The following is a 115,343-nucleotide window of genomic DNA, read 5'->3' as shown; positions in this document are numbered from 1 at the left end:
TCGACGTATATAATGTCCAACCTTTCTTGCAACTCTTTACTCAAAACACCTTTTTTCAATAGTTGCACCTGAGCTAAACCTGTCCAACCGGGTTTAACATTTTCCCGAATTTTTGTTTTGTGTGCTTCTAACGCTTGCAGCATAAGCGGCCTTGGTCCGACAAAACTCATTTGACCAACTAAAATATGAAATAAATCAGGTAGCTCATCAAGATGGCTAATCCTCAAAAACCATCCCACACGATTGATACGATTTAACTCAAAAAATACCCGCCCGATTTGTGGCCCGGGTAACATGGTTCGAATTTTAACATGATTAAAATCCCTGCCCATATAACCTCTACGCTTAGATACGTAAAACGGAGGAAAACCAATAAAGCACATTGATAAACACAATGACACCATAAACAAAGGTACGGTAAAAAATATAGCAATTAGTGAAACCGTTATGTCAAACCATCGAATCATATAAACTTAAATGCAAATTTCTGTTTTATAGGTTTAACGGAATTTTTTGAAACGCACCTGTGTTTATTGAAAACGCCTTTTGAATGGATTCCCGAGTTTTTTTAGGATCTCCGGTTGTCAGAAAAACATCCGCTCGTCGGTTTTCCTGTATATATTTCAATTTCCAAGATTGATCCACAAAACGAAAAGTGGATTCGCACGGGTCAATTATTTTTACCGAAGGCATTTTTTTTTCAAATATCTCAGACGCCGCTGTATAATGTGTACAAGCCAAAACCAGTGCGTCACATTTATTTAGAGGCTGTACGATACGATCAAGAGTTTTATCAAACCCAATCGTTCTCATTTTACCGCTTTCGATCATTGCGGATACTGGTTGTGCGATACGTTGAATTATTTTTTGATTGGAATAAATAAACGGTTTTTGATATGCCCTGGATCGGATAGTTCGGATCCCTCCGACAATACCGATACGATGCAATCGTTGCTGAGATTGTAATGTTTTGATCGTATGGGTAATAACACCTGTAAGTCTGAAGTTTTTCGGTAGGTTCTTGTTTTCAATCTGCGGCAGAACGGTACTCATAGCATTGCATGCAACGACCAAATATCCCGTTCCTCTATTACTGAGATAATGAATTATATTGATTAGCCGCGAGCGAAGTTGGCTTCGTGATTGTTTGCCGTAAGGTGTGGTGCCGGAATCCGAAAAATAAACAACAGGTAGAGTTGTATAATGCGCTTTGAGAATCCGATAAAACGAAATACCGCCTATACCCCAATCTATAATGGCCACTTTAGGAAATCGAATATCTCGGTTCTGTTTCATGATCTGTGATCGGCTGTTATTGCGACGATCTCGTGATTCCAACCGTAGCTCAGTATTTCCATGTTTATGTCCACGAAATTCGTTTTGAAGAATTGTTCGTATTCATCTTTCGTTTTTGGCGGATTTTTTTGGATCAGTTGCTTCCACTCTAGTGATCGTACCATCGAACGAAGGTTTTTATGATGCCTCGGATAGCGTAACACACCCAAAAGAAATTGTGTTTTTTCTTTGGCAAAACGCATGAACTTAAAGGATTTTTGGCTTTGCCTACACATGTCTACTAGCAGAAATTTACCCCCCGGCTTCAATAATCTTTTAATTTCTTTTGCCGTTTCTTGCCAGTTTAGGTAACGCCAGGAAAGAACGGATACGATTAAATCAAAAGAGTGATCCTGTATTGGAATATGAGATGATGTCGTTTCAATAAAATTGACATGTAAATAATTTGAATTTCGCTTTCGCGCATAAGACAATAGCCGAGATGAAACATCTATACCGACAGCATAGGCTGTATATGGCGCCAAACGATACATCATTGCACCATTGCCGCAACCGATTTCTAATAAAGACTTTGCGCCGCTTGTTGCCTTTATTTTATTTGTTATCCACTCCCATTCTCTGGCACGCACCGTAAAATCCTCAAATGTCGCTTCATACATATCCGCTACCGGATCATAGATGGGCGCATCCTCAACTTCTTTTTTGGGTATGTCGAATGAATTATTGTCGATCATAATAAGAACGTACTATGATTTATATAACTTCACTAACCCCGTCAACGTAGCCCATAATACCATCGGAACAATAAATGTCGGAAGAAAAACAAAAGGAAATGAAAATACAGCGATATTGGGCTGATCAAAATTGATTTGCTGAAACGGAAAAGGCGCTGATAAAATCGCTATGGACACGATATTTATCAGTAATCCCAAAGTGAGTACATGCCAAACGATCAAAACACTACGCGACCATGTGAAATTTTTTCTCGCAACCCACATCATCACCGGCGCTGTAATACCGGAAACGATATCCCAGTTTAATCCGGTGTATGTCATATCTTCCGGAACCAATCCGGCTGTAAACAACTGGTGTAACATGATTTCAACCGGTATGCGTACCACACTTAACAAAATCAAATCTTCTAATCGAAATCCGTTAATTATATTTCGCAATGATGGTATTGTAAGAAAAACCAAAACCGTAATAACCGCAGGGCCAACCCCGGTAAGTATCAATCGCGGAGGAAACGCCGAAAATTGGGTATAAAAACCGATGTAACTCAGAACAGCCTGCAACAACACCCACAAAAAAACTACAAAGAAAACCGTAAAGCGCAGTGAAGAAGATCGACCGGCTTCCGAGTAACGCACAGATCGAAAAAAGAAAATCAAGGTCAACGCAAAATTGATCAACATTAGCGACGCGACGGCAAATGGCGCTTGTCCTAACACGGTGATTTCCTCCGATGGTTTTATGGACCTTCTTTGATAATATCGAGCCTTACTTCAGCTGTCCCGCTACCGATCATGTCTATTTTTTGCGCGGCCGCCAGCGATAGATCAATAATCCGGTCTTTAGCAAAAGGGCCGCGGTCATTGATACGAACTTGGATCGTTTTGTTGTTTTTTAAATTGGTTACTTTGACTAACGTGTTAAATGGCAGCGTACGATGTGCCGCGGTTAGTTTATACATATCAAAAATTTCACCATTAGCTGTCTTTCTGCCGTGAAATTTATGTGCATAATATGACGCGACGCCGGTCTGATACCCTTTTTTTATTATTTCTTTCCCCGGAATTTCACCCCGTGTTCGCGACGCAACCGTGCCATACTGCGGATTGGGCACACACGCGTATATGAATAGCAAAAAAATTAGCAGCAAAACAGTATAACGCATTATTCCTCTTTGATGATCGGTGTCGCATCCGACTCGTCTTCTTTGATCCGACGCTGTTTTTTGTTCTTTAGCGACTCATCGGGTTTAAGTTTTTTCCCAACTTTCGTAGAATCCGTTCCGGATTTCTTTTTTAAAAGGAATTCAAATTCTTCGAGTTCGGAGTCAGTCATTTGTAAACGACTGGTATCTATACTCGCAGATTCAGTCGTGATCGATATGCTGTTTTTACCAATTTCTTGGCGTGTTCTGATGGAATCAGTTTTTTGATCAATTTGCGTCACGCTCATTTCACGTTGCCAACGGATCAATGTCGTGTCAATCGTATAACCGGCCGAATCATTTTGAATATTCCACGCTTTTTTGTAGGCGTTCACTTTCTGTCGCAACTTTTCGGCAGACGGCCATGATGGTGCACCGTACAATAAAGTGTTATAGTACAGAAAAGCCTTTTGCGGATTGTTTTTTTTCTTTTCTTCCAATAAACCCATCGCATAAACCGAGGGCCATTTATGTTTGGTCGAATCGCTTCGTGCAATGGATTGAAATAAATCAGCGGCTTTTTCCCATTGCGTGTCGGACACCATCAGCATTTGCGCTTCCTCAAAAACATCATCATAACGATCTGCATTTGCAGCCTTCAATCCGAGAATACTTTCCCCTGTTTTAGACATGACGCCGTTGGGAAATTTCTCATATACCTCTTTATACAACGACAGATAATTTGGAAACCCTTTGATTTGATGTATGCGCGCCAAACCGTAATATGCGATCTCTTCGCTGGTTGTTCCTTTTAGTGATTCTGTCACTATCGTATAATAAGCTAATGAGGAATCATATAAATGCAGCTCGTTAGCATAATATTCTGCTAGTAAAATATGATACTCAGCTAATCGTTCATTAACTTTTTTTCGGAAACTCAACAAACTATCTCTATGAGTTAACTCAACGAGCGAAAAAATATCGGAATTGATTTCGTTTTGTTTATCGGTCAATTCCGTTGATACCATATTGATCGTCTTAAGGTCTTGCTCTGTTTTATCTGTTACAGTTTCTATCTTGTCCTTTTCTTCAGGTACGTTAGTTTGTGTACTAGTATCTAGTTTGACCAACTGCACTAGAAATTCATCCGGCACAAAAGTCGTTGTATCGCCTGATTCCAATGCTTTCATACGACTTTCGATGATTTCGACTAAATACCGATTGGCATACAAAACGCCTTTGAGCACATTCATTTTTTCAAAAAATGTCAATCGGGCAACGGCCGCTGATGCATAGTACGACGAAGCATATTTGTTACGAACCAACGTATAAAATTTCATTGCACGATTATGATCGGGAGTGAAATCGACCGACGGTCTCGTTTGTGTCGTGTCATGCAACAACCCCAACATGTAATAACAATCCCCAACCGGGGCCGTAGCATAAGTATTGACTATGAAAAGAAACTGCTTCTCGGCATCGCTTGAACGACCCTGCGTACGTAAAATATCGGCAATTTCAAACTCGGCCCGCGCAAAGTATGTTTTATACTTTGGATCACCTAAGATTTTATCTAAATGATCAATGGCTGTTTTATACTGGCCGACCATCTTTAGCGCCCGTGATCGGAAAACAAGCATTTCGAAGCGTTCGGAAAGAGATAGGTTTTTTTGCAACAGTTTATTTAGAAATTCTGCGCACTCTGAAAACTTTTGATCTTTGTAAAAACAGTAAGCTGATTTATACAACGTCGTTTTGCGTAGATTGTCATCTTTAGCGAGCTTCTGAGCCTGTGCATAATAAGCCTTCGCCACGTTGAGGTTCTCATCAAGAAGCGCAATATCGCCCAGTATTAAGTTGGCTTCGGCACGTATGTCTTCCGTTGTATTGAGCGCTTCGATCGGGCGAAGAATTTCCTGTGCTTCCTGAAACTGCTGAAGTTTGAATAATGTTTTACCGTACCAAAGTTTTGCTTCCGATATCAGTTCGGACGCGGGAAACCGTGTCATCAGTACTTCAAAGCGGTTTTTAGCTTCAAGATAATCCCCTTCACCGGAACGCAAATAATAGGATTTGCCGAGCAGCAAGAGTGCATCATCCACCCATCCGCTTGTCGGATGAAGCACGACGACCTTATTGGCTTTTTCTATAGAGATATCAAAAGCGGTTTTGGCATCGCCCGGTATGTTATCCGGTTCCGAATCAAAAAAACCCAACTTCATTTCCGGAGTATTGGAGGGTGCTTCCCGTGATGTACGCGAAGAACGTTCAACGCTTTCTTTGCCTAATTTATAACTTTTCCGGGCGTTATAAAATGTATTAAAAAACGCACAGCTTTGCAGAATCAAGAAAAAAGGAACAAGAAAAAAAATTTTGCGCATACTTCTCTTTCTAATTACTCTCAACAATCATACCATCGTAAGCTAATTTGATGTTTTCTGGTAACGTGGCATTCACAGTATCATGATCCAATTCATGTGAAATATGTGTAAAGTATGTTTGTTTGGCACCGATCTTTCGTGCGGCTTCGACCGCTTGCTCTACATTAAAATGAGTGGGGTGCGGCCTGTAGCGCAAACAATCCAGAACCAAAACTTCAGCGTTGTGAAAATAGTCCCACGATGCTTCCGGGATCCCCGAACAATCGGTTGCATATATAAAATCACCGATGCGATAGGCGTAAATCGGTAACTTTCCGTGCATCACAGTGATGGGTATGATTTGGACGTCTTCGATGGTGAAAGGTTTATCTACCGGTATAAAATCAATCATCGGTATTCCGCCGGGAATATCAGGATATTCAAAAATATAGGAAAAAACTTTTTTCATCTGCTCGATCGTGTATGCTCCGGCATAACACGGGAGCCTTTTCTTTTGTAATCGGTTAAATGAGCGGGTCTCATCAAGCCCGAAAATATGATCCACATGATGATGCGTAAAAAGTACGGCATCTACATGATGAATACGGTGTAAAAGCGCTTGTTGCCGTAAATCTATCGATGTATCTATTAATATTTTTTTCTCTTTTACTTCGACGATCACAGAGGTGCGCAATCTTTTATTATACGGATTTTCCGATGCACATACCGCACAGGTACAACCGATCATCGGCACACCATGCGAAGTGCCCGTTCCTAAAAATTGTATTTTCATTCCTTTTGACAATCCGTTATTCAGTTGGCTACGCCGCTCGTATCCGCTCGCGATGCTGTGATGACATTGGGCACGCGCCGTATTTTGTCGAGTATCATATTCAGATGTGCGATATTCCGAACTTGTAATACAAAAAGATGTACGGTTTCGTTTCCCGTCGTACGTACCTCCGCGCTGACGATATTGGTATCCGTGGAGGATATTTTTTGCGCTACATCCACAAGAAAGTTTTTACGATCGCGCCCTACGACACGTATCTGAACGTTGAAGTTTTTGGTTTCATCTACTTGCCATTTGGCCGCTAACGCGCGTTCGGGTTCTTTTTTGACGGCATCCAGTATATTGTGACAGTCATTGCGGTGCAAATGTACACCGCGCCCGCGCGTGACATAACCCATAATCTGATCGCCTGGTATCGGATTACAGCATTTGGCAAAATGAATCATCATATTGTCAACACCGCTGATGGCAATGCCTTTGGATTCCGAAGAACTGCGTTTGATAAAGCGTTTAAAAAACGAACTGCTTTCCTGAGGTTTTTCCGGAGCTATATTTTTTTGCGCTAAGCGTTGCGCGATACTTTGTGCAGAGGTATTGCCACGCCCTATGGATGAAAGCATCATATCCAGATTTTCAAATGTCAGTTCCGTAGCCATTTTGACTAAATCATCCACGTAGTCTGCAAACGGCTTGCGCAGTTGTACTAAGCGCAATTCCTGCTCAAGAAGATCTTTACCAAGAACGATGCTCTGTTCGATCTCAATATTACGAAAATAGCGTTTGATGTGGCTGCGTGCTTTGGATGATTTGACGATTTCCAGCCAATGCGTGCTTGGCGATTGATGTTCAGAGGTGAGAATTTCAATAAGTTCACCGCTGCGCAGCTCGGTATGCAAAGGCACGATCTTGCCGTTGACTTTGGCTCCGATACAATGCAACCCTACTTCCGAGTGCACAGCAAAAGCAAAATCTATCGGCGTAGAACCTTTGGGTAAAGGAATAAGATCACCTTTGGGCGTAAAAACAAAAACTTCGTCCTGAAATAAGTCAATTTTGAGATCTTCGAGAAATTCACCCGGATCCGACTGGTCACGCTGGCGTTCGATTAACTGCCGAATCCATCCGATCTGTTTATCAATCTGATCCATCTGATTTTTGCCTTCTTTGTACAGCCAGTGCGCAGCTATACCTTCTTCGGCTATCTGATGCATCTCGTGTGTGCGAATTTGTATTTCCACCATCTTACCGTCGGGTCCGATCACGGTTGTGTGGATAGATTGGTAGCCATTGATTTTAGGAACGGCAACATAATCTTTGAATCGTTCAGTAACCGGCGTGTATGTGCTGTGAACAAAACCCAAAGCGCGATAACAATCCGTTTTTTCTTGAACCATAATACGGATGGCAAGCAAGTCGTAAATTTCGTTAAACGGCTTGTTACGCTTTTTCATTTTATTATAAATACTGAAAAAGTGTTTGGGCCGGCCGATGATTTGCGCTTCGACTCCGTTATCTTTGAGCTTTTCGATAAGCGGTTTGGCCACGGACTGAATATAAAATTCGCGTTCCGTTCTTTTTTCGCTGACTAGACGTGATAACTCCCAATACGATTCCGGATCCAAGACTTTGAGCACGAGATCTTCCAATTCCCATCGCGTACGAGCCATACCAAAACGATGAGCCAGCGGAGCATACACGTCGCGCGTTTCCGTCGCAATGCGCTCTTGTTTTTTGCGCGGCAGGGAGTCGATTGTGCGCATATTGTGAATACGATCAGCAAACTTGATGATGATCACACGAATATCTTTGATCATCGAAAGAAGCATTTTGCGGAAATTCTCGGCTTGTTTTATTTCCAAACTGCCGAATTCAAAACCTGCGATTTTAGTCAATCCGTCAACAATACCGGCGACATCATTGCCAAATTCTTTGGCAATATCATCGTAGGTTTTTCCTGTATCTTCTATGACATCATGCAAAAAAGCCGCGACCAAAGTCACCGTATCCATATTTTGTTCGATCAAAATTTTGACCACTTCGATGATGTGATCAAAATACGGTAAACCGGATTTACGGAATTGCCCCAAGTGTGAAAGATAACTGTATTCGTAAGCTTTACGCAGTGTTTCGGTATCCGGTATACGAATATAAGATTTGTAAGAATTCAGAGCTTCTTCAAAAATATGATCGTAATGTGCCTTATCACGTACAATAGGTGCAGTCGTGCCTTGTTCTTGAAACAAGTTCAATGCGGCGTTTCCGTTCTTTTTTGTTTGGGTTTCGATCATATGATTAATTTTGGCTTAGCTTCAAGAATGGCTCTTAGGTTTTAACCTATAACGCAAACTGATTTATAAATATATGTTATACAAAGAGTTTTGACAAGAATTTTGTTGACTTGGTCGTATTGTTACAACGAAAAAAACGAGTTGTTATTCAAACCCAAAAACCTTGCTAAAACGAGCCTATTTTACTATCATGGGGCTCAAATTTTGGAGGATTTATGTGCGGGATTATAGGTTATATCGGTAAACGTCAAGCCATGCCTATCGTGATGAATGGCCTCAAACGGATGGAATATCGCGGTTATGATTCGGCCGGCGTTTGTTTTGTCGAAAATCAATCATTACAAATACGTAAACAAGCGGGCAAGCTTTACGAACTCGAAAAAGATTTGGTCGGTGTTAATTTTGATGCAACCGTCGGCATGGGGCACACACGCTGGGCCACGCACGGTGTGCCAAATCAGACGAACGCCCATCCTCATTTTGATGAAGACAATAATTTCGCGGTCATACATAACGGTATCATCGAAAACTATGCGTCTCTGAAAATCGAACTTGTGAAAAAAGGTCATACATTTAAAACCGAAACCGATACAGAAACAGTAATCCATCTCGTCGAGGAATTTTACAAATCCGGTATGGATTTCGAAACCGCTGTACGAGAAGCCATATACTGCATCAAAGGTGCGTATGGTTTTGTTTTTATGTGCCGTCACGAACCTGAAAAAATCATCGTTGCCCGCTGTGGTAGCCCGCTAGTTTTGGGTTATGGCAACGAAGAATTTCTCGTGGCTTCCGATGCCTCCGCGATCGTCGCACACACACGACAAGTCGTATATCTGGAAGATAATGAAATGGCCGTATTGTCACGTCAGGGTATCGAAGTCAAAACTTTGGACAATAAGGTTATCGAAAAACAAGTCGAAGAAATCACTTTTGATATCAGTCAGATCGAAAAAGCCGGTTATGAGCATTTTATGCTCAAGGAAATTTTCGAACAGCCAAACACGATCCGTGATGCGATGCGCGGTCGCCTGATCGCCGAGGAAGGCATGCCGCGACTTGGCGGTCTTGTTGATCATATTGACACACTCAAAAAAGCCAAAAAAATCGTATTCATCGCATGCGGCACCAGTTGGCATGCAGCCTTGACGGCAGAATACATGATCGAAGAATTTGCGCGAATCAATGTTGAAGTAGAATACGCTTCGGAATTTAGATACCGCAATCCCATCGTAGAAGAAGGGACCGTTGTTTTTGTGATCAGCCAATCAGGCGAAACCGCCGATACCCTCGCCGCTATGCGCGAAGCCAAACGCCGTGGCGCAGCCGTATTCGGTATTTGTAATGTGGTCGGAAGTTCGATCGCACGTGAAACCGATGCCGGCGTTTATATTCACGCCGGTCCCGAAATTGGCGTCGCTTCGACCAAAGCATTTACTTCCCAACTTACCGTCATCGCGCTGATCACTGTGCTCTTGGCTCGATTGCGAAATATGTCCTCCGCCGAAGGTAAACAAATCGTCGAAGAAATGGATATGTTGCCAGAAAAAGTAAAAGAAATTCTCAAAGCCAGCGATTATATCCGTGAAATTGCCGAATTGTACAAAGATCGTAGGAATTTCCTGTACCTTGGCCGCGGATATAATTTTCCGGTGGCTTTGGAAGGCGCTCTCAAACTAAAAGAAATTTCATACATTCATGCCGAAGGTTATCCGGCAGCAGAAATGAAACACGGGCCGATCGCACTCATTGACGAAGAAATGCCGATCGTTTTTATCGCACCACAAGATGCCATATACGATAAGGTTGTCAGTAATATCGAAGAAGTGCGTGCACGCGGCGGTAAAGTTATTGCTATTACAACGGAAGGCAATACCGATATCCGCAGCAAAGCGGACCATATCATTTATATTCCTAAAACGATGGATTTTCTGATTCCGATTTTATCCGTGATCCCGTTACAGCTTTTGTCTTATCATATGGCTGTTCTTCGCGGATGCAATGTGGATCAACCACGTAACCTCGCTAAGAGTGTTACTGTAGAATAATTCAAAGTTGCGAATGGACTAGATCAAACGGTACCGGCAAAAGTTGATCAAAAAATGGCAACTAGAAGACAAATATTATTTTAGCACAGCTAAAAATAAATTTTAGAGCATAAAAAAACCTGAGTTTCATCAACTCAGGTTTTTTATTTAAAATCTGATGGTATTACACCTGTAAAAATAATCGCGCATCCGGCCCCAGAGGAATTTCAAATATAAGCCAGATTACCAGTGCTATGGACCAAAAAATAAGAAATGCAATCGTATAGGGAATCATCGTAGCAATGAGTGAACCCAAACCTGCGTCTTTGGTGTAGCGTTGCATAAACGCCATGATGAGCGCAAAATAAGACATCATCGGCGAAATGACATTGGAGCAACTGTCGCCAACACGATAAGCCGCTTGGGTCAACTCCGGCGCATAACCAAGTATCATAAACATCGGAACAAATATCGGCGCCATGATAGCCCATTTGGCTGATGCACTGCCCATAAATAAATTAACAAATGAAGTCATAAAAACCATCGAAACGATCAAAGGAACACTTCCCAATCCGGAGGTTTTCAGAATACCTGCTAATTTGACAGCGATGATGAGACCAAGATTTGTCCAGTTGAAGTATGCGACAAATTGCGCTGCAAAAAAAACAAGCACCATATAGCCGCCTAGCGTTTCCATGGATTTTCCCATGCTCTTCATAATATCGCTGTCGTTTTTAAACTTTCCGGTACCCCAACCATAAGCAATTCCCAGTGCTGCACCGAGTATAAAAATAAACGAAACGATATGTGCCATGAACGGCGATTTCAAAACAGAACCGGATTTCAGATCACGCAGATAACCGTTTTCAGGAATTAAGCCTATGAGGATAATCGCTGTTAGTACTAAACCGGTGATCATCGCATAACGAAAACCGCGTTTTTCTTCTACTGTGAGTGGTTTGATTTCTTCAGGTTTTTCTTCACCTTGATAAACACCTAAACGCGGTTCCACCATTTTTTCGGTAACCCATGTTCCTACAGCGCTCAAAATAAAGGTCGAAGCAACTAAAAAATAATAATTACATGCAGGATTTACATGATAAGCCGGATCCACGATACGCGCTGCTTCCTGAGTAAGTCCCGCGAGAAGAGGATCTACGGTGCCTAATAGTAAATTCGCACTGTAACCGCCCGACACGCCGGCAAACGCTGCCGCTAAACCCGCAATGGGGTGGCGACCTACAGCCAAAAATATTACTGCGGCCAAAGGTATCAAAAGAACATAACCGACTTCACCTGCCACATTGGACATTACACCCGCAAAAACGATAACGAAAGTCAATAATCGTTTTGGTGCTGAAATCACTAAGAGGCGTAATACAGAGCCGATCAATCCACTGCCTTCAGCAATACCAATACCCAACATGGCTACAAGAACGGTACCCAAAGGGACAAACCCTGTAAAATTGGTTACAAGATTGGATAAAATGCGATGCAATCCTTCGACAGTCAACAAACTGACCGGTCGAATAGTCTCACCGGTACCCGGATGCTGTACGGATATATCCATCGCACTGAAAATTCCCGATACGATCACGATGGTCAATGCAAAAAGACCAAACAATGTAGCCGGATGAGGCAATAGATTACCCACCCGCTCAATGAAGTTGAGAACTTTTTGTAATGTTTCCCGGCTAAATAATTTTTTTAACATACCGAAACTCCGAAATGATACGACCAAATATCCAATATGATAATTAATTTTCGAGAACCCGAAAGGAATAGAACCGATAACCAAACAAGATGCTTACGGATGCATCAACATATAGCTTATCAAAAATAATCCGACACCCAAAAAAACTACCAACGGCATACGACGAGAACCTGAATCATTGATACGCGGAATAAGATCTGTGGTGGCTACGTGGATAAAAGTTCCCGCAGACATGGCCAAAGCAATATCTTTAACAGGCAAAGACTCCATTTCAAATAAATAAATCATTACCGTTCCCAAAAGCGATGCGAGCGCCAGCAAAATCGTACCCACAACGCCGTATGTACGGCGGTGATGAGATGCGAACATGATCGAAGCAATCGTAAAACCTTCGGGAAGTTTATGAAGCACCGTGCCTGCAAATATCATCCATCCCACTTTTTCACTTGTCAACATACCTGAACCGATCGCCACGCCGCTAAAAAAATTATGAACCATAAGTCCGATCAGCGCCGATGTACTAACCACGTTGGAAATAAGGTGATTGTGTGTTTCTTCGCCAAAATGAAAGTGTGGTGTTAAGACGTGTTCAAATAAGTGAACGATCAGATAGCCTAAGACTACGTAATACATCGCATGGGGTGTCGCATGAAAAGCTTCCGGTATCATGTCGAGAAGCGCTACACCGAGAATATACCCCGCACCCAAAGCGATAAAAAAATCAAGATAGCGGGATTCCCAATTTTTTTTGGATGAAAAAACCCATCCCCCGGCAATAATCAATACACCGGCAAACAAGCTTAACATAATGGAAAGAAGAAAATTCATAATCTTGTACTGCGCTTAATCGCCAAACAATTTAACATTAACCTTAACACCTTTTTCGCGCAGTGAACCGACCAAAGAATCCAGTTGTTGCGTGGTGCGATTGATTCGCCAATATAACTGATCATCATAGATCATCCGGCCCAGATTGCCTTCGCCGCTTTGCACTTTACTTACAATACTGTCCAATGATTGAGTTACATCCATAACGGATTGTGTGATCAAGCGTACATTGCCAAACGTCGAATCAATCTGTGCATCCGTACGACTCAACATGGTTTTGAAAATTTTGGTAGAGGATGAGAGCCGCGAAAGCGTCGAATCAATTCGCACGTCGCTGCGCTCTACGATTTGACGGACACGTGATGTGGTCGAATCAAGATTATAAACCGCGTTTTTCAGCGAATTGATCATTTTTTTATCGCCGACAAAGTTATTTACACCGATCAATACGCTGTCCACGCGCTGAAGGGTACCTTTGACATCGGTAGCGATTTCTTTGAGCTGGCTTGTTAGCTCCGTGATATCGGGTTCACGCGTACCGCGAAATCGTTTGGATTTGAAAATATTATCCGCTACGCCGGTGACTAACTCGATCTTTTTTCCGCCAAAAAAATCTGTGCTGGTAATAACGGCACGTACATCTTCTTTGAGAATGACGCTGTTGGATAAACTGACCGACACAATTACGGAATCGGCTTCCAGATTAATATCCGTTACTTTTCCCACTTTCATACCGCTGACTGTAACGGGATCACCGATCTGCAATCCGGCTGTATTATTGAAAGTTATTTCGACTTCAAACGTGTTAGGCTTAAAAGTAATCCCTTTGAGCCACACTATGCTCATAACCAAAAGAACGGTCGCTAATAGTATCGTAATACCGACCTTGATCTCCATGACTTTATTTTCGTTCAAACTTTCCCTCTTTTTTTATTCTTTATCGCCATCTAAAAATTTATTGGTAACGTAGGACTTAGCGTTTTTATTTTTATTTCTTATTTCTTCAGACAACCGATCTGTAAAAATTTTAGCCGCATCGTAACCGTAAACTTTGAGAAGCAGGTTGAGTGCAATGGCCTCCGCAATAACCGTAATATTTTTTCCCGGATAAATCGGCAGTTTGACGATCGGTATTTTTACGCCGAGATATTCGACGGTATGATCATCCAAGCCAAGCCGTTCGTATTCTTCTTTGCCGTCCCAAAGTTGTAAATCAACCACGACCTCGACACGTTTTTGTACACGCACGGCACGGATACCGAACATTTCACGCACATCGAGAATGCCGACACCGCGCACTTCAAGAAAATGCTTGAGTGTATCATGTCCGCGAGCCATCAAAATACCGCCCGAAGTACGACTGATGCGAATCGTATCATCCGCAACAAGACGGTGGCCGCGTTCGACGAGATCAAGCGCTATTTCGCTTTTGCCGATACCGCTTTTGCCCATGAGAATCATACCGATGCCGTAAACATCCACCATAGATCCATGCATGGTCATTTCCGGAGCAAACATCTCGTCGAGATAGTTGCTGATCAGATGGATCGTATCTGTCGTCGAAAGCTCTGTCACCATAAGCGGCACTTTTTTCTTCTCACACAGAGCGATCATTTCCGGCATGATTTTGTTGCCGTTGGTAACGATGATACAAGGCATTTCAAATTCAAAAATCGTTTCAAGCGCCACATGCCGTTCACTATCATCCTGACTCAGAAGGTAATAATTTTCCGTGTTGCCCAAGATTTGAATTTTGTCGTGCGTAAAAAGTTTAACAAACCCCGCTAACGCCAAACCCGGACGGTGCAAATCGCGCTGGGCAAAATATCGAATATCCATACCTTCGGAAACGATAAGCTCCAGATGAATTTTTTCTTTCAAATCTTCGTACAAACGCCGAACCGCCATTTTTTCAACGACGCGCGTATTGTCTTTTTCGATTCGGTAAAGAAGATCTTCCAAGGACGTAATCCGACTTATGCTTTATTAAAATAAACTTTTTTCTAAGTATGGGCGAATCTAAACATTATATACCAACCAATCAATTTTTAATTCCTAAATCGCCGCAATTCCTGCTTCAAAAACTTGCCGGTATAAGAATCTTTGATTTTGGCAATTTCCTCCGGTGTTCCTTCGCCGACGATATTACCTCCGCCGTCGCCGCCTTCCGGTCCTATATCGATCACCCAATCCGCACATTTGATCACATCGAGGTTATGCTCGATGATCACCACGGTATTGCCTTTATCGACAAGCTGGCCGAGCACATTCATCAACATTTTGATATCTTCAAAATGAAGCCCCGTAGTCGGTTCATCAAGAATATAAAGTGTTTTTCCGGTGCTGGATTTGGAGAGCTCTTCTGCCAACTTAACCCGCTGCGCTTCTCCGCCGGAAAGTGTCGTGGCTTGCTGACCGAGATGAATATAATCCAATCCGACGTCGTGCAGTGTTTGTATCTTACGCTTGATGGGTGGTACAGCATCAAAAAAATCCAGCGCTTCAGCAACTGTCATTTCCAAAACTTCGGATATGCTTTTCCCTTTATAGCGGATTTCCAAAGTTTCGCGATTGTACCGTTTGCCTTCACATGTTTCGCAGGGTACATATACATCGGGCAAAAAATTCATTTCGATTTTTTTCAATCCGGCACCCTGACACTCTTCGCACCGTCCGCCTGTCACATTAAAACTAAAACGTCCTACTTTGTAACCACGCACTTTAGCTTCTGGCAAACCGGCATACAAATCACGGATTAAACTAAAAAGATTGGTATATGTTGCCGGATTGCTGCGCGGTGTTCGCCCGATCGGCGACTGATCAATATCTATGACTTTGTCAATATGATCTAAACCTTTGATAGATTTGTATGGCAGCGGTGCATCTTTAGCTTTATAAAAATGACGTGCCAGCACACGATAAAAAGTTTCGTTGATAAGCGAACTTTTGCCCGATCCGCTAACACCGGTCACACACACAAGTTTTCCGAGTGGAATATGCAGATCTACGTTTTTCAGATTATTTCCGCTCGCGTTTTTCAACGTGAGAACTTTGCCATTGCCCTCGCGTCGCACCGACGGCACTTCTATACGCGCTTCATTGCGAATATATTTTGCCGTAACGGAATCAAAACGTGCGAAATCACCCGGCGCACCGGCCGCAACGATTTTTCCGCCAAGCCGACCTGCCCCCGGCCCGAGATCAACCAAAAAATCGGCGTGCTCCATCGTATCACGATCATGCTCGACGACGATAACCGTATTACCAAGATCGCGTAAATCCGTCAAAGCTTGTATCAGTTTTTCATTATCGCGTTGATGTAAACCGATACTGGGTTCGTCGAGAATATATAAAACACCAACAAGTTGTGAACCGACTTGTGTAGCCAAACGAATACGCTGCGATTCACCGCCGGAAAGCGTACGCGCACTGCGATCAAGCGTCAGATAATCCAAACCGACTTTGAGCAAAAAACCAAGCCGTTCATTGATCTCTTTGAGTATCGGTTCCCCGATCTTTTGTATGCGCGGATCAATACGGTATTTACCAAAAAAATCAGCGCATCGCTGAACCGACATATGAACGGAGTCATGAATATTTTTATCGCCGATGCGATACGAAAGAGCTTCTTTTTTGAGACGGCCACCGAGGCATGAAGGACATACTTTTTCACTCATAAAACCTTCAGCCCATTCGCGAATTTGCTCCGACGAGGTATCGCTAAAAAAGTGACGAATAATACCTTTTATGCCTTTGTACGTTCCGTTGTAGTTTTTCTTTTTATTGCCTGAATAATAATAAAACGCATGTTTCGTTTTTCCGGTACCTTCCATCAACATTTCGTACGCTTTTTTTGGCAGCTTATGAATCGGCGTATCAAAATCAGCACCGTTCATCTCTAATATTTTTTTCATCTGAAGGTAAAACCATGTATCGGCTTTCGGATTATCATACGGAGCGATGGCACCTTCATTGACCGTTTTTGCTCTATCGGGTATAATGAGGCTTTCATCGATTTCACGAATTACACCGAGACCTTCACACGCCGGACAAGCGCCAAACGGGCTATTGAAAGAAAAAGCCTTGGGAAAAGGCTCATCATAACTGATCGCACAGTGCAGACACGCCAGATGTTGACTGTAAGTTACATCGCTATTTTTTTTGCCTTCACCGGAAACAACTATCAATACACCTTCACCGATTTCGAGCGCCTGTTCCACAGAATCTATAAGACGTTGATCCGCTTTTTCCGGTAACTCAAGCCGATCTATCACGACTTCGATGTTGTGTATCTGATAACGTGAAACTTTATCTACTTCTTCCAATTCGCGGATTTCTCCGTCTATTCGAACGCGTACGAATCCGCTTTTGCGTAATTTCTCAAACAGTTCCTGATAGTGACCTTTACGGCCTCGCACGACCGGTGCTAAAATCTGAATCCGTGCACCTTTTTTCATTTTGAGAATTGCTTCGATGATTTGATCGCGCGTTTGTTTCTTTACTTCACGTCCGCAATTATAACAATACGGCACGCCAACTTTGGCATACAACAATCGCAAATAATCATAGATTTCCGTAACCGTACCCACGGTAGAACGTGGATTGCGGCTAGCCGTTTTTTGTTCGATGCTGATCGCCGGGCTCAGGCCATCTACGAGATCCACATCCGGTTTTTCCATCATATTGAGAAATTGACGGGCATACGCGGAAAGAGATTCGACATATCGACGCTGGCCTTCGGCAAAAATCGTATCAAACGCTAACGAGGATTTACCGGAACCCGATAAACCGGTAATAACCGTAAGTTTGTTACGCGGAATCTCCAAATCGACATTTTTAAGATTGTGGACTCGCGCACCGCGAACGATGATCGTTTCTTTAAATAGATCCGATTCAGATCGGGTAGGTTTTTTTTCGTAATCCAAAGTGAGCTGAGTATCGTCGTTTAGTTTCATTTTTCACTATAGCTGAGTTAGTCAGGGCGGCAATATAAGGCAGTTTTTTACTACTTCGCCACAAAATTCTCATTGAATGGGCTTATAAATTTGGTTAAGTTTCTTCGTTTTTAATAAGAATAATATTTGTTCAATTTAAAATATCGGGAGAGATTTATGCTTAAAACCATTCAGGAACTCTTAGGCGCAGAGGCGGATGCACTTTTGAAATATGAATGTAAAGGCATCAAAAAAGATCAGATTCACATTCCCGGTCCGGATTTTGTAGATCGTATTTTTATCCATAGCGACCGCCATCCTCAGGTATTGCGCAGTTTACAGTCGTTATTTGGCACAGGACGTTTAGCCGGAACGGGTTATTTATCCATCCTTCCTGTTGACCAAGGCATTGAGCACTCAGCCGGCGCTTCTTTTGCTCCCAACCCGATTTATTTTGATCCTGAAAATATCGTCAAACTCGCCGTAGAAGGTGGTTGCAACGCCGTCGCTTCAACCTATGGTGTACTGGGCGCTTGCGCACGCAAGTATGCGCATAAAATCCCTTTTATCGTAAAAATCAATCATAACGAATTTTTATCTTATCCCAACAAATACGATCAGATCATGTTCGGTTCCGTCAAGCAGGCCTGGGACATGGGCGCGATCGCTGTCGGTGCCACGATTTATTTTGGTTCTGCCGAATCCACACGCCAAATACAGGAAGTCAGCGAAGCTTTTGCGTACGCACATGAACTTGGAATGGCTACTATTTTGTGGTGCTATACGCGTAACAACGCATTCAAAACTTCTGAAAAAGATTTTCATACCTCCGCTGATCTTACAGGACAAGCCAATCATCTTGGTGTTACAATCCAAGCCGATATTATCAAACAAAAACTTCCGACCAATAACGGCGGTTATGAAGCTTTAAAATTCGGCAAAACGCACAAAAAAGTTTATGATGAACTTACAACGGAAAACGCTATTGATTTAACGCGTTATCAAGTGGCCAATTGTTATATGGGCCGTGCAGGACTTATCAATTCGGGTGGCGAATCCAAAGGTGCCAGTGATTTAGCAGAAGCTGTAAAAACAGCAGTTATCAATAAACGGGCCGGCGGTATGGGGCTTATTTCCGGTCGCAAAGCATTCCAAAAACCAATGGGAGATGGTGTACGTTTACTTAATGCTATCCAAGATGTATATACGACCAAAGAAATAACAATTGCTTGATGATGAAAAAAATTATTCTATTCTCTTTTTTGTTTTTTTTGGGGTATCCATCCGGCCTCCGCGCACAGTTTGATCGCGGCGGAGCGATGTCATACGAAAACCGCGCCAAACATTCGGCGTATTTTGAAATGCCCTTCCGTTTACCTGGTTTTGGCGGTAAAAACTACGGCGATCTTGCTTTGGGCGGAACCTACCGTCATAATATCAACGGTAATCAATTTTTAGGCGTTTTCGGTTCGTTTTATGGTCGCCCTTATGGAAAAGCTGTCTTAGTAAAGGCCGGGCCTCGTTTTTATTTTCAAGCCAAAGAATATCGCTACGTTATTGCCGGCGGTTTGGATAAAAAATTCTGGATTAATAATAAGCTTGACCTTTTTATTGGTGCCGGTATCGGCGTGACTTTTATTGATTATCGGGGTACAAGCTCTGGTATTATTGACGGACATAAATTAGAAAAAAAAGAAGGTTGGACACCCGTGGTTCAAGCCGGTTTTTCTCATAAATTTTCCAGATTTGTTTTTATCCGATCGGGTTTACAATACATGAATATGCGCACAATACCCGGTCTTCGTTTCTATGCAGCTTTGGGAGGACAATTCTAATGCCGGTTAACCGAAAAATTTTTTCACTGCGTTTTATTTTGTTTTTTTCTGTTTTATTGAGTGGTATTTGGTTACTCAGTGGTTGTGATGAGTTAATGGATGATGAAAACGACGATAACGATTGTGATCCTAAGCCTTCGGATTGTCATGAAACTAAATATTCGTATGGCTATTTGAATATTAATCTGACAATTAACCAAAAAAACGATTCCGTGTTAATTCGTATTTTCCGCGGTGATTTCGATAACAAAGATATTTTATTTGAAAAATTTGTTTATGAAAATACATTTAGCTATCAATTACCAACTGAAGAATACTATTCTGTCGTAGCTCGATACATCCAAAATGATGGTGATACCGTACTTGCCGTGGACGCCGATGATATCGAAAATGACCGCGAATCGTATTGCGACGGAGATTGTTATGAATTGGATAACGGTTCCATTGATCTTAAGTTGCGTTTTCCCAAAGAAACGGCCGAATCTGTTTATTCAACACGATATATAGTTCGCTCTCGTCAAAAAATCCAATAACCTGAACGTTTTAACACACGTTCGCCTGAGTTCCCTTTGTTATGCCGTCTTCATTATTTGATCTTTCGGCAGGTTTTTCCGTCGTTGATGTCGAAACAACCGGTGATAAAAGCTCCATCGGCTATGTGATTGAGATCGGCATTGTCAATGTACGTGATTTCAAAATTACGGATACGTTCCATTCTTTAGTTAAACCGCCCATTCCGATTCCTCCGTTTATTACCAAACTCACCGGATTAACCGATCGTGACGTTTCAAGTGCACCGGTATTTGCGGACATCGCCCATAAAGTCGAGGCGATGATGGAAGGGCATTATTTTGTCGCACATCATGTGCATTTTGATTATGCCTTTATCAAGTCGGAATTAGAACGCCTCGGTAAATATTTTTACAAAGATCGGTTTTGTACGGTAAACCTCTCTCGAAAAATGCTTCCCCAAAATACCAAACATAATCTCGGCGCTTTGATAGAATATTTTCAAATACCGGTCAAAGCAAGGCACCGGGCTCTAGATGACGCGCAAGCAACAGCAGAAGCGTTGATACGGTTTCTTAAAATGCCTAACGCCGAAGAGATTTTTTCAAAATACGCCGAACAATTTGACCGCCGGGATAAGCAGCTGGAGCGTTTAGAACACGAGTTATTCAAACTCCCCAACGTGCGCGGCGTGTACATGTTCAAAGATACACATGATTTGCCGCTATATATCGGTAAAAGTAACCACATACGCTCACGTATTCTCGGCCATGTACGTGAATTTGACATTCCTCGAAAACGTCGGTTGATGAAATATACCGATCATTTTGACTTTACTCCATGTTCCTCCGAACTCGAAGCACTCATATTAGAATCCCGTCTTATCAAACAACATCAACCGCCTTATAATATCCAGCAACGTGCCCGAAAAGGGTACTTATTCATCAAAGTAACGCCGGATCCATATCCGAGAGTTTTTCAGGTAGCAGAAAAAAAAGCGGACGGCGGTCATTATATAGGACCGTTTCGCTCCGGTAAGTTTCTTGATCATATGTTGCGCAAACTGCAAAGGCACTATCGTTTATGCCCTGAATTAATGAAGGAACGGCGTTCACCGAAAGGATTTTGTTTTGCGCACCAGCTCCGGCAGTGCAGCGGCGCTTGCGGTGAAGCCATCTCCGCCGAAGAATACCGTGAACAAGTCGAAGATGCCATGGCCGTCCTCGCTGAATACATTCGTATCGAAAGTAAAGAAAACATCGATTCCTTTTTAAAGTCACGTGATGCCCGCTCCCCACAATTGGTTGAGTTCAGAAAAGCATTACGGCGTGTTCGAAGACATATGGATGATAATCCGGATGCTTTTGATGAAAAGTTTTTGTTAATCCAAAAGGAAGATCGTGTCGGTTATTTCATTCATAACGGCCTTTTGTCTAAGGTATTACACGGCGAGGAACTTGAAAACCCCAACCTACTTGAAACTCTGTCGACGATATCAACAAACGGTTTGATCGAAACTCCCGAAGTTTTAGATGAACGCATGACTATACAACGTTTTGTACGCACACACCGGCACAAACTCAGCATTATTCCTATCCGGCAATATGATTTCGCTCAATGACCGATTGTTACATGAAGACAAACCGCGCCGCTATGCGGTAGGTTTGGACTTAGGTGGCACCAACCTAAAATATGGCATCGTCTCCGATCGCGGCGAGGTCATCTATCAAAATGTAATACCTGTATTTGCCGATCACGGACGCGACCATATACTGCAAACCATGGTGGATGCGGCTTATGAATGTGTGATGTTCGGTAGGAAAGAATCATTTGAAGTCGAAGGAATTGGAGTGGGATGTCCTGGAACTATTGACAGCGACCGGGGGATTTCGCTTGGACCCACTCCGCATCTCCCCGATTGGGAAAATGCACCGATTGCTGAATATATTTCACAAAAAATGAACCTTCCTGTTTTTGCTGATAATGATGCCAATTTTATGGCATTCGGCGAAGCGATGCTTGGAGAGGGAAAACACTATAAATTGGTCGTAGGTATTACGTTAGGAACGGGTGTTGGCGGTGGAATTATCATAAACGGAAATATATTTCACGGCTCCTCATACAATGGTGCAGAATTGGGTCATACGATCGTCGAAGCACACGGCCGCCCATGTGGTTGCGGTAACCAAGGATGTTTGGAGCAATATGCAGGCGGTAAATATATCGTGAAAGAGGCTTTATCTGCTATTGCTCGTGGCGATAAGTCCGTGCTCTCCTCGGTAGAAAATATTACCCCGAAGACTATTTTTGATTTTGCTCAAAAGAACGACCCGCTTTGCCTAAACATTGTAGAACAAATGGTTTTTTATCTCGGAGCCGGGTTGTCGAGCATAGTTCATGTTCTCAACCCCGATATAATTATCATCGGCGGAGGTCTATCGGAAGCCGGCGATGTGTTTGTAAGCCGTATTCATAATGAAGTCATCAAAAGAGTTATGAAACCTATTAAGCCAAAGCTACAAATAGTACGGGCAAAGTTAGGAAATACAGCCGGTTTATTGGGCGCAGGATATTATGTGTTATATAAAAATCGCTCCAAGTAACAATCCTAAGTATCTATTTTTCTATATATACCCACTATCTTATGGCTTCAATACTTTAAAATATACCGTATCAGCAATAGCCGAACCAAACACTCCAATCCCATCTCCGTCAATATGAAACACCGGTTCATCGTAGTTACCATCAATATCTTGTACCTGATCGTAGGTGTTGATAAAATCTGAATAATTCTCATCCGCTGCATACACGACCATCTGATATCTCCCGTAAAACGATAGGAAAAACCAAAATACGCTCATTTCTGATTGACCGGGTTGGTTTTCAAAAAGTGAGCTCCATTGGGTAGAATATTTAAAATCATCCAGATCTTTCAAAACATCCGAAGGTTTTAGATCGGAATAAGGGTTTACCGGCGAATAAACGTATGTAGAAGTATCCGCATCTAAGGCATTCATAGACATAAGATAAGTTTCTGCATTGACGGATCGCTCAAAACGAACTGTAAATGTGCGGATACTGTCTTTTTCATCCCTCTCACGATAGTACAAACTGTCTAATAGAGAACTTTCTTCGATGATATAAAAACCTTGCTGCGGAACTTTCGTTACCGAGGTCGCGTTCAAATTTTTGCCGTCTATCTGAGCTGCTACGACAAGCTTATAGCTTGTATTATGTTGAATAGAAAAATTGTGTTCCGGATCGTAATAAGTCGCCGTAATCGGATCAAATACGAGTGTATCCGTAACCGTGGACGATAGGTTTGTGATTACGACTTTGGCATCTGCGATGATGAGTTGATCCAATGTCAATTGTTGTTCACGTATTGGCAGGTTGCGAGTTATACTTATACCGGAAACAGGTTGCCCCGGAAAAATCAACCCCCGGATAACGATCTTAGGTTTATAATTGATGTTATCTATTGAAACTTTACTCTCACCACAAGCCGTAATCAGAAATAAGGGTATATAAAATAAAAACTTAAGCTTATTCATATCTATACTTTCTTAAAATGTAAAATTGATACCGATGCTGGGAAGCATGGGAAACATGGAGGTTGTTTTTACTTTTGGTTTTATCGTGCCGCCCTCTTTTATTTCATAAGGATAGTCTATAAACCAAACATTTTTTCGGTTTCCGATGTTATAAATTTGCAAATACGGAGCGATAGACCACGATTTAAACTGTTTTTCATAGGTCAAACTCACGTCCAAACGTGCATAATAGGGCAAACGGTAATTATTTATATCATCCGGATATTCAATAATAACAGGATTACCGTTGTCCGGCGTCGGGGTTATGACATAAAGCGAGCCTGGGCGGGTTATAGGTTGCCCGGACGAATAAATAAAATTAAAACCGAGAGTCCACCGACTGTTTGCTTTGGTAGCCTCAAGACCCCGGATCACTCTAATACCGTTACGAATGTCTAAGTTTCCAACCGCATTGATCGTATGTGTACGGTCATGTCGTGGTGTAAAAGACTGACCGTGATTTTTTCCTTCCACATTATATTCCGTTCTGGCCAGCGAATACCCCACCCATCCAGTGAAAGCACCGACGTCTTTTCTAAGCATCAATTCAAGCCCGATCGAATTACCGTTTCCGTGATTAAAAATACCGTTGGTATTCGTAAAAATAGGGTTGCCTTGTTCATCATAATAAGACGGCTTCATATCCGTCACCAGAAAACGGTTAAGCGTATAAATACTATTATATTTTTTATAATAGGTCTCTATTTCAACCTGATAAACATCGTCAAATGTTTTTTCAAACCCGGTTATAAAGTGGTATGCCTCCGATGCTTTTTGATATTGATCGGTGGTCGTCCATATACTGGCAAAAAAAGTTCTCGGTATGCGATGCACGTACTGATGATAACGACCGGCCGACGCTTTGAGGTTCGTCGTTTCATTAATACGATATTTAGCCGCCAAACGCGGATCTATAAACTGATAATCTCTGGGTGAATCAAAATAATCATACCTTAGACCCGCTTCGATATCCCAATCTTCATTGGGTCGCCAGTTGGTCTGGCCATACATCGTATAGAGATAGCGATGCGCATCTACATCTACAGCACCGTTGGGAAAATCTTGCTGATATTTCCCGTGCATGGTTTTTTGCTCGAAACCCAGTTTATATATGAATTGTTTGGATTGATGGTATTCGATATTCCCCTTTATTGTGATATCACTTATAAAGTTGTCTTCATCTACAATCTCATCAAGATGAAATTGTGAACTAAACACACTCCCTGTGACCCAAAAATTGCCAAACCAATTGGGATTAAATACCCGTGTCCAACGGATGCTGCCGGTTTTATTGCCCCAGTCATAATCTATACCCGACTTATCTTCGGCGTTTTCATTAAAATTAAAATTGAGAACATCCCGTCCACCGTAGGTGCTTATCGTAAGCGTGTTTCGGCTATCCAGTTCAAAAAAGGCTTTGATATTACCATCATAAAAGTAGTAGTTGGGGATTTCATCAATAGCCTGACCAAGTGTTTTGTCAAAATATGTTCTCCGTATGGAAGCGGATACTGATCCAAAATTACCAATCGGCATTTGAAGCGTCGTTTTTGCAGAAAGCAGGCTAATACCGGCACTACCTTCAAATTCTTTTCGGTTTCCATCAAGGTTTGTAACATTAAGTATGGATGATAATCGCCCGCCATATTCTGCACCGAACCCGCCTTTTGAAATCTGCACTTGTTTGATCGCATCGGTATTAAAGGTTGAAAACAAACCAAAGGCATGTTCCGGGTTATATACATCCGTACCATCCAATAAATATAAATTTTGATCCGGCGTCCCCCCTCGAACATAAAGTTCGGATGAAAAGTCGGATACTGGAAGGATACCGGGCAAGGTCTGTAAAGACCTCAAAAGATCCGATTCGGCGACTTGCGGGATTTGATTGATTTGTGTACCGGTTAACTCGATTCGTGAAATAGGCTCCTCAAATAACTTCATAATGGTAGGTATAGAGTCGGCCGTAACCACTATTTCTTCGCCCTGAATATCTTCGCCATGAATCTGAGTATTTACACGAAGTTTGTCACCGGGTTTGACTGTGATCTTTTGCGTGTAGTCTTTGTAACCCAAAGATTGAACGACTAATAAATAGATGCCGGCAGGAACCTTGGGAATAACATAATATCCGTTGAGGTTGGTTACGGCGCCTAATTTGGTTCCATTGATAAAAACATTAGCACCGATCACAGCCTCCCCATTGGCTGCATCATATACAAAACCATTGATCGAACCATATTCCTGAGATGATACTGTTCCCGAATGAAAATATCCGATTATCCATAAGATAGTAATACAACGTAACATTGGACTCCTAAACAATTTAACTTTATACAAAATAAAAATGATTAAATGGGTTTTACATTCAAAATGAGATAAAGAACTTCGCAAAAACCTGCTACTTACACGTTATTATGTCTTTTAAGTTTCGTCAATTATCGAGTTATTACGATACGACAGAAATACAAACAAACAATAAAAGGTAAATCAAAAATTGATATGTTCTTATCAACACTTGCTAAAAAAAATCTTTTTTGATGCCGATTTTCAATATCAAGTTGAAGATCGGGTTAAAACTATCATTATTCATTGATTTAAATCAATAAACCCGATACTTATCTTGTAAAGACAAGAAGCCGCCTCAGAAATATCTCTAATTATATATCACAAAGAAAGCAATATAAATTGATACTTCTGATGCGGCTTTGGATACTATACTGATTATAAATATTTACCCGTTTCCGGCTGCTTTACGTTCCTCATACTCTTTCATAAGTTTAGCGGCCTGTTCATGAGGAACTTCGGCGTAATGGTCAAATTTTTTACGGAACATACCACGACCACTAGTCATAGAGCGCAATATTGTCGCATATTTAAGGATTTCTGCTAAAGGTAATTGCGCTTTGACGATCTGGAAGTGGCCGTCAGCTTCCATTCCCAAAATTTGCCCCCTACGTGAAGAAATGTCACCCATAATCGCACCAAGATATTCTTCAGGAATGGTTATCTCCACCTCATATATCGGCTCTAAAATAATCGGATGACCTTCTTTGAAACCCTTTCTAAATGCTTGAGCACCTGCAATTTTGAAGGAAAGTTCATCAGAATCTACATCGTGATATGAACCATCATACAAAGTAACCGCTACATCCACGACCGGGTAACCCGCCACGACACCTCCGGTCATTGCTTCGACCACACCTTTTTCTACCGCCGGGATAAAACGCCCCGGCACAACACCACCAACCACTTCATCAATAAACTCAAACCCGCTACCGCGTTGTTTGGGTGAAAGTTTGATATGTACATGCCCGTATTGGCCGCGACCACCGGATTGTTTTTTATGTTTAAATTCAGCGTCTTTGACTGCCCCCCGAATGGTTTCTTTATAAGGAATCTTCGGGTCAACCAAATCCACCTCGACACCAAAACGTTCTTTCAATCGTCGGGTAATGATCGTCAAATGCATTTCGCCTTGGCCACTGACCGTACTTTGTTGCGTTTCAACGTCGTAGGTATAAAGAAATGCCGGGTCTTCTTCGTGAAGTGTATGTAAACCCTGACTTATTTTGGTTTCATCGGCTTTACCTTTTGGCACAATACCAAAAGTAATTACCGGATCCGGAAATGCAATTTCTCCGTAAACGATAGGTTTGGACTTATCACACAACGTATTATTGGTATGGGTATCTTTCAGTTTTACAAGCGCAGCTATATCGCCCGCACCCACCTGTCCGGCGTCTTCACGCTCTTTTCCGTTTAGTAAAAAAACTTGCCCGATGCGTTCAGTTACATTTTTACTGGCATTGAGTACATCGTCACCCGACTTGACCGTACCGGAATATACACGGAAAAGAGAAAGTTCACCGACATGGTTTTCACTAATTGTTTTAAAAACTAACGCTGAAAAAGGAGCATCTGATTTATTAGGACGTTGCTCCTGAGCATTGGTATTGGTGCGACCGTTAGCGGAAGGCATGTCTGCCGGAGAAGGGCAATAATCCACTATAAAATCCAATAACGGTTTGATACCAACTGAATTAATGCCATCAGTACAAAATACAGGAACGATTTTTCTGCCCTGAATACCTTCGCGTAATCCTTTTTTGAACTCTTCGTCTGTCAGCGTCCCGGTTGCAAAAAAATCCTCCATAAATTCTTCTTCACTCTCGGCCGCATCTTCGATAAGAATTTCATGCAGTTTATTTAATCGTTCTTTGAATTCGCTCGGAACATCCAGAGCTTCATAATTACCGGTTTTATCCAATTCAAATTTCAGCAACTTCATGCTGATGATGTCAAAAATTTTATTAAAATCAGGACGTCCCTCGCCGATAGGAAAACCAACCTCTACAATATGCCGCCCGTCACCGAAACGTTCCATCAAAACATCAAAAGTCTGATCAAAATTGGAATTTTCTTTATCCAGTTCGTTTACACAAAAAATCACAGGCAGGTTATGTTCTTCAGCATAGTTCCATGCGACTTCTGCACCGACGTCCAGCATGGCCGTCGCACGTATAGGTATAATCACCATGTCGGCAACACGCATAGCCGATCGCACTTCACCTCGAAAATCAGCATAACCCGGCGTATCTAGAATATTAATCTTATGACCTTTCCATTCGCAATGCATTAAAGACGTATTGATAGAAAATTTACGTTCGATTTCATCCGGGTGAAAATCACTGGATGTCGAGCCCTCATCCACACTACCAAATCGTTTTTTGGTGCCCGATACAAACAACATTGCTTCAGCCAACGTCGTTTTACCTGTGCCGCTGTGAGATGCCAAACAAATATTACGAATCTTATCAGGCGTGAAGGTCTTCATACCGCATATCTCCTAAAAGTGGTGTACAATTTCGGCTCTAATGCGAAAGGACAATATCAAAAGCCTGTAAAAGGAAAGCACTAAAATCTATAAAAAGTATGACTAAAGTCAAAGATCGAAGATATTGACAAACATTTAACCGATCTTGATGTATCAATTTCAAGAATCGATCAAATCCTATTGAAAGAGACTCACTAGAATTGATTCAAAAGTAGGTGGGATATTTTAAAATTAAACCAACCAAAAAATAGATTTGAAATATTTTTTTGAATTCAGCGTCAATTTACTTTAGCCAGTTTGTTGATATCCCACTTCCATGCCATTCGAACAATAAATATTGTAATGACGATTTCCAGCACAGCATAAAACACATAAAACGCATACCAAGGTTTTAGTATAGCCGGTATAATAAGAAGCATGATCAGAGTAAAAAAAGAACCGAAAACAATATTCAAAACCTTCAAAAGCCGATCCGACAAAACAAGATTTAGAAATACCATACAAGCCGGAACGGCCATCATCACAGCTGCTGTTAATAGCTTTGCTGGACTATCAAGCATATTTTGACCGCTCATGAGACCTTTGACTTTTTCTGGCGCGTACAACTGAAAATAATCACAATACAAGTAACAAAGGGTTACGGATGTCCACAATGCTGTAAGTTTAAATCTGATATTGATATCGTTTTCTTTTGTATTGATCATTGTTTCAACTTCATCGCTTTAGATTTGAATTGTTGTTTTTATTTATAGATATCTTTTCAAATAAACGCGTTATCATGATTTAATAAAGGTTTAAGAACGTCTGAATATTCATTCTGATGCTGTTTGCGTTTTGATCCCGCCAATCAACAACCAAAGGCATATTCCTATCTCTCCGATAGTCGCCGGAAGTGAAACATATCCGCCAATTCCCAAACTGGGATAATTTGGATACAGAAAGCGGCCAGTAAAATTGATAAGGTATCCAAAACAACCCGCCATTAGAAAAACACCAAGGATTTTCGGAAGAAAACCGGACTTAAAAACCAAATACCCAAATGGAAAAAGCCATAATCCCCAAAAGATAGAAACGATTTGTATTCCGTTACCATAGTAGCTAAGCAGTAACATAATCTGGTCTTGCGTTTTTTCCAGATCAGAGCCGGATAAATTTGCTGAATTTGCAATCAGGGTTAAGACGTTGACCTTATACAAAAGATTTACGAGAGAAAAGGGGGCGCTTACCGTAGATAACACCACCATACCAACGGCAAATGTTTGATTTACTTGGCTCAGTAGTTTATAGAGTACAAACGGTAACAATACAAAAGCTGTGTAGCATATTATTCCGGCCACAATACCTAACCGAAATAGCGTTTCTGCGCTTTTTATATTGTTATAAGTAACCGAGGCATTATTCCAATCAATGAGTACAGAGGGCACATATGCTAAGGAAAACATTCCCGTCAACACTACCGCTAAATATAAAAATCCGGCCAAGCGTGCTGTACTCATACATTCTCTCCATTTTCATCAAATTAAAATCTTACACGGATTTTTTGGAGATTTGTTTCTTTCCAAAACCTTCAAAATAATGATTGGTTCTTTAATGAGGAATGTAGTTCGCTGTGTAACGCGCGAAAGTTTGTGTGATACGATGGGAGGTTGTTCCTGTTAATCATGTTAACAGCAAGACAACAGGCAAGTGGCAAAATGCTAGGCTAAACAATAAACTTTAATAGTTTAAAAAATTTCCTAGAGCCTAATTACATCCGACCAAGGAGTTAATCGTGTTTTGATCAAATGTTCTGCAATGGCGATATCAATATGATGAGGATCATGGATGCCGGTAGTTATTTCACCCAAAATAATATCTTGAATTTTTCCTCGTTCCATAGCAACAGAATACGGAATACGGTGAAACGTAACCATTGCATATTTAGGAACAAAATAGTCCGGAAATTTTTCCTCTAATATATGTTCAACTTTTTTCTTCAATAAAAACCGAGGGTCAGCGACCAAGTCACGCATCTCATAAAAATTCTCGACTGCAAGATTGGCGATCGCATCGGAATTTGGTTTGCGCGATTTTTCAAATTCTTTGAAAATCTTTTTCCAATCTCCTGGGTAAGTGCCTATAAAACGATTTAGTTCAGAACAGTCCTCGAAAGAACAATTCATCCCTTGACCAAAAAAAGGAACAATCGCATGCGACGCGTCACCCAGAAGTACGACTTTATCTTCATAGCTCCACGGGAAACTTTTGACCGTCATCAGAGAACTGGTCGGGTTTTCAAAAAAGTGATCCGTTAAATCCGGCATTTGCTCTAATGCATCGGGAAAATATTTCTTAAAAAACAAAGTCACTTTTTCGGGTGTATCCAAAGTTGAAAAACTTTCCGGCCCTTCCAGCGATAAAAACAAAGTACATGTAAAACTCGCATCCGTATTGGGTAAAGCTATAAGCATAAACGTTTTGCGTGGCCAAATATGCAAGGCGTTTTTCTCAAGTCGAAACGAACCGTCTTTAGATGGAGGTATAGTTAGCTCTTTGTAGGCATGCTCAAGATAGGATTGAGAATAATTAAATCTATTTAAACGCATCATATCAGACCGAAGCGCAGAGGCAGATCCATCGGTGCCGATAACACGTTCTGACAGAATACTGTGTTTTTCACCGTTGGATTCATTAGTAAAAAAAACTTCGCCTGTTTCAAAATTCATCCCCGTGCAACGCTGATTAAAATGGATTTTCACGCCGGGAAACGATTCCGCCAAAGACATCAATCGCATATTGAGTTCGCCTCGTGATACGGAATTGATCACTTCCGTATCATCTTTACCATAGGGCACAAAGGTTTGTGCACCATCGGTACCATGCATCATTCGTCCTTTCATCGGAATTAATATTTTATTGATTTCATCAAATAATCCGACTTCTTTAAGCGCGTGAATACCTCGTGTAGATAAAGCGAGATTGATGGAACGCCCGGCGCTTATTTTGACTTGACGCATATCAGGTCGCCGTTCGTATAGATCTACAGTATAACCCCGCTTCGCTAGGTAAACCGATAATAGTGAGCCCGCTAATCCGGCGCCGACGATGGTAATGTTGTTGCCCATAGTATTATTTTAATTTTGAGATGATAGTTTCCAATTGTCGGTTAAAATCTTCTGCATTCTCAATCATCGGGTAATGACTGGTCGCATGAACAGTAAACACCTCACATGAATGTGTGATTATTTGTGAAAGTACCCTCGTCTCCGTCGGCTGATTATCGCTGTTTATCAAAAATAGTTTATAAGGCAGTTTTTTTAACATCTCAACTTCTTTTGAACCATATGAAAAAACAGCATTCAGTACTTTTTTTGAAACAATTGCGTTTCCGGTGATAACATCATTCAAAATCCGCTTGCGAATCGTCGAATCGGTTTGGACTGAATATAATGTTCCTTCTGCCGATGCTGTGATCGTCCCGACAAAATCTACGCCTAAATAGTGCATAAAAGTATCTAAGCCGGCTTTTTCTTCTGGTAAAGATATGTGGCCAACATCTTTAAAATTATCCACTCCGATAACACCAATGATGTTTGAAGGAAAACGAACGGCTGTTTCGACAACTATACTACCTGACATCGAATGCCCTACGAGGATAACATTTTGTAGTCCCAATGTTTTAATTGCGTGAGCAACATCTTCAGCGTAATTTTCAATAGTCCAAGCTTCGCGATTTTTTCCGGATTTGCCAAAACCCGGCAAATCTAAAGATACGGCCTTATATTTTTTACCAAAATGTGCTGCTTGCTGGTCCCAGTAGGTCTGATTTATACCCCATCCATGAAGAAACAGGATCGTCGTATCCCCTTGACCTACTACTCTATAATCTATTGTTACACCGTCTTTCGTTGATAACGGTTGATGTGTTTGCGGTTGACGACAAGACAAAACCACAACAATGACCCACATCGCTGCATAGAGAAGTTTTTTCATAATAATTTGCCCTTTAATTATTAACTTTTATTATTAATTAGGAGTGCTTTCTCAAAATTTCAGCAAATCTATACACATCAAGAAAGGAATTATACAACGGCACCGGTGCAACTCGAACGACATCAGGTTCACGCCAGTCTGCGATTATCCCTGCTTCACTCAGATTTTCAAATAGCCTTTTTCCGTTTCGTTTGGTTTGTATTGAAATTTGACAGCCGCGCTGAGAAGAATCTGATGGAGTGATCAATGCAAAATTATCGGTTTTTATATCATGGATCAAATATTCAAGATAACCCGTAAGAAGAAGGCTCTTTTTTCTTAGGCGATCCATACCCGCTTCATCGAATATATCCAAAGATGCACGCAATGAAGCCATCAATAACACAGGCGCATTACTTAGTTGCCAAGATTCCGCCGTCGGGATAGGTACAAAATCGGGCTTCATTAGGAATCTTGTTTTTTTATCATGCCCCCACCATCCCGCAAAACGAGGTATGTTGTGATTACGTGTGTGGTTTTCGTGTATGTATATTCCCGATATACCCCCGGGACCGGAATTCAGATATTTATACGAACACCACGCTGCAAAATCCACGTTCCAATCATGTAAACTCAAAATAATATTACCTGCAGCATGTGCCAAATCAAATCCTACTAAACAACCGGCACTATGCCCTACTGCTGTAATGCGTGGCATATCTAAGGCCTGTCCTGTGTAGTAATTAACTCCGCCCAATAAAATCAAAGCTATTTCATGGCCGTGAGATTGAATATATTCTTCAATATCATCTGTTCGTAGAATTTCTTCGCCATCTCTTGGCATTATTTCTACTAACGCTGTTTTGGGATCATAACCATGAAAGCGAATTTGTGACTGTACGGCATATTGATCGGATGGAAACGCTGTTTTTTCAATCAGTATTTTATGTCTTTCTTTGGTCGGCCTGTAAAACGAAACCATCAATAGATGCAAATTAGTCGTTAGCGAATTCATATGCACCACTTCGTGTTCATTAGCACCGACTATTTTTGCCGCTTTTGCAGTCAAAAATTCATGATAAGGCATCCACGGATTTTTGGCATGAAAATGCCCTTCGACTCCGAGAGTTTCCCAATCTTTGAGTTCTTGTTCGATATAAGAACGTACGGATTTAGGTTGAAGACCAAGCGAGTTGCCGCAAAAATAAATAGATTGAGTTCCGTCCTTATAAAGGGGAATATGAAACCGTGAACGAAATTCTTTTAAGGAATCTTCTTGATCTAATTTTTGAGCAAAACCAACGCTGTTTTCGAAATTCATGTTTTATGGGAGTAATTTATTTTTTGTTGTGCCTGATACATCAAAATACGACTTGGGGCCGCATCAGCAACAAAGTTAGGAATCTGTATGTTTATGAAATAATTACCGTCGGCAATACTATTATCAACATATATCATTTCAGTAATGGTTTTGCGTGAATGCACCTCCGGATGAATATCGTGTGATCCTTGAGGTACTCCCCAAAAAACATGATGCGCTGACAACTTGCCTTCATCAAATAAACGATCTATCGAAGGTGTATCCACTAATAGATGCTCTACACCGATCTCAAAAAGATAATCCATTGCCTCTAGAGAAAAAAATGGAGGGTTCTCCTCCATATAATTGCGCGATTTTTTGGTTGGATCGTTTGGCGTTGTCCGAATAACAAGGGCCGACATAAATTCACGAGGCAAAGTATGAAGTTTATAAAAAAGACTTTTAGCTGTGATAATAAGATCCGCGCTCTGCTTATCCGGTGTGTATGTCTCGGCCGAATTTACAGCTTTTTCTGGTTCGATCGTAATGAGTGTTGCAGGAATCAAAAGTCTATCAAAATAGGTGTTGATTGCAATACGTTCTCTACTGATATGCCCCACACATTCGGTATGTGTACCATTACAATGCGGGACGATGCGGTATTCTTCAAAATTGCAACTTCCGCCTCTTCGTACGTCACCTACAAATTTCCCGTCTTCATAAGATCTTGCAGATGCGGCAGGAACACCATAAGTATTAGGTTGCAAGCCATCAAAATATACGGGTATTGAAATATCCAACGGGCTGTTAAGATCTATAGTGTATTCCGCATCATTACAATTAATAAATATCTGCATCATTTATTAACCCCGTAGAGTTTCAAGATTGATATTAAGCCACTCGGCTGCGGTACCACTTAGTATTCGTTCTTTGATATTTTCAGATAAGTCGTTCATGGATTCGACTAATGATCCCGGAATTTCTTCACCGAGCGGGAATGGATAATCGGACCCCAAAGCGATTCTTTTTTCTCCGACAAGTTCGATCAAATAATGCAACATGCGCGCATCATGTACTAAGGAATCAAAATAAAATTTTCCGAGATATTCCCGCGGATTCCGTTTGTTATCTACGGCTACAAGATCGGGACGACAATGAAACCCGTGTTCGATTCGTCCGATCGTCGAAGGAAAAGACCCTCCGCCGTGTGCAAATGCCACACGCAAATTGGGTAAACGTTCAAAAACGCCGCCAAAAATCATCGAACAGATCGCGAGCGAAGTTTCGGCCGGCATCCCAACGAGCCACGGCAACCAATACTTGGACATCCGATCCTGACCCATCATATCCCAGGGGTGTACAAAAATCGCAGCGCCCATTTTTTCTGCTGCTTGGAAAAATGGGAATAACCGTTCATCGTTAAGATTCCACTCATTGACGTGAGATCCGATCTGTACGCCCTTAAGTCCAATTTTCATACATCGCTCTAATTCAGCAATTGCCAAATCCGGTGCTTGCAAAGGAACCGTACCCAATCCACTAAAGCGATGAGGAAACTGCCTAACTATTTCTGCAATATGGTCATTTAGAAATATAGAAATATCCAAACCATCTTGCGGTTTTGCCCAATAACTAAACATAACCGGAATGGTTGATAAAACCTGCATATTTACACCATGCCCGGTGCTCTCTTTTATGCGTACATGCGGATCCCAGCAGTTGGACTCTATCTCGCGAAAAAACTTACCGTCAACGATCATTCTGGCACACGACGGTTTGTGATGTTCCAAAGACACAAAACCTCCATATCCAAATTTCTTGGCAAAATCAGGAAGTTTCTCGGGCAGAATATGAGTATGAATATCTATTTTGATCATATATTTATTTTTTTGCGTACCCGGTATCAAGAGTTTTTTTCTCGTACCGAATGGTGTTCGACCGAAGTTTTCTCAAAAGAGCAATGCGAATCAAACCGCTAAATGGCCCGATTAATGTCCAATATAATCTGAATTTGCGTCGCGTTTTTTGCTCGCGACAAAATATTCGCGTTTCGGTATAAACCGTCGTAATACCGTTCGTTTCTGTGAGAAAAAAATTCCAGGCGGCTTTAGCCAAATCGTTTTCTGAACATGAAACAAACCGTTCCGCAGGTATGTCGGTTCTTACATTGGCGCTTATTTGCCAAAACTTTCCGATTATGCCCAGTACAATTTCAGATCCTTTGACCTCTGAAATCACATTCATTCCCGAATCACTCAGATCATGCAGGGTATGTTTTTTTAACTGCGGTTTTGATTTACCCATCAGCCAAGCCGGTATGCTTCGTAACCCCATCAGCAATTGAAGAGTACGAATGCTAGTCAAATCCATATCCATAAGCGTCTTCCAAACGACATCGCGTTTGCATGGAATCAAAATTTGATACTGTGCCCGCGCATGATAATCAGGTAAAACTTGATCCAGAAGCATAAAATTTTTCGGGTTATTTCCTCTTTACGGATTTGGCCGGCTTTTTTGTTTTCTTTTTTATGACATTATTCTTTTTGATTTTTTGTCTTTTAGATTTTTGTTTTTCTTTTGCAACGGGCAATACCGGACGTTCCATTTTGGTACCGCAATTTTTGCATGTACAATGCTCTGGATTTCCATAAAACCGATCAAATACCGGCGGAAGTTGTGTTACAATATTGGTAAGATAAAAGTATTCCTCATAAAGCTTCGTGCCGCATTTCTCACAAAACCATATGCATCCGTCTTTTTCTTCCGTGGCACGTTTTTTTTCGATGACTAAACCGACTGTATTCGCCGGCCTTTGCGGTGAATGAGGAGTTCGAGGTGGCAGAAGAAAAATATCTCCTTCATTGATTTTGACATCTCGCGGTTTACCGTTTTCGATAATTTTCAGTGTGATGTTGCCTTCCAATTGATAATAGAATTCTTCGCCTTCATTATAATGGTAATCCTTACGCGCATTAGGTCCACCGACGACCATGATTATAAAATCCGTGTCTTTCCAAACCACCTGATTTCCGACTGGCGGTTTGAGGAGATAACGATGCTCATTTATCCATTTTTTAAAATTAAAAGCGGTGAGCTGACCCATGATTTACCTCCTAAAATATTTTATAACGATGATGGAACATACGATTTAAACCATTGCATGATGTCTTCAGCGTCGCCATCTCCGGTAGATTTGCGAAGTATCTTTTCTTGCATGGAACCTATGGATGAGGTAATAAACCGATGTTGCATCGATTCATTTTGTTTCCAACCCAATTTTTCGGCTAAAATTCTTATTTGATCACCACCAAATCGAGTGAAAATCGGGCTGTCCGTAGATTCATACCATTGAATGCTTTCTGCTTTCACGTTTATAGCCCAATTCATTAGCAAAATGTCTTTTTCCGGTGTAGGAAAATGCTCTGCTACAATGATTTTTTTCTTCTTTTCTTCCTGCACGGCAGGCGGTTGGTTTGGAGACACATGGATTGCTTTTGATAAGATCACCACAGGATCATTATAATAACCGGTCGCCCAACGATCTGCATCGGTTATTGCATGCAATTCTTTTAAAATTAAATTATTTTTTTTAGCTGATACTACAAGTTGCTCTAAAGTTTTTGGAAAGTGAGCAATGATCATAATACCGTCTGAGTCATGAGAATAATCGGCCAAGCCCAAAATCAGATTATGTATCTTTATATCTTCAGCTTGCCAAATAACATCATCCTCTCGGATTGGTTTTTTTGCTTTTTTTGAGAAAAACCCGAACATGATTTGCGGCTTTTTGAATTGCTCATACATAATAAAAATCCCCGCCTGCAAATGCAAACGGGGATTTTTATCATTGAATGTGTTTAATTATTTGGGGTTGCCGATCATGACGTAGGGTGCCCAGAAAAACGGGTGGATATGGTAATCACCTTTACGGATTAATGCGATTTGTGCTTGTCGCATAGCTTCTGATTTGGCCAATCCTTTTTTCAGTCCATCATAAAAATTGACCATGATTATTTTAGTTGATTCATCATCTACCGGCCACAATGTTGCAACCGTCGTCGGTGCACCGGCAATCGCAAACGCACGCGAAAGGCTTATAAGTTCTACACCAGTTGCGCTTTTACCCATAGAGGTATTACATGCCGATAAAACGACCAGTTCATTTTTTTCTTTTAAAGGCATTTTGAGAATTTCACTGATAGTCAGTTTATCGTCTTCATTTTTTGCCTTATTAGGCGCCATCAATAAAAACGATTTTTGAGGTTCATCGCTGGATAAAAACCCGTGTGTTGCAAAATGTACAACTTCGGTATTGCCTGAAAGATCTTTGGCTTTATCTTTTGTTGCGTCTTGATTTTTGTATAGCAAGGCATCGGTATAAGCCGCTTTGATGATTTTAGCTTCTTCTTCTGCCCCGGGTAAACTTCCGTCCGGATTTCCAAAAACAAGAACATTATTGATTTTGTTCTGTTTTTTCTTGTTGATGATATCCATCAGAGTTGCGGCCGTAAGATAATTCACGGCTTTTTTCTCTACCAAAAAGGATATGTCCCCATCTTGGGTTTCAGTGGCCAAACACTGGAACGGAACATAATACAAACTTGCAGCCGGGATTATAGTTACGTTTTTATATTTTGCATCTTTGATGGTTTCCCAAACCGGTAAAATCAAATAGTCATTCAATTTTACCATAATGTCGCGCAGCGGTTTGGTATGACGTTCATAAAAACGTGAGTCTTCACCTTGTTTCCAATTTGCCAATTTGGTATCAAAACGGCCACGCTTCATCAAAGAAGTAACATCATTGATATAGTAGCGATATTTGTTAACAAGTGAGTCTATCGTCGTGGATGATACGGGAACCGATTTGGCCTCGATCTTATCCTTGGTGATCATAAAAATGTAAAGCGCGTCGTCCGCCGGGAAATATTCTAAAATCACTACATCATCGGAGAGTTGCTTTTGTATATCACTTAACTGTATCGGATCAACTTTGATCACCTGATAAATATTGGGGTACTTCGTTTCCAAATCAATCATCAGAGCATTGAAGTCGCCTTGATTTTTGGTCAATGACTTGCTAAGACTGTCAATGCGCGCTTTATCTTGTTTATCCGCCGGTTTGGCTTTTTCATCGGCAATCTTCTTTTCGAGTTCTTCGGTTTTCTTTTGCAGATCTTGAACCTTATCAACCTGCTTTTGTTCTTCTTTATTGTTAAATGCGAGTTTCCCGGAGCTCAAAACATCATTGGACATTTTGGCTTTGCTGCGCTCAATGTAGTAAAGCGCTTCTGCCGCATTATCATCAAGTTTGAGCAAACGAATTAATCGTTTGTAAACGGGGTTCTTGTCTTTGAGATAGCTGTCAAAAAAATCTTTATTGGTAAAATTTCCACGGAAAGATTCTATGATTTCGACCGATTTTTTGAGCGCAACGATAGCTGATTTTCTATTCTCGGATTCTTTTTGTGCGTCTTTCAAAATGGCAGCCTGCTTCATAAAACTTTCATAGATCGAACCGATATATGAATAGGTGCGCCAAGCGCCTTCACGATCTCCTATTTCTTCAAGAATCCCTACACTGCGTTGATAAAACTTTAACGCGCCCGCTTCGTCGTCGGTTTTGTAATACAATCGGGCAAGATTAGCCATATCGTAAGCCATGCCGGCTTTGTAACCGATCTCAGAATGAATTTTCAAAGCTTGATTTAGATAGTCTGAAGCTTCATCATAAAACTCACCTTCAAAATACATGGTGGCGATATTGTTGAGATCGTTTGCAACTCCGGTTTTATCTTTCAATTCTTCGTGATATTGTTTCGCTTTGAGATGATATGCCATGAGCGAACCAATATCTTCTAAAGAAAAACTCTGCTTGTTTTGACGTAACTCGGCAAGTTTGAGGCGATAAGATGAAATTCCCCAGTTGCCTAAAGCGCTCGCCGCTCCGGATTTATTTTTTGTTTCAATAAATAATGGCACGGCCGCTTTAAAATTTTCGACGGCCTTACCGTGTTGATTTAACACCTGATACAGAAGCCCCAGATAATTATAACAATCGGCGGCGACTGATTTTTTCTTTTTTATACTGCTATAATACTTCAACGCCGATTCAAAAAAACCAACGGCTTGTTCGTATTGACCATTGGAATATGCAACAACGCCGTTTTGAAAATCGGATTCTTTTTGGGCTTGTGCGGTATCGACAAGCATTACAAACGTTAAACAAATAAACCATTTTCTCATAAAAATCCTCGCGATATCCTCTGATATTCAGCCGGTACGCTATGCCGGAGTTGTTAGTATTTTCTTTTTCTCATTCAAAAAAAACTCTTTAAAAGTCGTTTTAAAATGAGCTACGTGTTCTGATTTCAAAAATTTATTGTTTAATCCTGCGGCTACGATCTGTTCTTCGATGGCTTCATATCCACCCATTAGTGGTATTTCGACGACGGCATACGTTGTATCCCCTTTTGTGGATTGCGTATATTCCGCAACAGTACTCCCCTTGAGGGTGGTTGATTTTTTAAACATGGCTTTTATGTCTGATTTATATTTTTCCAAATCCATAGATGCATCAAACATGCTTTTGTTTTCGGGATAAAACTTTTCTAATAATGCTATAGCATCCTTAGAAAGCGTTTCGATTAGGGACGTTCTCCCGTTCAATTCGGCATTGCTGCGTGCCGCCGATTCGGTACGGAGTCTGGATGCCCCTGTTGCGTCATAAACCAGTTCTTCTAATGATGACGGCTTGTCTTCGGTTGAAGGTGATTCATTTTCGGGTTGAACGGTTTCCGGTGTTTTTTCTGTTTTTTCAGTGCCCTTTTTTTTGACCTCGCCACAAGCAACGAGTGAGCAGATTAAACACCCGATAATTATAAATGATTTCATTTCTTCTCCCAATGAACGCTCGTTATTTTAATGCCGCATTCATGTTATCAACTATTTCTTTGGATGCTTTTTTACTCAGATTTTGGAGCGCGATAATCCCCGCCTTTTCTGCGGCGCCTACAGACAACCCTTTTTCACGCTGAATATCGCTGGATGCTAAAACTTTACCGGTTTCCAAGTCCACTACGCGTATGGAGCAGTCAGCCCACGCCGATACACGATTACTTGTACCCCCACCGTAAGGATTGGTCGAACCTCCGACGGACTCCATGGCTTTAGCATAACCGATCACCAATACATCGGCCATAGATTTGATCGCATTGGCTGCCGCATCATCGCCAGATTCTGCTGACGCTTTGGCTTGTTCGCGAGAAATAGCACGATATACTTCATTTTTATCAATGACTTTATATTTGCTTGCAAGCAATTGTTTGACGATGTCGCCCTCGATAATAGAACTTGATTGAGGTTTTCCAATGTTTTCTTCAAAAATCAAAATAGCTATACGGGATACCGATGAACCGCGCGCCGAAAAACTAAAATCTTTGAATACGGTTTTTGCTTTTTCGAGTGCACCCGGAAGTTGGGTCGCAAAAGCTTCAAAATCAGCCGTACTGAGACCTATACGAACTTTATTAACACCACTCGCATTAACGGATTCGACGGCATGCACTGTAAATCCTGCATTTCCGGAACCATCTGTTTGAGCAGACAAATCCGCTTTTACGACAGTAGGAGCTACGGATGAAGAAACTAAAACAGCTCCCTTGACGGACATCACATTGCCCATGTTGTCATACACAAGTCGAGCTACTAAGGGTTGAGCTAAGGGTTCATTTTTCGTTCCCTTTTGAGCGTCGCCGCTTACGATTTCAACGCGCATTCGCCCAAGCAATTGCTTGAGTTGTGTGTCAAATGTCGCACGAACGGATACACTTTTGCCGGATCCGTCAATGTCACCTTCGATGGGCTCTTTATTGATTGCTTCCGCTATGACCACTTCTTTTGCGCCTTCAAGATACTGTGTGAGCGCGATATAATAATCTCCGTTTGCTTCCGATGATTTTGCCGCCATATAATAGGTTTTGGCAACATTGATCGCTTTTTTCAATCGTTCAGCAAACTGACGATTGACTTCTTCAATGGATATCTCACAATAAGCGTAACGTTTTTTGGATGATTTATCCGTATGAAATTCAACGATCAGATTTTTAAGTGATTCGCTGGAAAAAGATTCCGTTACGGAATTAAAGCTTTCGCTATAGCTACCTGATGAACTTCCGCCGGAAGACGAACTGCGTTCTTCCATGGCGCTGGTTACTTTACTGGTGATTTCAGAACGAATTGCTCGAATGACTTGAGCTCGCGCTTCCGATTCAGCGTCTTTTTCATCTTGAGCTTGATTTGAAGTAATTGGCGCTACACCCAAACCTTGATAATATCCGGGGCGCGATGGACGATTGGGTAAGCTTTTTTTCCAATCTGGATAACTGGCGGCTTTACTTCCGGTTTGTGCTGTCGCCGTAGGTGTATCTCCGGTTCCGCCGGGTTTGCTTATTCCCGTTCCCAAACCTGTCGTCGCGGTTGGTTTATCTGTAGTACTTCCGATTTCTTCTTCCTGACCCCAGCCGCCTAAGACTTTATTCAAACGGGCTAGTGCGTCGTTGGCGTTCATTTTAACGCCGTTTATTTTGCCAGATGCTGCATCTGTAGAAACCTGATTTTTAAATTTTTCTGCAAAATCTGTTTTGCTCAATACAGCCTTTGCATAGAACTTGATTTTTTTTCCGCTTTTTTCACCTTGTGGTGGATAATATTCTTCTATGATTACATTCTTGAGCGTAAGGTTCGTCATGGCTTGGGTTATTTCACTAAAATATTCCTGTGCCGCACCGGTTGATCCTGCTTCTGTTGTTGTATTGGCCTCCTCCATAAAATTGGTAGTCAGACTTTGCACTTGGGTTTGTAACACTTGAGCGATTTTTTTTCGTGCATCTGTTTCAGCTTCACTTTTTGCGGCTTGTTCGGACATCGCTTCACCTATGCCGGCAGCGACTATAACGTCTTCATATAAGCCCGGTTTGGTAATCCATTCGGGCGTTCCACCTTTTTTGGTTTTCGATTTTTTATCATCTTTTGATTTTTTCTTCTGAGCTTGTGCTTGATCCATTGGAAGTAAGGTGGCCACAATAAGCGCCATCGCAAGCATCCACATACAACGTTTCATTATCAGATCCTCCAGTAGTATTTATATATATATTATTGATTCACTTTATCTAATGCGGCGTTCAATCGCTCGAGAGCAGCGGCGGCTTTTTCTCGACCCGAACTAAGTATTCGTTTTGCTTTTTGTTCTTGAGTCTCGTTGGGTTTTGTTTGTGGTATATTCATTACTTCGGATGCTTTTTTCTTTAATTTAGAAATCATGCTTCCGGTAAATAGCCTTCCTAAGGCATAATATGTTACTTTTCCATCTTTTTCACGTTTTGTATATACGGACAGTACCTGAGATCCTTGTAAACTGACATCCGTTGCTTCTTTAGTCAATGAGGACATATAGTCATTGAGTGGTTCGCCTTTTGTATCGCCCGATTTTTCTTCGATTTCGATCCATGACTTTGTGATATTTTCCACTGTCACGGATACGGTCTTAGCCAATTTGGTTCTTGCGTCGGCTTTCGCTTTTTCTATACCTTGTGTTTCAGAAAAATATTTTCCGTTGTCAATACCCACTGCAAATATTGCTTCTTTATCCTTAGGCAATTTATTGATCCACGTGGGTAAACCATCTTTGGATTTGAGATAATCGCGATTGATCATTTTACCAAGTTTATCGCTTAACCCTTTTAGACCTTTTTCATCTTTAACTTTAGTTTTTGCTTTTTCTTGTATTTGGCCAACAACCTTGCTTAGCGACATGCGAACAAGTGCATAATGCCATTTCGTAGATTTGTCATACCATGTTTCCACGATCTGCGTACCACTTAGTGTTGCTTCAGAAACTTGATTGGACATCTCTTCCATAAAACTTTGTTGGGATCCGTAAGAAGCGCTACCTTCGTTAACTTCATACCAGTCAGTTAGTATAGCGTTTACTTCCGTTTTTACAGTTGCCGCTATTTCTGCTCTGGCTTTATCTTTGGCTGATTCACGCCCATTAACATAAAAATAAAATTTTTCAGCTATGCCAAGTGCGTATATAGCATCATCTTCTTCGGGTAACCCATTTATCCAATCCGGTTTTGAGGAGCGTATATATGATTTGGGATCTTTTAAGCCCTTGAGGGAAACTTCCAGTTTTTCGATTTTTTTTGCTTCTTTTTTCCCTCCGGAATTTTCTTTGGCAAACGCTACGATTTTAGTTTGAATTGTACCAACCCCCGAAAGAGGCATAGATACTAAAGAATAGGTCAACCCTTCCGGATCCACCCAACGCCCTACCACTTGTGCCCCACGCACGGATTCAAAAACGTCCTGATCTATCGTTTTTTCTAATTCTTGAATGAAACCTGTACCACCTACGGTTCCCGACCAACTTTGAACTGTTGTTTTAATATTTAGTTTCAGTGTTTGTGATAACTCCGACCTGGCGGCGCTATCGGCGGCGGCTTCTCCCGCTTTCTTTTCATAATAACGATTGACCAATCCTACGGCGTACAGCGTACCATCTTTCATTGGCAATTCATTGACCCACTGTGGTGCCGAGCCTTGTGACCATAAATTAGTTTGTACAAAGCAAAGAAAAATAACAAACCACAGAAATTTGATTTTAGATTGCATTTCCATAATTGCCCTCATACAAACTTGAAGCGAAAACGAATATGTAAGTACCTTAAATGTGGTAATGTGTTCCAAATAACTTCTCAAAATCAAGTTATGTCGCGGTATTTGTATAAGAATGTTCAAAAAAAACGGGCTGTACCATTTTATTTAATGGCTACAGCCCGGATAATTGTTAGCTAATCTGCAGATTCCGATGTTTTTTCCCATTTACCGATCGCTTTATCAAGCGCTTTTAGAGCTTCGTCGGCACTGGCTTTTACATTTTTGATTTTCTTCTGTGCAATATCATCGGCAACCTTTTTCTTAAATTCATCTACGAGTGATGATTTTTTTAATACCATTTTTGCGTAAAATTTGATTCTATTTCCGTCTTTTTCACCCATCGGAGGCCAGTATTCTTCCAAAACAGCACCGTTGAGAGTAATATTGGTCAAGGTTTGAGTAACTTCTTGAAAATATTCCTGTGCGGCCGATTCAGTACCTTTTTCTGTTGTTGTACCAGCTTCTTCCATGAAGTTTGTTGTGAGACTTTTGACTTGCGTCTGAAGTGCTTCGGCTATTTTTTTGCGCCCGTTTTGTTCGGCTTGGCTTTTTGCTTTTTGCTCGGAAAGCCCTTCTCCTATGCCGGCCGCAACGATCACATCCTCATAAAGCCCGGGTTTGCTGACCCATTTAGGAATTTTATTTTCATTTTTGGATGTCGCTTTACCGCCACCACAAGACATGAAAATCAAAAGTGAACTAATCAAAAACATTTGAACTGATTTCATACCTACTCCTATCAGATTTCAAAAAAATAACCGTAGCCTCATCAAAGTGAAGCTACGGTTAGCATTACTAAAAATTACTTTTATTCTTCTGCGCCGCCTTCTTCACTGGTTGAAGGACCGTTGTCGTTGGTTTTTTCCCATTTGCCGATCGCATTATCAAGAGCTTTCAGAGCATCATCGGCAGAACCTTTGACACTTTTGATTTTCTTTTTAGCGATGTCTTCTTCAACTTGTTTTTTATACGCGTCTACAACGGCTGATTTTTTGAGCACTACCTTGGCGTAGAACTTTATTTTTCCGCCATTTTTCTCGCCCATTGGCGGCCAATATTCTTCGATCATCGCGCCACTCAACGTCTGATTGGTCATGGATTGAGTCACTTCAGAAAAATATTCCTGAGCCGCTCCAGAGGATCCTTCTTCGGTGGTCGTCGTAGCTTCTTCCATGAAGTTGGTTGTTAGGCTTTTTACTTCCGTAGAAAGGGCTTCTGCGATCTTTTTACGACCATTTTGTTCAGCCTGGCTTTTAGCTTTTTGTTCATTAAAACCTTCGCCTACACCAGCTGCGACAATCACATCTTCATAAAGACCCGGTTTGGAAATCCACTCCGGCGGTCCATCTTTTTTCTTTTTCTTCTTCTTTTTGTCTTTTTGTGCCATCGCGTCAATGCTTGTTAGCGAAACAGCTAACATCGCGATCAACGCCATCATCATGGCTTGACCCAAAAAACGTTTCATACAGCACTCCTTGAGTTAAATAAATGAATAGAGGAACTTATGCAAAATTAGAGCATATTGGTTTGTTTAATATTTAATTTTATTGAGAACTGCGTAAGGAAAGACTATTCTTGATTGTTTCAAAATTTACCTAAGCCCTTATATAAAGTCAAGTTTTTTAAAATTACGTTTTAGTCTTTGAAACACTATTGATATAAACTAATTTCATGAGGTAAATAACAAATTAATGAGTAATAAAGCTTTGAAAAACAAAAGTTTCGGAATATATGTGCACATACCGTTTTGCGAGAGAGTGTGTATTTATTGTGATTTTTTTGTCACTACGGCACGCAAATACCGACCTGCTTTTATCGAATCCATTAACAGGGAAATTCATTATGTTGCTTCTCAATTAGAAGCTCCAGAAGCCCGTACAATTTATTTAGGCGGCGGTACCCCCTCTTTCCTTGTGGATGGTCAAGTTACTTCCATTTTAAAGTCAATTTATTGTAACTTTAAAAAAGTTGAAAATTGCGAAATTACCATAGAAGTGAACCCCAATAACGTCAATTCCGAAAAATTAGATGAGTTTAGTAGATCAGGAATTAACAGGCTAAGTTTGGGAATACAGTCATTGAATAATAAAGAATTAGAGTCCTTATATAGAAATCATAATCGTGATCAAGCTGTAAGTGCCTTTGTAACGGCTAGAAAAGCCGGTTTTAAAAACATCAGTGTTGATGTTATTTTTGGCTTGCCGGGACAAACATTGGAAAATCTGCAAAATACGGTTACGGGTATAATCAAAATGGATCCCGAGCATATTTCGATTTACAACCTGACCATTGAAGAACGAACCTATCTCCATAAAATGGTAAAATCGAAAAAAGTTGTTCTTCTTGACGATGAAAGAGAATTTGAAATGTTTTCTTGGCTTTCGGAATATCTTGAAAAATCAGGTTATTCTCATTACGAAATATCTAATTTTGCAAAGGATGGGTTTGAGTCTAAACATAACTCATCGTATTGGAATGGGCTTTCATACTTAGGGTTTGGCCCATCTGCACATAGCTTCGATAACTCGCGACGATGGTGGAATGTACGCGATCTGTCTACATACATTGCTTACGCAGGAATTGAAAACCAAAAAATAATTGAAGCCGAGGAGGATTTAAATATAAATGAAAGAATAACCGAGTTTGTTTTTTTAAACTTGAGACAAAAAAGGGGTATTAATAAAAAAGTTTTTTTGGATACGTTCGGTATTTCTTTTGACGCGAAGTTTGAAAAAGCCCTTTACGAATCGGAACCTTATATAAATAACAATTCAGATGTTGTTTTTTTAAATCAAGCTGGTATGTTTTTATATAATCAGGTTTGTTTGTTATTCGTTAAGAATTTGAATGAATAAGCATTATTCATTCCACACTATTTCTATTTTTTTTACTTGATCGCCGACTTGTATTTGATCTACAACATCCATCCCGTTCTCTACACTTGCAAAAATAGAATACCTCCCATCAAGATGCGTCTGATCTGAATGAGTTATAAACCATTGTGAGCCTTCGGTATCTTTACCCGCACTAGCCATTCCGACTACACCTCGTGAATAATGTAATGTATTATACTCTGATACTATCGAATATCCTGGACCGCCCCAACCGGTTCCCGTCGGATCGCCGGTTTGAATTACAAAGTTGGGAACAACGCGATGAAAATAAACGCCTTCAAAATATTTTTTTTCAGCTAATTCAACAAAATTTAAAACACTTATAGGTGCTTCACTTGTATGGAAAACCAATTCAATTAATCCTTTGGATGTATGAATTTTCGCTTTTGGTTTTTTCACAAAAATTTGATCTAATTTTTTGTAGTCTAAAGATGTATTAGAATTTGTTTTTGGCAAGGAGTCTTTATAAGAGACACCGGTTGTTTTTTCGAGTTGTTCGGCGGCGTATGTAGAAATTTTGTTTTCAGGATCTTTGATAAAAGTTTTTATGAAGGGATAAGAGCTTTTATGGTTAATCTGGATCAGAGCATCTATAACACCTATTTTTCCTTCCGTATCAAACGGTTTTCGAATTGATTCAAAAGCCTGTATAATCTTTTTTGTTAGGGCTTCCTTTTTGCTGTCATCTTTTCGATATACTGTATCTTCGGCAATTTTTCCTGCAACGATCGATAACAATGTAGGATCGCTCGTATTAATAGATTGAAAAATTAAATCCCTTGCTTCGTTATTATTAATTTTACTCAAACCCTCGATCGTTTGATATCGAACAAGTAAAAATGAATCATTTAATGCTGTTTTATAATAAACCATCAAATCTGGAGATGTGAGGTTAGATAATGATTCAAATATTTTAGCTCTAACATATGCGTTTTTTATTTGATTCACTTTTTTACAATATTCGATAAATTCGCCGTTTTCTAAAAGCTTATTTCCAAACATAAAACAAAGCGCATTAAAAAATTCAGCGTTTTCCATGTTTTTATCGGTATTCGTTAAATAACGATCAAACAAATCATCAAGAAATACGTTGTTAGGTTTTATATCACCAGAATAACTTTTTGCTATCGATCGTATTGCACTTATTCTTACGTGTTCATTTTTATCTTTTGTTTTTTCTAAGGCCGTTAAATAATAAATCTTCTTAATATCTTCGAAATCAAATTTATAATTCCCGAGACTAGAGGCTGCGTTGGATCGGACACGCCAATCTGGGTCATTATGCAGAATTTCAATCAACGTATTTATCGTTGTTTTATAGAATTCATTGGTTTTATTGATCTTCATATTTCCGATTGCACGTACTATATCCATACGAACTCGTGGATCACTATCTTTTACATAGTTTAAAATATACTTTACTGTATTTGTGTCAGATATACGCATATATGCATAGGCGGCTGACCATCGTACATCATCGTTTTTACTGGTAATACTTTCATTAAGATACGTAATTACGTTTATATTTTTTTGATTTCTATTTGCTAGTCTTGCTAAACTCAAATTAACATGTTTCTTTAAAGTGGGATTTGTATCTTTTTTTGCAATTTCTAAAATTTTTATTATTGAATTTTGATACCCTACTTTACTTAATGCATCTACATATAATTGATACTGTGTATCTTTATTAGGTTCAATTTGTTCTATAAGGAATTTTTCTATTCTTAAGTTTAGATTATGATTATTAAGAAAACCTAATTGTCCTAATGAAAATAAATAAGCATTATACACTAAATCAGATTTTTCTGTTTTGATTTTTTCTTCGATAAGAAGAATACTATTACTATCCTGAAGTTCACCTAAACACCGAACAGCATTTAATCGTTCTGTTTCAGATTCTTTATTTAAAAGCTTATATATTTCTTTATTTTTTCTTTCTATTTTTGCATTTAACAAGTTTTGTTTGTAGACCATTTCATTGTTACAGGAAAACATCAATATACTTAGAAAAAAGAGTTTATACATTATATACCTCTATTATTCTTATTTATTATATATAGTAGTAGTAGTAGTATAGATTTGTTAATATGTGAAGAATTTTTAATGGGTCTGTATTTTAAAGGTTTATGTTATATAAAATGTTATTGGTTTATTAGTAAGTAGCAATATTATGTTAATAGGTATAAATTGTTGATAACATATTACTTATATCAACATTGTTTTTACATTAATTTTTAAGCTCCGATCGTGATATTAACATTTAATCCAAACAAAATGCGTGTTGTTTTTCCTAATGTTAGGCTTTTGTTATATTCATATCTATAAAAAGTTCCACCTGTTACCCAACGGGTAAATGAATAGTCTATCCTTGGTTCTACCGACCAATATGTCGTCTCAGATGTTTTTTGCTTTGGCTGTCTAAAACCATCATTCGTGCGTGTGTTTGATTGAGAAAAGCTTTGGGTTTTTCTAAATGTAAATTGTGAAGACATTCGCACTTCATTATCAAGTTGTTTTTTCTTTAAAAACCAAATAGGAATACGAAAACCACCGCGTTTTGAATAAGAAATATTAGATAAGATATTCATTGTATTATCGTTTGTTTTTGTGTTGCCCCGATTTATTTTTTCTGTGTTTGATTTTGAAAAAGAAATGGTTTGAGTCACATTACCTTTCCATGAAATATCAAAAGTTATCTGCGGAAATGTTATTGATTTTTCCATAAATGACGTTTGCATTCGGCGCCCGCCGATATTTTGTATAGTCCTATTGGAGTCAACGGAACCGTCGTTATTATAAAAGATAATTCCATCCACACGCGACCTGATTTCATTAAGAGTTATATTTTCGTTTGATAAATAGCCTATGCTAAAGTTTATATTACGTGTTGCTCCGGCCAATAAATTAAATATAGGCCACCGACCAACATTGGATGCGCGTAATGTCATTTCATAAAAAGGAAAAGGAACAAATTTAAGATATGGGAACAATGAAGAACGTCTGATACTAATTTCTTGCGTGTTAATTGTAGAAATGCTTCGAGTTTCCGAACGATCATACTTAATGTCGAGTGTAAATGGCCCAAAATTAAAACCATACATGAAACCATAGTTAATAGATTTCGAGTTTGTAGTTAAACTCTTTACTTGTTGTTTAAGAACAGAATCCACAGGTGTTCTATATTGGTTAATAGGTTCTAAATCCCATGTAAAAATATGATCTAACATACCGCTATTATCGGTACTCATATATCCGAACCATTTTGCCGCAGGGTCTAATTGATTTTCTAAAGCACCAAGGTTAACAGAATTTTTAAAATCTATATTAAAACGGGTGTCATTTATCATCAAAAGTATTTTCTCAAACGTTGATCCGGCACGAAGAGATGCGGTTTTAAAAAATGAAGAACCTTTAGTGATTACATTACCGGAGTCCTTGTCAGATGATTTAGCCGAATTATCACTTCCTGGATTTTTGAAACGATCACGTCTATTTTTTCGCGAATCCTCTGCAGCGGATAATGGTTGTCTTGTATCGATATTTTTGAACGGCTCTTTAACGCTTCCGATAAAAGATTTCAAACTGAAGCTGGAAGAAATCTGGACAGATCTTTGTATCGTTGCGCTTTTGTTGAGTTGTGAGTTAGCTGCTCTATTACGACTGCTGCCGGTAGCGGCGTTATAATTGATAGTATGAGTGAGCCATGTAAAACTTTGAGGACTATAAGATATCACAAATGTATTGGTTGAGGAAAAATCTCTATTAAAAATAAGAGAATCATTTATACCACGAATCGTATCCAACGGCGAATCAAAGCGAAAATCACTAAAACCGTCAAAAGGGTTCAGCCCGCGCCCGACTCCTTTAAGTATTTGACCATAGGAAAGACCCTGTAAATCCATATTATATTTAACATTCATTGAGGATGTCAATGATTGCCAAGGGCTTACACTCAGTCCATATCCTCGCGATCCGGTTAATGTGGTATTAACAGGTTTTTTTATTGGGTTATTGTATGCGTCTCTTATTGTTTCTGAACGATAAGTTGAGCTAATCTGGAAATCGGTGTTTGCTGAAGTAATGAATTTATAATTTAAATCCGTCTCGCTTATATTTTTAAAAACAACACCAATAAACGGTGTTTTGGTTAAGGGGAGCCAACTGAGAGGTTTATATGATTTTCTTGCGAAAGAAATATTGTATGCAGTATTACTCGACCAGTTTCTAGAAATGCTCTGTGGTGACGTCGGAGTATTCGTTTCGGTTTCACTCCAGTTGAAGTTAGAGGTTACGTTGTTGATTGTCCATCGCAAGAGCCAAAAGTCATTTTCGTTTTTAGCTTTAGAAAAATTTAAAGAAAAACCTCGTGAAAATGATTCCGACTTTATCATGTTTTTAAAATTTAAAGCTATTTGTAAAAGACTGTCGTTTAATAAACTGTCACGAAATAAGCTAGAATCCAACGAGGCCGACAATCTCCAAGCTTTAAGACTATCTCTGATTTCTTCGTTTCGCAATCGTAATGTTCTGATTTTTTCATTGTTGGCTTCTTTAGCATCGGTAACCAAAATATCGTTATTAGGTAGAAACTTAGGATCAGATGTGCTGTGATTTGCATTAAAGCTCAAAGGGAGAGAAATACCCCACCTTTCAATATGAAATTTATGAAGATTTAGGTTCCCACTGATACTCCAAGATTTTTGGTTTCCGCCAGATGGGTTAAAACGTTGTTCCACGGTTCGAAAATCAGCAGAACGATACTCCGTACTTCCACTGAGAGTCAGCATATCTCCCACATTTAATGATAAGCGTGCCATGACGGCTTCTCCGGATTTATCATCGGCATCTGTTACACGAAGTTCATTAAACCATATTTCACCGGTATAGGCATTTAGCAAAGAAGTGTTATGTACGCCAATATAAATAAACTGAACATTGTCTAATGAAGGGTTACCTTTGATTCGAATAATTTTGTTGTTTCCGATGTTATACTCTGAGAGAGTGTCATTACCAGTTCTTTGAAATTTTAAGGAAGTAAGGTTTTCTCTTATATCAATATCGAGTGAGTTTTTATCTTCTGACCATCCGGCAAATATAGGCTGCTCAATTTCATAATAACTATTGTATCGATCTGCAAAGCGGATAAAATATTTTAGCGGACTATCACTACTTTCACTTGAAATCGGTAAAGGTATTGAACCGCCCCTATCCCCGTGAACAAACATTTTAATTCGTCCATAGTTTCGAAAATCTCTTTGAGAGTTGGATTTGCTAATTATAGCTTTTGAGTTAACGGGTAATTCGTTAAGACGAAGAAGCAGTGATTGTTCTTTTACCTCTCTTTGAGCATTATTCCCATTTTGATCAATTGGTTTTTCTCTTTTTACCCCGCTAGGTCTTGTATAACCACCACCTTCATCAGTACTAATAGAGGAAATTTCTACTATTTTACTGTTTTCGCTATTTGACGGAATTTTTCCATTGGGATTGAGTAATACTCCGTTGGGCACCTCTATGGGTAATTTCCATTCGCTATTGATAAATTGTATTTCTGATAATTGTACGCTTATTATTTCAGATTCCGGATCTTCAGAAGAAATCCAAATTCTTGCTGAAGTTATTTTTGGAAGCACAAGGTCGATTGAATTTGAATTGATAATTGTGTCCGGTCGTAAAATCGGTAACCGATAGAGCATCCAACCATCTTCTCCGCGCCCAACTATTATATCTTTATCCAAACTATGTGTATCTGTTGTTACACTGTACCGAGCATAAACGTTTTGTATGTCAATAACACCGTTGTTATTGATATCTTCAGTATCACCTATTCTTAAACCACCATCTGTAATAGGAAAAGTATTATTTTCGTAGCCATTTACTTTGATATTTCTTATGTCCCGATTGGCTTCGGCGTTTTGGATATCTTTGTTTCCAAAACGTGCTTGTTCATTATTCCAATTATCACCAAATGGATCATCAGGATCCAAAGCGATTGTTCCCCAAGGGAAAATTATTTGTAAACTGTCAATAATTGCTTTTTGCGACAAACTCAGGTTTCCATAGTGAGACTTGGTAATACCTAGTTTTGATAAAAGACTGTCTTCGCCGGCATCACTTAGATCATCAAGCCCTATATCTTGATTTTTTTCAATTACAGGCTGCAAAGCTGATTTGACTTCTCGATTAGGAGCTCCCCCGTTTCCGTTTTGATCCTCAGAAATTTCACCAATCTCGATATTTATTTTAGCGTGTTTACCCTCTGGAGTATTATTTTTTATCCAAAATTCGATAAAACGACTCAATCCAAGTTCTCCCGCCGAAGACAAAGAAAAACCACGCATTACTCCACCCCATACGCCGTCCGTTGGGGCCTCATCACTTATTTTATTTTGTAAGGTTAGAGTTAATACGGTCGCTCTATCTGTATTGTTGGTTTTAATATTAGATATTTTGCTTCTTGAAATTTCATTTTGATACCAGATTAATTTTCGACGCTTGGAAGCGTTTTTCTCAATAGGTTTGCTGGCAAGAGTCCAGGATTTTCTATTTGAACCCATAGGATAGGTTCTTTTTATTGCTTCAAAATCATCTATATACGCAACTCCATTTTCATCATTTTCCATCAACCCATTACTCGTATTTGGAGTAGGAAGTAGTTTTGCGTATTCAGCCGCAAAATTGATTTTAGAATTCTGATTGGAGGAAACAAAAGGAATATAGTTAATGAATTTTGTTAGATAATTAGCTTCTAATTCGATATTTGTATTTATATCCCATACAAAATTATTAAACGGCTCTTCATTGATTTGAACACGTTTGTTTACTGTAGATTGACTATGAAAAAGCGCCGTTGTTCCAATAAATGAATTGGAGCCTAATCCGTAATTAGACAAATTATATTCTGCACGTGTACCAAAAATAGATTTTTTATCAACTTGAAATAGTTGTGCTTGTTCGTATTCGATCTTAATGTTAGCAGTCGGAAGAGTGGCGCGTGGATCAATTAGAATCAAATCACCGGAAGTATAGTCAATAGTGTATCCAATATTTTTTTCCAAAACATCACCATCTAGCCGTACAACTTCACTACCTTCTAAAACATTAATACCTAAATTGGTTTTTGCAGAGTTGCTTTTTTTACTTTCTATTTCTATCGAATAACGATCGTTAAATTGTTTAAATTTATCAGACGACCTTGCTTCATTGTATATAATAGGTATTCGTACTTCACCGAGATTGGGATCGTTATTTGAAGCCGGAAAAACCTCGTCTCGAAAACCGGGAAGCGGTGTTGAGGGAGGATCAAAAGGTCTTAAACGTGGGAAAATAATCCAACCATTGTTGTAGTCTAAACCATATCCAGCCAAATCCGAAGAAGCTATATCAATTATTTGATCTGGATCATTTGATTTACCACTTTGGTTGGTTTCATCTACGTGAAGTATATCAAGTAATCCCCGATCTTTACCGCTAATATTTGGAAAACTTGTTATGTCATTATTTGATGAGGGTTTAAATTTTATTTTTACACTTTCTCCTTCTTCGGCACTCAGACCGGTTATGCCGTCAAAAGCGTAAATATTTTTTAATTCTAAATCCCAAGTTGAATCTGTAGGAAGAGGGGTAGGTTTCCATAATAGTTTTAATTTCAAAGTGTCAGAAGAAACATCTCCGAATACCTGTTGTGGTGTTTCATAATAAACTGCTAATGCCTCACCGTCAATGAGTTTGGTACTGAGAGTTATTATTCCTAGCTGGAAATTACAAGAAAACTGTTCTTTAGGAACTTCTAAAAAAATCATAGTGGCCGCATTTGCAGAATCCAAAGCAGTTATTTGAGAAACCGTCATGTTGTGCAGATTTGGATTTGTCAAAGTGGAATTGTTATAAGTTACAACCCCTATCCTTTTTTCAGGGTTTCTATCATTGCCCTCGCTTTTGCGGAAAAGTCTTATATTTACAATTTCGTTCGCAGGATCATAAGTGTGCTTACGGCCGTTTTGAGGATCATATATTTCATAACGATTAAAATATCGTCTGTCTAAAAAGAAAAACTTTCCTCTTTCGTAATCTTTAGCGGCTATTTTCTTTATTGATGCCGAATTATTGCCTGAACCCGGATTGATTTCAATTACTTTCTTTTCTCCGTTTTGTATACTTGCGATAGATGTAAGTGTAAGATCGCCAAACTTAAAGATTGATTTTACACCAAAGAGTCCCTTGTTCTGGCCACCCTGTGTTACGTATTGTGTTCCTGGTAAGCTTAGATCAATATTGCCAGCTTCTAATTTTTGTAAAATTTCATCATCAAAACCCGTATAAGTGATTTTTATATTATTCTCAAAACTAAACTCACGCTCACTATCTTGATCAAATAAAATCTCAACTTTTTTTCCTATTGTACCGCGTAAGTTGAATTTTTGTTGTTGTTCAAATTTTGGTATGAATTGAGAACTTTTTCCGGTAGATGTACTTTGGTTAGAAGATTTTTCGCTGGCTCCGGAAACATTCAGATTAATATTGCCTGTCGCGTCTACAGTGACTTCATCACCACCAAATATTTTTTGAAAGGTTTCGTTGGTTGTAACGCTGGCACTAAAGAGTCTTACGGCCCCGGATTGACGTTCTTCTTTTGAAGCAATACCAGTAACCACAGTTTTAGTAAAAACACTTCTAATCTGATAAACAAACGAATTTGATATATAAGATTCCTGTTTTATTACGGTTGTTTCTTTGAGCCGTTGTTTCTTTGTTGTTTGGCCAAATTCATCAGCAAAAACATAATTGCCCGATGAATCCAATTTTGCCGTTACTTTATAACCCGGTAATAGTTTTTGTGTTTGTGAAAAATCTAAGGAACCACCACGTATTAAAAAGTAATTTTGATTGGGGTCTACAGAAATCGTGTTATAATATTGAAAGGGGTATAAAGAAAATAACGATCGCGTTGACCTAGAGTCTTTATTTTTTTTTGCCTCATTTTCGATTGCTTGATTTATCACCAGATCAAGTTGACCGGTTATTGAAAGATTGGCATCAATTTCTGACATCAAACCCATTAATTCGTCTTCAAAAGCTTTTATAACATTGGGATCATTCCAAACAGAGTCTTGTTTGCCATCGTAAGAAGTAAGAGTTCTATTGATTTTTTTATCAACTTCTTTTTCTTGGATGAAAAACAGAATTGAATCCGCCGATTGGAGTGAAGGGGAAATACTATCCAAATCCTGAGAAAAAGATTTAATCGGATTGAATAAGTAAAATAGAAATGAAACTACGAGAAGTTTTTTTAAATTAATATGGAGAAACAATCCACCCACCTGCAGATCATATTGATGAATCAACAATCGCACAATCAAAGCCTTATTCGGAAAGTTCGTCTTAAGTTGAAATCAATTCGTAGTAAAAAAGGCCTCTCGGATGATCTCCCTCGGTTGGATTATAATTTAATAACTTAAAAAAAAATGAACTACCTATCAAGAAAAAATTTTATGTCAACTAAAGCGCTTTCTTGATCACTAGGAATAAAAGGGATGTTTTGAAAGCGATGAATCGTCATTGAGTATTTATCAGGCCAATTTGATTTTTTAACCGATTCGACTTCTATATCTACCTGCCTTCCCTTTAAAAAAAGCATCCTACCCTCGTTTTTTAAAAACGGACTCGTCAAAGGAATAAGTTCATCTAAAGCTGAAACTGCACGTGCGGTTACGAATTCATACTGAGATGAAAAAGATTTTGTTTTCGCAATTTTTTCAGCCCGTTCATTTATTACCAATAAATTTTTAAGTCCGACAAACTTTGCGGCTTCTTGAAGAAAATCACATTTTTTTTTAATTGATTCGACCAGAGTGAATTGTGTTTCAGAAAAAATAATATTTAAAATAATTGCAGGAAAACCTCCGCCACTGCCGATATCTATTACTTTCTGTTCTTTTTTAAATTTAACAAAAAAAGCAATTAATGCAGAATTAAGAAAATGACGAGAAATGATACCCTCTTCTTGACGGCCGATGAGATTAATTTTTTTATTCCAATCCAGAAGAAAATCATAAAAAGAAAAAAATTGATTTTTCTGAACGCTGTTTAAGCTAAGTATATTATTTTCAAATATTTGAAAAAAAACATCCCAATTTATTTGTTTGTTTTGCATATATTAATTTAGTGTACCATTAAATGAATCTTGGATATTCTTTCCTAATGAGCCTCTTTCTAAAAAAACTAATAATAGCGATATATCACTTGGAGAAACACCGGAAATCCGGCTCGCTTGCCCTACGTTGCCAGGTTTAACTTTTTTTAATTTTTCACGTGCTTCTTTCGAAAGTGATGTTATTTTATCGTAATCAAAATTGGATGGTATTTTTTTGTTCTCCATTCGCAAAAATCTATCAACCTGCTCCTGTTGTCTTTTTAAATAACCATCATACTTTATTGATGTATCAACTTCCCTTAATGTGTCTCGATATTTTAATAAATTCACAATATTTGGTTCGAAAATTCCTTCTTCACAATCTAATAAATCAGTTAAAGTTACTTCCGGTCTTTTTAATATTTTAACTAAAGGTTCCGGTTCTTCTAAGATTGCGGACCCCTTTTTTATTAAAAAAGGGTTGATTTTTTTTGGTTGCAAATTTGTTTTTTCTATCCAAGTTTCTATTTGATTTATTGCATCTTTTTTTCTGATAAACTTTTCCATTTGGTGTTCATCGATAAGGCCAAATGCGTTTCCTTTTTCCATAAGGCGCATATCAGCATTATCCTGCCTTAAGAGTAAACGATACTCTGCTAGCGAAGTAAAAATACGGTACGGTTCAAGTGTGCTTTTGTTAACAAGATCATCAATAAGTACGCCGATATATGCTTCGTTTCGACGTAAAATAAAAGGATCTTTTTGTTTTACTTTTAAAGCTGCATTTATTCCGGCCATCATTCCTTGAGCAGCTGCTTCCTCATATCCAGATGTACCATTGATCTGACCCGCAAAAAAGAGGCCTTCTACATATTTTGTCTCCATATTTAAATTAATTTGATACGGAGGAAAAAAATCATATTCAACCGCGTAACCAGGTCTTAAAACATGTGCGTTTTCTAAGCCAGTAACAGATCTTATTGCGCTGATTTGAATTTCTTCAGGAAGACTTGTAGAAAATCCATTTACATAGTATTCTATGGAATCATAACCTTCCGGTTCTAAAAATATTTGATGCCTTTCTTTATCTGAAAAGCGATTGATTTTATCTTCTATAGATGGGCAATACCTTGGTCCCAATCCTTTTATTCTACCTGTGAACATTGGCGATTGATCAAAACCTGATTTCAAAATATCATGAGTTTTTTCGTTGGTATAAGTAAGATGGCAAGGAATCTGAGTATTGGTTATGCTATCGGTTCGATATGAAAACGGTTCTGGTGGATTATCACCATATTGTGGTTCGCAAACTGAAAAGTTAATACTATCTTTGTGAATTCTTGGAGGAGTTCCTGTTTTTAAACGAGAACTTTCAAATCCCAAACTAATTAAAGACTCAGTTATACCAAGTGATGGTTTTTCTCCTATTCTTCCTGCGCTAACATTTTTTAGTCCTATGTGAATTATGCCATTTAAGAAGGTACCACAAGTAAGTATTACAGTTTTACCTTTAATAAGCTCATTAGTATCAGTAACTACACCTTTTATTTGATTGGACTCAACTACAACACCGACAATATTTGCATCGCGAATGGATACATTTTTTCTCAAACCTAGAAGCTCTTGGGTTTTTAATGGATAAGCGGCTCGATCAACTTGAGCTCTAGGTGACCACACGGCGGGGCCGCGAGATTTATTAAGCATTCTGAACTGAATTCCTACCTGATCAGTTATAAACCCCATTTCACCGCCAAGTGAATCAATTTCTTTTACTAAATGACCTTTTGCCGTGCCACCAATTGCCGGGTTACAAGATAAAGTTCCTATTTTTATTTTTTCCATGCTAAGAAGGAGTGTAATACATCCAAGTCTAGATGCCGCAAAAGCCGCTTCATAACCCGCATGCCCTCCACCTACTATTACCACATCAAAAACATCCATTTGCTTTTTATTGTTTCACGTGAAACAGTTTTATGGTTAAAACTTATGAAACGTCGGTTTTTTTACTTTTTGTTTCACGTGAAACATGCTCCGGTTTATTATAAATATGTTTTATTTAAATCAATGTTCTGTTTTTTAGGAGCACGAATTATTTCACTTTCCAATGCAAAAATTTGAAAAAATGTTGTTTAAAACATCGTCCCCAGTAACTTCACCAATTATCTCTCCAAGGTGTCGAATAGCGTTTTTAATATCTAGAGAAATGAACTCATAAGACATCTTATTATGAAGGCTAATTTTTGCGTTATTTAATGATACTAAGCTGTTTTCTAAAGAGTTTTTGTGGCGCAACCTAGTTATCATTGGTGATTCAATAGAGAAATTGTTAAGAAATAAATCACCAATACTTCTTTTTAGTTTATCAATCCCTATATCATTTTTTGCCGAAATCTCTATAAAATCGTTTTTAGTTCTTTGTGGGTTATAGTTTTCTTTGTCGCATTTATTGGCTATAAATAAGGCTTTTACGTGCTTTTGTTTCGATATTAGATCTTCAACCATTTTTAAAATATTAATATCTTCTTCGTTTAAATCTTCCGATCCATCGAAAATGGCTAATATCAAGTCGCTGTTTTTCGCTATCTCCATTGATGATTGGATACCTTGATTTTCTATTACGTCTTTTGATTGACGTATACCAGCCGTATCAACAAATATAAAAGGCATTCCCTGTATATCTAAGCTTTCTTCAATAAAATCTCTCGTAGTTCCCGGTATGTCGCTTACTATAGCCCTATTTCGCTTTAGCATTGCGTTCAAAAGGCTTGACTTCCCAACATTCGGCTTTCCTATGATTGATATTTTTGCACCTTCCCTTATAAGGTGACCTGTATTGTAGGTGGATAAGAGTTTTTCTATTTGTAGTTGTACATTGGTTATTTGAGCATCAATGGATTCTTTGGTAATACTGATCAGGTTTTCTTCTCCGAAATCAAGATCTAACTCGAGAAGTGAACAAAGCTTAATAAGTTGGCTTTTTAATTCATCGATCTCATGAGATAGGTTTCCCATGAATTGTGCCATGGATGAACGTCTAGCGCTTTCTGTTTTGGCGTGAATAAGATCGGCCACAGCCTCGACTTGGGATAAATCCATTTTTCCATTAAGAAAGGCAATTTTAGTAAACTCTCCAGGTTCAGCATGACGGGCACCATACTTGATACAGACATCTAAAATCCTTTTAGCGTTTAATATTCCACCGTGACCGTATATTTCTATCGTATCAAGACCTGTATACGTTTGTTTACCGCGCATAATCCCGATCAAGACATGATCAATTTTTTCTTTTGTTAAGGGTTCAATAATATAACCGTTATGAAGAGTGTGGCTAATATGCTGGCTTGGTTTTGAATGACCTAAAAAAATTTGATCGGCTAAATTAAGGGCTTCTTTACCGCAAACGCGTATCATACAAACCCCTCCTGTTCCAATAGGGGTACTTATAGCGGCAATCGTTTCGTCAAAATTCATTTTTGGAAATAATAAAATAAAAAGTCACTCTTCAAACCTATAGTTATCCGAGTGACTTTAAAATTAGATTCTTTTATTTTACTTCAACAAATTTTTGCATCATAACTTGTTGTGCCATCGTCAATACGTTGAATACTGTCCAGTATAAAACTAACCCGGAAGCAAATCCGTTAAACAAGAAAAAGAACATAATCGGCATACCGTATAGAAGGAATTTTTGATTAAAACGTTGAGCCGGATCGGAGTCGTCTCCCATCGGTGTCATCGGAGCTATTTTTTGTTGTAAAAATGTAAGTAAAGTCATGATGATAGGAAGAGGATTTACATGAAAATCGCCTATAAAAGGCAGGCCTGTATGTAAAATAGCTATCGTATCCGGCCTTGATAAATCGGTTATCCATCCAAAAAAAGGAGCCAAACGCAACTCTATGCTTTGGTTAAAAACTTGATAAATAGGAAACAATAAAGGCATTTGTATTAACATGGGTAGGCAACCTGAAAGAGGATTGTAGCCGGCTTCTTTATAAAGCTTCATCATCTCTTGTTGCATTTTGGAAGGATTGTCTTTGTATTTCTTTTGAATCTCTTTTTGTCGTGGCATAACAACTTTCATTTTTTGCATGCCTACGAAAGTCTTATAAGTCAAAGGATAAAGAACTATTCTGACTAAAAGAGTAAAAACTATGATAACCCATCCATAATTTGGGATTATATCATAAAGAAAGTTGAATGTATAAAAAATAGCTTTCGTAAGTGGTCTAAATACGGCCCAACCCCATTCCATCGTGACAACTACATTATCATCATATTCTTTTAAAATATGATAATCCATCGGACCAATATAAAATTTATAACGATCAACAACGTTGGGTTCAAACTTCATTTGAATATTCATGAAATTTGATTTTTTTGTAAGCAAACCGTTTTCGTGAATTGTTGTGCTAGTTAGCTTGCAGCCAATCCCATCTTTTTCTTGTGGAATAATATATACTGCAAAGTATTTTGTTCGAGAAGCAACCCATTTCGTAACTCCGGACCAGGAAGTTTCTTTTGAGGGGTCGGTTCCAATATCAAACTCTTCTTTTTCATCACCCATATAAGCATAAGATATGGTATGACTCAGATCACCGTTGAGATCAAGTTCTGTGCTCTTGAGCGCTGACAACCATTGTATCTGGTATTCACCATTAGTTATATCATCGCCAAAATTTTTAAACTGAACTTCTATATCAACATCATATCTATTATTATAAAAAGTTAGATTTTGAATGATCTGTCTTTCGGAGTCAAAATGATAAACAAACGTTAAAGATTTTTTTTGTGTGGTTTTTAAGTCAATAACTGAATCCGTATTAGTTATGGAGTATGGTATATTCCACGTATTAAAATTTTTTCCCTGAAAAACAAAATTCAGATTTAAGTTTTTTGAGGACTCAATAAAATCTACAGGTTGTCCATCATGAGTTTTGTAAGGAAGTATTTTCCAGCTTTTAATGGATCCGCCACCGAAATTTGATATTTCAGCTGAATATATTTCTGAATTAATTCGAATAATTTTTTCAGATTGTTTTATTGTATCATTTGTCAAGCTAACCGTTTTAGGTTGAACGCTTTCTCTTGAAATGTTAGTCTTAGATTGTAGAACAGTATCATGATGAGTTGGAGTTGAGGAACTATCAACAGCTGATGTGGTTTTAACAGAGGGATCTACAGGTGGTGCGACAACCTGCATGTAAAAAGGATACAATATTATGATAAGAGCAATCATAAAAAGCCCGAAAATCGTACGTCTATCCATTGAGTTTGTCTCCAGAAAATATCAGCAGCAATTATTATTAGTGTTTTGATTTTGTGGCACGGGATCATATCCACCTTCATGAAATGGGTGGCATTTAGATATGCGTCGGATCGTCAACCAAAGCCCTTTGAACAAACCGTGAGATTTTAGTGATTCGATGCTATATTGAGAACATGAAGGATAAAAACGACAAGAGGACGGAAAATAAACAGAAAGCGTATGTTGATAAATACGGATGAGGCTGACAAAAAAATAAAGTACAGAACGTCGGAGCATTGTCATACCATAGAATAAATAAGGCTTCTCTCGTGTTTTGAAAGAAGCCTTATAAAATCTTAATTTCAAAAAAAATTATTCGTCGCTTACTGAAAGTTTTTTACGACCTTTGGCTCGGCGAGATGCCAAAACATTTTTTCCGCCTTTTGTTTTCATACGCGAGCGAAATCCGTGTTTATTTTTACGTTTACGCTTGCTGGGTTGATAGGTACGTTTCACGTGATCCTCGCAAATTATTTATTTGTTAAACAATATTTTCGCATTTCCAATAACCGCAATGTATAAGTATATCACATTTAAGTAGCAATCTAATACACGTATACATACAAATGGGTGGGGAATATATAACATAAGGTGTGGAAAGTCAAGCTTAAAAGTAGCGTTTTTAACAAATAAACTGTTTTCATGTTTAATCCACGCTAATATTTGAATCTATTAGTTTTATAAAATTCTGTTGTTGATGGCATATCTGTCAAGAAAAAAAAGTTAAAAAAAGTTTTAGAAATAAACACCAAAATAACAAAAAGATAACTATTCACATATACTATGCTTTGACAAAGCACTTGACAAAGACCTTGTCTTTGATAAATTGTAGTCGTGTTTCATCGTATTTGTTTTGTGTTGATAATTTGTTTATATGTTGTTGTTGTTTTAGGTTATTTACTAATTACCCCCTCGTTTTTCTTACTTTTTTTATTCAAACTACTGTAAATAATTAACTTGATTGTTTTTTTCTTTGATCTTAATTTGTTTTGTTAACCTGTGTTGTTTTTTTTGTTTTGTGTTTATATTGTTAATAACTTGTTTTTAAGTCATGGTTGAGCCTACTACAACAGAATCGGGTAATATGTCAGCGATCGTCGGACTTGATGCCAAATCAGTATGGAATCGCTGTTGTGATTTAATCAAATCACAAATACCCGGTCCTTCCTTTAGAACGTGGATTAATCCAATAGAACCTCATATTATAGAAAATGAGAAGTTTGTTGCATTTATACCTAATCAATTTTTTGTCGAATGGTTAGAAAGCCGTTATAACGATTTGATTTTGAATACATTACGCGAAGTTTGTGGTCGTTCAATCGGCGTAACATACATCGTAAAAGAAATTACAGAGCCGATCCAAACAGTTTCTACACCATCCACACCACTCGTTCTTCAAGCTTCTGTAAATAAACCAAAAGAAACAACTCAAGTCGTTTATGACAGCTTCATAAACATACGATATACTTTTGATAACTATATCGAAGGAAATGGAAACAAATTTGCAAAAGCAGCCGCTTTAGCTGTTTCTGAAAAACCAGGTAAAACGTCATTTAATCCACTCGTTATTTATGGTGGTGCCGGTCTGGGAAAAACGCATCTTATACAAGCCATAGGTAATCAGGTAAAAAGAAACTTTCCTGAAAAAAAAATATGTTATGTGACGAGTGAGACTTTTACGAATGATTTTGTTGCAGCGATTCGAAAAAATGATGTTTTAGAGTTTAGTCGTTTATACCGTAGCTTTGATCTGCTCATGGTGGATGATATACAATTCTTCGCCGATAAAGGAAAAATCCAGGAAGAATTTTTTCATACATTTAATACGCTTCACCAACTTGGTAAACAAATTATTCTAACATCGGATCGTCCGCCCAAAGAATTGAAACAAGTTGAAGAACGTTTGATTTCTCGATTTCAAATGGGACTGGTAACGGATATTCAGCCGCCGGATCTTGAAACTCGTATTGCTATTCTCCAAAAACGCAGCGAAGAAGACGGCGTATATTTACCTCCGGATGTATGCGAGTTTGTCGCAATGAATATTACATCAAATATCCGCGAGCTCGAAGGTTCTTTGATCAGATTACTTGCTTATGCCTCGATAACCAATACGGAGCTTAATCTTGATGTTGCTAAGGCTGTGCTTAAAGATACTATAGCCAGCAAAAGAAAAAATTTATCCATCGAAACCATTCAGAAGATCGTATCGGATTATTATTCGATTCCCGTAGATCAAATGCTTACGAAGGGAAGAAAAAAGGAAATAGCTGAAGTTCGCCAAATATGTATGTATTTGGTAAAAGAAATCTTGGGAAGTTCTTTAAAAACTATAGGAATCCATTTTGGAGGGAGGGATCACAGCACCGTGATATACGCTTGCAAAATGGTAGAAGAATGGATGAAATCAAACACAAAAATAAAAGAAGACGTTGAGATCATAAAAAGAAAAATTGAACTGGCGGCGTTTTAATAAAACTCCTCCTTTCACCTTCACATAGACGATCAGGGGCTTGGGATCCTTCACTCAAGCCCCTATTTTTTATACCTTTTCAATCAATAACGCTAACCCTAAGCCTCCGCTAATACATAAGGTCGCAATTCCCAATTTTGCTTTACGATCATGAAGCGAATGAACTAGTGTTGTTGTAATACGAGCTCCCGTACAACCCGTCGGGTGCCCCAAAGCAATGGCCCCTCCATGTACATTCACTTTATCTTTTTCAAAATGTAATTCACGATCACAAGCAATCGCTTGAGCAGCAAAAGCTTCGTTGAGTTCAATTAGGTCTATATCTTGAAGCCGTAAGTTTGTTTTTTTTAGAAGTTTTTGTACAGCGGGTACCGGCGCAATACCCATTTCAGAAGGATTAACGCCTGCTGATGCATAACCGATAATACGAGCAAGGGGTTTCAGATTATTATTTTGTACAAATTCTTTTCCAGCTATTATCAAGGCTGATGCGCCATCCGTAACTCCGGATGAAGAGCCGGCGGTGATCGTACCATCTTTTTTAAAAACCGGTTTTAATTTTTTGAAATCTTCAATAGTGGCGCCAATCCGTGGATGCTCATCTGTCGTTATGATCTGATCACCTTTTTTGGTAGCCACTTTTACAGGAATGATTTCATTATTAAATTTACCGGTTTTGATAGCACTCTCTGCTTTCAATTGGGATTGTAATGCAAAAACATCCTGTTCATCGCGAGTAATATTATATTTTAGAGCCAGGTCTTCGACTGTAGCGCCCATGAGTTTGTCAGCCATCGGACAAAAATATCCATCCGTATGATTAGCATCCAAAATTTCACTATTACCCATACGATATCCCCAACGTGCTTGGGTAAGTAAATATGGAATATTACTCATGCTCTCTACACCTCCGGCAAGTACGACATCGTTGTCACCGAGAACTATGGAGGTATAGGCGTTGATAACGGATTTGAGCCCTGAGCCACAAGCTTTATTAATCGTATATGCAGTCTTTTGTGATGGAATACCAACACCGACAGCAATTTGTCTTGAGATGTTGGGTCCGATACCGGCTTGTCGCGCGCATCCAAATATAGCTTCATCTACAGAGTCTTGAGTTAATCCTGCTTTCTTTATTGATTCTGCTGCGGCGATTATTCCAAGTTCTTTTGCTTTGATAGAAGAAAACACACCGCCGTATTTTCCAATAGGAGTTCGGACAGCACTAAGAATAAAAACTTCTTTCACAAAATTGTCCTTTGTTTTGTATATTCTTTTTTTCAAATTTAAAATGTTCCAAACGATACTCAACACAATTCTTGCCTAAATACGTCTGCCTAAAACACTAACCGATCAAAACTATGAAAACACACACTACGGTTTTTACTTCTGCGGATGAATTGGCAGAAAAAACGGCTGAAAAAATAATATCCATAGGTCATCAAGCCATATCCATGCATGGACATTTTTCATGGTCTTTAGCTGGTGGCAAAACACCCAAAATGGTTTATGAAGTTTTGGCAAAAAAACACAAGGAATCTATAGATTGGAAAAAAGTACATCTCTTTTGGGGTGACGAGCGCGATGTTATTTCTACACATCCCGATAGCAACTTTGGAATGGCAAAAAATGCATTGATGGACCCAATAGGGTTTCCTGATGCCAATATTCATCGTATTGGTACAGAAGAAGACTGCATGTTAGCCGCACAGCAAGCTGAAGATGACATTAAAGATTTTTTTGGGCTGTCGGATGGAGGTTTTCCAAAATTTGATCTGATACTTCTTGGCCTTGGAGAAGACGGTCATACCGCGTCGCTTTTTCCAGGAACGGATGGAATTACCGAAACAAAGTTTCTTGTAATGGATAATTTTGTAAAAAAATTAGGGCGACATAGAGTAACTTTTACATTTCCTACCATCAATCATGCTTCGAATGTTTTGTTTCTTGTTTCGGGTAAATCAAAATCATCTATTATTAAACAAGTACTTCAAGGGACTACAGAAGATATACTGCCGGCTCAAATGGTAAGACCCGCCGGTGAACTCTATTGGTATCTTGATAAAGAAGCCGCATCCGAATTGCAATGATATCCGATTATATATCGCATTCAGAAAAAGAAACTTTTGATTATGCTGAAGATTTTGCCGAAAAAATAAAACCCGGCGATATTATAGCACTTTTCGGTTACCTTGGCAGCGGGAAAACGATATTTGCGAAAGGTCTATGTAAAGGTTTAGGTGTTCAGGAGCCCGTGCATAGCCCGACATTTGTAATAGTAAACGAATACGAAGGGTATAAAAACGGAAAAACTCTTATCATAAGACACTGTGATTTTTATCGCATAAATACAGAAAAAGATATAGCCGAATTGGGCATAGAGGAAATGATGGATCAAGAAGATTATGTAGTAATTGCTGAATGGTCTGAACGTGTTGAAAAAAAACTACCTCAATCATCGTGGCGAGTCTATTTTGAAAAGAGAAATGAACAAGAAAGGCAAATTAGTATTCGACGCGAATTATGAAATTATTAGTATTAGATGCATCAACATCAATATGCGGCGTTGCGCTAGTAGAAGGTAACGAATCAGAGATTAAACTTATCTCAAGTATTCATCTCAATATCAATAACGCACATTCAGAGCGGATGATGTTACTTGTAGAATACGTAATGCAACAAAGTTCGATTAGTTCAAAAGATATTCAAGCCATTGCCGTCACAATAGGTCCGGGATCATTTACAGGCTTAAGGATCGGTTTATCTGTAGCAAAAGGATTAGCTTTTTCTTTTAAAGTACCGTTGGTAACCGTACCTACACTTGAAGCCATCGCGCTGCCGTGGATAGATCATTATCGGCGTATATGGGTTGCTCTGACTTCGAGAAAAAAAGAATATTATATCGCATTTTTTGAAGACCATAATGTTTTGATAAAGGGACAAGTATGGAAGTTTGATGAGCTCGAAAATAATTTGCTCCAAGGGGATTTACTTCTAACTGATGATCCAATATCATTTGGTGAATTATCAGGTATTCATACTTCTAATTCTCAAGACGGTTTACCTAATGTGTTTTCCGTCGGTAAAATCGGCTTAACTAAAGCTATAGCGGGTATATATGCTGATTTGGATAATGTGGTTCCGGATTATTTTCAAGGATTTCGCGGAGCTTCATGAACTTTAATGAGTTGATAATTCCCGGAAATTTAATATTGCGCAAGATGACAAACGATGACCTTGATACGGTCATGCGAATTGAAGGCGCATCATTTGACAGCCCGTGGACGCGAAGTAATTTTGCAGATGAATTAAAAAATACCGATATTGCATTGCCGTTGGTTTTGGAACAAAACAAATTGATAATCGGTTTCATTGTTCTTTGGATAATATTGGATGAGTGCCATCTGGCTAATATCGCTGTTACACCGGATTATAGAGGCCGCGGGTTGGGTAAACTTATGATGCAAAACATCATCTCTATCGCGCGTCAAAACAAATGTGTGAAGGTTATGTTAGAGGTCAGGAAGTCCAATACGACGGCGATCGCATTGTATCAAAAATTTCTATTTGAAAAAGTAGGTGTTAGAAAAAACTATTATCATGATGGTTTTATGAATACAGAAGACGCCTTATTGATGGATCTTAATCTTATTTAGAAATATTGAGGAGACTATGAACTGGTTTCAAAGAAAAAAAGACGGTGTTAATGAAAGCACAGAAAAGCGTGAGTTGCCGAATGTGTGGAGAAAATGCGATAAGTGCGGCGAAGTTCAGTATAAAAAAGACGTGGAAAAAAATTATTTTATGTGCGTAAAATGCGGTTATCATTTTCGCGTATTTGCACGCACGTATATTGAAATTATGTTAGACGAAAACTCCTTTGTCGAAACAGAATCTAATATGATTTCAGTTGATCCATTTCAGTTCGTCGATACCAAAAAGTACAGCGATCGCATCCAGGCGATGATTAAGAAAACGAAGATAAAAGACGCCATAAGAACGGGTTATGGTACCATCGAAGGTCGTCCTGTAATGGTGGCAATCATGGATTTTGGTTTTATCGGCGGGAGCATGGGGTCTGTTGTTGGTGAGAAGATATCGAGAGCCATTGATCAAGCATACAAAAACAAGCTCCCGATGATTATCGTTTCAGCTTCCGGCGGAGCACGTATGATGGAAGGAGCTCTTTCGCTTATGCAAATGGCGAAAACATCAGCGAAGCTTGCCTTACTCCATGAAAAAGGTATTCCATATATTTCATTGCTTACAGATCCTACGACCGGCGGAGTCACGGCTAGTTTTGCAATGCTGGGTGATGTTATCATAGCTGAACCTGGAGCTTTGATTGGTTTTGCCGGTCCTCGTGTGGTCAAAGAAGCAACTGGAAAAGATCTTCCGGATGGATTTCAAACAGCCGAGTTTTTAGTTGAGCACGGATTTGTAGATTTGATAGTACCAAGAAATGAACTTAAAAAAACGCTCTCGAGGTTGTTTAAATTTTTTGAGCCGAATACGGACACCCAATTCAAACCAACCAAAAGCTGATACAAATAATAATTTTGAATAAAATGAAACACATACTTCTGACTAATGATGACGGAATAGATGCTAATGGTATTTTTGCGTTATATAAAGAATTAAAAAAATTAGGGGATGTAACTGTCGTCGCACCTCAGATAGAACGTAGCGCTGTCGGCCATGCCATCACGATACACGATCCTATTCGTGTGCTTGACTATCACCGGCCAGAAAAATTCAAAGGATACGCAATTTCCGGAACTCCTGCCGACTGTGTGAAAATCGGTGTAAAAAACTTAGTTCATAAAAAACCAGATTTGATAGTTTCAGGTATTAATCACGGATCAAATACCGCAACTAATGTGCTATATTCCGGTACTGTTTCCGCCGCTACGGAAGGTATTATCATGGGCATACCTTCTATTGCTTCATCTATGATTGCTTTCGATCATAAAACGGATCTTACATTTGCCGCAGAAATTACGGCAAAAATAGCGCGTATGGTTTTGGATAAAGGGTTGCCTTCGGATACACTACTAAATATAAATATTCCTCCCGGTCCTCGTACGTCCATAAGAGGGATCGCGGTGACGCGGCAGGGTCGCGGGCGATATGAAGAAGAGTTTGAGCAAAGAACAGACTTAAGCGGTCGTGCGTACTATTGGTTGACCGGAAAAAAAATGATATTGGATCATGAAGATGATGTTGACGATGTAGTTGTCTTAAAAAACAAAGTTTCCGTGACCCCAATCCAAATAGACCTTACGGCACATAAGTTTTTGGATGAATTAAAAACGTGGAATATTGAAATTTAAAATCGCTTTGAGAAACAAACTTTTAAAAGTTTACATCGTATAAACGGTTACTTTTCGGTAACCGTTTTTAATTACACCATAAAAGGAGATCCGCATGAAAAAAACACTTCGTTATCTTGCGTTTAGTCTAATACTATCGGGTTTGGTATTTTCTCAAGATAATAAAAAACCGAGTCCTCCGGCCAAATCAGAGCAAAAAGTAGGTTCAGAAAAAATATCAATTAATTATAGCCAACCTTCTGTGAAAGGCAGGAAAATATGGGGAGAGCTTGTTCCGTTTGGTTTGACAAAAAATCGTGACGGCAAGATGATACCCTGGCGTGCCGGAGCGAATGAGAATACGACTTTCACTGTAAGCAAAGACGTTAAAATCGAAGGCCAAACTCTGAAAGCCGGAACGTATGGTTTGCATATGATACCAGGGGAATCAGAGTTCGTTGTTATTTTTAACAAAAACTCAACAGCTTGGGGAAGTTATTCCTATGATCAAAATGAAGATGCTTTACGGGTAACGGTTAAAAAAGAAACTGCAAAATTTCAAGAAGTTCTAACGTATGGTTTTGAGAGTGTAACCGATAAATCATGTACGGTTTATTTGCATTGGGAATTGGTAAAGATACCGTTTAAAATAGAATTTTGATTTATACATTTAAGATCGACTCTTTCGAACATGTTTTTGTTTAGTAAAAAGCCCCGCTAATAAATTTAACGGGGCTTTTCGTTATTGCTGTTTTTTTATCATTTTTTTCTTGGCCTTCCTGGTCCTGGCTTTATTTTCTTAGTCGTCTTATTCTTCTTAGACTTTTGTGATTTTATTATCGGACGAACAAGCTTATTTTTTCTTGGTCTACCGGGTCCGGGTTTGATAGTAATTTTATTTGGCGCTTTTTTATTCCGGTTTATACCCTTGTTTGACTTAGTTCCGGTGTTTTTTCTCTGCAACTTTGTTTGTTTTTCATGGTTTATACGACCCGCTCCAGTCTTTTTACTTTTTTGACGACCTCGATTCGATCTAATCTTTTCTTCAGCTTTAACTGAATCTGTTTGAGGTTTAGTCAAATTCATCTTTTCGATCATACGTGCGTACTTCATAATTTCTTTGAATTGACCTTCGCTGTGAAGCCCTGCTTCCTCAAGCACTTTTTCAGCCGATCCGGTAGAAAGGTGGTGTCCATGCCGGAATGGATGCAGTGTGCGGTTAAGTCCTTCATTCCATCTTATCCACTGATACATTGTAGGCAATGTAAAATCTGTCAAACCCATTGCGTGGGTACGGAGATGTTCCGGAAAAATAGCCTCCTGTTCCTTTTCAGGAAGGAGTTTGAAAAGTTCAGTGCTGGCAACATAAAAAATATTCATGTTCAAACCGGCTTTGTCGATTTTTTCCAAAACTCCATTGATAAACATACTGGCTACTCCGCAGCCTTGCAGTACCAAGGTGCCGTGATATTCACGCGCATTCATATTGGCTCGGCGAAAAGCATAAACACCTTTAGCTGCAGCGATCGCTGGATCCAATCCGAGTTTGACACGATCTGGGACTGTCTCGGCGGGTCGGGTTACAAAAGGTGCAAGCACGGCGGGTCGCTTCATGAGCCCTTCGATCATAAGGGGCCACACTTCGTCCGGTGACCAGGGTGTTAGCGTTATAAGTTTGCCTGAGGGGAAATCTTCACATAGAAGTTGCAAACACTGTGGGTCGGCATGTGTCGGTCCGTCTTCTCCGGTTTTAGGACCTGCGTGCCCATTGACCATAATCCATGTATGCATCGGTTCGCCGGTACGTTCCCAATAATTTTGCTGACCGATCGAATGACACCGCGCTGCGGTGTGTTCCATCGCGACAATAAAAGCCGCGTACGAGGCGCTGATGCCGATATGATTACGATAACTTGAAACACCGGACATAAAAGCGCCCATCGCGTCTTCACAAATACCACCCACAGGTACTAAACGTGCACCCGGATTGGTTTTTGCGTTAAACATACCGTCCGAAAATCCTTTTCCAACAGCCGCAATGCTTGTTGATTCGAAAAGATCGGCGGCCGTTGCTACTAAGGCGCCATTTGATTTTTTGTTAAGATAATTAAGAACTTTACCTACTTGTCCGCGAATGGTGGTGGATGTTCCCGGCTCCAAACGAATATCGTCAGGCATTGCGCTTAAGTTGACTGTGCCGTCATAAATATTGGCTAGCTTTGGCGCATGTGCGCGGTGGGTACGGCTATGAGAGTATAGACGATCTTGAGATAAGGCAAGGCGTTTGGCAGCTTCTTGCGGTAAAAAAGAATTTTTTTCAAGCACTTCACGAATTACTAAAAGCGTATTCCAATAAAAGGTTTCAACATCCACAGGGTTTTTTGCATCGCCGGCAAAACGAGGAAACATCACACCAAATTGTTCTTCAAAGGGTTTGATGAAATTATAAAACTCAGGCGAACAAAATTTATAACCGGCACCATGTGAAGCTTTACCGGTGACGCCATAGGTATAACCTTTGACCGTGCGATACACGATGGCTGTAGGCATATCGGATTGGAGAGATAGAGCAATTTTTTGAGCCGTGAGTACCTGATGATAATTGTGGCCTTCGGGTACAAAAATAACATTCCAGTCATTAAGATACATGAGTTCAACAGGATCCCACTGTACGTAGTCGCCGTGTTTATCACCTTCAGCGGTGCATCGGTCTGAATCAATCGTTGATTGATTCCAATCAATGTGTAAAACCGCATTACGAAGCTGAGCGGAAGCGGCTGCGGCTATAGCTTCATAAACACGACCCGGTGTCATGCCGCCTTCTCCTTCGAGTAAATGTGTACGGGGAGGATTTTCGGGGTACATGTCCAGTGCACCAAAAGCAAGACCGAATGCCGCAGGTACGCCAACACCACTAGGACCGGTTGCCGTTTTCACAAAAGGAACAATGCATGACGGATGGCCATCCAGTGAAACCGATTTAAATTTTTCAAATAATGGCGTACCTTGCGTCGGGTTTTTACGAAAACCTAAAAGATCTTCAAGGCGCAATTGACGGCGTTCGGGGGCAAGCATTCCGGGATTGGCTATGCGAATTAACTCATTGCGTAACGCCCACATGGCATACAACCCCATGGCTTTATGGCCGGCAGTGTAGCAAATCATGTCGTTGATATCGATATCCGGCTTGGAAAAATCGTAGTCCATGGATTGGTATAAAAGACCCTCAACGATACGTCCACTGGACAGACTTCCACCAGGATGGCCGGATAAAGGTACAAAATTATAGAGAATCCCACACATTGTGCGGTACACAAGATCAAGTTCTTCAAAAAACTGTATATCTTCTCCGGAGATCGTCGAAGGTTTTTGAGCCAAGATATCACTCACATCATAAAATTTTCCTCGACGGCGCTGAGAATGAATCGGATTCTTAGAAGACGGAAGGTATTCCATGCGAAAACTCCAAATTATGAAATCATGGTTATTGTGTGTGAATTACAACCGGCAGGCTTGCGTCTTGCTCCTAAATGCGATAAGTTGATGCTATGCCAAAGCCGGAAAAACATGAAGAAAAATCAGATTCATATCGCATCGTAAAATACGAATCGGATGAAGCGAGCGAATATAATGATTTTGAAATTGCGCCGCAAACGCCATTTACAACCAACATCAAAGGGCGTTCTTCCGGGTTTAATCCACCCAATCGTTTTGATACGCAGCATCAGGATAAAAGCATAGACGATATTACAGAAGAAGATATAGATCCTGAACGAACTGTACCCACGGAACTTATCGAAGACAAATCACGAACTATTCTTTCAAAAAATGACAGTCCCGACATACCTTTTACTTATGGAATCAATCCGTATCGGGGTTGTGAACACGGATGTGTTTATTGCTATGCAAGGCCTTCACATGAATTTTTAGGTCATTCCTTAGGTTTGGATTTTGAAACTAAAATTCACGTCAAATACGATGCTGCAAAACTACTTGAGAAAGAATTTTTGAAGCCGTCGTGGAAAGCGGAACCAATTGCTTTTTCTAGTAACACAGACTGTTATCAGCCGATCGAGCGAAAATTAAAAATTACGCGTGCATGTTTGGAGGTGTTTCTCAAATATAGAAACCCCGTGCGAATGATTACCAAAAATTATCTTATAACGCGTGATTTGGATATCATTTCACAACTTTCAAAGCTGAATTTATTCGGGGCCATGATCTCGATCACGACGTTGGATACAGGTCTTGCGCGTAGATTGGAGCCTCGCACATCGCGACCCGATAACCGTCTTAAGGCGATCGAATTATTAGCTAAAAACAATATTCCTGTGGGTGTTTTGATGGCTCCTATTATCCCCGGACTCAACGATCACGAAATACCCGAAATATTAAGGAGAGCTGCAGATTCGGGAGCGACCAGTGCCGGATATACCGTACTTCGATTACCGTACCAGTTGCGTGAACTTTTTTCTGATTGGCTTACGCGAAATGAGCCCAATAAAAAGGAAAAGATATTACACGCTATCCAATCGGTGCGCGGAGGAAAACTAAATAATACGGAATTTGGAAAACGCATGCGTGGCGAAGGTAATATGGCCGACCACATATCAAATTTGTTTAACCTGTTTTATAAAAAATACGGATTCGATAAAAAAGTGGTACGCGGAGAACCAGCGAGTTTTCTACGCGGCGGGGTGGTACAAGAAAGCTTATTCTGAAAATATAAATACAAAGGAGGTTTATGAATTGGAACGACGCCTTGATGCCGATCATCAAAAAGTATAAAAACAAAAAGCATCCTTTAGAATACAAAAACAGATACCAGCTTTTAGTCATGACGCTTTTATCGGCGCAGGATTCCGACAAGCATATTAACGAGGTCGGGCCGAGGTTTTTTGGCGTTTATCCGTCTATGCGCGAACTGGCTAAGGCGACAGAAGATGAAATCGCGTCACACATACGAGATGTGCGCAATTTTGGTAACAAAGCTAAATGGTTAGCCGGCATTGCAAAAACTGTCGGTTCAGATGAAAACATACCGACTATGATGGAAACTTTGACATCACTCAAAGGAATAGGCCGCAAATCGGCCAGTGTGATTATTCGCGAATCCGGAGGACCAGCGGAGGGAATTATCGTGGATTTGCATGTCGTACGTGTGGCGCCCAGAGTAGGCGTTACAAAAGAAGAAAAGCCGGAAAAAATAGAAAAAGATCTAATGGCTGTCGTTGAAAAGAAATATTGGGGTGATGTAGGTATGGCTATTTCTTTTTTAGGGCGTGAAATTTGTAGACCCACGAACCCCAAATGCGAAGAATGTCCTGTCAATGAAAACTGCTCATACTTTCAAAATCAAATCCGTTCTGCAAAGTCTAAGAAAAATTAGTTTGACGCAATCCTTTCGGGCAAGTCATTCACCTTGAATTTTCCTCTAGTGTTTTGTAACATGGACAAAAATTAAAGAGATCATACATGAAGTTAGATGCTTTGTTTTTCGGTGCGCACCCTGATGATGTAGAGTTATCGGCCGGCGGAACCGTCGCTAAATTGGTCAAACTAGGATACAAAGTCGGGATTTGTGACATCACACGAGGCGAGGCCGGGACGCGCGGATCAGCCGAAATGCGCGATAAAGAAGCTGAAGATGCAGCAAAAATACTAGGCGTAAACGTGCGTGAAAACCTGGAATTACCCGATACCGAGTTTATCAATGATCGCGCCAATCAACTCAAAGCCATTCGTATCATTAGAAAATACCAACCGGAATTTGTTTTTTGCCAATATTGGAATGATCGCCATCCCGATCACATGCATGCCAGTGATTTAGTACGCGAATCGTCTTTTTACAGCGGTCTTTCCAAAATTGAGACGTCGGACAAAGGAAAATTACAGGAGAAGTTTAGGCCTGCGAAGGTTATATATTATGCTGCGCGGTACGAATTTAGCCGGATAGACGGGCATATATTTATCGTAGATATTACAGATACGATCGATATCAAAATGAAAGCAATGGCTGCTTTTGCATCGCAATTTTTTAATCCGACTTACAAATCCGACGAACCACAAACCTATATCAGTTCTCCGGAATTCACTGATGCCATTCGTAACCGGGCGGCGCATTTTGGTTCGTTGATTGATGCAAAGTACGGAGAATCTTTTCTTGTGCGCGAATTTCCCTCTGTACCCGATCCTGTTAAATTTTTCAGGGACGGCGGACAGGATGTCAATAAGCTCGGATTAGCTTAATTAATAAAGAATATTTTAAAAAATACTTTTTTGAAAGTAATGAAAACAAAAAACTCTATACATAATCTTTTTGAGCGGATCCAATTAGTAAAAAAGATAAACGGCGAACAATCACTATTTCCGTCCTACGAAAAGTACTTTGATCGTAAACTTAAGACCATGGATACCGAATCGAATCTGAATCGTAAACTTTTAGCGTGGAAAACGATTCTAAGTTTACACGGAATTGATGTTGAAAACAAAAAAGTATTAGTGGCCGGTTGCGGCGCCGGATGGGAATGCGTCTATATGTTTACTTTGGGAGCAAAAGAAGTAGTTGGCTTAGAAGTAATGGAAATGTTTGTTAAGGGGATGGAAAAAATGTTCCCTATCCTTGGACTGCCACCAACTGTGAAACCAATACTACAGGATATTCACACCTACACACAAGATTCTTACTATGATTTGATACTCACTGTTGATGCTATATCACATATGTATGATCATAAGTTGTTTTTGAGTTCTTGTTTTAAATTGCTTGCTCCAAACGGCTTATTACTAATCATTGATGATAATAATGCACTTAATTATAGACGCCGAAAAGAAGTTGAGAATATTTGGGAATCATGGGAAAAGAAAGGACTTGATCTAAAAAGCAATGATGGTAAAACAAAACATATCAATTCGTATGAAGAAGATCGGTATGAATATATTTCCGAACGATTTCCTGAATTATCAAAAGAAGCAAAATTTTTGGCTGAACGAACAGCTAATTTTAACCGGCAGCAAATTGATAACGCAATTTTGAATTATAAAAAAACCGGAATCATGCCTAATTCTATGTATCGTCGAGGTGTTATGGCTTATGATTCGAAATATGACATGCCTAAGGAGAAACAGTTCAATCCATATATATTGGCCATTGAAATGAGAAGAGAAAAATTTATTAACACTTTACATCTACCAAGTTTGATTACAACCGATACGTTTGTCAGAAAAGCTATTGTTAAAGCACTGATAATTTTGAAAGTGTTTAGCTACTTTCTTTTTTCGAAAGGCTTTAGTATCTCGGGTCGTAAACCATCACAATGAATAGTTTAAAGAAAACAATGCAAATCTGCATATACGAAGACGACCACTACGTAAATTTATATCCGCTCACACTGACACGGCCGGTATTCGAATTACGTTGCGGCGCTTCAACTCTTGCCGAGCGCATTGCAAGATATTTCCCGGAAGCAGAAATTTTTTATCAATGCCGGCCGCTGCTGGCTTCGGTGTATCATGAGCAACATCCTGATCGCCGAATCAATCATAAAATTTCCGGGGAATGTTTGTTTATCAACGGGCGTGTGCTTATGAACGATGCTTTGATGCAACAAATGTCAGAGCACAGCGGAGGAGAGTTTATAAACCAAGGTGTTATAGTTGGTTTTTGGAATAGTGTGAAATCGGTAAAATTGGATGCCGATGCCCGGATGATAAAATATCCATGGGATTTGATGAAATATAATGCAGAAGGCCTTCGTGAAGATTTTGATCGAAACAAACCGGGTCATACACGAGCAACGATTTATGCGGGTGCGCATTTGGTAAATGCTGATGCGATCACGATCGGCGAAGGGTCATCTATAAAACCAGGCGTTGTGTTAGATGCTGAGCACGGCCCTATTATGATCGGCAGCCATGTTCAAGTGATGCCTAATGCTGTCATTGAAGGTCCGTGCTATATCGGAGACCATAGTGTGATAAAAATCGGTGCAAAAATTTACGGCAGTACATCCATTGGCCCTGTTTGTAAAGTCGGGGGCGAAGTTGAAGGCTCGATCATACAAGGTTATAGCAATAAACAGCATGATGGTTTTCTGGGGCATTCGTATATCGGAGAATGGTGCAATCTTGGCGCCGATACGAATACGAGTGACTTAAAAAACAATTATGGCCCGGTATCCATTACGATCAATGGAGCAGAAATTAATACCGGTTCTTTATTTGTAGGCTTGACGATGGGAGATCATTCCAAAAGCGGGATCAATACGATGTTCAACACCGGTACGGTAGTCGGTGTGTGCAGCAATGTTTTCGGTGGAGGATTCCCCCCCAAAGTTATACCATCTTATGCGTGGGTAGATTCGCCGAAAATAACATTGTATAAAATGGATAAAGCGATGCAGGTCGCAAATACTGTAATGGCAAGGCGCAAAGTGACGTTGGGTGAAAAATATAACCTGCTTTTGCAGTGGATATTCGAATTTGCCAAAGACGAACATGCTAAATTATGAATGAATGGTTAAAAAATAAGAAATTTATAGTGAAAGCGCTTGGTGCGCTTACATTGGTTTTGCTTACGGTTCACCTCATTATTTCAATCACACGTGTTTCTAAACAAGAAGATCCTTTTGCTTATATCAAAGAAGAACCTGTAGCTGAACAGGTTATTCCTGAACCGCGACGACTTACGATTGGCGTCAGTTTGGAACAACTCAATCGGTATGTACCTTTTGATGAGGCCATTGATTCGCTCCTGACTCATGAATTTGATATCCAACCTGGTTTTATCAAAAGCGAACGCATTCAACTGGAAAACGTCAACTATATCCGTAAAGTCATACAGCTTCCAAAGAATTTTCCAAATACGCTTTTTGTGCTCGATATGAATGTTCTATCCGAGCAGCGGGATTGGGATATCTTTAGTGTCAGTGAAAAACTCAACCGTCAGGCCGGCGCCAGTGACTTTACGATGGATATCGGTCGTCGTAATCTGATATACAGTCGCCTTGAATTTACTGTAAATCCCAGATTACGGCCTATGGGCAAAGAAGTGTTTTTTGTGGTGACAGGTTTTGGAAAGAATTTTGACGATCTGACGCGTTCATTTGTTGAATTGCCTGAAAGTTTTGCCATTCTTGTACCTAAAACGGAATCCAACTATAAAATCATAGCCCATGAAGCAGAACGAACGGGCAAATCTGTGATGACCTATATGCCGTGGTCAAAATATATTTATTATTTTGATGAAAAAGGCGGTGATCAGGAAAGACTTACCCAAGCTTTATACGAAAACCTTGAAAAAGCGGCGAACCGGGCTTTTATCGTCTGCGAATATTCATCTGCAACCTACCAAGTCCTCAAAAAAGAACTCCCCCGCTTAGCCAAAAAAGGCTATATCCCCCGCACGTACATTCAAAAGTGGTGAAATCGACTGCAAGTTTTTTATTGTGTGAATGATTTTAAGTAATAAGTGTAACAATCTAAAACATAATTCTTTTAGAAATAACAGAAGAAATAATATATTTCCACTAGTCTCCATGAAGCTCCGCGATATCACGCGGGGCTAATTTGTTCGGTATTAAGAAATACCTAATGTGTCTTTTACTTTTCTAAAATCCACCTAAGCGCATTGAGTAATTCTTTGTGTTTCGGTTCAGGTATCGTGTGACCTATGTTTGGGTAAGGAACAAAACGAACACTATGGCCGGATTGGGCTAATGTATCCGCTACAGAACTAATATGTGGATAATTTTGTTCTAACGTTCCATGTCCGATATAAAACCGATATTTTTCACCTGAGTTAAGTAAAAGGGAACGCGTATCCAAAGAGGCTCCAAATAAAATCGCCCCTCGATTGGGTATTATCTTCTTTAAGGTCAGATAAGCCGCCAGCGATCCTCCGGATGAAAAACCGGCAAAATAAATTTGTGTGGAATCTATCTGAATACGTTTTCGTACGTCAACTAAAACATTTTTGATATAACGCTCGGTAGCCTTATTGCGATTCCACCCAAAACCCATATTCATTTTTTCTAATCCTTGCGGCGTTACTAGGATGAGACCAAGAGAATCCGCTGATTTCTTCCAAAAGTCATGAAAAGCTTCTGCTCTATCTCCTGAGCCATGCAAAGCAATAAGCACTGGGGTCGGGCGTTTTGATTCGTATTTATTAGGAACTGTAAGCAGTACAAAAGAATCAGGAAAATCAGTTGCATGAAATTTGTGTGTCACACCCGGTGGTATTTCCGGAAAGCCGGTGGAGCAAGATTCTAAAAAAAATAAAATTAAGAATAGATAAAATTTATTTCGATTCAAGTTGCACCGCTGGAATAATATAGTCAGATAAAATTTTTTCGCTTTGTGCATGTGCTTTTCCAGTACCGTACCACGTACTTGTGATTACAACTGTGAGATGTAGCTCGGGAAACACGGCGATTTTACTTCCACCGTTACCGGCCATATAATACCCAAAGTAGGTTTTGTCATTAGCGCCAAATTTTTGTAACCAGCATAAATAACCATAATCGGTGTTTTCACGAGCCTGAGCATGGGGTTTTGTGGATTTTTCTATCCACGATTCCGAAATGATACGCTTCCCGTTCCATATACCTTTGTTTTCATACAGTTGAGCGATTTTGAGTAAGTCGCGGCTTCGTAAACCAAGCCCACCGCCTGTCATTGGCATTCCCATAGGTGTGATTTGCCATGCAGTTTGCTGAATTCCCAACGGATCGAACAAATATTTTTTTGCAAATGCGTCAACACGCATATTGGAGCTACGTTCCAATACACCTCCAAGCAAAACTACACCGGCTGTACAATAACTAAAGCTTCGTCCGTAAGGCGAATCCTGAGGTTTGGGATTCCATGCAGCAAACCCCCGAATCGGCAAATCCAGGGCGAACTGAACGTAATCCTCAATAAGATACATGCGCTCTTCGTTTCCGTTCGAGAACTGATTATCGTCATCGCATTCGAGCAAAGAGCTCATGGTAAGCAAATCTTCTATGGTAATTTGATTTTTACGCGGATCGGGATTCCGAATTTCCTTTTTGTCCCTGAAATACGGAAATACAGGTGTTTTTTCCGAAGGAATAAACTGTTGATCTATCGCTAAACCGGTAAGTATTGCTGTGATAGTTTTGGTAGCGCTGCGTGTATTGTGAAGCGTAGCTTCGTCGGCGCCGTTATAATACTTTTCAAAAACAAGCGTTCCATTGCGTGCGATCAAAATACTCGTAATGTTTTTTAAAACACCCTGACTTGCAGCGCTATCCAACTTGAGCAAAGTACTTGGTAGTATATGCATCGAAGAAGCGTCGGAAACTTTGATACCGTCGTGACGATCTATAGGAATCTGAGAAACCAAAGGAATACTCGTACAAAGGACCATGCATAGAATTACGAAAATTTTCATACTGCCCCTCTATGTTTTATTTTAGTGTTATCATAATATAACACGTACGGAGGCTTGGAAATAGAACGTATTTAACATGGTTCATTGATCTTGCACAACTCTCGGCGATAGCGAAACGGCGTTATTCCGGTAACTGCTTTGAAACAACGAACGAAGTGGCTTTGGTCAGAAAAGCCGCATTGCAACGCAATATTAGTAAGTGACAAAGAAGGATCATACATCTGCTCAATAGATTTTTGCAGACGTATTTGTCGAATATATGTACCCAACGGAACACCGAAATATTGAGTGAAGGCGCGCGATAAATGTACCGGGTGTATATGCAGAGTCGTGGCCAGTTCAATCAATGTATGCGTGTCAAATGGGCGGGCATGCAAAACATCTCGTATTTGCGCTACCCACAAAGGCTTATTTGACTGAGAAGCCGTAGTTTTAGATACATGCAGAAGAGCGCGGCAAAGCGCATCTTCTATAGAAACCACAGAAGCCGTATCCGGGCAACTGAGTTCGCGCGCCATAGAATAGAATGCGATACGAACTGCAGGATCGGTAATCTGAAAACTTCCTTCAAACATGCGACGATCCAATTCCAGATTGTCAAACCAAGACTGCTCGATTTCGATATGGAATCCTTGAGTGAATTCTGGAGGTTTAATATTACAGTGTGACTCTTGCCAATAATGAAACAATAAGTCACCGGGAGCACACCGTACGGTTTTTTTTCGATCGGTTTCGATCAGACCGCCGCGAAGAAGAAATGTGAAATAAGCATTTTGATGGTAATGCCAATCTACATAATCATGGGTATAAACCGTTTTGGTAAGCGTAATACCGTCCAGATGCATAATTTTATCGGTATCACCGAAAAATTGCCCTGTTCGCATCTCTTTCATCGTTCAGATTCCTGTAATGGTGTCAAGAACATGTAAAACATGAAAACCTATTAGAATGTTTACTGTGTATAAAAATTCTGATATTTAAGATTCTGTGTGCGCCGGTGATAATGTATGAAGCGAAAAAATATAAATTTTGTGCGGAGTTAAAAACCATTACTTGTTAGAAAGCCAACGCAAGCCATTTCATTTGTTGACAATCATAAGATCGTTGACTCTACTGTTACGCGTTTAATAATGTGAAGTTCCATAACGGAGTAGTTAAATCATTCTAATGAGATTTTGATTTCTTCCATACCACTATAAAACATCAAAACCGTTGTTAGGTTTTTTCACAATTGAGGCGGGTAAGCTATGAAGCAATGTTAACCGATGAGGCGACGATGATAGTTTACTTGTCCGATATGGTAGTTTAAATGTGCAAGCAGGTGCAAGAGCATGTGTTCGACGGTTACTGTTTTGCCATGCTTCTCGATCGGATAATTTTGATACAGTGCGGAGTCATCCATGCGGGAAAGAGTTGTCTTCACCATCACAATCGTTGCATCTATGTCCTGTATTAGCTTAATGCGTGGAACACCGGAATCAGAAAATTCACGTTCCCTTTCGCGAATGTATCCTGTTTTTCCGAGTACGGCACCAATGAAATGATTGATGTTACCGACCAAATGCAGTGCAAGATTCCCGGCCGTATTTCGGATATCGCCTTCGATCTTCCAGATAGCTGTTTCATCGCTGTAACTTGCGAGTTCTTCTTTGAGCTTCAGCAAATCGCGTTCAAAAAATTCAGATAATGTTTCAATAATCATGATATTACCGGGATAAATAAAATATAGTTAGTTGACACTAAAGCGATCCAGGTCAATGCCTGTTCCTGCACTGCGATTTCGCGAAGCTTTACGGGCACGTTTTTCAGCCCATTGGCGTAATGCCGAAATCTGTTCGGCCATGACACGCGAGAGCGGCACCGTGGCACGCAGGTTATTTGAAATATCGTCGGTTGTCAATTCACGTCCGGCCTCAAAAGCATCGTACAAACCGGCAATGATAGCCTGTTCGATCTCGGCACCGCTATATCCTTCGGACAACAAGGCTAGCTTTACGACGTCAAACGAATCCGTAGTACGGTGGCGCTTCTGAAGATGAATAGTAAAAATAGCTTCCCTCTCTACTTGTTCCGGCAAATCCACAAAAAAGATTTCATCAAAACGACCTTTACGAAGTATTTCCGGAGGAAGAAGAGTTATATCGTTGGATGTAGCAATTACAAAAACAGGTTTCTTTTTTTCCTGAAGCCAGGTGGTAAATGAACCGAATACTCTCGCGGCTGTGCCGCCATCAGAAAAATTGGAACTTGCCATACCTGAAAACCCTTTTTCGAGTTCGTCAATCCACAAAATACAAGGACTGATGGATTCGGCTACTTTGATGGCATGACGCATATTGGCTTCAGACGATCCGACAATACCGCTAAAAACACTGCCTACATCCAGTTTGAGCAACGGCAGATTCCAATGTGCTGCTACAGCTTTAGCCGTGAGGCTTTTTCCGCAACCTTGGGTACCAACCAATAAAAGTCCCTTCGGTGTAGGCAATCCGAATTGAGCGGCGCGTTCAGTAAAAGCCTCCGCGCGTTTAGTAAGCCATTGTTTGAGATTTTCAAGTCCGCCGACTTGTTCAAAATTTTCATCCGGAGAAAAATATTCTAGGGTGCTTGATTTCCTAATGATCTGCTTTTTCTCTTCTAATACTTCTTGGATCGTATGTGCGTTGATCGCTTTGCTGTGCACTACCGATTTAGCCAGTACATTTTCAAATTCTACCAAGGTTAACCCTTGTGCGGCTTTCAATAGTTTTTCAGAAATCTGCGGTGTCAACTCCAGAACCACATCACGGCGCTTATTGAGAACTTTGAGTGCATTTTGAAAAGCGATATTGAGCTCCGCTAAACCCGGTAGATCAAAATCCATAACCGCGATATCTTTGGATAGTTCGAGAGGGATCGTCATTTGCGGTGCGACGATAATAATCGTTTTATTGCTTTTACGAAGTAATTTGGAAAGATCGCGCAATTGGCGCCGAATACGGTGATTTTCGATAAACGCGTGAAAATCAAACAAAACAAAAATGCCGTTATCTTGAGAAGCTGCAATATGGTTAAGCAACACTTCGGGATCGGATTTGGATTCGTCCAAATGGTCTGGCAACACATAATTATACAAGCCCTGTGTTTGCGTCCAGACAAAAAGCATTTTCCGAAGATGAATAGCGATCTGATCGAGCGTTTTGAGAATGCGCTCTTCCTCCCATGAAACCAAATAAATCAAAGGGTAGCGCGCTTGTATGTAAACTTCGAGATCGTTTTGCATAAGCTGGGACTACTTTTTTTAGAAAGCTAAAGGTTCATCAAAGAAAATACAAGAATAAACATTACTATATGTGTGGTTAAAATTGTTACAAAGCGTCAAAATAACATGGCAATAAATCCGTCAAAGTAGATTTTTGAAAATCATTTTTGAAAGTTAAACTAAATAATAACAGTTTTTTATAGATTGGCACAAAGCCTGCATAAACGTGTAGGTAATTATTAGCGACCAATTAAAACAGTATTTAAATAAATAAGGAGTTTTCTAAAGTATGAAACGATTATGGATATTGCTGCTATTGGTTTTTATGATTGCGTGTGAAAAAGAAAAAAGTGATGGCACACTAACCGATGACCAAAAAGAGGTTGTTGAAGCGGCGGTGAAAACAACAGCGTTGGTCAGTCAAGTGGATGACGAGTTTTCGGACAATGAGGAAATAACTTCCGAAAATGGGTATAACGGCGCCGGTGATGAATCCGACTATACAGCGAGTGCAATAATTAAAGATATATCTGACGAACATCTCATGAAAAGTTCTTCGTCATTTACATTTGTGGGTCGTGATACCATCACACGTAATTATCCGGATGGCACGCAAGCTACGATCATACGTGTGTTTGATCCGACAACACTACGGTTGACAAGTATTGATGTATCAACTAAAAATTTCCCGAGCAGTAGTCGTGTTGAAAAGAAATTTTATCGCGCGACATTTACATACGATCCAAATGTGATCATTACTCAGAATACTGTGATGACATCAAGTTTTAAGGATTCTACGATTATCAAAACGTATGAAGATTACCCCGGGTTTACACAGATTACGAGCGGGACAATAATTCGTAACGTCGGACGTGTTAAGTTTGCCGACAGAAAACTGAGTTATTCTGCTACAACTACCGGTTTTGCGACGGTATCAGGCATATCCAATCGAGTTATGAGTATTTCTATTGATCCGGTTGGAGGCACCTCCCATAAGGAAACCACCACTAATTATACCGATGCATCATCAAGTACATCCGAGATAACATATACCCGTACTGTCAATGCTACAACGGGCGAGCGAACGCTGAGCGGAACTATGGATATAACACTTCGTGACGGAACACACCGGTATTCGGTTTCAACGATGAATATCACGGCCGATAGCAGCAATCTTTCTAAGAGTGGAACTATCCAGATTCAGACAGATTTCCCGGCCGGCGATAGCCTTTATCGTAAAATCACAAAAGTAATCATGAGTGGAGCGGTATCAACCGATTCGTCAACATTCTACTTCCTTGACGGTACGACATATTCTACAGTATTGACTATCACGCGAACTTCAGTGCCTACCGGCAATGGTACGCCGGAAGGTTTATCGTATACTATTACGGGTTCGGATAGCCGGGGAAGAACACTCAATGCAACGGTAACAGGAAAACGTTATAATTTTGAAACCACGGGTACGATCACAGAAAGTGACGGTTCGACCTCTCAGTTTACTCTGATTCGTGACGGTTCCAGTGTGACACTGACATTTACCATCACCAAAACCGATGCAGCTTTATCATCCACAGGCTCATTTGTCTTTGATTTACAAAATAAAACCGGCGGTGGTACGATCACCAATGGTGACATTACTATGGTCTATGTTTTTACAGGTATGTGTGAAGGATATTATTATCCGGAAAATCACGAAGACTTAAAACAAGACATCGAAGGTTGTATGTTTAGTCTGTTAAAATTATAAAATCCTCTCCGGTATCATGTTAATTTAAAAGCCGACGTATTTTGCGTCGGCTTTTTTATTCAAAAATTATTCGTCATCCCCAAGCGGGTCAAAATGAATCAATCCGTAGGTTTCTGCGATTTTTTGTACGAGAGCTATATTTTCTGAATGACCAGTACCATCCGCGGTTATCAAACCTTTGATAGGCATACCGAGAAGTGAAAAATCACCTAAAATATCGAGCACTTTATGACGCGTGGCCTCGTTGGGATAGCGCGGAGGAATTTTTGATAATATCTTATAAAAGGGCGTTTCATGAACCGCACTGCGCGCATCATCACCGATAATTTCTTCCATCAAGTCCCAATTGGGTTCCGAATCCAAAATTATAAAACCGGCATTAGGATCCAAACCGCGAATAAACCCCTTACGATATAGCAATTGCAATTCACCCGCGTAAGCAAATGTACGGGCTGACGCGATTTCTTTGATGTAATTTTTAGGTGAACTTAAAAAAGAAAAAGTATCAATGGCGCGTTTTTGAAAACGCTGAGTATAAGTGACATGAAAATCTTGGCTTGGTTCGATTCGAATAAACGCTCCGTTGTCAGGGTTACGATGAGTGATGGTACGATCAATGGTTAGTGGTTCATTTTGGCTTTCAGTAGTAAGAGTGTCAGCGAGTGCTTCGATAAAAGGCATTGCGCTTCCATCTAAGATGGGGATTTCACCGCCGGTTACAGTGATTTCAGCACCGCAGAGGTTTAATCCGTAGATGGCTGAGCAGAGGTGCTCTATGGTACGTAACGAACGACCGCCGACAGAAATCGTAGTAGCGCGTTGGGTGTCTTTTACATGTTGGATAAGCGCAGGAATTGGCGTTCCCTCAACATTAAAAAGTACACCATGATCATGTGGGCGAATAAGAACACTGTTTGGTTTCCCACTGTGAATGCCTACGCCGTTGATGGTTATTTCTTGGTTCATAGAATCAATATATTTCTTTGTACATAAGTTAATAAAAACAATTTGCGGAAACACCAAAATAACATTATTATGCCGCGCTGATGGATGTAAATAATTTGTAGTTTGCAGAGCATTAATTTAACCCGTTCCATATATGAATATTGTACATAACAGCGGTTGGATCGAAGTGATAGCCGGAAGCATGTTCAGTGGGAAATCTGAAGAACTTATTCGCCGCATGCGCCGGGCGGAAATTGCCAAAATGCGTGTTCAGGTTTTTAAACCGCAAATTGATTCGCGTTATAGTGAAGATCATATTGTTTCTCACAGCGAACTTAAAATGCCTTCTGAAGTTATCGAAAAAGCGTCCGAAATCATGGAGAAACTTGATCCTAGAACGGACGTCATCGGAGTTGACGAAGCACAGTTTTTTGATGCTTCGATTGTTGAAATATGTAATAAATTAGCATACATGGGTAAACGCGTAATCGTTGCCGGATTGGACAAAGATTATCTAGGTCGGCCTTTTGAGCCGATGCCGCAGCTTCTTGCGGTGGCTGAAGTGGTAGACAAACCCATGGCTATCTGTATGGTATGTGGTGCACCGGCCAACTATACACAGCGACTTGTCCAAAGCGCCGATCGCGTTTTGGTAGGCGCGACAGGTACGTACGAAGCGCGGTGCCGCCGACATTTTGATCCTCCTAAAGATACGAAATAATTTAATTGGCTTAAGCGACTCAAAAAATGTTCATTGATTTTGTACAAATACAAGTGCGGGCCGGTCATGGCGGCGACGGCTGTGTAAGTTTTCGCAGGGAAAAATTTATTCCCAAAGGCGGCCCGGACGGCGGTGACGGCGGCAAAGGTGGTGATGTAGTTTTTGAAGCCGATGAAAATCTTCATACGCTTCAGGACATCGTTCATCATCGCATTTTTCGTGCCCAGCACGGACAAAAAGGCGGCAGCCAAAATATGTCCGGTCGTTTTGCGGATGATATTGTAATCAAAGTACCTGTCGGGACGATCATCAAGGATCAGGAAACCGGTGAATTGCTGTGTGATCTTACCGAAAACAGACAACGCGCCGTTCTCGCCAAAGGCGGTCAAGGTGGTAAGGGAAATTCACGTTTTAAGTCGCCTACCAATCGCACGCCGCGCGAATTTACGCCCGGCGAACGCGGTGAAGAAAAATTTCTGGATCTTGAACTTAAAGTATTGGCAGATGTAGGACTTGTCGGTTTTCCCAATGCCGGGAAATCTACTTTGCTGGCGTCAGTAACAGCGGCCAAACCTAAAATAGCGAACTATCCTTTTACAACATTAACGCCGAATCTGGGTATTATCAAAATCGGTGAGTATCGCTCACTGGTATTGGCAGATATTCCAGGTTTGATCGAAGGCGCTCATGAGGGTAAAGGTTTGGGTGTTCAGTTTTTGAAACACATTGAACGTACTAAAGCGCTTGCCTTTCTGATTGATGTGCAAAGCGCAAACCCCGAAAAAGATTATGTGACGTTAAAAAAGGAACTTAAGGCTTTTAATAAAGAATTACTCAATCGTCCCCGTCTCGTCGTATTGACCAAAATAGATACGGTAGATACATTGCCCAAACGAACCAAAATGAAAGATGGCACACCCGTATTGATGATATCCTCGGTTGCCCAAACGGGGCTAGAAAAATTGGTCAAAACACTCTGGAAAATGCTGTAGTTTTCTAGATTTAAGATTTAATGTCTATTCTTACACATTAAACTTAAAGTGCATTACGTCGCCGTCTTTGACGACGTATTCTTTTCCTTCGGTACGGAGCAGGCCTTTGTCTTTACAGGCTTGTTCGCCTCCGTGTTTGACAAAATCTTCCCACCAAATCACATCCGCGCATATAAAGCCTTTTTCAAAATCCGAATGGATCACTCCGGCGGCCTGAGGATTTTTAGTGCCGCGTGTGATCGTCCATGCACGCACTTCTTCGACGCCGGCGGTAAGAAAAGAAATCATATCCAATAACGAATATGTTTCACGAATAAGCGCATGAAGCCCCGGTTCCTTGAGACCTAAACTTTCGAGAAATCCCTTACGTTCTTCTTCAGGTAATTGCTGAATTTCTGATTCGATCTGCCCCGAAATCACAACAACACGTGCATTTTCTTTTTCGGCAATGGAGCGGACTTGTTTGACATAATTATTTTCCGTGAGTACATCGCTCTCCGATACATTGCATATATAAAGCACGGGTTTGTCTGTAAGCAAAAAAAGATCCGCGATAGCTTTGCGGTCATTTTCGGATAAACTCATCAGACGAACCGGTTTTCCGTCATTGAGTTGTGCTTTGACTTTGCTCAGCACATCAAAAGCAAGTTTCGCATCCTTATCACCGCTTTTTGCAGTTCGTTCAACTTGGGAAATGCGTTTGTTTACGGATTCGAGATCCTTGAGTACAAGTTCGGTATCAATGATGGCTATATCACGTTCGGGGTTAACACTGCCTTCGACGTGGACGACATCCGCGTTGTCAAAACAACGTACGACGTGGCCGATAGCATCCACTTCACGAATGTGGCTAAGAAACTGATTGCCCAATCCTTCCCCGGCATTGGCGCCTTTGACAAGTCCTGCGATGTCAACAAAATTCACAGTCGTATAAAGTACGCGTTTGGGTTTGACCACTTTGGTCAGAGCGTCAATACGATGATCTGGGACTGTCACTACGCCGACATTGGGTTCGATCGTTGCAAAAGGATAGTTTGCCGCCAGAGCGCCGGCTGCAGTAAGTGCATTAAAAATGGTTGATTTACCCACATTGGGGAGACCGACGATACCGCAACGAAGTGGCATATAACAAATCCTTATATGATATTTTTAATTTTCGATTGCCTTAAAAAACCGCGGCAAAGTATGGGATGCAAAGCAGAAAATCTATAAAAAAATAGCCTTATATAAACTTATTCGTCTTTTCGGATATGCAACGGTTTGCCATTTTGCCAAAGGCCTTTTTTGTTTGATTTAGCATAACGGTATGCTTCCTCAAGACGCGATTTGTATTTGTAGTTAGGCGAATAAAATAACGGTGTGGCGTAACCTTCGCGAATGATGGTCTCATTGATCATCCTGCCGTCTTCCGTAAAAAGATAGGCGAGCATCCGGCCGTAACGATCTCGCGTATCGCGATCGGTTTCGATGCGGAGGGTTGTTCCGAGAGGAAAATTCTGTTCCACAAAACGGCGTGCTTCGATCCCCTGCCGAACCATCGCATCAAGATCAGCAGAATTACGAGCCGCGTCTTTTTTGGCTTTGAGATTATCCTTGGATTCGGGCGTGTCAATTCCGATCAAACGCACTTTTTCCGTTTTCCCGTTCACTTCGATCAGGAATGTATCGCCATCGCTGATTTTGGTTATGACGCCGTGGTTTTCGGGAAGGCCGTCAACCGATGAGATGTCATAGTTTTTAAGATAAAAAAACAAACAAGCCAAACTCAAAAAAACAACAATCCATTTACGCATAACTTCAATACACCTTGATTTTTTGAGATTGCAAGACGAAAAAAAATTCTCTACTTTGAGCCAAGTTAAACCGTCGCGTTACCAAACGAAAGTAATTTCATGTCTAAGTTCGTTTCGCTGAAAACCGCTCTTCGCGAGCGTGTCCATTTGGAAAATGCTTTGAAAGAAATGGGTTGCGAAATTTCTAATTCCAAAAAAATAAAAACCCTTTTAGGGCGTTCGTACGATGTCGATCTAACGGCAAAAACGGCATTTGGAATGATCGGTTTTATAAAAAACCGTAGCGGTGAATATGAGATTGCGGGAGATGATATGGTTTTGGCCTCGGATAAAGATTTTATCGGCAAATTGACACAAAAATATGCCTATAGTCGAGTTGTTTCAGAAGCGCAAAAAGCCGGATTTCAATTGGTAAAAGAATCGGTCAACGAAGATCAATCGGTGCGGTTGGTTTTAAGAAAATGGAACGGGTAGAGGGCGCTATGACATCCGACTATAAAGAAATCGTTTTTACCATAACCCGCGACGGCTCGCTGGAATATGCGATCAAAGGCTATAAAGGCGGCGCGTGCGAAGACCTATCCAAACTTTTTGAATCCATGGGTACTGTGATCGAAGAGAAAAAGACATACGAATATTACGAAAAAGACGAAGACGTCACTCAAAAAATCCGACTCCAGTCGTAAGAGCGTTTTCGTTTTGTTTGATCTCTGTGGTTTCTCATTTAGTTGAATTCCGATACGCTTGATTTATAAAATAACGTTCCGACTTTGCAATTGTTCACCTATGGGGAATTGTGATGATAGTGGTGAAACATGACAAGCGTTTTTTTATTAAAAACACCTTGATTGCTGTTGGCTTTGGGCTTTTGTCCATTGGCATGAGCTATATCCGCTTTGTTATTCCCACGTTCAACTTTATGACATCCAGCAGCCTCAATGAGGTTGCCATACTCATCAGTATTTTATTCCTTCCGCATTGGGGGTTTGTCATCATCACCGGTGCAATGACGGCAGTGAATGCAGCAAACGAACTCCAATTATTTTCGGCTGTTTCACATGGCGTTTCGGCCGCAATGGCATGGCTTGTTTATCATCGTTTTTTTTCGCGATTCACCAGGTCACGTCAAGAACCTATTTTGTGGGCGATGGTTGTGATTCTATACTATTACCTTTTCCTGTTACCGCAGATTGTCGGATTATATCTTCTTTTTGATCCCAATCCGATGCCGGCCACGCACATCATTTCTGTTTTTTTTGTTAATATGACTCCGGAGTTATTTGCAACACTGCTGATCACTTTGCTTTTTAGTATCATGCGGCAAGAGCTTCTGAGCCGTCGTGAAACGGAGCGTGCGTTAGCTGAAAAAGAAGAACGCTATCGTATCATAGCTGAGCAAACAGGTCAGTTGATTTATGATCTTGACGTAACGACCGGTGCGATCACTTGGACGGGAGCGATCGAAATCAACACAGGGTTTACCAAAGGGGAGTTTTTACGGGTTGATCTGAAAACATGGGAAACAATGATTCATCCCGAAGACAGGCCTAACGCCATTTCTCTTTTAGATGAAGCGATGGCTTCCGGTAATCGATATCGCGTGGAATATCGCTTTCGAAAAAAAGATGGTGGTTACGTGTTTATGGACGATAACGGCCTTTTTCTCCGTGATGAAAAAAATTCGATTTATCGTATGCTGGGCACAATGACTAATATAGACGAACGTAAAAAAGCAGAAAAATCTATTAAGGAAAATGTCGAGCGTTTTGAAATCATCGCTCGAGCGACCAATGATGCGGTTTGGGATTGGGATGCACGGCAGGATAAAGTATGGTGGAATGAATCCGCCCGTAAATTGTTTGCCGTAGAAGAATATTACCCGCAGGACAATTACCAACTTTGGCAAGAGCGGCTGCATCCGGAAGATCGTGAACGTGTAACCCAAAAATACAAAAACGTTTTAGAAAGTACGCAGAATTTTTGGAGTGATGAGTTTCGCTTTCGTTTGCCTGACGGAAGTTACGGTTACTTTTATGATCGGGCTTATATACTGAGAGATGAGCAAGGTCGGCCAACTCGCGTATTGGGCTCGATGACCGATCTGACGGAGCGAAAAAAACTAGAACAAAACCTGATTCAGGCCCAAAAAACGGAGAGCCTTGGCCGCGTTGCCGGAGGTATCGCTCATGACATCAATAATATGCTGGCTGTGATTTTACCTACAGCCGAACTGTTGCTTAACCAAAATTATGATAAGCATACCGTTCATCAGCACGCCGACGTGATCGTGTCATCAGCGCGGCGTGCGTCGGATATCGTCAAGCAACTTTTGGTTTTTGCCCGCCAAACTCCGTCCAGCGCAGCATTACTCAACATCAATAGCCTGGTTGATGAAACCCGAAACATGCTGGATCGGTTTCTTGGCAAAAATATTACGATCACCTTACACTTAGAACCCGAGATTCCTTTTATAGATGCCGATGCAACACAGGTACAGCAAATCATCATCAATCTGTGTGTCAACGCCCGCGATGCGATGAATAATAAAGGGAGTATCGGTATCGAAACCAAAATGGTTGAACTGGATGAAGCAGAATCGGCAAAATATAATATGCCGGAAGGTCTTTATGTACAGCTATCCATAGCCGATTCGGGCACCGGCATTCCTCCGGAAGTAATGGATAAGATTTTCGAACCGTTTTTCTCGACCAAAGATATAGGCAAAGGAACCGGATTGGGGTTGGCTGTCGTCAAAACAATCATTACCAATCACGGAGGATATATTCGTGTTCATTCGCAAATCGGTGTAGGAACGCGCATGGAGCTTGGTTTCCCGGTTTCCCAACGCGTTACGATACCCCATGTGCAGGCGCAAAAACCGCAATATGAAACCGGCACCGGCACCATACTGCTAGTGGATGATGAAAAACCCATATTGGAAATGGGAGAAATGGTTTTGAAGCGTCTAGGGTATCAATGTTATACGGCGGAAAACGGGTATCGCGCCGTTGAAGTCATGAACCAAAAACCGGTTGATCTCGTAATACTCGACGTGCAAATGCCCGGCATGGATGGCATCGAAACATTGGAAAAACTGCTCGAAATTAAACCGGAATTAAAATTCCTTTTCACATCCGGATATATCGGAGCGGATCGTTTACAATTGCTCCACAGTAAATATCCTGACCATATAGTCAATAAACCATATACGGTCGAAGAATTATCCAAAGCCATAAAGAAACTACTTGATACCCAATCCGCCGGATAACCGCTTTATAAATAGAGCAGAAACCACAGAATTTCATTTAAAAGCTTAATTTGTTTTCGTAGTTTCATCAATTGATTGTTTGTAACAACCTCATAAATAAAAAGCTCAAAATGAAAGACAAAATTTTTATAGCCAACGGTCAAGGATTTTGGGGTGACAGCATTGATGCGCCTGTGCATTTAGTTCAAGGCGGTCCATTGGATTATCTCACATTGGATTATCTTGCCGAAGTTACGATGTCCATCATGCAACGTCAAAAACTCAAAAAACCGGAGCTTGGTTACGCTACCGATTTCGTGCAGCTTATCGAACGCATATTACCGACGATCGTAGAAAAAAACATCAAAGTGATTGCTAATGCCGGCGGTGTAAATCCGGAAGCATGTCGTCAGGCGCTTTTTGCCGTGGCCAAAAAATTAGGAATCAAAGGTTTGAAGATCGGCGTCGTGTATGGGGATAACATTCTTCCTCGTATCAGTGAATTGGAAACTAAACAAATCTCGATGAAGTCCATGGACACCGGCGAAAGTTTGTATGATCTGATGAAACAAGGTCGCGACATCTTAAGCGCCAATGTGTATATGAGTTCTATGCCTTTAGTCGAAGCTTTACAAAAAGGTGCACAGATCGTTGTCGCAGGGCGAACTACAGATACCGGATTGGCAATGGCGCCGATGATTTATGAATTCGGCTGGTCGTTTGATGATTGGAATAAATTGGCCGCAGGAACAGTTGCGGGTCATATCATCGAATGCGGCGCGCAATGCACAGGCGGTAATTTTACGCGGTGGCAGGATGTGCCGGATATGTGGAATATCGGTTATCCCGTTGTGGAGGCCTATCCTGACGGAACATTTTATGTCAGTAAACATGAAAACACAGGCGGGATGGTGACGGTGGACACCGTTTCAGAACAGTTGGTGTACGAAATGGGTGACCCGCATAACTATATCACGCCGGACGTCATCGCTGATTTTACATCCATTCGTTTGGAGCAAGCCGGAAAAGATCGTGTTAAAGTATTCGGTGTACAAGGTAAACCTTCAACGGAGTTTTACAAAGTTAGTGCCAGTTATCTCAAAGGATATAAAGCGACAGGACAACTTACGATTTCCGGCCCTGATGCGTTGCCCAAGGCTAAGTTGGCATCAGAAGTTTTATGGAAACGTCTTACGCGGGCAGGAATGGAATACGAAGAAACACACACCGAATTTCTTGGTGTAAATACGTGTCATGAAGGCATGGTCGCGATACCCAATCCCATTAACGAAGTGGTTTTGCGTGTCGGCGTAAAAGATAAAGATCAGAAAAAGGTAGATCGCTTCGGCAAGGAAATTGCGCCCCTGGTTACCAGCGGGCCTCCGGGAGTAACCGGTTTTGCAGGAGGGCGTCCAAAGCCACAGGAAATCGTCGCATTTTTTCCGTGCCTGATACCTAAACATCTCATTGAAACAACCGTTAGCGTGGAAGAAGTGTAAGGATAATCTGACGTCTCAGGCATGAAAAAAATACTGTATATCGAAGACGATCCGGTCGCCATGACATACATGACGCAGCTTATTCAGCGCATGGGTCATACGATTATAACAGCGACGACCGGCGAGTCCGGTTTGGCTAGAGCGTTTGCCGAACGTCCCGATCTTATTTTGATAGATCTTTTGCTGCCGGGTTTGGACGGATTTGAACTCACGATCAAGATGCGCAGTTCGGAAACGCTCAAGCATACACCTATAATCGCCACTACTGCAACGCCGAATGAAGACGATCAACAGCTCGCAACCATGGCCGGATGCGACGGTTTTTTGGTTAAGCCGATTGAATACGAAACGCTTTCTGATCTGATCCGCGCTTGTTTTGATTCTGAGGCACATACAAATAAGAATGTTAGTCTCGAATCGGAAAATATTGAACTGCGACGTTTTACACTGCGTCTGGTTCATCGCCTGACGGATAAAATCAATGAAATCTCCTATGCCAACAAGGAACTCCAAAAAACCAATAATACTCTCGATCGTCTCATACAGGAGGTTCGCACCAATAATGCCGATCTGATGCAGATCAATCAGCTCACGTCGCAAATCATGGCTTACCGTGATCGCTCGACGATTTACCGTGAGATGCCTCAGCTTATCAGCGATCAACTTTCTCTAGCCGGCGCAGTGATATATGTGGTTAACGAAAAAGATTTAACGCTAGATGTTTTTTCCAGTTACAAATATGATTTTCTCCCTGAAACAGAACACATCCCTTTTACAGAACCTCCTTTTTTTGAGACGGTTTATGATAATCAATCAGTAACCATAGATGTTCACAAACTCATCGCACTACAACGGGAAAATGAAAGGCATGCGCGCCGTTTAGAAGTGCTTTTCGAATCTTTTCATGCACAGACTGTTTGTTTTGTTCCCATTCGTGGTCGCGCCCGTGCGGCGGATGATTTTGAGTGCGAAAATCAGGATTGTGAAGCGTTTGTAAAAAAAGACGGACAGTGGTGGCGAAATTTGATTCATCAATACAATCGGCGTGATCTTGATTACCCTTCCCGCCTTCGTGATGCGAGCAGATATTTTTTCAATTGTTGTTTTTATGATCTCAAAGGTGTTTTGGCGCTGGGTATTCCGGATGGACGTATGAGCGATGCGTTTCGGCAGATTATTCATTCCTTTACTACGACCGTCGGTCTTCGGTTAGACAATGTTCAGTTATATGAGGATGTGCGTGAAGCCTATATGCTTGCCGAAAAACAAGCCATCACCGATGCGATGACAGATGTTTTTAATTATCGCTATTTTCATCACCAACTGGAGCGTGAAATTCGGCGTGCCAAACGTCATTGGTCAAAACTGTCCATGATCATGATCGACGTAGATCATTTCAAATCATACAATGATCGCCACGGTCACCCCGCCGGCGATGAGATACTAAAACGGCTTGCCGTTGTTTTTAAAAACATCACGCGTACCAGCGATATCATCGCACGCTACGGCGGCGAAGAATTTGTCATCGTATTACCAGAAACGCCAAAAGTCGCCGCCGTGAAATTTGCCGAAAAATTGCGCGCGGCAATTCAAGATGAAGATTTTCCGTATGAACAAACACAGCCCATGGGTGATATTACGGTCAGTATGGGCGTGGCCACATTTCCCGACGAAGCGCAAACCATAGACGAACTCATACAACGCGCGGATGAACAGCTTTACCGTGCCAAATCAGGCGGACGTAATCGTGTAGCCTATAGCAATACAACAGGATGACAGCATGACTATTTCCTTTCGCGAACTCAAAAACACAACATCGTTATTTACGGATTATCTTTATTCGCCCGAAAAAACGGCTTCGTTTTTTTCCGCTAACCCATCCGATCAAAAAGCATGGCCCGATACGTTCAGCGAAGTTTTAAAAAAATATAAAACAAACCGTGATCTTCTATCGGACATTCTTGTCGATCAGCAACATCGTTTCCAATCGGCAAAACAAGCTTTGGAAAATGTTGCGTTGCTTCGTCAGCCGAATACCGTCGCAGTTGTCACCGGTCAACAAACGGGGCTTTTGGGAGGTCCGATATATACGGTTCTGAAAGCACTAGGTACGGTAAAATATTGCCAATTGCTCAAAACAAAATTTCCTGTCTATAATTTTGTACCGGTGTTTTGGTTGGAACTTGAAGATCACGATTTTGAAGAAGTACGCTCAACGCAGCTTATCAACATTCAAAACGAGCTTGTCAAAATTTTTTATGATGGCGGCATTTCTGAAAATCAGAACAAAACTCCGGTACACCGGTTTGCGTTGACGGATGACATATCGCGAATAATAGAAGAACTGAAGACAGCGCTCAATCCTACCGATTTTTCACAGGCTTTATTTGATACGATTACAAAATCCTACCAACCCGGAAAACCCTGGGCGGAGGCTTTTGGAATGCTGCTATCATCGTGGCTTAGCCCGATGGGATTGGTTCTAATGGATCCTTCGGATGTACGTTTTAAAGGCATAGTAAAACCTATTTTTGAACGGGCCCTCAAAGAATCCGAATCATTACATGAAGCTGTTCTAAATCAAAGCAATGCATTAAAAGCTGCCGGTTATCACGTTCAGGTTGAAACCGAACCGAGTTATGTTTTTTTGACGGACTATGGCGAGAATAAATTTTCGTTTAATGGCAAAGGACACGACAAAATCCGTATTACACGGGACATCTGGAAAACACACAAAAATGATATCCTTAATATTCTGGAGAATGAGCCGCAACGATTTATTCCGAATGTTATTCTGAGACCATTGATTCAAGATACGTTATTACCAACTGTTTTTTATGTGGCCGGTCCTGGCGAAATCGCCTACTTTGCACAGTTTCGGGATTTGTACACTCACATGGATATGACTTCGCCGGTCATAATTCCCAGGCCATTTTTTACTTTAGTTGAGAAAAAAATCAAAAAAGTGCTCGATAAATATCAAATAACGATAGCGGATATCATCAATGACGGCGAAACGGTGATCGAACGAATCAATCAACAATCCAATGTTTCGCTTGAACCGGCGCTTCTGAGGTTTATGAACGAAGTGCAAAACGGTATGAAAAACCTTGAACCGCAATTGACGGCGATAGATGCTTCGCTCAAAGGTGCATCCGCTACGGCGATGGACAAGATGCAACAAGCGATGCAGGTGCTTACACAAAAAACACGCGAAGCCGAAAAACGTGCCGCTCTGACGGCCCATGGCCAACTGACGAAAGCCATGCTGCATATTCGTCCCAATGGTAACTTTCAGGAGCGTGAGCTTTCGATGTTGTATTATTTGAATAAATATGGCTTTACTTTGTTTGATACGATCAGTGAGAATATCACTTTGGATTCTTGGGATCATCGTTTGATCGAACTGTAAGATCAAACCTTCTTTGAGCTCCAAAACCTTTGCTTTTATTATGAGCATTGTCTAATTTTTCACTGTTCCATTCTGACGTTTCATCCGATGTTGTTTTTACTAACGCATCGGTTTCACGCCTATACTCACAACCTTTCTTTGGAGATACCGACATGGATAACGGGTCACCCAGAAATCTGGCGGATGTATTTCACCAGAGTGCGCGTCGTTTTGGTCATAAAACATTGTATATGAGCAAACGCGATGGCAAGTACCGCGCTTTGACGTATGGACAAGTGCACGAAATCGTCTGCAATCTGGCGCTGGGTATGGCATCGCTGGGAATTAAGAAAGACGATAAGGTAGCTGTTCTTTGCCCGACGCAGGAAGAGTGGGCTATGTCCGATTTTGCGATTTTATCACTTGGCGCCGTAACGGTTCCGATTTACCCCAATCTTCCTACGCCGCAGGTCGAATACATTCTGCAAAATTCGGATGCACGTTTAGTCATCGCATCGGATCGGGAGCAACTTGCAAAAATCATCGAGTGCAAAAATCAGTGCCCGATGTTGAACAACGCCGTCCTTATAACTCATGAAGATAAACACAAAGACTACGTTTTGTTTTTTTCAGAGCTTCAGGAGTTAGGAAAAAAATTTGGCACTGAAAACCCCGGATATATCGAAAAACAAATCGACAGTATAGATCCCAAAGGATTGGCAACGATCATTTATACATCCGGTACAACGGGTATGCCCAAAGGCGTGATGCTCTCGCACAATAATATTTTGAGTAATAGTTTAGCGGCTGTTAAAGTGGCTACCGTCGGTGAAACCGATACCATGTTGTCGTTTTTACCACTCGCGCACAGTTTTGAACGTATGGCCGGACACTTTATGCCGGTGATTCGCGGTTGCGCCATTGCTTATGCGGAAAGCATCGAAAAGGTGCCGCAAAACATGGGAGAAATAAATCCGACCGTAATGACCGCCGTACCTCGTCTATACGAAAAAATGTACGACCGCGTAAAAGAGGGACTATCCACGGCGCCTCCTATCCGCCGTAAAATTTTTGAATGGGCACTCGGTGTAGGTAAATCGGCTTATGAAACCGGTGAACGCGGATTCAAATACAAAATCGCAGAAAAACTTGTTTTTTCAAAACTGCATCATCGGCTCGGCGGGCGCTTACGATTTTTTGTGTCGGGCGGCGCTCCTTTGGCCAAAGAGATTGCTGAGTTTTTTGCTTATATGGGTGTGATGATCCTCGAAGGATACGGATTAACCGAAACTTCTCCGGTAATCACCGTCAATCGTCCTGAAAAAGTAAAATTTGGAGCCGTCGGTCCGGCTATTGACGGTGTCGAAGTGCGTATCGCACAGGATGGCGAAGTATTGACACGCGGGCCTCACGTCATGATGGGGTATTACAAGAACGAAGAAGCCACACGTGAAATGATAGACTCGGATGGATGGTTGCACACCGGCGATATCGGATTTCTTGACTCTGATAATCATTTACACATAACGGATCGTAAGAAAAACATCATCGTAACATCCGGCGGAAAAAACATTGCACCGCAGCCAATTGAAAACACGTTGATCACCATTCCTTTTGTAGAGCAAGCGCTTGTCATCGGCGATCGCCGTAATTTTATCTCGGCGTTGATCGTTCCCAAACGCGAACGCCTCCGCGACTGGGCGATGCAGCACGGTATCAAGTTTGACAGCGAAGAAGAATTGCTGGAAAACAAAGAAGTATATGCCATGATAGATAAATTGATCCAAGAAGCGCAAGATAAAGCCGGATTTGCGCGATATGAAAAAGTGCGGAAGTTTGCATTATTACCCAAAGCATTTTCGATAGAAAGCGGTGAGCTTACTCCCAAACTTTCGATCAAACGCCATGTCGTTACTAAAAATTTTAAAGATATGATTGATACGATATACAACCGCGAAACAGAACGTATGACGGAAGGCGATAGTTTGACATGATAGATATTAAGCATATCCTGACCGTCGGTGTTGACGATCAGGTCAAAACCATTTATGAAGACTATATAGCGCAGCTTACTGAACGCATCGGTATAAGCGATGCGAATGCAAAACCGGCTTTCAAAGCGTTGATGAATATCCTTATCACACTTGAGGAAAGCGGGAATATCCGTAAAGGGTACGATTCGTTGCCTTCGCTTTTTATCACCCAACGCGTGCTGTATATGAAGGTGTTTGATCTCATGTTACAGCACGGTCACGCGGTTTCCGACGTTGATGAATTTTGGTTTCGCGGTAAAGAAATTGAGTTGGCATCTCCATCCCACTTTATTGATGATCAAGTGCAGGTAGCGCGTTCCATTTTTTCGGTGTTCCAGCCGTTTCTTGATGCGGATGACGACGTTGATCGCTTTATGCGTGTGATTTCGCTCTATGCCGCATTTATCAGTAAAAAGAACGATGTCGGTGCGATGGTTAATCTGATGCATCACTTTGCGCATTTTGCAGATAAAATATATCTCGCCGGTTATAAAAAAGTGCATGACGGATGGGGCGGTAAATTAGATCTGGATACCGATGTGTATCCTGTTTTTTTTAAGTCTATTATTCGTGATGCGGTTGAAACATATGGCTTTTCAGACTACGTCGTAGATTTCTTATATGATCGTCTCAAAGAAGTGGGTGAATCCGAAACCGTACTGCCCGATCTTTATGATTTTACCAAGTCGCTTCAGGCCAATGCAGAATTGACGAAAGAAATACAAGACGCCGATAAATCTTTAAAAACGGAAATTCAAAAAACGTTGCAGATCGTTCAACAGCAAAAAGGCGAATCGTTGAGCGAAAACGCACAAAACGCCATTGTGCGTGAACTTACCGCGTACGAAGAGCTTGAGGGATTGATCTACTATTATTTTGACGAACGTCGTCTTTTCAAAATAATGACCGATACGAAAACGGTATCGCTTTTTGAAAAAACGTTGGACATTGTGCGCTCGTATTCACCGAAAATGAAACATTATGTAATGTACGCGTTCGGAAAACTGCTTGGCGCCGTCAAAAATAACGTCGAAGTGGATGAAGCGGTTGTTGAAATGTTTTGCCGGGAAATCAAGCTTGATATTGAGACGATCAACAGCGACAAGGTGATGCAAAATCTTCCTGCGCAATATCGCGCGCGCGTACCTGATCTTGAAGTGCGTTTTGTTTTTAATCGTATGATGAGCAATACGGCGTCCTTGGAAGGGTTTGAACGTGTTCACGATCTTTTCCGGGCGTATCTTACGGATCAGACGGACTTCCCTCTTATTCACGAAATGTTTATCGAGCGTGCCGCTGAAAAACGTCACGCCTCCGCGCTCATGTCGTTTTATGTGGCCGCACTTTTGGTGCACGAACTGGGCGACATCGTTTCGGATCAATTGATCAAAGTACTTGCAGGCCGTCTTTCGCTGACCTACAGCTTTACGCGCCGTCTGACATTGTTTCAGGAAATCAAAAAACTTCGGTATGAGTTTGACGGTTCACACACCGACCGTGAGACGTTGTATTATAACGGGTTTGATAAACAAAACGCAGTTGTGCCCGAAAAGGAAAAACAAACACCGCTTAAAAGTCGTCCGTTTGAAGAACAATGGATCATTTTGTATCACTATCTCAATAATCGCGAATTAGCCCAAGCACTCCGTCTTTTGGATGATCAGATTCTCTTTGATTACATCTACAAAAGAGAACATACGCAAGAAGAGATTGATGTTGCACGTACCGAATTGCGACAGAAAGTTTATAAGATCATTGATGACAAGTTTCTCGACGTTGTTTCTAATGAAGAAGATCGGGAAAAACGAGAACTGGAAAGCGAAGGAAAGTTTGCCGCTGGCTATTATGGTAAGTATGAAAAAGTGCGGAGTATTCTCGTTGCTCAGTTTGTTGCGTCCGGTTGGGATATGGAGGTGCACGAATTGCGCCGTAAAGGTAAACGTCCGCTGATCAAAATGACACAGACGGAACTTTTACGCGGTATAAAAAATATTGACCCCAATCGTATTCTTGAACAATACGAATACAAAGAAGCGCGTGAAAACATAGACGTGTCCACCCTGCGTAAACAAGTAGACGCCCGAGAGCAGTTGCTCGGTTTTGTCAATCGTACCATAAAAGATGAAACGGCGTTTTATCAAAAAGCGCTCGGACTGTCCGATGAAGCCGTGGCTTTATTAAGTTATTCATCGACTAAACTGCGGTCCAATGAGTTGCGCGTTGAGTTGGGTGTGCGGCAGCTTGTCGAAAGGCTGCGTGCCGATCTCGGTGTAGCGGCACAACGTGAACCATTGCCGCTTCATGATATCTTACAAAAGGCTTTTGCCGGTACGTATGGAAAAATTGATGTCAAGGTGATCAAAAAAGACAAAAACGGAAAACCGATGATCGATCCGGAAACCGGAGAAGAAGCGGAAAAAACGTATACGATCGAACCCGGGAAATTTCCTGATTACCTCAAAAGTGCGCGAAATGAAATCGAAGCGCTCGGCAAATCCGAATTGTACCGTCAGTTTTATTTGATAACGCTCAGCAGTATTTTGTCTGAAACATTCAGTTCAATGACATTTATCAAAGAAGCTTTAGCGACGAATAAGTATGTCATCGCAGCAGACGGTCTAAAAGAGCAGTCGCTCGAAAATCAGGAAATCATCGAATACGCCCGCATCAAGATGGATAGCGCAGCTCAACTCATGCCTTTTGAACTTCAACTTCAACCGATATCATAATTACTTACAACATGCCGAATTATAAAATCCTCTTCCGTTTTTTGTTACTGATATTATCGTTTATGTTCTTTTTTGTGAGCGGATGTTCCAAAAAAGAAAACGTAAATACTGTTTCCGATAATCAACCTCGCTTTGGAGGTACATTACTCTACGGTAAACATGGTCCGCCGGTCACACTAGATCCGGCCAAAGTTGCGGAGACGGAATCCTCTATTCTGACCGATAATATTTTTGAAACCTTAGTGCGCCTCCAACCGGGTAATGTGGATGTTGTGCCAGGGCTGGCCAAATCGTGGATCATCGCCGTAGACGGATTAAGCTATACGTTTAATCTTCAAAGCGGCGTACGTTTTCACGACGGGACACCGTTTGATGCCAAAGCAGTTTTATATAGTTTGGATCGCCAAAAAAAGGGTGCCCGTCGCTCCGCTGACCAGTTTTCTAACTGGATCAATTTTAATATGGATGAACTCATTCGAGAAGTCCGCGCCGTCAATGATTCAACGGTACAATTCAAACTTCACCGTGCAGATGCTACTTTTTTGAAAATTCTGAGTATGCAGTTTTTGGCTATAGTAAGTCCTACGGCTGTGGAAAAATACGGTGCGGACTTTGAAAAGCATCCCGTAGGTACAGGCGCTTTCATGATGAGCGTTTCCAGCGATTGGAATGATCTTTCACTTGTAGCCAATCCTAATTATTGGGGAGAGCGTCCTTATTTGGACACCATACGATTTTTGAGTGAGCCCGACCCGGAGAAACGAATTGCGCGTTTGGAACAAGGTGAATTTCATTTGATCGAACCGCCGCCGTTTGACATGCTGGCTCGAGTCAAACGCAATGAGCAAATTATTCAATTTAAACAACCCGGCGCCAATGTCTCTTTTTTGGCAATGAACATGAGCAAAAAGCCCATGTCAGACATTCGTGTGCGAAAAGCCGTAGCTTATGCGATCAATCGTGAAAAACTGGTTCAAGCTATTTATGGCAGTTTTGGTGTGCCGGCAAAAAACCCCATACCTCCGGGTATGCTCGGTTATAATGACGATCTTCGCCCAACACCATATAATCCGGCAGAATCAGAAAGGCTTCTGAAAGAAGCCGGATATAAAAGAAACCTCAAACTGAAATTGTGGAATGTACCTTTGCCTAGGGAATACATGCCGCACCCGGAAAAAGCCGTTGAAATGATTCGTAGTGAATTGGAAAAAGTAGGTATTGAGATCGAGGTAGTTACTCCGCCGTGGGAGACATATATTCAGGATACCTATCTCGGTGATTACGATTTGTTGATCGGAGGTTGGATTGCCGATATTCCAGATCCCGATAATTTCTTTTATCCTCTCTTATCCAAAACCACCGTGCGTCAAAAAGGAACCGGAAACAGCGCTTTTTATGATAACGACGAAATGTATCGCGTTTTGCTTAAAGCTAAAGCAGCTACAAAAACGGAAGAGCGTGATCAGCTATATAAAAACGCGTGTCAAATATTCCAACGTGATGTACCTTGGTTTACCATCGCACATACGCAAATTGTGATTCCGCGTCGGCGTGAAGTAATGAATTTTAACCCGTATGCAAGTTATACGCGTAATCTGAAAAATGTGTGGGTCAAATCCTAACCATAGCGTGATTGGAAAAATTATTTCCATACTACATCATTCATACCGAAAGGATGTATTTATGAATCAACGATCCTTATTTCAGATCGTTTTAGCGGTGGCACTTGTATTTACAACGGCCTGTAAAAAAAACGATGCTGTAAGTGATGCAACCGGAGACACACCGCAATATGGCGGTACAGTGATCTATGGTAAGAACGGCCCCCCGGTAACACTTGATCCGGCGTTTGTGGAGGAAACGGAATCTTCTATTATAGTAGGAAATCTTTTTGAAGGTTTGATCATTCAACGTGCCGGCAAAATTGCATTGGATCCGGGACTTGCCAAATCATGGAAGATTTCTTTGGATGGCCGTACTTATACATTCAACCTAAAAACAGGATTGACTTTTCATGACGGTACGCCGTTCAACGCGCAATCTGTTGTTTTTACATTTGAACGACAAAAATCGGGCGGCGAAGGGGAAAGCAGCAGCGGCTATGCGCTTTGGAAAAACTTTAATATGGACAATATTTTTCAATCCATCGAAGCCATAAACGATTCTACGGTAAAAATCGTTTTACAAAAAGCCGATGCAACATTTCTCAATATCTTGTCGCTCAATTTTTTAGCCATAGTAAGTCCTGCGGCCGTACAAAAATACGGCGCAGAATTTAGCAAAAATCCCGTCGGCGCCGGTCCTTTCAAATTTGTCAGCTGGGATGCGGACGGGTCAGTGCGTACAGCCGCTTTTGATGGGTATTGGCACGGGCGTCCCTATCTTGATACGGTGATCTTCAGACCTGTACCTGATCCGCATGAACGTTGGCTTGCATTGAAATCGGGGGTGATCAATATGATGGGTTTGCCGACTCAAAAGGATCTCGCGGATATCGAAAAAACTCCCGGAGTAAAAGTAACCAAACAGCCCGGTATGAATGTGGCTTATGTAGGTATGAATATGAGAAAAAAGCCATTTGATAATCCCAAAGTGCGAGAGGCAATCGTATTGGCGATCAACAAAGAACGGATTGTACGCGAAGTATTTGCACAACTCGGTAGCCAGGCCAAAAACCCGGTTCCTCCTACTCTTTTAGGTCACAATGATCAGATACAGGCAGCACCTTATGATCCGGAACGCGCCAAACAACTGCTCAAAGAAGCCGGTTTTCCAAACGGATTCAAATGCAAACTATGGGGTTTGCCGCTGGTTCGCGATTATATGCCCAACCCGCCTTTAGCTGCGGAACTGATCATCAACGATCTTAAAGCTGTAGGTATAACCGCGGAAGAAGAAAAAATATCAAACTGGGGCGAATTTTTACGTCGGCGCGGGCGTGGGGAACATGAGATGTCTGTTTCCGGATGGGTCGGCGATGCACCGGATCCGCACTTTTTCTTTTATCCACTTTTAGATAAAGATATTACCAAACAACAATCGTCTACCAACGTATCGTTTTATGCATCCGAAGAAATGCATAATCTTATAAAACGCGGTCGTCAAACTTTTGATCCCAATGCACGTGCTGATATATATAAAAAAGCATGCGAAGTATTTAATAAAGATTTTCCATGGGTAACGATCGCTCATGCGTTGACGATTGTTCCTATGCGAGACAATGTCATGGGATTTGAGCTTCATGCCAGTGCTACGCGTCGTTTTGAAAAAACCTGGATCAAACAGTAAACGAATAGAATTTCTGAAAGTAATAAAAGGTCGGATGATCCATCCGACCTTATTTTTTAGAATCAAAATTATCGGATACTAATTAATGCGATTTATCTGGTTTTTTCTGACGTGGACGGCCATCGTTATGTCAGGTTATTGGTATGTAGGTCGCCGCATCGTACCGGCTATGGCTCATTTTGGTTTACCGGTCTATATCGGATGGATAGTGATCGCTGTTTTATGTCTTTTGCCGCTTGGCGGATTTATGATGGTATTGCAGCGTCAGCACGAAAGCATAAGTTTGGATGTTCTGCTGTGGTGCGGATATTCGAGTCTTGGATTGTTCAGTCTCCTATTAGTTGCATTTTTACTTCGGGATGTAGGTGGATGGTTGCACCATGGTTTTACATGGCTGTTCACAAAACCCAATGAAACCGTTACAGACGAAACCCGAAGACAGTTTCTCATTCAAAGTGTAAATCTCGGTGTGGCCGGTTTTTGTACGGCGGTTGCGGGGTATGGTATTTTTAAGGCGCACAATGACCCGGTAGTTGAAGCGATTGAAGTACCGCTTCAAAATCTACCTAAAAATTTCGATGGATTTCGGATCGTACAGTTTTCCGACCTTCATGTGGGACCGACTATTAAGCGCGAATTTGTCCAGCGTGTTACCGATCATGTAATGGCGCAAAAACCTGACTTAGTGGCGTTCACCGGCGATTTGGTTGACGGTACGGTAGCTTGGCTTCGTGAGGAAGTGGAACCACTGAAGCAACTTCAAGCGCCGCATGGTGTTTTTTTTGTCACAGGTAATCATGAGTATTACTCCGGGGCAAAAGCTTGGTGTGATGAAGCTAAAAGATTAGGATTTGATGTATTGCTCAATGAACACCGTCTTATTCATCGCGAAAATCAGCAGATTTGTCTCGCCGGTATAACGGATTATGGGGCAACGGATTTTATTCCCGGGCACTTATCCGATCCTGTAAAAGCTATTGATGGCACATCATCAGATTATTCGCGAATATTGCTTGCGCATCAACCTAAAAGTGCGCCGGCAGCATCGGCAGCGGGTTTTGATTTGCAGCTGTCAGGACACACACACGGCGGACAATTTTTTCCGGGTAATCTATTGGCGGCGATGGCACAACCGTATTTGAAAGGACTGCATCGGCATGAAAATATGTGGGTGTATGTCAATCGCGGAACCGGTTATTGGGGCCCGCCAATGCGTATCGGTTCTCCACCCGAAATCACCGTGATCACACTCCGTTGTGCTTAAAAACGGATGATTATTTGTAATCATATTGATTTAAAATAACAGTATAACTTTTATCTGGAGGCTCTTCATGGCAGCTCACGTCACAGAAGCTTTGCGGCAGGTCAAATCCGATGCGCGTGCCGGCACATGTTCGGTGATTATCTTCGGCGGTTCCGGTGATCTGGCGCGACGTAAAATTTTACCGGCGCTTTTTAATAGTGCCAAAGAAGGTTTGCTTCCTGAGAAATTCACAGTAATAGGATGCGGCAAACCGGAGATGAGCAGCGAAGCATATCGCGAAATGGTAAGCGCTGCATTGCGTGAATTTGCCAAATCCGATGCCGTATATCCGAAAATCGTGAATGAATTTGTTCAAAACTCCTTTTATGTCGGCGGAGGTTTTGATGAGAATGCATTGTATCAAACTATGGATTCGCTGATCAAAAACAACTGCGCGACGCGTGCCTGTAATGATAACCGTATCTATTATCTCGCGACGCCGCCTACGGTATTTGCTACGATATGTCAGAAGTTGGCTGAACACAATATGTCACAGGTGCGCGGAGGTAATTACTGGCGACGCATTATTATCGAAAAACCATTTGGCCGTGATCTCGAATCGGCGCGTGCACTCAATGCGGAAGTGGCTAAAGCTTTCGAAGAATGGCAGGTCTATCGTATAGATCACTACCTCGGAAAAGAGACCGTTCAAAACGTATTGGCGTTTCGTTTTGCGAACGGGATTTTTGAACCTTTGTGGAATCGCAATTATATAGACCATATACAAATAACAGCGGCGGAAGCTTTGGGAGTCGAAGATCGGGGCGGTTATTATGACAATGCCGGCGCTTTGAGAGATATGATACAAAATCATGTGCTTCAAGTCATGGCGCTCGTTGCGATGGAGCCACCTACTACATTTGATGCTAATGCTGTACGTGACGAGCGCGTCAAAGTCATGCGCGCCATTCGCCCCGTAAAACCTGATCAGGTGAATGATTATTTTGTGCGCGGGCAATACGGAGCCGGACAGATCAATGGCAAACCGGTTCCCGGCTATCGCACCGAGCCCAAAGTGGATCCTCAATCAAATACCGAAACCTATGTTGCAGCAAAATTTTATGTGGATAATTGGCGCTGGGCGGGCGTACCGTTTTATTTGCGGACTGGAAAAAGAATGCCTCGACGTGATTCGGAGATAGCGATCTTTTTTAAACGAACACCGCATATGATGTTTACTCAGACGGCGGCCGATGATGTGGCGCCCAATGTACTGGTGATACAAATCCAGCCGGATGAAAGTATTACGATGAGTTTTGAAGCCAAAGTACCGGGTCCGGAAATGCAGCTCCAGTCGGTAGATATGCATTTTAATTATAAAGAAGCGTTTCAGGTGGAAATTGCCGAAGCCTATCAAAGATTGATTCTCGACTGTATGCGCGGCGACGCAACGCTTTTTATGCGTAAAGATATGGTCGAGGTAGCGTGGTGGCTCGTAATGCCGGTTTTAGAACATTGGAAAAACAATAAAGCGGAGTTTCCAAATTATGCTGCGGGTTCTTGGGGACCGGAAGCGGCGGATAAGTTATTGAATAAAGACGGTCGTAAATGGAGATCTTAAAGAATGAAACGGTTTATTTTTGTAACGGTGTTTTTTATATCCACATACACTCTCACAGCACAAAATAAAAAAATTGCAGTGCTCCCGTTTACTTCGACATGTAACTCGGATAATAAACCAGCTTATTATCTAAGCTATATGCTTTCAGATGTATTGAGTGCCACCGGTGAATTGACGGTAATTTCACAAGATGCAATATTTAATACGTTAGAAAACGAAAGCATTATATCGGATGATAAACATTCAGAGAAATTAGACCTCATAGCTGATGATAAAAAAGACCTCGTTGTGCGAGGAAAATATTGTATGCGAAGCGACTCCATCGAAATGGAGTTTGAGCTTTTGGGCGATAACGGCAATGTAAACGTCGCACAAGAGCGAATCTATGGACCGATTAAAAACTACACGGATTTCTATAAAACCATGTACCGTGCGGTTGAATATTTATTCCAACGAATCAATCATACTGAAAAAAATCTTTTGAGCCCAAACGGTGTGTTGCAGGGACATGAAAGATTGCGGACGATCGCAAGCGATCACGAAGAGTATGCGCTCTATGTTCAAAAATGGGAAGCTCTTGGTTATTATAGTTTAGGCGTTTCGGCTTATGAAAAAAATAACGATTCCGATGCGATTTTGTTTTTCGAAAAAGCCCGCCGTTTGGATTATAGTAATTCACTAAAATCGGAAAAAAATATATCAGCGGCGTATCTTCGAGCAGGTAATATGGCCTATCGAAATAACGATTGGCCTTCGGCTATCACCGGTTATAATCGTGCAATCGAATTTCAGCCCGAAAATGCCGATGCTGTTTTTAATTTAGGAAATGTTTATCAGGCGCGCAAAGAGTGGGATGTTGCCGTATTACAATATCGCAGAGCCTTAGAACTAAATTCGAAATATGTAGATGCGTGGGTTAACTTAGGTGTAGTATTGAGCGAAAAAGGAAAAGCGCCCGAAGCGCTGGCAGCTTATGAATCAGCGTTAAAGATAGACTCGCTCCGTGCGTTAGTGCACTACGGATGCGCTGTCGGGTATGATGACAACTTGGATTACGTCAAAGCCGAAACGCATTATCGCAAAGCGATTGCGTTGGATTCTAATTTATACGATGCATATCTCAATTTGGGTATTCTGCTTAAAGGGAAAAAACAACATAAAGAAGCACAACGGCTGTTTGAAAAATCACTGGCTTTGAATCCAAACAACGCAAAGACCCATCGCAGTTTAGGGATCGTATATATGAACGATAAAAAGCAGGTCAAAAAGGCGATACATCATCTGGAGCAAACACTTGCGCTTGATCCCGGGCAACGCGATGCGGATGTTATACAAAAGAATATTAATGTTTTAAAAAAAAGGCTCAGTAAAAAATAAACGTTTATGACAATGAGTTATTGGAACAAGTTAACTCATTTCAAGCATTCGCAAAATCGGCTTTAATGCGCGCGTGCGTACGTCCTCCGGAAGTGTAATTTCCGGAGTTTTATTTTTCATGCAGAGATATAGTTTCTCTAAAGTATTCAGTTTCATATGCGGGCATTCGTTGCAAGCACAGTTATTATTGGGCGGCGCTGCGATAAATGTTTTGTCCGGGCAAGCTTTTTCCATTTGATGAATAATACCCGCCTCCGTCGCGACGATAAATGTACGATCCGGTGATTGCTGGACAAATTTGAGAAGCCCGCTTGTGGATCCGATAAAATCCGCCATATTCAGTACGGTCTCTTCACATTCTGGATGTGCAATAATCTTAGCTTCGGGATGTGTTGCTTGCAGTTGTACTAATTTCTTTTCAGAAAAAATCTCATGTACCATACATGAGCCTTGCCACAAAATCATGGGGCGGCCTGTTTTCTTACGTATATAAGCGCCGAGGTTTTTATCCGGTGAAAATAAGATGGGCGTAGATTCGGGAATCTGAGCGATAAGCCGTTCGGCATTGCTGGATGTACAAATCAGATCGCTTAATGCTTTGACTTCGGCCGTGCAATTGATGTAAGTAATGGCAAAATGATCGGGATGCGCTTCACGAAATTTTTTGAATTCATCCGCCGGGCAACTGTCGGCTAATGAACATCCGGCTTTAAGATCGGGCAGTAAAACTAATTTTTCCGGATTGAGAATTTTAGCGGTCTCGGCCATAAAATGCACACCGGCAAAAACGATTACATCCGCTTTCGTTTTGGCGGCTTGCCTTGCTAATTCTAAACTATCACCGACAAAGTCTGCCAAATCCTGAATTTCTGATTCCTGATAATAATGAGCAAGGATAACGGCATTCAAATCTTTGCGCAGCCGATTTATTTCCTTAAACAAATCAATACCCGGGCTGATTCGTTGTATGTTTACTTCATCATTCGAGTATGTATTTTTTTTAAAAATCATTGTGTTATTCTTTCCGTAAGCGCCAAGACAAGGCAAGTCGATAGGTCGTAGCGAACATATGAGAATCCAATTTTCCAACGGGTTGTTTAGAGTCTGTTGACTTAAAACCCATCTGATCAAACACCATTAAATATCCAATAGAAGGAGTAAAAGTCAGTTTTTTCGTGAGTGGAAATAAAAACGACACGGATGGTTCAAGAGAAATACCTATTCCCTTGGAACCTTTTAACTCGGAGGGTGGATCAATAAATTCATATTCGCATTGCATTATTCCGACAGACGTAGAACCAAGTAAAGTTAAACCAGGTATTTGACGAAAAAAATATCCAATTTCTCCAAATAAGCCTTTCATTTTGACAAGCCTTTCAGGGACAGCGGGTTTTCGAAACTCTAATACTTCTAAGCCCAAGCCCCAAGTAATATCTTCGGTAAAGGGCTTACGATATTTAAGAAAAAAACTAGAAGTTTGTGATTCGTATTTTTTAAACTCCGAGCCATTGGCTGTATTTGCTTTCGTCCAACCGAGAGTTATGTCCTGACTATAAACGGAAGTAAAATTGAAAACTATTGCTACAACCAATAAACGCATGAAATTATCCTTTCTTTTCACTTAAGATCAAGTATTTCCTAGTCAACTCAAATACAGCGATACCATAAGCGACGGCCGCATTGAGGGATTGTTTCGAGCCAAACATAGGTATTTCACAAGCCATATCGCAACGAGCGACGGTTTCTTCGTTTAAACCATCCACTTCGTTGCCCACAAGTAACGCAACCGGGAAAGGCAACTCCGTAGTAAATAGATTTTTGCTTTCTTCGCAATGTTCCAAAGCAACTACAGTGATGCCTTGATCTTTTAGATAACTAATGCTGTCGAGGGTGTTGTTAAAATGCCGCCATGGAACGGTTTCTGTAGCACCGAGAGCTGTTTTTTCGATTTGCGAGCGCGGAGGTTGGGCTGTATAACCACAAAGTATTAATTCCTGGACACATGCTGCATCCGATGTACGGAATGCCGCGCCTACATTGTACATGCTTCGAATGTTTTCTAAAACTCCGTATATAGGAAACCTTTTTTTTGAAGCCAACTCCTCAGGCGTTGATCGGAGCATTTTTATTTCATCGTACGCCAGTTTTCGCAATGACATGGATATAATCTTTACTAACATAAATAGATTCGTCGAAATGTAGGGGTAGATACCATAATTTGCAAAATTATTTACATTCGTTTTTATGTTGTAAGCTACTAAGAACAGTTTTGTGCGGTTAGACGTGTTGAATAAGCATGTTGCCTGCTTGTTGATTATGATTGATTGCATGATCCAAAATTTTTATCATACCACGTTTGTATGGCGTTTACGTGTATCAAAAAGCGGATATGGATTCCCATAGGTTCACCGGAATTCATCAACGGAAAAATCAGATCAAGAAAGATATTTATGAGAAAATCAGAAAAACGAATAATCGGTTTTTGTATTATCGTCCTTTTTTCTTTGTCATTCACGCTGCATGCCGGATCCGGCGATGAAGAAAAAAAAGTAGTTATATCGAGTATGCGGACAGCCAATGAAGCGACAACCTCTCTTCAGGCTAAAATGAAACAGCGTAAACAATCATCATTTATGGATAAAGAGATTGTTACGAAGGCAGATTTTTATTACCAAAAACCTGGAAAATATGCGCTTAATCCGTCTTCTGATTCCGAAAACCAATATATTGTAAACAATAATTCGTTATGGATTATCAATAGGAAAAACAAAACCGTTACAACGACGTCTGATAATGAAATTAACTTCAGTCAGTACTTGTTGGGTTTTGGTAATTCACTCGAAATGCTCGAAAAATATTTTGATGTGCAAGTTGACGCAAAACAAATTCAAAAGAAATTTGGTTCTTACAAACTGACGCTTACTCCCAAGCGCGGGAGCAAGTTTTATGACAAAATGGAAAACATCATTATTTACGTCAGAGATGATTTGTGGTTACCCTATCAGGCAGAGCTTAGTGAAGCCGATGGGGATAAAACGATTTGGGAATTCTCGGATTTCCGGTTAAACCAAGCGATC

General features: G+C 40.6%; 91 protein-coding genes (2 of these 91 cut by a window edge). 38 read left to right on the top strand and 53 right to left on the bottom strand.

Annotated elements, in window-relative coordinates; all coding sequences use genetic code 11:
* The 8 genes in view from HUU58_04130 to HUU58_04095 are tightly spaced (at most 25 nt apart) and all read right to left on the bottom strand, a layout consistent with a single transcriptional unit that may run on beyond the window.
* Positions 1-467, bottom strand: partial view of a sugar transferase gene (locus HUU58_04130; protein ID NUN44848.1) — the 5' portion only. The gene continues 145 nt to the left of window position 1, outside the view; 467 of the gene's 612 nt are visible here — the first part of the coding sequence; it begins with the start codon at positions 465-467; the stop codon falls past the left edge of the window.
* Positions 468-492: 25 nt separating this feature from the next.
* Complete coding sequence (locus HUU58_04125) at positions 493-1,296, bottom strand: aspartate/glutamate racemase family protein (protein ID NUN44847.1); 804 nt, start codon at positions 1,294-1,296, stop codon at positions 493-495.
* Entirely contained in the window at positions 1,293-2,030 is a 738-nt protein-coding gene (locus HUU58_04120; GenBank protein NUN44846.1) for a methyltransferase domain-containing protein, read from the bottom strand. Before HUU58_04120 ends, HUU58_04125 begins: the two co-directional genes overlap by 4 nt.
* A gap of 12 nt (positions 2,031-2,042) precedes the next feature.
* On the bottom strand, positions 2,043-2,747 hold the full coding sequence (locus tag HUU58_04115; GenBank protein ID NUN44845.1) for a hypothetical protein: 705 nt from the start codon (positions 2,745-2,747) through the stop codon (positions 2,043-2,045).
* Between the two features lie 20 nt (positions 2,748-2,767).
* Positions 2,768-3,193, bottom strand: a complete 426-nt coding sequence (locus HUU58_04110; protein ID NUN44844.1) for a septal ring lytic transglycosylase RlpA family protein — start codon at positions 3,191-3,193, stop codon at positions 2,768-2,770.
* Complete coding sequence (locus HUU58_04105; protein ID NUN44843.1) at positions 3,193-5,553, bottom strand: tetratricopeptide repeat protein; 2,361 nt, start codon at positions 5,551-5,553, stop codon at positions 3,193-3,195. Before HUU58_04105 ends, HUU58_04110 begins: the two co-directional genes overlap by 1 nt.
* Before the next feature lie 10 nt (positions 5,554-5,563).
* Positions 5,564-6,325: an MBL fold metallo-hydrolase gene (locus tag HUU58_04100; protein ID NUN44842.1), complete on the bottom strand. Its 762-nt coding sequence runs from the start codon at positions 6,323-6,325 to the stop codon at positions 5,564-5,566.
* Positions 6,326-6,345: 20 nt separating this feature from the next.
* Entirely contained in the window at positions 6,346-8,574 is a 2,229-nt protein-coding gene (locus tag HUU58_04095) for a bifunctional (p)ppGpp synthetase/guanosine-3',5'-bis(diphosphate) 3'-pyrophosphohydrolase (GenBank protein NUN44841.1), read from the bottom strand.
* A gap of 254 nt (positions 8,575-8,828) precedes the next feature.
* Here HUU58_04095 and glmS point away from each other — a divergent pair, with 254 nt between their 5' ends.
* Positions 8,829-10,661, top strand: coding sequence for a glutamine--fructose-6-phosphate transaminase (isomerizing) (gene glmS, locus HUU58_04090; GenBank protein NUN44840.1), 1,833 nt, complete (start codon positions 8,829-8,831; stop codon positions 10,659-10,661).
* Positions 10,662-10,824: 163 nt separating this feature from the next.
* On the opposite strand, the gene HUU58_04085 is transcribed toward glmS, so the two are convergent.
* The 5 genes from HUU58_04085 to uvrA all read right to left on the bottom strand — a co-directional run bounded on the left by HUU58_04085 (position 10,825) and on the right by uvrA (position 18,137).
* Entirely contained in the window at positions 10,825-12,354 is a 1,530-nt protein-coding gene (locus HUU58_04085; protein ID NUN44839.1) for an AbgT family transporter, read from the bottom strand.
* Positions 12,355-12,447: 93 nt separating this feature from the next.
* Positions 12,448-13,182, bottom strand: a complete 735-nt coding sequence (locus tag HUU58_04080) for a ZIP family metal transporter (GenBank protein ID NUN44838.1) — start codon at positions 13,180-13,182, stop codon at positions 12,448-12,450.
* 15 nt (positions 13,183-13,197) lie between these two features.
* Entirely contained in the window at positions 13,198-14,097 is a 900-nt protein-coding gene (locus tag HUU58_04075; protein ID NUN44837.1) for an MCE family protein, read from the bottom strand.
* Between the two features lie 15 nt (positions 14,098-14,112).
* Positions 14,113-15,090 carry an HPr kinase/phosphorylase gene (locus HUU58_04070; protein NUN44836.1) on the bottom strand — a complete coding sequence of 326 codons (978 nt, stop codon included), beginning with the start codon at positions 15,088-15,090 and terminating at the stop codon, positions 14,113-14,115.
* Between the two features lie 140 nt (positions 15,091-15,230).
* On the bottom strand, positions 15,231-18,137 hold the full coding sequence (gene uvrA / locus HUU58_04065; protein ID NUN44835.1) for an excinuclease ABC subunit UvrA: 2,907 nt from the start codon (positions 18,135-18,137) through the stop codon (positions 15,231-15,233).
* A gap of 156 nt (positions 18,138-18,293) precedes the next feature.
* Here uvrA and HUU58_04060 point away from each other — a divergent pair, with 156 nt between their 5' ends.
* From HUU58_04060 to HUU58_04040, 5 genes are read left to right on the top strand one after another with little or no spacing between them, the layout of a single operon-like run.
* Positions 18,294-19,349 carry a class I fructose-bisphosphate aldolase gene (locus HUU58_04060; GenBank protein ID NUN44834.1) on the top strand — a complete coding sequence of 352 codons (1,056 nt, stop codon included), beginning with the start codon at positions 18,294-18,296 and terminating at the stop codon, positions 19,347-19,349.
* Entirely contained in the window at positions 19,349-19,951 is a 603-nt protein-coding gene (locus HUU58_04055; GenBank protein NUN44833.1) for a hypothetical protein, read from the top strand. Before HUU58_04060 ends, HUU58_04055 begins: the two co-directional genes overlap by 1 nt.
* The gene (locus tag HUU58_04050) at positions 19,951-20,484 is read left to right on the top strand and encodes a hypothetical protein (protein NUN44832.1); all 534 of its coding nucleotides are present in this window, start codon (positions 19,951-19,953) and stop codon (positions 20,482-20,484) included. Before HUU58_04055 ends, HUU58_04050 begins: the two co-directional genes overlap by 1 nt.
* 41 nt (positions 20,485-20,525) lie before the next feature.
* A complete protein-coding gene (locus HUU58_04045) occupies positions 20,526-22,082 on the top strand; it encodes a GIY-YIG nuclease family protein (protein ID NUN44831.1) in 1,557 nt (518 codons plus the stop codon).
* Positions 22,066-23,064 carry an ROK family protein gene (locus tag HUU58_04040; protein NUN44830.1) on the top strand — a complete coding sequence of 333 codons (999 nt, stop codon included), beginning with the start codon at positions 22,066-22,068 and terminating at the stop codon, positions 23,062-23,064. Before HUU58_04045 ends, HUU58_04040 begins: the two co-directional genes overlap by 17 nt.
* Before the next feature lie 39 nt (positions 23,065-23,103).
* Here HUU58_04040 and HUU58_04035 read toward each other — a convergent pair whose 3' ends face one another.
* From HUU58_04035 to HUU58_03945, 19 genes are all read right to left on the bottom strand, one after another.
* Positions 23,104-24,015: a DUF4249 family protein gene (locus HUU58_04035; protein ID NUN44829.1), complete on the bottom strand. Its 912-nt coding sequence runs from the start codon at positions 24,013-24,015 to the stop codon at positions 23,104-23,106.
* Positions 24,016-24,027: 12 nt separating this feature from the next.
* Complete coding sequence (locus HUU58_04030; protein NUN44828.1) at positions 24,028-26,364, bottom strand: TonB-dependent receptor; 2,337 nt, start codon at positions 26,362-26,364, stop codon at positions 24,028-24,030.
* A gap of 424 nt (positions 26,365-26,788) precedes the next feature.
* Positions 26,789-28,891 (bottom strand): elongation factor G, encoded by a 2,103-nt coding sequence (fusA, locus tag HUU58_04025; GenBank protein NUN44827.1) that lies wholly within the window; start codon positions 28,889-28,891, stop codon positions 26,789-26,791.
* A 278-nt stretch (positions 28,892-29,169) separates the two neighbouring features.
* Positions 29,170-29,595 (bottom strand): hypothetical protein, encoded by a 426-nt coding sequence (locus HUU58_04020; protein NUN44826.1) that lies wholly within the window; start codon positions 29,593-29,595, stop codon positions 29,170-29,172.
* 108 nt (positions 29,596-29,703) lie between these two features.
* Positions 29,704-30,387 carry a DUF4386 domain-containing protein gene (locus HUU58_04015; protein NUN44825.1) on the bottom strand — a complete coding sequence of 228 codons (684 nt, stop codon included), beginning with the start codon at positions 30,385-30,387 and terminating at the stop codon, positions 29,704-29,706.
* 240 nt (positions 30,388-30,627) lie between these two features.
* Positions 30,628-31,995: an FAD-dependent monooxygenase gene (locus tag HUU58_04010; GenBank protein NUN44824.1), complete on the bottom strand. Its 1,368-nt coding sequence runs from the start codon at positions 31,993-31,995 to the stop codon at positions 30,628-30,630.
* A gap of 4 nt (positions 31,996-31,999) precedes the next feature.
* Complete coding sequence (locus HUU58_04005) at positions 32,000-32,863, bottom strand: alpha/beta hydrolase (protein ID NUN44823.1); 864 nt, start codon at positions 32,861-32,863, stop codon at positions 32,000-32,002.
* Between the two features lie 37 nt (positions 32,864-32,900).
* Positions 32,901-34,163, bottom strand: coding sequence for a kynureninase (kynU, locus tag HUU58_04000; GenBank protein ID NUN44822.1), 1,263 nt, complete (start codon positions 34,161-34,163; stop codon positions 32,901-32,903).
* The gene (locus HUU58_03995; protein ID NUN44821.1) at positions 34,160-35,002 is read right to left on the bottom strand and encodes a cyclase family protein; all 843 of its coding nucleotides are present in this window, start codon (positions 35,000-35,002) and stop codon (positions 34,160-34,162) included. The genes kynU and HUU58_03995 overlap by 4 nt, the downstream gene beginning before the upstream one ends.
* A gap of 3 nt (positions 35,003-35,005) precedes the next feature.
* Complete coding sequence (locus tag HUU58_03990; protein ID NUN44820.1) at positions 35,006-36,016, bottom strand: amidohydrolase; 1,011 nt, start codon at positions 36,014-36,016, stop codon at positions 35,006-35,008.
* 7 nt (positions 36,017-36,023) lie between these two features.
* Positions 36,024-36,611: a hypothetical protein gene (locus HUU58_03985; protein ID NUN44819.1), complete on the bottom strand. Its 588-nt coding sequence runs from the start codon at positions 36,609-36,611 to the stop codon at positions 36,024-36,026.
* 13 nt (positions 36,612-36,624) lie between these two features.
* Positions 36,625-37,245, bottom strand: coding sequence for a 3-hydroxyanthranilate 3,4-dioxygenase (locus HUU58_03980; protein NUN44818.1), 621 nt, complete (start codon positions 37,243-37,245; stop codon positions 36,625-36,627).
* A 20-nt stretch (positions 37,246-37,265) separates the two neighbouring features.
* Positions 37,266-37,946, bottom strand: coding sequence for a hypothetical protein (locus HUU58_03975; protein ID NUN44817.1), 681 nt, complete (start codon positions 37,944-37,946; stop codon positions 37,266-37,268).
* A gap of 57 nt (positions 37,947-38,003) precedes the next feature.
* Positions 38,004-40,388: a CHAT domain-containing protein gene (locus HUU58_03970; GenBank protein ID NUN44816.1), complete on the bottom strand. Its 2,385-nt coding sequence runs from the start codon at positions 40,386-40,388 to the stop codon at positions 38,004-38,006.
* 39 nt (positions 40,389-40,427) lie between these two features.
* Positions 40,428-41,048 (bottom strand): hypothetical protein, encoded by a 621-nt coding sequence (locus tag HUU58_03965; protein ID NUN44815.1) that lies wholly within the window; start codon positions 41,046-41,048, stop codon positions 40,428-40,430.
* Positions 41,049-41,058: 10 nt separating this feature from the next.
* Entirely contained in the window at positions 41,059-43,263 is a 2,205-nt protein-coding gene (locus HUU58_03960) for an LPP20 family lipoprotein (GenBank protein ID NUN44814.1), read from the bottom strand.
* A gap of 32 nt (positions 43,264-43,295) precedes the next feature.
* On the bottom strand, positions 43,296-44,822 hold the full coding sequence (locus tag HUU58_03955) for an LPP20 family lipoprotein (protein ID NUN44813.1): 1,527 nt from the start codon (positions 44,820-44,822) through the stop codon (positions 43,296-43,298).
* Between the two features lie 173 nt (positions 44,823-44,995).
* A complete protein-coding gene (locus tag HUU58_03950; protein NUN44812.1) occupies positions 44,996-45,589 on the bottom strand; it encodes an LPP20 family lipoprotein in 594 nt (197 codons plus the stop codon).
* Between the two features lie 80 nt (positions 45,590-45,669).
* Entirely contained in the window at positions 45,670-46,326 is a 657-nt protein-coding gene (locus HUU58_03945; protein ID NUN44811.1) for an LPP20 family lipoprotein, read from the bottom strand.
* Between the two features lie 226 nt (positions 46,327-46,552).
* Here HUU58_03945 and hemW point away from each other — a divergent pair, with 226 nt between their 5' ends.
* Positions 46,553-47,716 (top strand): radical SAM family heme chaperone HemW, encoded by a 1,164-nt coding sequence (gene hemW, locus HUU58_03940; GenBank protein NUN44810.1) that lies wholly within the window; start codon positions 46,553-46,555, stop codon positions 47,714-47,716.
* Positions 47,717-47,719: 3 nt separating this feature from the next.
* On the opposite strand, the gene HUU58_03935 is transcribed toward hemW, so the two are convergent.
* From HUU58_03935 to rpmH, 8 genes are all read right to left on the bottom strand, one after another.
* Entirely contained in the window at positions 47,720-49,729 is a 2,010-nt protein-coding gene (locus HUU58_03935; GenBank protein NUN44809.1) for a peptidylprolyl isomerase, read from the bottom strand.
* A 260-nt stretch (positions 49,730-49,989) separates the two neighbouring features.
* Positions 49,990-57,108 (bottom strand): cell surface protein SprA, encoded by a 7,119-nt coding sequence (sprA, locus tag HUU58_03930; protein ID NUN44808.1) that lies wholly within the window; start codon positions 57,106-57,108, stop codon positions 49,990-49,992.
* 116 nt (positions 57,109-57,224) lie between these two features.
* Positions 57,225-57,908 (bottom strand): 16S rRNA (guanine(527)-N(7))-methyltransferase RsmG, encoded by a 684-nt coding sequence (rsmG, locus tag HUU58_03925; GenBank protein ID NUN44807.1) that lies wholly within the window; start codon positions 57,906-57,908, stop codon positions 57,225-57,227.
* 3 nt (positions 57,909-57,911) lie between these two features.
* Complete coding sequence (gene mnmG, locus HUU58_03920) at positions 57,912-59,828, bottom strand: tRNA uridine-5-carboxymethylaminomethyl(34) synthesis enzyme MnmG (GenBank protein NUN44806.1); 1,917 nt, start codon at positions 59,826-59,828, stop codon at positions 57,912-57,914.
* Positions 59,829-59,981: 153 nt separating this feature from the next.
* On the bottom strand, positions 59,982-61,358 hold the full coding sequence (mnmE, locus tag HUU58_03915; protein NUN44805.1) for a tRNA uridine-5-carboxymethylaminomethyl(34) synthesis GTPase MnmE: 1,377 nt from the start codon (positions 61,356-61,358) through the stop codon (positions 59,982-59,984).
* Positions 61,359-61,431: 73 nt separating this feature from the next.
* Positions 61,432-63,156, bottom strand: a complete 1,725-nt coding sequence (yidC, locus tag HUU58_03910; GenBank protein NUN44804.1) for a membrane protein insertase YidC — start codon at positions 63,154-63,156, stop codon at positions 61,432-61,434.
* 21 nt (positions 63,157-63,177) lie between these two features.
* A complete protein-coding gene (gene yidD / locus HUU58_03905) occupies positions 63,178-63,438 on the bottom strand; it encodes a membrane protein insertion efficiency factor YidD (protein ID NUN44803.1) in 261 nt (86 codons plus the stop codon).
* Positions 63,439-63,507: 69 nt separating this feature from the next.
* Positions 63,508-63,651 carry a 50S ribosomal protein L34 gene (gene rpmH / locus HUU58_03900; GenBank protein NUN44802.1) on the bottom strand — a complete coding sequence of 48 codons (144 nt, stop codon included), beginning with the start codon at positions 63,649-63,651 and terminating at the stop codon, positions 63,508-63,510.
* 628 nt (positions 63,652-64,279) lie between these two features.
* Here rpmH and dnaA point away from each other — a divergent pair.
* Positions 64,280-65,668 (top strand): chromosomal replication initiator protein DnaA, encoded by a 1,389-nt coding sequence (gene dnaA, locus HUU58_03895; GenBank protein NUN44801.1) that lies wholly within the window; start codon positions 64,280-64,282, stop codon positions 65,666-65,668.
* Positions 65,669-65,737: 69 nt separating this feature from the next.
* Here dnaA and HUU58_03890 read toward each other — a convergent pair whose 3' ends face one another.
* Positions 65,738-66,916, bottom strand: coding sequence for a thiolase family protein (locus HUU58_03890; GenBank protein NUN44800.1), 1,179 nt, complete (start codon positions 66,914-66,916; stop codon positions 65,738-65,740).
* Positions 66,917-67,029: 113 nt separating this feature from the next.
* On the opposite strand from HUU58_03890, the gene pgl reads away from it, so the two are divergent.
* From pgl to HUU58_03855, 7 genes are all read left to right on the top strand, one after another.
* Entirely contained in the window at positions 67,030-67,758 is a 729-nt protein-coding gene (gene pgl / locus HUU58_03885; GenBank protein ID NUN44799.1) for a 6-phosphogluconolactonase, read from the top strand.
* Complete coding sequence (gene tsaE, locus HUU58_03880) at positions 67,755-68,195, top strand: tRNA (adenosine(37)-N6)-threonylcarbamoyltransferase complex ATPase subunit type 1 TsaE (GenBank protein ID NUN44798.1); 441 nt, start codon at positions 67,755-67,757, stop codon at positions 68,193-68,195. Before pgl ends, tsaE begins: the two co-directional genes overlap by 4 nt.
* Positions 68,192-68,845, top strand: a complete 654-nt coding sequence (gene tsaB / locus HUU58_03875; protein NUN44797.1) for a tRNA (adenosine(37)-N6)-threonylcarbamoyltransferase complex dimerization subunit type 1 TsaB — start codon at positions 68,192-68,194, stop codon at positions 68,843-68,845. The genes tsaE and tsaB overlap by 4 nt, the downstream gene beginning before the upstream one ends.
* Before the next feature lie 35 nt (positions 68,846-68,880).
* A complete protein-coding gene (gene rimI, locus HUU58_03870; GenBank protein ID NUN44796.1) occupies positions 68,881-69,324 on the top strand; it encodes a ribosomal protein S18-alanine N-acetyltransferase in 444 nt (147 codons plus the stop codon).
* A gap of 16 nt (positions 69,325-69,340) precedes the next feature.
* Positions 69,341-70,213 (top strand): acetyl-CoA carboxylase carboxyltransferase subunit beta, encoded by an 873-nt coding sequence (locus HUU58_03865; GenBank protein NUN44795.1) that lies wholly within the window; start codon positions 69,341-69,343, stop codon positions 70,211-70,213.
* A gap of 23 nt (positions 70,214-70,236) precedes the next feature.
* Positions 70,237-71,001: a 5'/3'-nucleotidase SurE gene (surE, locus tag HUU58_03860; protein ID NUN44794.1), complete on the top strand. Its 765-nt coding sequence runs from the start codon at positions 70,237-70,239 to the stop codon at positions 70,999-71,001.
* Between the two features lie 94 nt (positions 71,002-71,095).
* Entirely contained in the window at positions 71,096-71,641 is a 546-nt protein-coding gene (locus tag HUU58_03855) for a DUF2911 domain-containing protein (protein ID NUN44793.1), read from the top strand.
* A gap of 98 nt (positions 71,642-71,739) precedes the next feature.
* On the opposite strand, the gene HUU58_03850 is transcribed toward HUU58_03855, so the two are convergent.
* Positions 71,740-74,436, bottom strand: a complete 2,697-nt coding sequence (locus HUU58_03850) for a hypothetical protein (GenBank protein ID NUN44792.1) — start codon at positions 74,434-74,436, stop codon at positions 71,740-71,742.
* Between the two features lie 92 nt (positions 74,437-74,528).
* Between HUU58_03850 and HUU58_03845 the strand changes: the two genes are divergently transcribed.
* From HUU58_03845 to HUU58_03820, 6 genes are all read left to right on the top strand, one after another.
* On the top strand, positions 74,529-75,701 hold the full coding sequence (locus HUU58_03845; protein ID NUN44791.1) for a PA0069 family radical SAM protein: 1,173 nt from the start codon (positions 74,529-74,531) through the stop codon (positions 75,699-75,701).
* A 23-nt stretch (positions 75,702-75,724) separates the two neighbouring features.
* Positions 75,725-76,369, top strand: a complete 645-nt coding sequence (locus HUU58_03840; protein ID NUN44790.1) for an endonuclease III — start codon at positions 75,725-75,727, stop codon at positions 76,367-76,369.
* An 86-nt stretch (positions 76,370-76,455) separates the two neighbouring features.
* Positions 76,456-77,229: a bacillithiol biosynthesis deacetylase BshB1 gene (bshB1, locus tag HUU58_03835; protein ID NUN44789.1), complete on the top strand. Its 774-nt coding sequence runs from the start codon at positions 76,456-76,458 to the stop codon at positions 77,227-77,229.
* A 159-nt stretch (positions 77,230-77,388) separates the two neighbouring features.
* On the top strand, positions 77,389-78,300 hold the full coding sequence (locus HUU58_03830) for a class I SAM-dependent methyltransferase (GenBank protein ID NUN44788.1): 912 nt from the start codon (positions 77,389-77,391) through the stop codon (positions 78,298-78,300).
* A gap of 17 nt (positions 78,301-78,317) precedes the next feature.
* Positions 78,318-79,490 carry a GlmU family protein gene (locus HUU58_03825; GenBank protein ID NUN44787.1) on the top strand — a complete coding sequence of 391 codons (1,173 nt, stop codon included), beginning with the start codon at positions 78,318-78,320 and terminating at the stop codon, positions 79,488-79,490.
* Positions 79,487-80,404, top strand: coding sequence for a hypothetical protein (locus HUU58_03820; GenBank protein NUN44786.1), 918 nt, complete (start codon positions 79,487-79,489; stop codon positions 80,402-80,404). The genes HUU58_03825 and HUU58_03820 overlap by 4 nt, the downstream gene beginning before the upstream one ends.
* 176 nt (positions 80,405-80,580) lie before the next feature.
* Here HUU58_03820 and HUU58_03815 read toward each other — a convergent pair whose 3' ends face one another.
* From HUU58_03815 to HUU58_03795, 5 genes are all read right to left on the bottom strand, one after another.
* Positions 80,581-81,294, bottom strand: coding sequence for a hypothetical protein (locus HUU58_03815; GenBank protein ID NUN44785.1), 714 nt, complete (start codon positions 81,292-81,294; stop codon positions 80,581-80,583).
* Positions 81,281-82,288, bottom strand: coding sequence for a serine hydrolase (locus tag HUU58_03810; protein NUN44784.1), 1,008 nt, complete (start codon positions 82,286-82,288; stop codon positions 81,281-81,283). Before HUU58_03810 ends, HUU58_03815 begins: the two co-directional genes overlap by 14 nt.
* A 179-nt stretch (positions 82,289-82,467) precedes the next feature.
* On the bottom strand, positions 82,468-83,289 hold the full coding sequence (locus HUU58_03805) for a helix-turn-helix transcriptional regulator (GenBank protein NUN44783.1): 822 nt from the start codon (positions 83,287-83,289) through the stop codon (positions 82,468-82,470).
* Positions 83,290-83,654: 365 nt separating this feature from the next.
* Entirely contained in the window at positions 83,655-84,098 is a 444-nt protein-coding gene (locus HUU58_03800) for a DUF1572 family protein (GenBank protein NUN44782.1), read from the bottom strand.
* Positions 84,099-84,125: 27 nt separating this feature from the next.
* Positions 84,126-85,658, bottom strand: a complete 1,533-nt coding sequence (locus HUU58_03795; protein ID NUN44781.1) for an AAA family ATPase — start codon at positions 85,656-85,658, stop codon at positions 84,126-84,128.
* Positions 85,659-85,926: 268 nt separating this feature from the next.
* Between HUU58_03795 and HUU58_03790 the strand changes: the two genes are divergently transcribed.
* Positions 85,927-87,387, top strand: coding sequence for a hypothetical protein (locus HUU58_03790; protein ID NUN44780.1), 1,461 nt, complete (start codon positions 85,927-85,929; stop codon positions 87,385-87,387).
* A gap of 66 nt (positions 87,388-87,453) precedes the next feature.
* Here the strand turns inward: HUU58_03790 and HUU58_03785 are convergent, their stop codons facing one another.
* Positions 87,454-88,353 (bottom strand): UDP-3-O-acyl-N-acetylglucosamine deacetylase, encoded by a 900-nt coding sequence (locus tag HUU58_03785; protein NUN44779.1) that lies wholly within the window; start codon positions 88,351-88,353, stop codon positions 87,454-87,456.
* 133 nt (positions 88,354-88,486) lie between these two features.
* On the opposite strand from HUU58_03785, the gene HUU58_03780 reads away from it, so the two are divergent.
* Together HUU58_03780 and obgE are read left to right on the top strand one after the other, a co-directional pair.
* On the top strand, positions 88,487-89,053 hold the full coding sequence (locus tag HUU58_03780) for a thymidine kinase (protein ID NUN44778.1): 567 nt from the start codon (positions 88,487-88,489) through the stop codon (positions 89,051-89,053).
* Positions 89,054-89,079: 26 nt separating this feature from the next.
* Complete coding sequence (gene obgE, locus HUU58_03775) at positions 89,080-90,045, top strand: GTPase ObgE (protein ID NUN44777.1); 966 nt, start codon at positions 89,080-89,082, stop codon at positions 90,043-90,045.
* Between the two features lie 30 nt (positions 90,046-90,075).
* Here obgE and ychF read toward each other — a convergent pair whose 3' ends face one another.
* Together ychF and HUU58_03765 are read right to left on the bottom strand one after the other, a co-directional pair.
* Complete coding sequence (ychF, locus tag HUU58_03770; GenBank protein ID NUN44776.1) at positions 90,076-91,170, bottom strand: redox-regulated ATPase YchF; 1,095 nt, start codon at positions 91,168-91,170, stop codon at positions 90,076-90,078.
* A gap of 107 nt (positions 91,171-91,277) precedes the next feature.
* Positions 91,278-91,838, bottom strand: coding sequence for a thermonuclease family protein (locus tag HUU58_03765; GenBank protein NUN44775.1), 561 nt, complete (start codon positions 91,836-91,838; stop codon positions 91,278-91,280).
* A 99-nt stretch (positions 91,839-91,937) separates the two neighbouring features.
* Here HUU58_03765 and HUU58_03760 point away from each other — a divergent pair, with 99 nt between their 5' ends.
* The 13 genes from HUU58_03760 to HUU58_03700 all read left to right on the top strand — a co-directional run bounded on the left by HUU58_03760 (position 91,938) and on the right by HUU58_03700 (position 112,266).
* Complete coding sequence (locus tag HUU58_03760) at positions 91,938-92,312, top strand: DUF1257 domain-containing protein (protein NUN44774.1); 375 nt, start codon at positions 91,938-91,940, stop codon at positions 92,310-92,312.
* Entirely contained in the window at positions 92,300-92,524 is a 225-nt protein-coding gene (locus HUU58_03755; GenBank protein NUN44773.1) for a DUF2997 domain-containing protein, read from the top strand. Before HUU58_03760 ends, HUU58_03755 begins: the two co-directional genes overlap by 13 nt.
* Before the next feature lie 233 nt (positions 92,525-92,757).
* Positions 92,758-95,106: a PAS domain-containing protein gene (locus HUU58_03750; GenBank protein NUN44772.1), complete on the top strand. Its 2,349-nt coding sequence runs from the start codon at positions 92,758-92,760 to the stop codon at positions 95,104-95,106.
* 110 nt (positions 95,107-95,216) lie between these two features.
* Entirely contained in the window at positions 95,217-96,584 is a 1,368-nt protein-coding gene (locus HUU58_03745) for a DUF1446 domain-containing protein (protein ID NUN44771.1), read from the top strand.
* 21 nt (positions 96,585-96,605) lie between these two features.
* Positions 96,606-98,360: a diguanylate cyclase gene (locus tag HUU58_03740; GenBank protein ID NUN44770.1), complete on the top strand. Its 1,755-nt coding sequence runs from the start codon at positions 96,606-96,608 to the stop codon at positions 98,358-98,360.
* 4 nt (positions 98,361-98,364) lie between these two features.
* Positions 98,365-99,996, top strand: a complete 1,632-nt coding sequence (bshC, locus tag HUU58_03735; protein ID NUN44769.1) for a bacillithiol biosynthesis cysteine-adding enzyme BshC — start codon at positions 98,365-98,367, stop codon at positions 99,994-99,996.
* Positions 99,997-100,148: 152 nt separating this feature from the next.
* Positions 100,149-101,969, top strand: a complete 1,821-nt coding sequence (locus HUU58_03730) for a long-chain fatty acid--CoA ligase (protein NUN44768.1) — start codon at positions 100,149-100,151, stop codon at positions 101,967-101,969.
* Positions 101,966-104,737, top strand: coding sequence for a hypothetical protein (locus HUU58_03725; protein ID NUN44767.1), 2,772 nt, complete (start codon positions 101,966-101,968; stop codon positions 104,735-104,737). The genes HUU58_03730 and HUU58_03725 overlap by 4 nt, the downstream gene beginning before the upstream one ends.
* A gap of 62 nt (positions 104,738-104,799) precedes the next feature.
* Positions 104,800-106,359, top strand: a complete 1,560-nt coding sequence (locus tag HUU58_03720; protein ID NUN44766.1) for an ABC transporter substrate-binding protein — start codon at positions 104,800-104,802, stop codon at positions 106,357-106,359.
* Between the two features lie 61 nt (positions 106,360-106,420).
* A complete protein-coding gene (locus HUU58_03715) occupies positions 106,421-108,025 on the top strand; it encodes an ABC transporter substrate-binding protein (protein NUN44765.1) in 1,605 nt (534 codons plus the stop codon).
* 85 nt (positions 108,026-108,110) lie between these two features.
* The gene (locus HUU58_03710; protein ID NUN44764.1) at positions 108,111-109,289 is read left to right on the top strand and encodes a metallophosphoesterase; all 1,179 of its coding nucleotides are present in this window, start codon (positions 108,111-108,113) and stop codon (positions 109,287-109,289) included.
* Between the two features lie 67 nt (positions 109,290-109,356).
* Complete coding sequence (gene zwf, locus HUU58_03705) at positions 109,357-110,889, top strand: glucose-6-phosphate dehydrogenase (GenBank protein NUN44763.1); 1,533 nt, start codon at positions 109,357-109,359, stop codon at positions 110,887-110,889.
* A 3-nt stretch (positions 110,890-110,892) separates the two neighbouring features.
* Positions 110,893-112,266 carry a tetratricopeptide repeat protein gene (locus HUU58_03700; protein NUN44762.1) on the top strand — a complete coding sequence of 458 codons (1,374 nt, stop codon included), beginning with the start codon at positions 110,893-110,895 and terminating at the stop codon, positions 112,264-112,266.
* A gap of 30 nt (positions 112,267-112,296) precedes the next feature.
* Here the strand turns inward: HUU58_03700 and nadA are convergent, their stop codons facing one another.
* The 3 genes from nadA to HUU58_03685 are packed head-to-tail and all read right to left on the bottom strand — an operon-like array spanning position 112,297 to position 114,389.
* A complete protein-coding gene (gene nadA, locus HUU58_03695) occupies positions 112,297-113,277 on the bottom strand; it encodes a quinolinate synthase NadA (GenBank protein ID NUN44761.1) in 981 nt (326 codons plus the stop codon).
* A gap of 4 nt (positions 113,278-113,281) precedes the next feature.
* Positions 113,282-113,866 carry a hypothetical protein gene (locus tag HUU58_03690; protein NUN44760.1) on the bottom strand — a complete coding sequence of 195 codons (585 nt, stop codon included), beginning with the start codon at positions 113,864-113,866 and terminating at the stop codon, positions 113,282-113,284.
* 4 nt (positions 113,867-113,870) lie between these two features.
* A complete protein-coding gene (locus tag HUU58_03685; GenBank protein ID NUN44759.1) occupies positions 113,871-114,389 on the bottom strand; it encodes an RNA methyltransferase in 519 nt (172 codons plus the stop codon).
* A gap of 327 nt (positions 114,390-114,716) precedes the next feature.
* Here HUU58_03685 and HUU58_03680 point away from each other — a divergent pair, with 327 nt between their 5' ends.
* Positions 114,717-115,343, top strand: partial view of an outer membrane lipoprotein carrier protein LolA gene (locus tag HUU58_03680; GenBank protein ID NUN44758.1) — the 5' portion only. The gene runs 66 nt beyond the window's last position; only the first 627 of its 693 coding nucleotides appear in the window; it begins with the start codon at positions 114,717-114,719; the stop codon falls past the right edge of the window.

This window comes from bacterium (assembly GCA_013360215.1).
Classification (GTDB): Bacteria; CLD3; CLD3; order SB21; family SB21; genus JABWCP01.
This window is presented reverse-complemented; position numbering and strand designations above follow the sequence as displayed.

Bases quoted from the DNA above. Each gene is read 5' to 3' on its own strand.
- HUU58_03955 (NUN44813.1), bottom strand. From the start codon at position 44,822: ATGGAAATGCAATCTAAAATCAAATTTCTGTGGTTTGTTATTTTTCTT.
- HUU58_04005 (NUN44823.1), bottom strand. From the start codon at position 32,863: ATGAAAAAACTTCTCTATGCAGCGATGTGGGTCATTGTTGTGGTTTTG.
- HUU58_03685 (NUN44759.1), bottom strand. From the start codon at position 114,389: ATGCTCCGATCAACGCCTGAGGAGTTGGCTTCAAAAAAAAGGTTTCCT.
- HUU58_03710 (NUN44764.1), top strand. From the start codon at position 108,111: ATGCGATTTATCTGGTTTTTTCTGACGTGGACGGCCATCGTTATGTCA.
- glmS (NUN44840.1), top strand. From the start codon at position 8,829: ATGTGCGGGATTATAGGTTATATCGGTAAACGTCAAGCCATGCCTATC.
- HUU58_03720 (NUN44766.1), top strand. From the start codon at position 104,800: ATGTTCTTTTTTGTGAGCGGATGTTCCAAAAAAGAAAACGTAAATACT.
- HUU58_04045 (NUN44831.1), top strand. From the start codon at position 20,526: ATGCCGTCTTCATTATTTGATCTTTCGGCAGGTTTTTCCGTCGTTGAT.
- HUU58_03690 (NUN44760.1), bottom strand. From the start codon at position 113,866: ATGCGTTTATTGGTTGTAGCAATAGTTTTCAATTTTACTTCCGTTTAT.
- HUU58_04010 (NUN44824.1), bottom strand. From the start codon at position 31,995: ATGGGCAACAACATTACCATCGTCGGCGCCGGATTAGCGGGCTCACTA.
- yidD (NUN44803.1), bottom strand. From the start codon at position 63,438: ATGACAATGCTCCGACGTTCTGTACTTTATTTTTTTGTCAGCCTCATC.
- HUU58_04125 (NUN44847.1), bottom strand. From the start codon at position 1,296: ATGAAACAGAACCGAGATATTCGATTTCCTAAAGTGGCCATTATAGAT.
- yidC (NUN44804.1), bottom strand. From the start codon at position 63,156: ATGGATAGACGTACGATTTTCGGGCTTTTTATGATTGCTCTTATCATA.
- rsmG (NUN44807.1), bottom strand. From the start codon at position 57,908: ATGCAAAACAAACAAATAAATTGGGATGTTTTTTTTCAAATATTTGAA.
- HUU58_03730 (NUN44768.1), top strand. From the start codon at position 100,149: ATGGATAACGGGTCACCCAGAAATCTGGCGGATGTATTTCACCAGAGT.
- uvrA (NUN44835.1), bottom strand. From the start codon at position 18,137: ATGAAACTAAACGACGATACTCAGCTCACTTTGGATTACGAAAAAAAA.
- HUU58_03745 (NUN44771.1), top strand. From the start codon at position 95,217: ATGAAAGACAAAATTTTTATAGCCAACGGTCAAGGATTTTGGGGTGAC.
- HUU58_03780 (NUN44778.1), top strand. From the start codon at position 88,487: ATGAATATTGTACATAACAGCGGTTGGATCGAAGTGATAGCCGGAAGC.
- HUU58_04110 (NUN44844.1), bottom strand. From the start codon at position 3,193: ATGCGTTATACTGTTTTGCTGCTAATTTTTTTGCTATTCATATACGCG.
- HUU58_03850 (NUN44792.1), bottom strand. From the start codon at position 74,436: ATGGAATACCTTCCGTCTTCTAAGAATCCGATTCATTCTCAGCGCCGT.
- HUU58_04030 (NUN44828.1), bottom strand. From the start codon at position 26,364: ATGTTACGTTGTATTACTATCTTATGGATAATCGGATATTTTCATTCG.
- HUU58_03960 (NUN44814.1), bottom strand. From the start codon at position 43,263: ATGAAACGTTGTATGTGGATGCTTGCGATGGCGCTTATTGTGGCCACC.
- HUU58_03740 (NUN44770.1), top strand. From the start codon at position 96,606: ATGAAAAAAATACTGTATATCGAAGACGATCCGGTCGCCATGACATAC.
- HUU58_04060 (NUN44834.1), top strand. From the start codon at position 18,294: ATGCTTAAAACCATTCAGGAACTCTTAGGCGCAGAGGCGGATGCACTT.
- HUU58_03825 (NUN44787.1), top strand. From the start codon at position 78,318: ATGCAAATCTGCATATACGAAGACGACCACTACGTAAATTTATATCCG.
- HUU58_03805 (NUN44783.1), bottom strand. From the start codon at position 83,289: ATGAAAGAGATGCGAACAGGGCAATTTTTCGGTGATACCGATAAAATT.
- HUU58_03950 (NUN44812.1), bottom strand. From the start codon at position 45,589: ATGAAATCAGTTCAAATGTTTTTGATTAGTTCACTTTTGATTTTCATG.
- hemW (NUN44810.1), top strand. From the start codon at position 46,553: ATGAGTAATAAAGCTTTGAAAAACAAAAGTTTCGGAATATATGTGCAC.
- HUU58_03865 (NUN44795.1), top strand. From the start codon at position 69,341: ATGAACTGGTTTCAAAGAAAAAAAGACGGTGTTAATGAAAGCACAGAA.
- HUU58_03700 (NUN44762.1), top strand. From the start codon at position 110,893: ATGAAACGGTTTATTTTTGTAACGGTGTTTTTTATATCCACATACACT.
- HUU58_03820 (NUN44786.1), top strand. From the start codon at position 79,487: ATGAATGAATGGTTAAAAAATAAGAAATTTATAGTGAAAGCGCTTGGT.
- HUU58_04085 (NUN44839.1), bottom strand. From the start codon at position 12,354: ATGTTAAAAAAATTATTTAGCCGGGAAACATTACAAAAAGTTCTCAAC.
- tsaB (NUN44797.1), top strand. From the start codon at position 68,192: ATGAAATTATTAGTATTAGATGCATCAACATCAATATGCGGCGTTGCG.
- pgl (NUN44799.1), top strand. From the start codon at position 67,030: ATGAAAACACACACTACGGTTTTTACTTCTGCGGATGAATTGGCAGAA.
- HUU58_03725 (NUN44767.1), top strand. From the start codon at position 101,966: ATGATAGATATTAAGCATATCCTGACCGTCGGTGTTGACGATCAGGTC.
- HUU58_03855 (NUN44793.1), top strand. From the start codon at position 71,096: ATGAAAAAAACACTTCGTTATCTTGCGTTTAGTCTAATACTATCGGGT.
- HUU58_04105 (NUN44843.1), bottom strand. From the start codon at position 5,553: ATGCGCAAAATTTTTTTTCTTGTTCCTTTTTTCTTGATTCTGCAAAGC.
- HUU58_03840 (NUN44790.1), top strand. From the start codon at position 75,725: ATGAATTGGAACGACGCCTTGATGCCGATCATCAAAAAGTATAAAAAC.
- surE (NUN44794.1), top strand. From the start codon at position 70,237: ATGAAACACATACTTCTGACTAATGATGACGGAATAGATGCTAATGGT.
- HUU58_03785 (NUN44779.1), bottom strand. From the start codon at position 88,353: ATGAACCAAGAAATAACCATCAACGGCGTAGGCATTCACAGTGGGAAA.
- HUU58_03755 (NUN44773.1), top strand. From the start codon at position 92,300: ATGGAACGGGTAGAGGGCGCTATGACATCCGACTATAAAGAAATCGTT.
- ychF (NUN44776.1), bottom strand. From the start codon at position 91,170: ATGCCACTTCGTTGCGGTATCGTCGGTCTCCCCAATGTGGGTAAATCA.
- nadA (NUN44761.1), bottom strand. From the start codon at position 113,277: ATGATTTTTAAAAAAAATACATACTCGAATGATGAAGTAAACATACAA.
- HUU58_03810 (NUN44784.1), bottom strand. From the start codon at position 82,288: ATGCATATACTACCAAGTACTTTGCTCAAGTTGGATAGCGCTGCAAGT.
- HUU58_04120 (NUN44846.1), bottom strand. From the start codon at position 2,030: ATGATCGACAATAATTCATTCGACATACCCAAAAAAGAAGTTGAGGAT.
- HUU58_03980 (NUN44818.1), bottom strand. From the start codon at position 37,245: ATGGGTCAGCTCACCGCTTTTAATTTTAAAAAATGGATAAATGAGCAT.
- HUU58_03995 (NUN44821.1), bottom strand. From the start codon at position 35,002: ATGATGCAGATATTTATTAATTGTAATGATGCGGAATACACTATAGAT.
- HUU58_04050 (NUN44832.1), top strand. From the start codon at position 19,951: ATGCCGGTTAACCGAAAAATTTTTTCACTGCGTTTTATTTTGTTTTTT.
- mnmG (NUN44806.1), bottom strand. From the start codon at position 59,828: ATGGATGTTTTTGATGTGGTAATAGTAGGTGGAGGGCATGCGGGTTAT.
- HUU58_03830 (NUN44788.1), top strand. From the start codon at position 77,389: ATGGATACCGAATCGAATCTGAATCGTAAACTTTTAGCGTGGAAAACG.
- HUU58_03985 (NUN44819.1), bottom strand. From the start codon at position 36,611: ATGCTTCTGGATCAAGTTTTACCTGATTATCATGCGCGGGCACAGTAT.
- HUU58_04100 (NUN44842.1), bottom strand. From the start codon at position 6,325: ATGAAAATACAATTTTTAGGAACGGGCACTTCGCATGGTGTGCCGATG.
- HUU58_03795 (NUN44781.1), bottom strand. From the start codon at position 85,658: ATGCAAAACGATCTCGAAGTTTACATACAAGCGCGCTACCCTTTGATT.
- fusA (NUN44827.1), bottom strand. From the start codon at position 28,891: ATGAAGACCTTCACGCCTGATAAGATTCGTAATATTTGTTTGGCATCT.
- HUU58_03800 (NUN44782.1), bottom strand. From the start codon at position 84,098: ATGATTATTGAAACATTATCTGAATTTTTTGAACGCGATTTGCTGAAG.
- HUU58_03765 (NUN44775.1), bottom strand. From the start codon at position 91,838: ATGCGTAAATGGATTGTTGTTTTTTTGAGTTTGGCTTGTTTGTTTTTT.
- HUU58_03945 (NUN44811.1), bottom strand. From the start codon at position 46,326: ATGAAACGTTTTTTGGGTCAAGCCATGATGATGGCGTTGATCGCGATG.
- HUU58_03935 (NUN44809.1), bottom strand. From the start codon at position 49,729: ATGGTCTACAAACAAAACTTGTTAAATGCAAAAATAGAAAGAAAAAAT.
- HUU58_04055 (NUN44833.1), top strand. From the start codon at position 19,349: ATGATGAAAAAAATTATTCTATTCTCTTTTTTGTTTTTTTTGGGGTAT.
- zwf (NUN44763.1), top strand. From the start codon at position 109,357: ATGGCAGCTCACGTCACAGAAGCTTTGCGGCAGGTCAAATCCGATGCG.
- obgE (NUN44777.1), top strand. From the start codon at position 89,080: ATGTTCATTGATTTTGTACAAATACAAGTGCGGGCCGGTCATGGCGGC.
- dnaA (NUN44801.1), top strand. From the start codon at position 64,280: ATGTCAGCGATCGTCGGACTTGATGCCAAATCAGTATGGAATCGCTGT.
- HUU58_03750 (NUN44772.1), top strand. From the start codon at position 92,758: ATGACATCCAGCAGCCTCAATGAGGTTGCCATACTCATCAGTATTTTA.
- HUU58_03790 (NUN44780.1), top strand. From the start codon at position 85,927: ATGAAACGATTATGGATATTGCTGCTATTGGTTTTTATGATTGCGTGT.
- HUU58_03970 (NUN44816.1), bottom strand. From the start codon at position 40,388: ATGAGAAAATGGTTTATTTGTTTAACGTTTGTAATGCTTGTCGATACC.
- HUU58_04015 (NUN44825.1), bottom strand. From the start codon at position 30,387: ATGAGTACAGCACGCTTGGCCGGATTTTTATATTTAGCGGTAGTGTTG.
- tsaE (NUN44798.1), top strand. From the start codon at position 67,755: ATGATATCCGATTATATATCGCATTCAGAAAAAGAAACTTTTGATTAT.
- HUU58_04070 (NUN44836.1), bottom strand. From the start codon at position 15,090: ATGGCGGTTCGGCGTTTGTACGAAGATTTGAAAGAAAAAATTCATCTG.
- bshB1 (NUN44789.1), top strand. From the start codon at position 76,456: ATGAAGTTAGATGCTTTGTTTTTCGGTGCGCACCCTGATGATGTAGAG.
- mnmE (NUN44805.1), bottom strand. From the start codon at position 61,358: ATGAATTTTGACGAAACGATTGCCGCTATAAGTACCCCTATTGGAACA.
- HUU58_03845 (NUN44791.1), top strand. From the start codon at position 74,529: ATGCCAAAGCCGGAAAAACATGAAGAAAAATCAGATTCATATCGCATC.
- HUU58_04040 (NUN44830.1), top strand. From the start codon at position 22,066: ATGATTTCGCTCAATGACCGATTGTTACATGAAGACAAACCGCGCCGC.
- HUU58_03975 (NUN44817.1), bottom strand. From the start codon at position 37,946: ATGTATGAGCAATTCAAAAAGCCGCAAATCATGTTCGGGTTTTTCTCA.
- HUU58_03760 (NUN44774.1), top strand. From the start codon at position 91,938: ATGTCTAAGTTCGTTTCGCTGAAAACCGCTCTTCGCGAGCGTGTCCAT.
- bshC (NUN44769.1), top strand. From the start codon at position 98,365: ATGACTATTTCCTTTCGCGAACTCAAAAACACAACATCGTTATTTACG.
- HUU58_04020 (NUN44826.1), bottom strand. From the start codon at position 29,595: ATGATCAATACAAAAGAAAACGATATCAATATCAGATTTAAACTTACA.
- HUU58_04035 (NUN44829.1), bottom strand. From the start codon at position 24,015: ATGAATAAGCTTAAGTTTTTATTTTATATACCCTTATTTCTGATTACG.
- HUU58_03715 (NUN44765.1), top strand. From the start codon at position 106,421: ATGAATCAACGATCCTTATTTCAGATCGTTTTAGCGGTGGCACTTGTA.
- kynU (NUN44822.1), bottom strand. From the start codon at position 34,163: ATGAATTTCGAAAACAGCGTTGGTTTTGCTCAAAAATTAGATCAAGAA.
- HUU58_04080 (NUN44838.1), bottom strand. From the start codon at position 13,182: ATGAATTTTCTTCTTTCCATTATGTTAAGCTTGTTTGCCGGTGTATTG.